The organism is Streptomyces sp. NPDC054813 (assembly GCF_053611365.1).
The window spans coordinates 1-114,473 of sequence record NZ_JBSHAF010000020.1 but is presented as its reverse complement, the minus strand read 5'-3'; the positions used below and the strand labels follow the sequence as shown (position 1 = coordinate 114,473).

The 114,473-nt window shown below is 71.8% G+C and carries 98 protein-coding genes and 1 pseudogene (1 of these 99 running past the window's edge); 35 read left to right on the top strand and 64 right to left on the bottom strand.

Translation table 11 applies throughout. The features are described from left to right. The 4 genes from ACWGJB_RS33995 to ACWGJB_RS33980 form a co-directional block, all read right to left on the bottom strand. Positions 1-334 carry the beginning of a vWA domain-containing protein gene (locus ACWGJB_RS33995; RefSeq protein ID WP_453383891.1) on the bottom strand. It extends 1,478 nt beyond the left edge of the window, so only the first 334 of its 1,812 coding nucleotides appear in the window; its start codon is at positions 332-334; the stop codon falls past the left edge of the window. Continuing rightward, positions 331-1,392 carry an ATP-binding protein gene (locus ACWGJB_RS33990; RefSeq protein WP_453383890.1) on the bottom strand — a complete coding sequence of 354 codons (1,062 nt, stop codon included), beginning with the start codon at positions 1,390-1,392 and terminating at the stop codon, positions 331-333. Before ACWGJB_RS33990 ends, ACWGJB_RS33995 begins: the two co-directional genes overlap by 4 nt. A 183-nt stretch (positions 1,393-1,575) precedes the next feature. After that, positions 1,576-3,576, bottom strand: a complete 2,001-nt coding sequence (locus tag ACWGJB_RS33985; protein ID WP_453383962.1) for an alkaline phosphatase family protein — start codon at positions 3,574-3,576, stop codon at positions 1,576-1,578. Positions 3,577-3,707: 131 nt separating this feature from the next. Then, the gene (locus ACWGJB_RS33980) at positions 3,708-4,139 is read right to left on the bottom strand and encodes a hypothetical protein (RefSeq protein ID WP_453383889.1); all 432 of its coding nucleotides are present in this window, start codon (positions 4,137-4,139) and stop codon (positions 3,708-3,710) included. A gap of 83 nt (positions 4,140-4,222) precedes the next feature. Between ACWGJB_RS33980 and ACWGJB_RS33975 the strand changes: the two genes are divergently transcribed. Continuing rightward, entirely contained in the window at positions 4,223-4,996 is a 774-nt protein-coding gene (locus ACWGJB_RS33975; protein ID WP_453383888.1) for an MBL fold metallo-hydrolase, read from the top strand. Positions 4,997-5,010: 14 nt separating this feature from the next. Beyond that, positions 5,011-5,640, top strand: coding sequence for a DedA family protein (locus ACWGJB_RS33970; protein ID WP_453383961.1), 630 nt, complete (start codon positions 5,011-5,013; stop codon positions 5,638-5,640). Positions 5,641-5,737: 97 nt separating this feature from the next. On the opposite strand, the gene ACWGJB_RS33965 is transcribed toward ACWGJB_RS33970, so the two are convergent. The 3 genes from ACWGJB_RS33965 to ACWGJB_RS33955 form a co-directional block, all read right to left on the bottom strand. Continuing rightward, positions 5,738-6,934, bottom strand: a complete 1,197-nt coding sequence (locus tag ACWGJB_RS33965) for an MBL fold metallo-hydrolase (protein ID WP_453383887.1) — start codon at positions 6,932-6,934, stop codon at positions 5,738-5,740. Further along, positions 6,931-8,211 carry an aminotransferase class I/II-fold pyridoxal phosphate-dependent enzyme gene (locus tag ACWGJB_RS33960; protein WP_453383886.1) on the bottom strand — a complete coding sequence of 427 codons (1,281 nt, stop codon included), beginning with the start codon at positions 8,209-8,211 and terminating at the stop codon, positions 6,931-6,933. Before ACWGJB_RS33960 ends, ACWGJB_RS33965 begins: the two co-directional genes overlap by 4 nt. 115 nt (positions 8,212-8,326) lie before the next feature. Then, positions 8,327-9,334: a hypothetical protein gene (locus ACWGJB_RS33955; protein ID WP_453383885.1), complete on the bottom strand. Its 1,008-nt coding sequence runs from the start codon at positions 9,332-9,334 to the stop codon at positions 8,327-8,329. Positions 9,335-9,544: 210 nt separating this feature from the next. Here ACWGJB_RS33955 and ACWGJB_RS33950 point away from each other — a divergent pair, with 210 nt between their 5' ends. Continuing rightward, complete coding sequence (locus tag ACWGJB_RS33950) at positions 9,545-9,925, top strand: DUF2795 domain-containing protein (RefSeq protein WP_453383884.1); 381 nt, start codon at positions 9,545-9,547, stop codon at positions 9,923-9,925. Positions 9,926-9,978: 53 nt separating this feature from the next. Continuing rightward, positions 9,979-10,515, top strand: coding sequence for a type 1 glutamine amidotransferase domain-containing protein (locus ACWGJB_RS33945; protein WP_453383883.1), 537 nt, complete (start codon positions 9,979-9,981; stop codon positions 10,513-10,515). Positions 10,516-10,535: 20 nt separating this feature from the next. On the opposite strand, the gene ACWGJB_RS33940 is transcribed toward ACWGJB_RS33945, so the two are convergent. From ACWGJB_RS33940 to ACWGJB_RS33930, 3 genes are all read right to left on the bottom strand, one after another. Continuing rightward, on the bottom strand, positions 10,536-10,793 hold the full coding sequence (locus tag ACWGJB_RS33940) for a DUF6158 family protein (protein WP_453383882.1): 258 nt from the start codon (positions 10,791-10,793) through the stop codon (positions 10,536-10,538). Positions 10,794-10,875: 82 nt separating this feature from the next. Then, positions 10,876-12,495 carry an ABC-F family ATP-binding cassette domain-containing protein gene (locus ACWGJB_RS33935; protein WP_453383881.1) on the bottom strand — a complete coding sequence of 540 codons (1,620 nt, stop codon included), beginning with the start codon at positions 12,493-12,495 and terminating at the stop codon, positions 10,876-10,878. 258 nt (positions 12,496-12,753) lie between these two features. Beyond that, positions 12,754-13,413, bottom strand: coding sequence for a histidine phosphatase family protein (locus ACWGJB_RS33930; RefSeq protein WP_453383880.1), 660 nt, complete (start codon positions 13,411-13,413; stop codon positions 12,754-12,756). A gap of 70 nt (positions 13,414-13,483) precedes the next feature. Between ACWGJB_RS33930 and ACWGJB_RS33925 the strand changes: the two genes are divergently transcribed. The 3 genes from ACWGJB_RS33925 (at position 13,484) to ACWGJB_RS33915 (ending at position 16,128) form a co-directional block, all read left to right on the top strand. Further along, entirely contained in the window at positions 13,484-14,968 is a 1,485-nt protein-coding gene (locus ACWGJB_RS33925) for a phosphatase PAP2 family protein (protein WP_453383879.1), read from the top strand. Positions 14,969-15,093: 125 nt separating this feature from the next. Continuing rightward, a complete protein-coding gene (locus ACWGJB_RS33920; protein ID WP_453383878.1) occupies positions 15,094-15,909 on the top strand; it encodes a class I SAM-dependent methyltransferase in 816 nt (271 codons plus the stop codon). 48 nt (positions 15,910-15,957) lie between these two features. Then, a complete protein-coding gene (locus ACWGJB_RS33915; RefSeq protein WP_360474850.1) occupies positions 15,958-16,128 on the top strand; it encodes a hydrophobic protein in 171 nt (56 codons plus the stop codon). Positions 16,129-16,324: 196 nt separating this feature from the next. On the opposite strand, the gene ACWGJB_RS33910 is transcribed toward ACWGJB_RS33915, so the two are convergent. From ACWGJB_RS33910 to ACWGJB_RS33900, 3 genes are all read right to left on the bottom strand, one after another. Then, positions 16,325-17,146: a GvpL/GvpF family gas vesicle protein gene (locus tag ACWGJB_RS33910; RefSeq protein ID WP_453383877.1), complete on the bottom strand. Its 822-nt coding sequence runs from the start codon at positions 17,144-17,146 to the stop codon at positions 16,325-16,327. 64 nt (positions 17,147-17,210) lie between these two features. Next, positions 17,211-19,058: a transketolase gene (locus ACWGJB_RS33905; protein ID WP_453383876.1), complete on the bottom strand. Its 1,848-nt coding sequence runs from the start codon at positions 19,056-19,058 to the stop codon at positions 17,211-17,213. Between the two features lie 416 nt (positions 19,059-19,474). Beyond that, on the bottom strand, positions 19,475-19,936 hold the full coding sequence (locus ACWGJB_RS33900) for a phage holin family protein (protein ID WP_453383875.1): 462 nt from the start codon (positions 19,934-19,936) through the stop codon (positions 19,475-19,477). A gap of 87 nt (positions 19,937-20,023) precedes the next feature. Between ACWGJB_RS33900 and ACWGJB_RS33895 the strand changes: the two genes are divergently transcribed. After that, positions 20,024-20,374, top strand: a complete 351-nt coding sequence (locus tag ACWGJB_RS33895; protein ID WP_450766165.1) for a VOC family protein — start codon at positions 20,024-20,026, stop codon at positions 20,372-20,374. Here the strand turns inward: ACWGJB_RS33895 and ACWGJB_RS33890 are convergent, their stop codons facing one another. From ACWGJB_RS33890 to ACWGJB_RS33845, 10 genes are all read right to left on the bottom strand, one after another. Then, positions 20,375-22,330, bottom strand: coding sequence for a DUF5107 domain-containing protein (locus tag ACWGJB_RS33890; protein ID WP_453383874.1), 1,956 nt, complete (start codon positions 22,328-22,330; stop codon positions 20,375-20,377). Between the two features lie 101 nt (positions 22,331-22,431). Beyond that, positions 22,432-22,986, bottom strand: coding sequence for a GNAT family N-acetyltransferase (locus ACWGJB_RS33885; protein WP_453383873.1), 555 nt, complete (start codon positions 22,984-22,986; stop codon positions 22,432-22,434). A gap of 133 nt (positions 22,987-23,119) precedes the next feature. Beyond that, positions 23,120-24,043 carry a S66 peptidase family protein gene (locus ACWGJB_RS33880; protein ID WP_453383872.1) on the bottom strand — a complete coding sequence of 308 codons (924 nt, stop codon included), beginning with the start codon at positions 24,041-24,043 and terminating at the stop codon, positions 23,120-23,122. After that, a complete protein-coding gene (locus ACWGJB_RS33875) occupies positions 24,040-26,013 on the bottom strand; it encodes an LpqB family beta-propeller domain-containing protein (protein ID WP_453383871.1) in 1,974 nt (657 codons plus the stop codon). Before ACWGJB_RS33875 ends, ACWGJB_RS33880 begins: the two co-directional genes overlap by 4 nt. An 8-nt stretch (positions 26,014-26,021) precedes the next feature. Then, the gene (locus ACWGJB_RS33870) at positions 26,022-27,326 is read right to left on the bottom strand and encodes a M20/M25/M40 family metallo-hydrolase (protein WP_453383870.1); all 1,305 of its coding nucleotides are present in this window, start codon (positions 27,324-27,326) and stop codon (positions 26,022-26,024) included. After that, entirely contained in the window at positions 27,319-28,152 is an 834-nt protein-coding gene (locus ACWGJB_RS33865) for a M55 family metallopeptidase (RefSeq protein WP_453383869.1), read from the bottom strand. Before ACWGJB_RS33865 ends, ACWGJB_RS33870 begins: the two co-directional genes overlap by 8 nt. Before the next feature lie 96 nt (positions 28,153-28,248). Further along, positions 28,249-28,974 carry a class I SAM-dependent methyltransferase gene (locus tag ACWGJB_RS33860; RefSeq protein ID WP_453383868.1) on the bottom strand — a complete coding sequence of 242 codons (726 nt, stop codon included), beginning with the start codon at positions 28,972-28,974 and terminating at the stop codon, positions 28,249-28,251. Positions 28,975-29,108: 134 nt separating this feature from the next. Then, complete coding sequence (locus ACWGJB_RS33855; RefSeq protein WP_453383867.1) at positions 29,109-31,574, bottom strand: ATP-binding SpoIIE family protein phosphatase; 2,466 nt, start codon at positions 31,572-31,574, stop codon at positions 29,109-29,111. Positions 31,575-31,748: 174 nt separating this feature from the next. After that, on the bottom strand, positions 31,749-34,175 hold the full coding sequence (locus ACWGJB_RS33850) for an MFS transporter (protein WP_453383866.1): 2,427 nt from the start codon (positions 34,173-34,175) through the stop codon (positions 31,749-31,751). Between the two features lie 181 nt (positions 34,176-34,356). Further along, positions 34,357-34,800 carry an SRPBCC family protein gene (locus ACWGJB_RS33845; RefSeq protein WP_453383865.1) on the bottom strand — a complete coding sequence of 148 codons (444 nt, stop codon included), beginning with the start codon at positions 34,798-34,800 and terminating at the stop codon, positions 34,357-34,359. A gap of 180 nt (positions 34,801-34,980) precedes the next feature. Between ACWGJB_RS33845 and ACWGJB_RS33840 the strand changes: the two genes are divergently transcribed. The 4 genes from ACWGJB_RS33840 to ACWGJB_RS33825 all read left to right on the top strand — a co-directional run bounded on the left by ACWGJB_RS33840 (position 34,981) and on the right by ACWGJB_RS33825 (position 38,792). Further along, positions 34,981-36,021, top strand: a complete 1,041-nt coding sequence (locus ACWGJB_RS33840; protein ID WP_453383864.1) for an Rv2578c family radical SAM protein — start codon at positions 34,981-34,983, stop codon at positions 36,019-36,021. A 167-nt stretch (positions 36,022-36,188) separates the two neighbouring features. Next, on the top strand, positions 36,189-37,757 hold the full coding sequence (locus ACWGJB_RS33835) for an alpha/beta hydrolase (RefSeq protein ID WP_453383863.1): 1,569 nt from the start codon (positions 36,189-36,191) through the stop codon (positions 37,755-37,757). A gap of 56 nt (positions 37,758-37,813) precedes the next feature. After that, positions 37,814-38,212: a RidA family protein gene (locus tag ACWGJB_RS33830; RefSeq protein WP_453383862.1), complete on the top strand. Its 399-nt coding sequence runs from the start codon at positions 37,814-37,816 to the stop codon at positions 38,210-38,212. A gap of 46 nt (positions 38,213-38,258) precedes the next feature. Beyond that, positions 38,259-38,792 (top strand): N-acetyltransferase family protein, encoded by a 534-nt coding sequence (locus ACWGJB_RS33825; RefSeq protein WP_453383861.1) that lies wholly within the window; start codon positions 38,259-38,261, stop codon positions 38,790-38,792. On the opposite strand, the gene ACWGJB_RS33820 is transcribed toward ACWGJB_RS33825, so the two are convergent. Continuing rightward, positions 38,779-39,354 (bottom strand): adenylosuccinate lyase, encoded by a 576-nt coding sequence (locus ACWGJB_RS33820; RefSeq protein WP_453383860.1) that lies wholly within the window; start codon positions 39,352-39,354, stop codon positions 38,779-38,781. The two genes, ACWGJB_RS33825 and ACWGJB_RS33820, sit on opposite strands and share 14 nt — an antisense overlap. 389 nt (positions 39,355-39,743) lie before the next feature. On the opposite strand from ACWGJB_RS33820, the gene ACWGJB_RS33815 reads away from it, so the two are divergent. From ACWGJB_RS33815 to ACWGJB_RS33770, 10 genes are all read left to right on the top strand, one after another. After that, positions 39,744-41,549, top strand: a complete 1,806-nt coding sequence (locus ACWGJB_RS33815) for a 3-hydroxyacyl-CoA dehydrogenase family protein (RefSeq protein ID WP_453383859.1) — start codon at positions 39,744-39,746, stop codon at positions 41,547-41,549. A 142-nt stretch (positions 41,550-41,691) separates the two neighbouring features. Beyond that, entirely contained in the window at positions 41,692-42,522 is an 831-nt protein-coding gene (locus ACWGJB_RS33810) for a TetR family transcriptional regulator (protein WP_453383858.1), read from the top strand. Between the two features lie 608 nt (positions 42,523-43,130). Then, a complete protein-coding gene (ccrA, locus tag ACWGJB_RS33805; RefSeq protein ID WP_453383857.1) occupies positions 43,131-44,474 on the top strand; it encodes a crotonyl-CoA carboxylase/reductase in 1,344 nt (447 codons plus the stop codon). Between the two features lie 17 nt (positions 44,475-44,491). Continuing rightward, positions 44,492-46,564: a protein meaA gene (locus ACWGJB_RS33800; protein ID WP_453383856.1), complete on the top strand. Its 2,073-nt coding sequence runs from the start codon at positions 44,492-44,494 to the stop codon at positions 46,562-46,564. Further along, complete coding sequence (locus ACWGJB_RS33795; protein WP_099932428.1) at positions 46,561-47,526, top strand: HpcH/HpaI aldolase/citrate lyase family protein; 966 nt, start codon at positions 46,561-46,563, stop codon at positions 47,524-47,526. The genes ACWGJB_RS33800 and ACWGJB_RS33795 overlap by 4 nt, the downstream gene beginning before the upstream one ends. Before the next feature lie 5 nt (positions 47,527-47,531). Beyond that, on the top strand, positions 47,532-48,044 hold the full coding sequence (locus tag ACWGJB_RS33790; RefSeq protein ID WP_360474917.1) for a MaoC family dehydratase: 513 nt from the start codon (positions 47,532-47,534) through the stop codon (positions 48,042-48,044). A 2-nt stretch (positions 48,045-48,046) separates the two neighbouring features. Next, positions 48,047-49,252: an acyl-CoA dehydrogenase family protein gene (locus ACWGJB_RS33785; protein WP_453383855.1), complete on the top strand. Its 1,206-nt coding sequence runs from the start codon at positions 48,047-48,049 to the stop codon at positions 49,250-49,252. A gap of 169 nt (positions 49,253-49,421) precedes the next feature. Beyond that, on the top strand, positions 49,422-50,078 hold the full coding sequence (locus ACWGJB_RS33780) for a phosphatidylserine decarboxylase (RefSeq protein WP_365684803.1): 657 nt from the start codon (positions 49,422-49,424) through the stop codon (positions 50,076-50,078). A 22-nt stretch (positions 50,079-50,100) separates the two neighbouring features. After that, entirely contained in the window at positions 50,101-50,925 is an 825-nt protein-coding gene (pssA, locus tag ACWGJB_RS33775; protein ID WP_453383960.1) for a CDP-diacylglycerol--serine O-phosphatidyltransferase, read from the top strand. A 232-nt stretch (positions 50,926-51,157) separates the two neighbouring features. Continuing rightward, the gene (locus ACWGJB_RS33770) at positions 51,158-52,384 is read left to right on the top strand and encodes an alpha/beta fold hydrolase (protein ID WP_453383854.1); all 1,227 of its coding nucleotides are present in this window, start codon (positions 51,158-51,160) and stop codon (positions 52,382-52,384) included. 7 nt (positions 52,385-52,391) lie between these two features. On the opposite strand, the gene ACWGJB_RS33765 is transcribed toward ACWGJB_RS33770, so the two are convergent. After that, entirely contained in the window at positions 52,392-53,510 is a 1,119-nt protein-coding gene (locus ACWGJB_RS33765) for a glycerate kinase (RefSeq protein ID WP_453383959.1), read from the bottom strand. A 159-nt stretch (positions 53,511-53,669) separates the two neighbouring features. Here ACWGJB_RS33765 and ACWGJB_RS33760 point away from each other — a divergent pair, with 159 nt between their 5' ends. The 3 genes from ACWGJB_RS33760 to ACWGJB_RS33750 are packed head-to-tail and all read left to right on the top strand — an operon-like array spanning position 53,670 to position 56,053. Further along, on the top strand, positions 53,670-54,773 hold the full coding sequence (locus ACWGJB_RS33760) for an ADP-ribosylglycohydrolase family protein (protein WP_453383853.1): 1,104 nt from the start codon (positions 53,670-53,672) through the stop codon (positions 54,771-54,773). Further along, complete coding sequence (locus ACWGJB_RS33755; protein WP_453383852.1) at positions 54,770-55,264, top strand: NUDIX domain-containing protein; 495 nt, start codon at positions 54,770-54,772, stop codon at positions 55,262-55,264. Before ACWGJB_RS33760 ends, ACWGJB_RS33755 begins: the two co-directional genes overlap by 4 nt. A 60-nt stretch (positions 55,265-55,324) precedes the next feature. Further along, a complete protein-coding gene (locus ACWGJB_RS33750) occupies positions 55,325-56,053 on the top strand; it encodes an SIR2 family NAD-dependent protein deacylase (protein ID WP_453383851.1) in 729 nt (242 codons plus the stop codon). Between the two features lie 27 nt (positions 56,054-56,080). On the opposite strand, the gene ACWGJB_RS33745 is transcribed toward ACWGJB_RS33750, so the two are convergent. The 3 genes from ACWGJB_RS33745 to ACWGJB_RS33735 all read right to left on the bottom strand — a co-directional run bounded on the left by ACWGJB_RS33745 (position 56,081) and on the right by ACWGJB_RS33735 (position 59,050). Next, entirely contained in the window at positions 56,081-56,563 is a 483-nt protein-coding gene (locus tag ACWGJB_RS33745) for a methylated-DNA--[protein]-cysteine S-methyltransferase (protein WP_453383850.1), read from the bottom strand. Between the two features lie 10 nt (positions 56,564-56,573). Further along, entirely contained in the window at positions 56,574-58,052 is a 1,479-nt protein-coding gene (locus ACWGJB_RS33740; protein ID WP_453383849.1) for an AlkA N-terminal domain-containing protein, read from the bottom strand. Positions 58,053-58,156: 104 nt separating this feature from the next. Further along, positions 58,157-59,050, bottom strand: a complete 894-nt coding sequence (locus ACWGJB_RS33735) for an SDR family oxidoreductase (protein WP_453383848.1) — start codon at positions 59,048-59,050, stop codon at positions 58,157-58,159. Positions 59,051-59,195: 145 nt separating this feature from the next. Between ACWGJB_RS33735 and ACWGJB_RS33730 the strand changes: the two genes are divergently transcribed. Together ACWGJB_RS33730 and ACWGJB_RS33725 are read left to right on the top strand one after the other, a co-directional pair. Further along, complete coding sequence (locus ACWGJB_RS33730; protein ID WP_453383847.1) at positions 59,196-60,077, top strand: LysR family transcriptional regulator; 882 nt, start codon at positions 59,196-59,198, stop codon at positions 60,075-60,077. Positions 60,078-60,145: 68 nt separating this feature from the next. Continuing rightward, positions 60,146-60,448: a LacI family DNA-binding transcriptional regulator gene (locus tag ACWGJB_RS33725; RefSeq protein ID WP_453383846.1), complete on the top strand. Its 303-nt coding sequence runs from the start codon at positions 60,146-60,148 to the stop codon at positions 60,446-60,448. 168 nt (positions 60,449-60,616) lie between these two features. On the opposite strand, the gene ACWGJB_RS33720 is transcribed toward ACWGJB_RS33725, so the two are convergent. The 11 genes from ACWGJB_RS33720 to ACWGJB_RS33670 form a co-directional block, all read right to left on the bottom strand. Continuing rightward, positions 60,617-61,126, bottom strand: a complete 510-nt coding sequence (locus ACWGJB_RS33720) for an O-acetyl-ADP-ribose deacetylase (RefSeq protein WP_453383845.1) — start codon at positions 61,124-61,126, stop codon at positions 60,617-60,619. Next, complete coding sequence (locus ACWGJB_RS33715) at positions 61,123-62,532, bottom strand: phytoene desaturase family protein (RefSeq protein WP_453383844.1); 1,410 nt, start codon at positions 62,530-62,532, stop codon at positions 61,123-61,125. Before ACWGJB_RS33715 ends, ACWGJB_RS33720 begins: the two co-directional genes overlap by 4 nt. A gap of 86 nt (positions 62,533-62,618) precedes the next feature. Then, the gene (locus ACWGJB_RS33710; RefSeq protein ID WP_453383843.1) at positions 62,619-63,467 is read right to left on the bottom strand and encodes an inositol monophosphatase family protein; all 849 of its coding nucleotides are present in this window, start codon (positions 63,465-63,467) and stop codon (positions 62,619-62,621) included. 142 nt (positions 63,468-63,609) lie between these two features. Next, positions 63,610-65,415 carry a gamma-glutamyltransferase family protein gene (locus ACWGJB_RS33705; RefSeq protein WP_453383842.1) on the bottom strand — a complete coding sequence of 602 codons (1,806 nt, stop codon included), beginning with the start codon at positions 65,413-65,415 and terminating at the stop codon, positions 63,610-63,612. 190 nt (positions 65,416-65,605) lie between these two features. Continuing rightward, entirely contained in the window at positions 65,606-66,163 is a 558-nt protein-coding gene (locus tag ACWGJB_RS33700) for a hypothetical protein (protein WP_453383841.1), read from the bottom strand. A 31-nt stretch (positions 66,164-66,194) separates the two neighbouring features. Beyond that, positions 66,195-70,439: a CHAT domain-containing protein gene (locus ACWGJB_RS33695; protein ID WP_453383840.1), complete on the bottom strand. Its 4,245-nt coding sequence runs from the start codon at positions 70,437-70,439 to the stop codon at positions 66,195-66,197. Further along, the gene (locus tag ACWGJB_RS33690) at positions 70,436-73,684 is read right to left on the bottom strand and encodes a protein kinase domain-containing protein (protein ID WP_453383839.1); all 3,249 of its coding nucleotides are present in this window, start codon (positions 73,682-73,684) and stop codon (positions 70,436-70,438) included. Before ACWGJB_RS33690 ends, ACWGJB_RS33695 begins: the two co-directional genes overlap by 4 nt. A 107-nt stretch (positions 73,685-73,791) precedes the next feature. Further along, entirely contained in the window at positions 73,792-74,535 is a 744-nt protein-coding gene (locus tag ACWGJB_RS33685) for an FHA domain-containing protein (protein ID WP_453383838.1), read from the bottom strand. After that, the gene (locus ACWGJB_RS33680) at positions 74,523-75,239 is read right to left on the bottom strand and encodes a 4Fe-4S single cluster domain-containing protein (RefSeq protein ID WP_453383837.1); all 717 of its coding nucleotides are present in this window, start codon (positions 75,237-75,239) and stop codon (positions 74,523-74,525) included. The genes ACWGJB_RS33685 and ACWGJB_RS33680 overlap by 13 nt, the downstream gene beginning before the upstream one ends. Then, complete coding sequence (locus tag ACWGJB_RS33675) at positions 75,230-77,335, bottom strand: AAA family ATPase (protein ID WP_453383836.1); 2,106 nt, start codon at positions 77,333-77,335, stop codon at positions 75,230-75,232. The genes ACWGJB_RS33680 and ACWGJB_RS33675 overlap by 10 nt, the downstream gene beginning before the upstream one ends. Then, positions 77,325-78,566 carry a hypothetical protein gene (locus ACWGJB_RS33670; RefSeq protein WP_453383835.1) on the bottom strand — a complete coding sequence of 414 codons (1,242 nt, stop codon included), beginning with the start codon at positions 78,564-78,566 and terminating at the stop codon, positions 77,325-77,327. Before ACWGJB_RS33670 ends, ACWGJB_RS33675 begins: the two co-directional genes overlap by 11 nt. Before the next feature lie 110 nt (positions 78,567-78,676). On the opposite strand from ACWGJB_RS33670, the gene ACWGJB_RS33665 reads away from it, so the two are divergent. Both ACWGJB_RS33665 and ACWGJB_RS33660 read left to right on the top strand, forming a co-directional pair. Further along, positions 78,677-79,399 (top strand): hypothetical protein, encoded by a 723-nt coding sequence (locus ACWGJB_RS33665; RefSeq protein WP_453383834.1) that lies wholly within the window; start codon positions 78,677-78,679, stop codon positions 79,397-79,399. A gap of 4 nt (positions 79,400-79,403) precedes the next feature. Continuing rightward, the gene (locus ACWGJB_RS33660; RefSeq protein WP_453383833.1) at positions 79,404-80,090 is read left to right on the top strand and encodes an RES family NAD+ phosphorylase; all 687 of its coding nucleotides are present in this window, start codon (positions 79,404-79,406) and stop codon (positions 80,088-80,090) included. 154 nt (positions 80,091-80,244) lie between these two features. On the opposite strand, the gene ACWGJB_RS33655 is transcribed toward ACWGJB_RS33660, so the two are convergent. Both ACWGJB_RS33655 and ACWGJB_RS33650 read right to left on the bottom strand, forming a co-directional pair. Next, a complete protein-coding gene (locus ACWGJB_RS33655) occupies positions 80,245-81,948 on the bottom strand; it encodes an LCP family protein (RefSeq protein WP_453383832.1) in 1,704 nt (567 codons plus the stop codon). A 236-nt stretch (positions 81,949-82,184) separates the two neighbouring features. Next, entirely contained in the window at positions 82,185-82,547 is a 363-nt protein-coding gene (locus ACWGJB_RS33650) for an ArsR/SmtB family transcription factor (RefSeq protein WP_453383831.1), read from the bottom strand. Between the two features lie 236 nt (positions 82,548-82,783). On the opposite strand from ACWGJB_RS33650, the gene ACWGJB_RS33645 reads away from it, so the two are divergent. Both ACWGJB_RS33645 and ACWGJB_RS33640 read left to right on the top strand, forming a co-directional pair. After that, entirely contained in the window at positions 82,784-83,062 is a 279-nt protein-coding gene (locus ACWGJB_RS33645) for a GlsB/YeaQ/YmgE family stress response membrane protein (RefSeq protein WP_453383830.1), read from the top strand. Positions 83,063-83,299: 237 nt separating this feature from the next. Beyond that, complete coding sequence (locus tag ACWGJB_RS33640; RefSeq protein WP_453383829.1) at positions 83,300-83,980, top strand: hypothetical protein; 681 nt, start codon at positions 83,300-83,302, stop codon at positions 83,978-83,980. A 22-nt stretch (positions 83,981-84,002) separates the two neighbouring features. Here the strand turns inward: ACWGJB_RS33640 and ACWGJB_RS33635 are convergent, their stop codons facing one another. From ACWGJB_RS33635 to ACWGJB_RS33595, 9 genes are all read right to left on the bottom strand, one after another. Further along, positions 84,003-85,529 carry an NCS1 family nucleobase:cation symporter-1 gene (locus tag ACWGJB_RS33635; protein ID WP_453383828.1) on the bottom strand — a complete coding sequence of 509 codons (1,527 nt, stop codon included), beginning with the start codon at positions 85,527-85,529 and terminating at the stop codon, positions 84,003-84,005. Positions 85,530-85,663: 134 nt separating this feature from the next. Beyond that, positions 85,664-86,683 carry a TIGR03842 family LLM class F420-dependent oxidoreductase gene (locus ACWGJB_RS33630; protein WP_453383827.1) on the bottom strand — a complete coding sequence of 340 codons (1,020 nt, stop codon included), beginning with the start codon at positions 86,681-86,683 and terminating at the stop codon, positions 85,664-85,666. Positions 86,684-86,694: 11 nt separating this feature from the next. After that, positions 86,695-88,098 carry a dihydropyrimidinase gene (gene hydA / locus ACWGJB_RS33625; RefSeq protein WP_453383826.1) on the bottom strand — a complete coding sequence of 468 codons (1,404 nt, stop codon included), beginning with the start codon at positions 88,096-88,098 and terminating at the stop codon, positions 86,695-86,697. 78 nt (positions 88,099-88,176) lie between these two features. Continuing rightward, a complete protein-coding gene (locus ACWGJB_RS33620) occupies positions 88,177-89,019 on the bottom strand; it encodes a nitrilase-related carbon-nitrogen hydrolase (RefSeq protein ID WP_362570739.1) in 843 nt (280 codons plus the stop codon). Between the two features lie 155 nt (positions 89,020-89,174). Continuing rightward, positions 89,175-90,758, bottom strand: a complete 1,584-nt coding sequence (locus ACWGJB_RS33615) for a PucR family transcriptional regulator (protein WP_453383825.1) — start codon at positions 90,756-90,758, stop codon at positions 89,175-89,177. A gap of 119 nt (positions 90,759-90,877) precedes the next feature. Continuing rightward, complete coding sequence (locus tag ACWGJB_RS33610) at positions 90,878-92,161, bottom strand: aspartate aminotransferase family protein (protein WP_453383824.1); 1,284 nt, start codon at positions 92,159-92,161, stop codon at positions 90,878-90,880. Then, the gene (locus ACWGJB_RS33605; protein WP_360475018.1) at positions 92,158-93,000 is read right to left on the bottom strand and encodes a nitrilase-related carbon-nitrogen hydrolase; all 843 of its coding nucleotides are present in this window, start codon (positions 92,998-93,000) and stop codon (positions 92,158-92,160) included. Before ACWGJB_RS33605 ends, ACWGJB_RS33610 begins: the two co-directional genes overlap by 4 nt. A gap of 137 nt (positions 93,001-93,137) precedes the next feature. Beyond that, on the bottom strand, positions 93,138-94,586 hold the full coding sequence (locus tag ACWGJB_RS33600) for a hypothetical protein (RefSeq protein ID WP_453383823.1): 1,449 nt from the start codon (positions 94,584-94,586) through the stop codon (positions 93,138-93,140). Positions 94,587-94,712: 126 nt separating this feature from the next. Continuing rightward, positions 94,713-94,964 (bottom strand): helix-turn-helix domain-containing protein, encoded by a 252-nt coding sequence (locus tag ACWGJB_RS33595; RefSeq protein WP_360475023.1) that lies wholly within the window; start codon positions 94,962-94,964, stop codon positions 94,713-94,715. Positions 94,965-95,021: 57 nt separating this feature from the next. Between ACWGJB_RS33595 and map the strand changes: the two genes are divergently transcribed. Both map and ACWGJB_RS33585 read left to right on the top strand, forming a co-directional pair. Further along, on the top strand, positions 95,022-95,801 hold the full coding sequence (map, locus tag ACWGJB_RS33590; RefSeq protein ID WP_453383822.1) for a type I methionyl aminopeptidase: 780 nt from the start codon (positions 95,022-95,024) through the stop codon (positions 95,799-95,801). Positions 95,802-96,377: 576 nt separating this feature from the next. After that, positions 96,378-98,921, top strand: a complete 2,544-nt coding sequence (locus ACWGJB_RS33585) for an ATP-dependent Clp protease ATP-binding subunit (protein WP_453383821.1) — start codon at positions 96,378-96,380, stop codon at positions 98,919-98,921. Between the two features lie 68 nt (positions 98,922-98,989). Here ACWGJB_RS33585 and ggt read toward each other — a convergent pair whose 3' ends face one another. Continuing rightward, positions 98,990-100,783 (bottom strand): gamma-glutamyltransferase, encoded by a 1,794-nt coding sequence (gene ggt, locus ACWGJB_RS33580; protein WP_453383820.1) that lies wholly within the window; start codon positions 100,781-100,783, stop codon positions 98,990-98,992. Between the two features lie 143 nt (positions 100,784-100,926). Between ggt and ACWGJB_RS33575 the strand changes: the two genes are divergently transcribed. Then, entirely contained in the window at positions 100,927-101,691 is a 765-nt protein-coding gene (locus ACWGJB_RS33575) for a hypothetical protein (protein ID WP_453383819.1), read from the top strand. A gap of 116 nt (positions 101,692-101,807) precedes the next feature. Continuing rightward, positions 101,808-103,424 carry a CocE/NonD family hydrolase gene (locus ACWGJB_RS33570; RefSeq protein WP_453383818.1) on the top strand — a complete coding sequence of 539 codons (1,617 nt, stop codon included), beginning with the start codon at positions 101,808-101,810 and terminating at the stop codon, positions 103,422-103,424. A 43-nt stretch (positions 103,425-103,467) separates the two neighbouring features. Here ACWGJB_RS33570 and ACWGJB_RS33565 read toward each other — a convergent pair whose 3' ends face one another. The 13 genes and pseudogenes from ACWGJB_RS33565 to ACWGJB_RS33505 all read right to left on the bottom strand — a co-directional run bounded on the left by ACWGJB_RS33565 (position 103,468) and on the right by ACWGJB_RS33505 (position 113,911). Then, positions 103,468-104,316 (bottom strand): amino acid ABC transporter permease, encoded by an 849-nt coding sequence (locus ACWGJB_RS33565; protein ID WP_453383817.1) that lies wholly within the window; start codon positions 104,314-104,316, stop codon positions 103,468-103,470. Beyond that, positions 104,313-104,957, bottom strand: coding sequence for an amino acid ABC transporter permease (locus ACWGJB_RS33560; RefSeq protein ID WP_453383816.1), 645 nt, complete (start codon positions 104,955-104,957; stop codon positions 104,313-104,315). Before ACWGJB_RS33560 ends, ACWGJB_RS33565 begins: the two co-directional genes overlap by 4 nt. Before the next feature lie 11 nt (positions 104,958-104,968). Next, entirely contained in the window at positions 104,969-105,904 is a 936-nt protein-coding gene (locus tag ACWGJB_RS33555; protein ID WP_453383815.1) for a glutamate ABC transporter substrate-binding protein, read from the bottom strand. Positions 105,905-106,025: 121 nt separating this feature from the next. Beyond that, a pseudogene (locus ACWGJB_RS33550) lies at positions 106,026-106,151 on the bottom strand (amino acid ABC transporter ATP-binding protein); the annotation flags it as partial. Positions 106,152-106,323: 172 nt separating this feature from the next. Beyond that, positions 106,324-106,731 (bottom strand): DUF6278 family protein, encoded by a 408-nt coding sequence (locus ACWGJB_RS33545; protein ID WP_453383814.1) that lies wholly within the window; start codon positions 106,729-106,731, stop codon positions 106,324-106,326. Positions 106,732-106,747: 16 nt separating this feature from the next. Then, positions 106,748-107,527 carry an exodeoxyribonuclease III gene (locus tag ACWGJB_RS33540; protein ID WP_453383813.1) on the bottom strand — a complete coding sequence of 260 codons (780 nt, stop codon included), beginning with the start codon at positions 107,525-107,527 and terminating at the stop codon, positions 106,748-106,750. A 36-nt stretch (positions 107,528-107,563) separates the two neighbouring features. Continuing rightward, positions 107,564-108,199, bottom strand: coding sequence for an MBL fold metallo-hydrolase (locus ACWGJB_RS33535; RefSeq protein ID WP_453383812.1), 636 nt, complete (start codon positions 108,197-108,199; stop codon positions 107,564-107,566). Positions 108,200-108,227: 28 nt separating this feature from the next. Beyond that, the gene (gene pcaDC, locus ACWGJB_RS33530) at positions 108,228-109,547 is read right to left on the bottom strand and encodes a bifunctional 3-oxoadipate enol-lactonase/4-carboxymuconolactone decarboxylase PcaDC (protein WP_453383811.1); all 1,320 of its coding nucleotides are present in this window, start codon (positions 109,545-109,547) and stop codon (positions 108,228-108,230) included. Positions 109,548-109,579: 32 nt separating this feature from the next. Next, positions 109,580-110,695 (bottom strand): IS110 family transposase, encoded by a 1,116-nt coding sequence (locus ACWGJB_RS33525; protein ID WP_453383810.1) that lies wholly within the window; start codon positions 110,693-110,695, stop codon positions 109,580-109,582. 1,199 nt (positions 110,696-111,894) lie between these two features. Next, positions 111,895-112,542, bottom strand: coding sequence for a hypothetical protein (locus tag ACWGJB_RS33520; protein WP_453383809.1), 648 nt, complete (start codon positions 112,540-112,542; stop codon positions 111,895-111,897). A gap of 32 nt (positions 112,543-112,574) precedes the next feature. Next, the gene (locus ACWGJB_RS33515; protein ID WP_453383808.1) at positions 112,575-113,057 is read right to left on the bottom strand and encodes a hypothetical protein; all 483 of its coding nucleotides are present in this window, start codon (positions 113,055-113,057) and stop codon (positions 112,575-112,577) included. Between the two features lie 171 nt (positions 113,058-113,228). After that, the gene (locus tag ACWGJB_RS33510; protein WP_453383807.1) at positions 113,229-113,639 is read right to left on the bottom strand and encodes a type II toxin-antitoxin system VapC family toxin; all 411 of its coding nucleotides are present in this window, start codon (positions 113,637-113,639) and stop codon (positions 113,229-113,231) included. Then, positions 113,636-113,911, bottom strand: coding sequence for a hypothetical protein (locus ACWGJB_RS33505; protein ID WP_453383806.1), 276 nt, complete (start codon positions 113,909-113,911; stop codon positions 113,636-113,638). Before ACWGJB_RS33505 ends, ACWGJB_RS33510 begins: the two co-directional genes overlap by 4 nt. Positions 113,912-114,473 lie beyond the last annotated feature (562 nt).

Genomic DNA, 114,473 nt, shown 5'->3' with positions numbered 1-114,473 from the left:
GGGCGGCGAGGTCGTACTCGTCGGGCTCGGTGCGCGGCCCGGTGGCGGCGGGCAGGTGGCCGAAGCCGAGATGGATGGTGCAGTGGGCCAACGCCCAGGCCCACTCGGCCGGTTCGGCGCGCCGGGTGGCGTGCGCGTGCAGCACGCCGTTGGAGTCGGCGCGTACCAGCCCTTCATGGGGCGCCAGTTCGCACTTCTCGTGCCGGCACAGGGTGAACTCGACGGCCCGCAGGGCCGGGTTGGCGCGCAACAGCTCGACCCCGGCCGCGAAGTTCTCCGCGGCCGGGTCCTTCTTCTGTACCTTCTTCTGGTCCTTGCGGCCGCTGGGGCTCATCGTCGGGCCTCCACCAGCCGGGGCATGTCCCGGGCGGCCTCGATCAGGAACCAGGAGGGCAGCACGGGGTTGCCGTCGGCGTCGGAGGCGATGACGGTCTGGGCGACCTCGACGGAGATCTCGGCGAGCTGCACGAGCAGCGACTTGGCGCGGTACGCGGTCTGCCGGCCGTTCGCCGACATGTGCTCCTTGGCGGCGGGCAGCTCCTTGACCAGCCGCCCGCGGAACGACTCGGCGAGGTAGTACAGCAGGTCCCGGTCCTCGATCCGGTGCGGCCAGCCGGCGTCGCCCTTGAGGATCGCCTCGATCCCGAACCGGCTGCGCACGATCTTGACGTATCCGCAGAAGGCGGTGGCGTGGGCCGGGGTGAGCGTGCCGTGCGCGAGGACCTTCAGGGTCTCCTCGTCGAGGTCGCGCCCGAAGGAGTGCAGGGCGTCGGAGAGCATGTGCCACGAGCGCGGGGTGGAGAACGGCTCCTCGGTCTTCGGCGGCTTGGACCACAGATGGTCGGGCCGGTCGGTGAGGTGGTCCAGGATCCACGGGTGGATGCCGTTGCCCGCGGCCCAGGCGAGCCAGTCGTGCGCGGAGGCCGCCAGGTGGACGTGGGCCAGCCGGTTGACGAGCGCGGAGGCGATGGGCCGGGCGAGGGCGTTGTCGGTGGCCCGGTTGCCGGCGCCGATCACGATCGACCCCTTGGGCAGCTCGTAGTTCCCGATCCGGCGATCCAGGATCAGCGAGTAGAACGCCTTCTGCACATCCGGGGTGGCCGCGTTCAGCTCGTCGAGGAAGAGGCAGTACGGCTCGTCGCGGGCGATCGCCTCGGGCGGACAGAACACCGACCGCCCGTCACGGATCTGGGGAACGCCGATCAGGTCCTCGGGCGCGAGCTGCGTACCGAGCAGACTCACACACTCCAGCCCCAGCGACTCGGCGAACGCCCGCACCAGCGAGGACTTCCCGATCCCGGGCGCCCCCCAGATGAACACGGGCCGCACGGTGGCAAGGCCGAGGAGAAGCTCGGGGAGACGGGCGGGGGTGACGGTGACGGCAGCCTGCAAGAAGCAGCTCCTTGGGGGTGTTCGAGCGGTTTGCGACTCGAACAGTGTGAGCCGGGGCCGAGAGGAACGCAGCCGATTTTCCGCCGGGTGACTCGAGGCGCCCCGCAAGGGGCGCGGGGCTGTGTCAATTTGCGGCTCCGCCGCGCGGGCGCGCCCAGCCCCAACCGGCCCGCAGCGAACGAACTACGCGGCCGTCTCCTCGCCGGCAGGCACCGGCACCTGAGGCCCGTCCGCCTCCCGAAGCCACCCCCGCAGCACCCCGTGCACGGCCTCCGCCCCCACCAGCTCCCCGCCCTCCTCCACCGGCGCGGAAACGCAGACCGGCGACAACAGGAACGGCTTGCCCTGGGCGCCCCCCAGGCCCCCGTGCGACCCGATCTGCTCCTCGAACGCGAGGACGTCGCCGCCCTCCGGGTCGTACGACGAGTTCACCATGATGTCGGCGGTGTGCGGAAACGAGTGCGTGCGCCGGACGGCGTCCGCCGCGCCCGCCCCGAAGACGGCCAGCGGCCCCGGATGCCCGTCCAGCCGGTCCAGCGGTATCTCCGCGCCGTACGCCCCGAGCACCACCCCGCCGTGCTCCTCGCTGCGCACCAGCAGGAACCCGATGCCGGGGTGGTTGGCGAGGGTGGTGAGCAGCGCCGGGTACCGGGCGTCGATCTCCTCCTTGGTCATGCGGTGCGGCACGTCCGGGAAGGAGACCAGGCCGAGGTTGCCGGAGGCGAGCACGACCGGTTCCGAGTGCCGGGTGGGCCGGTGCTTCTCGCCGCCCTCCTCGACCGGCCTGCGCAGGGCGGCGCGGACGGCGGCCCGCGCCTCCGTACCGCTGTGGGTGCGCTCGGCGCGACGCGGCACGTGCAGTCCGCAGCCGGCCCGGACCAGGTCGCCGAGGCCGAGGCCGTAGCGGGAGTGGAAGGTCTCGCCGGGGCTCTGCCCGTGGTCGGAGAGGACGACGATCCGGTACTGCCGTGGAGCGTGCTCGGCGACCTTCTCGATCAGCGCGAGGGCCCGGTCCAGGCGTTGCAGCACCTTCTCGGTGTCGCGGCTGTGCGGCCCCGAGTGGTGGGCGACCTCGTCGTAGGCGACCAGGTCGGCGTAGACGGCGGTGCGGCCGGCGAGCAGGTCGCCCATGACCGCGGCGACGACGACGTCCCGTTCGACGACGGTGGCGAAGGCGCGGACGAACGGATAGAGGCCGCCGCGCCCCACGCGGGGCCGCTGCTTGCGCATCCGGGCCGTGGCCGACTGGCCGAGCTCGCGGCCGACCTCGGCGAAGAAGGAGACCGCGGTGCGGACGGCGTTGGCCGGGTCGGAGAAGTAGGCGAAGTAGCCGGCACGGGAACGGTTCTCCCGGCCTCGGCGCCGGGTCGCTATGGACAGCACGAGGGCCTGTTCGTCGGCGCCGCCGCCGAAGAGGTTGCCGCGGCTGGCGCCGTCCAGGGTGAGCAGTCCCCCGTCGGCGGTGCGCTCGATGGCGCGGCGCTGGAGTTCGGCGGCGCTGGTCGGCCGGTTGCAGACCATCACCTCCCGGCTGTCCTTCTCGTACCAGCGGAAGGCCGGGACGTCGAAGGTGGAGCCGTGCAGGATGCCCAGCTGACTGGCGCCGGTCTGGCTGGACCAGTCGGTGCGCCAGGCGGTGAGCCGGTGGGTGTCGTCCAGCCAGGCGGCGACTGTCGGCATCAGCCCCTTGGCGACGGCGGCGGTGAGAACGTCGTGGCCCACGCCGTCGAGCTGGAGGAAGACGGTGCCGGGGGTGGCCGGGCAGGGCGGCCGGGAACCGCGGCGGCGGGTGGCGAGGCGGGAGAGCCGGCGCCGGTAGGCGTCGTCGTCACGGACGGCGAGGGCACCGCCGGTGGCGGAGGCGACGGCGGACATCACGGCGGCCACGATCACGGCGGTCTCCGGGGCGGCCTCGCTCTGTCCCGAGGGGTTGATGCGCAGGGCGACGAGGAGGAGGGAGCCGTTGAGGAAGAAGACCAGCAGGCCGAGGACGAGTGCGGGCACCAGCAGCAGCAGTCGTACGAGAAGGGGCCATACGACCGCCGACAGCACACCGAAGGCACCGGCACCGAGGGCCGCGGTCACCGCTATACGGGTGGCGCTGTCACCGTCGGCAGACTGGAGCTGGAAGTCGGGCAGGATCCGGGCGAGGACCAGCATGGTCACGGTGGACACCGCCCACACCACGACGCTCCGCCCGATCTGACTGACGACCCGCCGCCACCGCACGCCCCACCGACCTCACGTCCGCGACCCGCGTCCGCCGCGGGTCTGCCGCCGCCAACACTGTCACACGGCCGTGGACGCGAGCGGGCTCACCTCCCGTCGTACCCCGCCGTCGGCATCGACAGCCTCCGGTGGACCCGCGCCTTCATCTGGGCGTCGTAGCAGGGCTCGGCCCGCCCCACCGTCTCCACCCGCACCCCGCGTCTCGCGCACTCCGCCGTGAAGTCCTCGACCGACGACAGCGCGCTCTCCAGCACCCGTCTGCTCGGTGCGACGAAGACGTCGAGGCCGGGTCGGACACCCGCCCACAGGGCGTTGTGGTCGTGACGCAGCCCGCGGACCAGGAGTTCCCGGGCGATGACATACCCGTGCTCCACGGCCCAGCGCGCGCACATCGCGTGCTGGCTGCGGGAGTCGACCAGGAAGGGGTCGATCTCCAGTTCCTCCAGGGGCGTCAGACTCGCGATGGCGGTCACCCGCACCCGCACGAGCCCGCCGTAGGCACCCCGTACCTGTCCCATGGCGTCCCCCTCACCTCCGGGTTTCGCCGCCGACCCTACTCCTGCACGTAGGCTTCGGGGAGTCGCGCGGAGGAGGCAAAGAGGTGCCGGTGGAGATCACCTGGTGGGGTCACGCCACCTGCACGATCGAGGATTCGGGCGTACGACTGCTCACCGATCCTCTGTTCGCGCGCCGGCTCGCGCACCTGCGTCGCCGGCGGGGCGCCCCGCCGCCGCCCGAGGCCCGTCGTGCGGACCTCGCGCTCGTCTCCCACCTCCACGCCGACCATCTGCACGTCCCCTCGCTGGCCGGGCTCGCCCCGGGCACGCGCCTGCTTGTGCCCCGGGGCGCACCACGCGCGGTACCCGCGCTCCGCCGGCTCCGGCAGCTGCGCATCACCGAGGTCGGCGTCGGCGACGAGATACCCGTCGGCCCGCTGGTCGTGCGGGTCGTGCCCGCACGTCACGACGGGCGCCGGCTGCCGGTCGGCCCGCACCGTTCCCCCGCCCTCGGGTATGTCGTCGAGGGCGCGGCCCGCACGTACTTCGCCGGGGACACCGGGCTGTTCGACGAGATGGCCGAGGCGGTCGGGCCCGTGGACGTGGCCCTGCTGCCGGTCGGCGGCTGGGGGCCCTACCTCGGGGAGGGGCATCTCGACGCCGGGCGGGCGGCGCGGGCGCTGGCCCGACTGGCACCCCGCAGCGCTGTGCCGGTGCACTACGGGACGTACTGGCCGATCGGTATGGACGGAGTGCGCCCGCACGAGTTCCACGCGCCGGGCGACGAGTTCGTACGCCTCGCTGCGGAATACGCGCCGCAGGTCGCGGTGCACAAGCTCGGTCACGGGGAGAGCGTGCGGCTGGAGGTCGCGCGGTGAGACTGCTGCTGGTGATGGCGGCCGCCGGCGCCACGGCGGCCACCTCGTCGACCTCGTCGACCGAGTCCACGCAGCAGGCGATCGGCTATCCGACGCTGTTTCTGCTGGTGCTGATCGGGGCGCTGGTGCCGGTGGTGCCGACGGGGGCACTGGTGAGTTCGGCGGCGGTGGTGGCCTTTCACCAGACGGCGCCGTTCGCGCTGGCGCTGGTGCTGGTGACGGCGTCGCTGGCCGCCTTCCTGGGGGACGGGGCGCTGTACTGGCTGGGGCGGCGCGGGATGGGGTCGAAGAACGGGTCGCGGTGGCTGGCGGCGATCCGGGCGCGGGCGCCGGAGGACCGGCTGGAGCAGGCGCAGGAGAAGTTGGCCGGGCACGGGGTGACGGTGCTGGTGCTGTCGCGCATGGTGCCGGCGGGGCGGATACCGGTGATGCTGGCCTGTCTGCTGGCGGAGTGGCCGTTGCGTCGGTTCGCGCGGGGGAATGCGCCGGCGTGCGTGGCGTGGGCCGTGACCTATCAGTTGATCGGGATTCTGGGCGGGTCGTTGTTCCCGGAGCCGTGGGAGGGGGTTGTCCTGGCGGTCGCGCTGACCGTGGTCATCAGTGTGACGCCGAGTGTGTGGAAGCGGGTTCGATCTGCCGGGTGACGGCACGTTGCGGGGCGCGGGTGCGTCGTGGCCGGTCGCGCCCACTCGGCGGCAGCCGCACATCGAGACGGCACCGCGCCCTGACGGGGCGGCCTGGTTACCGAGCGCTGTCAAGCGAAGTCCGCTCCACAACCCTCGATCCCCCGACCGGCAGATCCCACAGGTTCTCCCGGTCCAGCCCCGCCTTCTCCCAAGCCGCCCGTACCCGCCGCAACGGCTCCAACACCGGCTCTGCCGAGAGGATGAAGGTGCCCCAGTGCATGGGCGCCATCCGCCTCGCACCCAGGTCCGCCGTCGCCCGGACCGCCTCCTCCGGGTCGAGGTGGACGTCGCTGAGCCACCAGCGGGGGTCGTAGGCGCCGATGGGCATCAGGGCGAGGTCGATACCGGGGTAGCGGCCGCCGATGCGGGAGAACCAGTGACCGTAACCCGTGTCGCCGGCGAAGTAGACGCGCTGCCCGTCGGCGGCGGTGAGGACCCAGCCGCCCCAGAGGCTGTGACAGGTGTCGGTGAGGGTGCGCTTGGACCAGTGGTGGGCGGGGACGAAGTCGAAACGGACACCGGACAGTTCGGCCGCCTCCCACCAGTCCAGCTCGGTGACGGTCGTGAAGCGGCGGCGCCGGAACCAGCGGCCCAGGCCGGCCGGTACGAACACCGGGGTGTCGCGCGGGAGACGGCGCAGGGTGGGGGCGTCCAGATGGTCGTAGTGGTTGTGGCTGATGACGACCGCGTCGACGCGCGGCAGGGTCTCCCAGTCGACGCCGACCGGGGTGACCCGGGCCGGGGTGCCGATGATGCGGCGGGACCAGACGGGGTCGGTGAGGACGGTCAGACCGCCGATCCGGACGACCCAACTGGCGTGTCCCGCCCAGGTGACGGCGACCGTGTCGGTGTCGACGGGGGGCAGCGGGCCCGGCTCGTACGGCAGCCGGGGGATGTCGGCGAGGCCCTCGCGTCCGGGGCGGACGGAGCCCTCGCGGGCGAAGCGGGCCATGGCCTTGAGGCCGGGCAGGGGTGCGGTCAGACGGTCGTGGAAGGTCCGCGGCCAGAACCGGAGTTCGCCCAGCGGGCGGGGTTCGGCGGGCGGCGGGAAGGGCGGCGCGTAGGGAGTCGGGGCCACGGGGGTGGCAGGGGTGGTGGAGATGGCGTCCCGGGTCGTCGTGGCAGTCGGGTCGGCAGTCGTCGTGGGGGCGGTCGTCGTGGGGGCGGTCGTCGTGGGGGCGGTCGTCGTGGGGGCGGTCGTCGTGGGGGCGGTCGTCGTGGCGGACCCTGACTCATGCGTCTGCTGCGTCATCGAGGAGGCTCCCATCGCTGAGCGTCGTCGCGGAGATCGTCGAGTACCGACCTCAAGGACATCAACGCGCGTTGCACGTGTGGCAGTTCCAACGGTGTGGGTGACGTGAGGCATTCCAGGCGTTCCGCGTCGGTGCCGCCCAGCAACGGCCCGGTGGCGAGCCGGACGCGCAGCGCCTGGAGGTCGTCGCCGAAGCGGTGGCCGCCGGGTGCGGGCATGCCGAGCCGGGCGGTGAGGAAGTCCTCCAACTCCTGTGCGTCGCCGACCCCCTGGCCGCCGAGCGCGGCGCGCAGGGGCTCCAGGTCGGCGTACAGGTGACGGCCGGCCTGTGGGGGCCGGGCCACGCCGCCGCCGTCGACCACCGCGGCGTACAGGGCGGCGGCCACGCGCGCGTGGAGGCGGACGACGGCCTCCCGGCGGGTGGTGACTGGCTCGGGCTCGTCGAGCGCATGGGCGGCCGCGACCGCGACCGGCCCGGCGAGGCGGGCGCCGAGCGCGGTGAGGACGTCGAGCACGCGCGCGTGCAGGGACGTACCGGTGTCGCCCTCGGGGAACCGGGCGACGGCTGCGGGCCAGCCGGCCGGCAGCAGAGCACCGGCCAGGTCGGTGACGACGGTGACCCGGTCCGGGAGCATCTCGGCGGGGCTGAGCAGCACGGTGGCGTGCGGGGCGTGCAGGGTGTCGCGCCAGGTCTCGTCGCTGACCAGGTGGAGTCCCTCGCCGGTGGCCGCCTCGACGGTCGCGTGCAGCAGTTCGGGCGGCGCGACGGTGGCGGTCGGGTCGTCGGCGACGGAGAGCACCAGGAGCCGGGGGTCACCGCCCTCGTTCCGGACCCGGCGCACGGTCTCCAGGAGCGCGTAGGGGTCGGGTACACCCCCGGACTCGGCCGGGGTGGCCACGTGGAAGGCGGGCCGGCCGAGGAGCCGGGCGTACGGCGCCCACCAGGCGGCGCAGGGGCGCGGCACCAGGACGTCGCCGCCGAGCGCGGCGGTGAGTGCCAGCAGGAGGGCGGGGGCGCCGGGGCCGGCGGTCACCCGAGCGCGCGGGGCGGCCAGCCCGCGGCGCTCCCAGTAGCCGCGGGCCGCGTCGAGCAGCGCCGGACCCCCGCCGACCGGCTCCTCCCCGCCCCGGCTCGCGGCGGCGGCCAGCGCGGCGGCGAGTGCCGGCAGGACGGGCAGTCCGTCGTCGGGCAGCGGCGGCCCGTACCGGACGGGTCCGTGACCCCGCGCGGGCGTGTCCCGGACCGGGCCCTGCCCCTCGGGATCCGTCCGCCGCATGTCCGCCTCCGCGCAGTCCGTGGTGCCGTGTGCCGTCCGGTCCGGGCCGTGCTCTCCGCCGGGTGCTGCGAACGGTGCCGGAACGGTCGCCCCGGGGTGCCCGGTGGCGGCCGTCTCATCCGTGCGCGCGTGACCTCCCGCCGGACAGCCGGTACACCGCGCCGCCGCACGCGGCCGCGATCAGCAGGCCGCCCGCGACCAGCGCGGGAACCGAGTCCGTGAACGCGCCGCCTTCCCCGGCCTCCACCCCGTGGTCCACGGTCGGCGCAGCGCAGGACGTGTCCCCGCCGCGCGCCTCGTCACACGCGTCCTCGCCGTCGCAGGAGCCGGACGAGCCGGACGAGCCTGAGAAGCCGGATCCGCCGGAGGGGCCGGATCCGCCGGAGGAGCCGAAGGGACGAGAGGAACCGGAGGAGGCACACTCGTGTCCACCCTCGCCGCACGACTTCTGCCCCGCGGAGCAGGGCCGCTCGCCATTGCCCCCGGTCGCCGTGCCGCCCCCGACGTCTCCCCGAGAACCCGTCGCATCGTCACCCCGCGCGCCGGTGCCCGCGTCCCCCCGACCAGCAGTGCCGCCGTCGTCTCCCCGCGCACCCGTACCGCTGTCGTCACCCCGCACACCCGTGCCGCCGTCGTCGCCTCGACCAGCGGTGCCGCTGTCGTCTCCCCGCGCGCCCGTACCGCTGTCGCCCCAAGGCGCAGTGGCATCGTCGCCTTGCGGGACCGTCCCGTCATCCCCGAGAGAGACCCCGCTGCCCCCGCCGGGCACCGCGCCCCCGCTCCCGTGGGGCACCCCGCTGTTCTCGCCGGGCACCGCGCCCCCGTTCCCGTGGGGCACCCCGCTGTTCTCGCGCCGGACCGCCCCGCCGTCGGCCGGCGGAACGGCGCTCTTTTCACCCCCGGCGACCGTGGCGCCTGTACTCCGGAGCTGTCCATGCGCCCCGCTCACCACGGGACAGTTCGCCTCGGTCGTCCCACAGGTCGCAGAGACGGTGGTCCCGGGCCGCACCCCGCCGCCGGGGTTCGCCCCGGCGGCGGGGCCGGCCGCGGCGGCCGTACCGGCGACGCCGAACGCGGCACCCGCCAGGACGGCGACGGACAGGGCGCGAGCGGTACGGCGCATGGGATGACTCCTCGGAACGTACGACTCCGGGGACACGCGGTCGGTGCCCCCGCAGCCATCACAGCCCGCCCCACGCCGCGCCGCGCGCGGCCGACCCCCATTCGCGGGACACGCCCGGTCCTTTCGGGTGACGGCACGGGCCGATTCCGGCGTGTCGGCCCCCTGCCACCGGGTACGCGTCCGGCACCCCTGAAGTACCTGGAGGGAGATATGCAGCGAGGCAGCAACCGGTTGAGCGTTCACCGGGACGAGGAGATGAAGCACGAGCTGCGGGGCCTGCTCAGGTCCGGGCATCCGACCCGCACCGAGGACTGGAACGACCCCGAGCCGGCCGCCGAGGACGACCCGGAGGTGTACCGGGCCCCGATGCTGCCATGGACCAGTGAGCGGCCGTCACTGGCGACCGTCCGGCTGGAACTGGCCCGGTCCCTGACCCGGCACGACTTCCCGGCGCAGCCGAGCGAACTGGTACGGGTGCTGCGTCGTGGCCACGCCTCCGACGCCCTCGTCCAGCGGGTGTCCCGGCTGCCGCGTTCGACGCGCTACCGCAACCTGCTGGCACTGGCCGAGGCCGTGGCCGGCGGGGAGTGAGCCGGCACGCCGACGAAGCAGCCGCGAAGCCGAGAAAGCAAGGAGTGAACATCATGCGTATCGCGTTTCTGACCGCGCCCGAGGGCGTCGAGCAGGTGGAGCTGACCGAGCCGTGGAAGGCGGTCTCCGACGCCGGGCACGAGCCGGTGCTGGTGTCGACGGAGCCGGGGCGGGTCCAGGGCTTCGACCATCTCGACAAGGCGGACACGTTCCCCGTGGACGAGGTGGTCGGCGACGCCTCGGCGGACTCGTTCGGGGCGCTGGTACTGCCCGGCGGGGTCGCCAATCCGGACATTCTGCGAACGGACGAGCAGGCGGTGGCGTTCGTGAAGGGCTTCTTCGAGGCAGGCCGGCCGGTCGCGGCGATCTGTCACGCGCCCTGGACGCTGGTCGAGGCCGATGTCGTGCGCGGCCGGACCCTGACGTCCTGGCCGAGCCTGCGGACCGACATCCGCAACGCCGGTGGCACCTGGGTCGACGAGCAGGTCCAGGTCTGCGGGGCCGGTCCCAACACCCTGGTCACCAGCCGCAAGCCGGACGACCTCAAGGCCTTCTGCGAGGCCTTCCTCGACGCGCTCGAAGAGGCCTGAGCCCTGGCAGGGCGCCGGTCTCAGCTCGTGGAGGCGCGCGGTGTCGCCGTCTCCGCGCAGCTGCGCTCCCGGGCGCCCTCCCGGGTGCGGCCGGCGGCGACGACGCGGCGCGGGTTGCGGCGCAGGTACTCGCCCTCCAGCTGGGCCATGCGTTCGTTGTGGGCGCGCAGCGCGTCGTTGGAGCCGTACAGCAGGGTGTCGTGGCGCGTCCGGTGGATGGTCTCCAGCTCCTTCATGAGCTGCTGGTCGTCCAGCCGGCTGGGGTCGACTCCGGTCATGGTGGTACCCCGCTCGTCGTGTCCGTCCCGGCGGTCCGGATCCCTGCATCCACTGTACGAAGGTCCGGGCCGCCGGGCCTGTCTAGCGGGCGCGCTCCACCCGGCGCTCGTCCCACACCGGCTCCGGGGTCTCGCGGACCCGGCCGTCGGTGCCGAAGACCAGGTAACGGTCGAAGGCACGGGCGAACCAGCGGTCGTGGGTGACGGCGAGCACCGTACCGTCGAAGGCCTCCAGGCCCTCCTGGAGTGCTTCCGCGGACTCCAGGTCGAGGTTGTCGGTCGGCTCGTCGAGCAGCAGTGCCGTTACACCCTGTAGCTCCAGCAAGAGGATCTGGAACCGGGCCTGCTGGCCGCCGGAGAGCCGCTCGAAGGTCTGTTCGGCCTGGTTGGTCAGCTCGTAGCGGCGCAGCCGGGACATCGCGGCGCCCCGGTCCTGGGAGTGTTCCGTCCACAGGATGTCGAGGAGGGTACGGCCCTGCAGCTCGGGGTGGGCATGGGTCTGGGCGAAGTGCCCGGGTACCACCCGCGCGCCCAGCTTCCACTGACCCGTGTGCGCCACCTCCTCCCCGGCCAGCAGCCGCAGGAAGTGCGACTTGCCGGAGCCGTTGGAGCCGAGGACGGCGACCCGTTCGCCGTAGAAGACCTCCAGGTCGAAGGGTTTCATCAGGCCGGTGAGTTCGAGTCCCGCGCAGGTGACGGCCCGCAGGCCGGTACGGCCGCCGCGCAGCCGCATCCTGATGTCCTGGTCGCGCGGCGGCTCCGGGGGCGGCCCGGCCTCCTCGAACTTGCGCAGCCGGGTCTGCGCGGCCGCGTACCGGGACGCCATCTCGTGGGAGACGGCGGCGGCCTGGCGGAGGTTCAGCACCAGCTTCTTCAGCTGGGCGTGCTTCTCGTCCCAGCGGCGGCGCAGTTCCTCGAAGCGGGCGAAGCGTTCGCGGCGGGCGTCGTGGTAGGTGGCGAAGCCGCCGCCGTGCACCCAGGCGTCGGCGCCGGTGGGCGAGGGCTCCACGGAGACGATCTTCTCGGCGGCGCGGGCGAGGAGTTCCCGGTCGTGGGAGACGAACAGGACCGTCTTGCGGGTCTCCTCCAGCTGCGCCTCCAGCCAGCGCTTGCCGGGGACGTCGAGGTAGTTGTCCGGCTCGTCGAGCAGCAGCACCTCGTCGGTGCCCCGGAACAGGGCCTCCAGGACCAGCCGCTTCTGCTCGCCGCCGGAGAGGGTGCGCACCTGCCGCCACTGGGCCTTCTCGTACGGCACGCCGAGCGCGGCCGTCGTGCACATGTCCCAGAGCGTCTCGTGCTCGTAGCCGCGCACCTCGGCCCAGTCGGCCAGTGCCTGCGCGTAGCGGAGCTGGGCGGCTTCGTCGTCGACGGTCATGATGCCGTGCTCGGCCCGGTCCACGGCCTGCGCGGCCTCCCGGATCCCGGGGGGCGCCACCGACACCAGCAGATCACGCACGGTCGTCTCGTCCCGTACGGAGCCCACGAACTGGCGCATCACGCCGAGCCCGCCGCTCACGGTCACGGTGCCGCCGTGCGGCTTCAGCTCGCCGGAGATCAGCCGCAGCAGGGTGGTCTTGCCGGCGCCGTTGGGGCCGACCAGAGCGACGGCGGCCCCCTCACCGACCCGGAACGACACGTCGCCGAGCAGGGCCCTCCCGTCGGGGAGGTAGTACTCGAGGTGCGCGGCTTCCAGGTGTCCCATGGTCAGGGATTCTGCGCGGCACGGCTGAGATAGGGCAAACCGTTATCGGCGCGACGTCTTCGGCCGCGGGTCCGGTGGGGGCTGGTCGCGCCCCCCCCGCCGCCCCCGCCGCAAAACGCCGCCCCCCCGACACCCGACCACCCCCCGGGGCAACAACCCCCACCCCCGCCGCCCCCCGTCGGGCGCGCGGGGGGGGGGGGGGGCGCCCGCCCCCCCCCCGCCCCCCGGCCCCCCCCCCCCTCGGCCCCCGCGACGCAGTCACTCCGCGGCGGACTCCACCCGCTCCCCCGTCGGCCCGCTCTCCCCCGCCGGTTCCACGATCGCGCCCTCCCAGGACACTGCCTTCCAGCCGTCGGCCGGGGAGCCCTCCAGGATGACCACGCCGGTGTTGTCGAGGGGGCGGGCGGCCGCGAAGGGGACGTCGACGTTGTCGGCGCGGGCCGCCGTCCACAGCCGGATCGCGGCACCGTGGCTGATCACGGCGACCGTCCGGGCGCCGCTCGCCGCGGCCTCGGCGATCACCGCGTCGTAGCGGGCCAGCGTCTCGGCCCCGGTCTCCCCGCCGGGCATGCGCAGCGCGGTGTCCCCGCCCGCCCAGGCGAACACGGTCCGCATGTACTCCTGGCCGCGCTCGGAGTGGCCGGGCAGCAGCTCCAGGTCGCCTGCGGAGACCTCGCGGATGCCGTCGCGCACGATCGGGGCCAGGCCGCGGGCGGCGGCCAGCGGCGCGGCGGTGAGCTGGGTGCGGGTCAGCGTGGAGACGTAGAGCACCTCGATGTCCTCGCCGGCGAGGACCGCGGGCAGGGCCGCCGCCTGCTGCTCGCCAAGCGCGGTCAGCCCGGGGCCCGGTACGCCGGTGTCGAGCAGGAAGTCGACGTTGGTCGGGGTCTGCCCATGGCGTATGAGGAGCAGGCGCATCCAGGGGTCCTCTCACTCGACCGCACCGGGTACCGGCACGAAACAGCCACTTCAGGGTAACCGGACCCCCATGAGTCCAGACGTTGACCTGACCGTCCTGAAGCCCGGCCGGCACGCGCTGCGCGACCGGCTGCTCGCTCTCGACCTGAGGCTGTTCGAGGTGGCCGCCGAGCGGAACTGGCCGTTCGCCGAGCCGGTGCTGCCCCGGCTGAGCCGCAGTGCCAACCACGGCGTGCTGTGGTTCGCGGCGGCGGCCGCGGTGGCCGCGTCCCGCACCCCCCGGGCCCGCCGCGCCGCCGCCCGCGGCCTGGCCTCGCTCAGCCTGGCCTCCCTGGCCATCAACACCCTCGGCAAGCGGTCGGTGCGCCGGCCCCGGCCGGTCCTGGACCCGGTGCCGGCGGCGCGGCACCTGAAGCGGCAGCCGATCACCACCTCGTTCCCCTCCGGTCACGCCGCGTCGGCGGCGGCGTTCGCGGCCGGGGTCGCCCTGGAGTCGCCGGGGTGGGGCGCGGTGGTGGCGCCGGTGGCGTTCTCCGTCGCGATGTCCCGGGTCTACACGGGCGTGCACTTCCCGAGCGATGTGCTCGCGGGTGCCGCCCTGGGCGTGGGCGCCGCGTTCGCGATACGCCGGCTGGTGCCGACCCGGGGCCAGATCGGGCCGCCGCCCCGGCCGCGTGCGGAGGCCCCGGCGCTGCCCGACGGGGAGGGCCTGGTGGTGGTGGCCAACCAGGCCTCGGGCAGCTCCGACCGGGTCCGGGCGCTGCACGCCGAGCTGCCGAAGGCCGAACTGGTGGAGTGCGAACCGGACCAGGTGCGGGCCGAGTTGGAGAAGGCGGCACTGCGGGCGCAGGCGCTCGGGGTGTGCGGCGGCGACGGCACCGTGAACGCGGCCGCCCGGATCGCGCTGCGGCACGGCCTGCCGCTCGCGGTGCTGCCCGGCGGCACCCTCAACCACTTCGCCTACGACCTGACCGTGGAGGGCGGCCGCGGTCTGGGCCGCGCGGTGCGCGACGGCGAGGCGGTCCGGGTGGACGTCGGCCGCTTCGCCTGCGACGGCCAGGAGGGCATCTTTCTCAACACGCTGAGCCTCGGGGTGTATCCGGAGCTGGTGCGCGAGCGGGAGCGCTGGGCGCACCGCATCGGCGGCCGGCCCGCCGAGGTGCTGGCGGCGCTGCGCGTGCTGCGCACCGACCGGCATCCGCTGGAGGTCGAACTCGGCGGCTCGGCGCACCCGTTGTGGCTGCTGTTCGTCGGCAACTGCGTCTACCACCGGATGGGCCTGACGCCGGGCCGCCGTACCGACCTGGCGGACGGGCAGCTGGACGTACGGGTGGTGCACGGCGGCCGGCATCCCGCGCTGCGCCTGCTCTCCGCCGCCGTCGCGGGCCCGCTCTCCCGCTCCCCCGCACACGCGGAGGTGCGGGTGAGCCGACTGCGTCTCACCGGCCTCAAGACCGGCACCCCGCTCGCCTACGACGGTGAAGTCACCGACGTGAAGGGCGAGGTGACGGTGGACAAGCTGCCGGAGGCGCTGACGGTCTACCGGCCGCACTGACGGCACGTCAGTCCATATCGTAAAACGCGGATCTCATTATTCGGCATGCGGGCGTAGCGTTGCGGATACCGCGGGACGGGGCCGTCCGGCCCCTTCCGCCTGGTGTGAAGCGAAGGGGCTGGGCCATGTCGAAACCACAGGAGACCGCCGTCTACACGCACGGGCACCATGAGTCGGTGCTGCGCTCCCACACCTGGCGCACCGCCGCCAACTCGGCGGCCTATCTGCTCGGTTCGCTCAAGCCCCACATGAGGATCCTGGACATCGGCTGCGGCCCCGGCACGATCACCGCCGACCTGGCCGAACTGGTCCCCGACGGCCGGGTCACCGGCGCCGACCAGGCGCCGGGCATCCTGGAGCAGGCCCGGCAGACCGCCGCCGGGCGCGGGCTGACGAACGTGGACTTCACGGTCGCCGACGTGCACGCGCTGGACTACCCGGACGACACCTTCTGCGTGGTCCACGCCCACCAGGTGCTCCAGCACGTGGGCGATCCGGTGCAGGCGCTGCGCGAGATGCGCCGGGTCACCAAGCCCGGCGGCTTCATCGCCGTACGGGACTCGGACTACGCGGCGATGACCTGGTACCCGGCGGTGCCGGGCCTGGACGACTGGCTGGAGCTGTACCGGCGGGTGGCCCGGGCCAACGGGGGCGAGCCGGACGCCGGGCGGCGGCTGAAGTCCTGGGCGCTGGCCGCGGGACTGACCGACATCACCGCCACCTCCGGCACCTGGACGTACAGCACGGCCGAGGAGCGGGCGTGGTGGGGCGGGCTGTGGGCGGACCGCACCGTCACCTCGTCCTATGCCGAGCGGGCCACGGAGGGCGGCCACGCGACCACCGGGGAACTGCGGGCCGTCGCGGGGGCCTGGCGGGAGTGGGCGGCACAGGACGACGGCTGGTTCGCCGTTCTGCACGGAGAAATTCTCTGCCGTAAGTGAGTCTGATCCGCGGAATTCGGGAAACACGGATCGCCAGGAGGTCAGACTATGGTTCCCATTCTGCTGGTACTGCTTCTGGTGCTGATACTTTTCGGTGCCGGATTCGCGGTGAAACTGCTCTGGTGGATCGCGCTCGTCGTGCTGGTGCTGTGGCTTCTCGGATTCCTGGTCCGAGGCACGAACGCCACCGGTGGCAGGGGTCGCTGGTACAGGTGGTAAGGCCACCGCCGGTGGCTGATTCACTCGCGCGGCAACAGCGGTGACAGCGGCCCGGGGTCCGGATTCAGGACCTCGGGCCGGGGGGGGGGGGGGGGACCGCCCCGCCGGGGGGGGGGGGGGGTGTGGGGCGCGGCGGGGGGGGGGTGGGCGGGCGGGGTGCGTCTTGGTGTGGCCCGGACGCCGGCGGGCGGGGGTTTTACGCGCGCGGCCTCCCCGCGGCGGGCGGCGGGGGGGGCTGTGTCACCCCCCCCCCCCCCCCCCTGCCCGTCACCGTCCCCGAGCCGGGCAGCTTGAAGAGGTCCGGCGGATCGAGGCGCTCGTGCAGGGCGAGGTCGCCGGTGAACGAGTAGAACGAGTAGGCCGCCCAGGGTCCGCTGAGTTCCACGCGTATTCCCGGCACCTCGCCCTTCGTACGGTCCACCAGTTCCACGAATTCCTCGCAATTCGCGCGCGCCACCAGATAGGCGGCGTCGAGCAGATTCTTCTCCGGAACTCCGGCCGGCACCTCGCTCTGCGGAGGGTGCAGCCGGAAATCCTCGGCGTGCCGGGAAAGCCGCTCGTGCAGGGCACGGGCGAATTTCCCGGCGGATGCCTGATCCGTCTCGGGCGAGTCGGGGCCGGCGTACAGCGTGACGCCCCACTCGACCCTGCCGTCGAGCCGGTCGAGGGCGTACAGGAAGTCGGCCTCGCAGGCCTCCATCATGGTCCGCACACCGCTGTCGTCCCGGAAGACCGTGCCCGGCCGCAGCGGCAGCGGGGTGGTGACCGTGGTGAGCGCGTCGACCACGCCCTGATGGGCGCGGGCGGTCGCGGCCAGCCAATCCTGGTCCGCCAGATGGTCCCGCAGGGGCGCCTCGGCGAAGTCACCCTCCGGGACCGTACTGACGACGGCGACCAGACCGTGGTGCCTGAGCAGCCCGGGCGGGACGCCGGCCACGCCGGTGAGCTGGGACTGCAGGGCCGCCTCGAAGGGACGGCAGACGGCGTACACGTACCGGAGTCCGGCCTGTCCGCTCATGGCCCCTCCTCTCGTCGCGGTCCGCGCCGGGCCGCCGGCGCCACGACCATCCCGTCGTCGCCGGTCATCGCACGATCGCCTCCTCGACCAGCAGCCGGCCGGCCGCCGCGATCGCCTCGGCATCGATGCCCGCCGCGTGCAGCTGCTGGTCGGGCGCGGCCGAGCCCGGCATGGTCCGCACGGCGAGCCGTACCAGGCGCGGTACCGGCCGGCCGTCCGCGAAGGCCTCGGCGACCGCGTCGCCGAGCCCGCCCTCCTCGTGGTGGTCCTCGACGGTGACCAGACAGCCGGTCTCCTCGGCGGCCAGGCGCAGGGTCTGCCGGTCGACGGGCTTGACGGAGTACAGGTCGACGACCCGGATCCGGATGCCGTCCTCGGCGAGCGCGTCGGCGGCCTTCAGCGCCTCGTGCAGGGTGACCCCGGCGGCGACCACGGTCAGCCGGTCCGCGTCGGAGGAGCGCAGCACCTTGCTGCCGCCCACCGGGAACTCCTCGTCCGGTCCGTAGATCACCGGTGCCGCACCGCGCGAGGTGCGCAGATAGCGGATGCCCTCGAGACCGGCCATGGTCGCGACGAGCTTGGCGGTCTGGTTGGCGTCACAGGGGTACAGCACGGTCGAGCCGTACACCGAGCGGAACATCGCCAGGTCCTCCAGGCCCATCTGGGAGGGCCCGTCCTGGCCGATCGAGACGCCCGCGTGCGAGCCGACCAGGTTGATCCCGCTGCCGCTGATCGCGGCCATGCGGACGAAGTCGTGGGCCCGGGTGAGGAAGGCGGCGAAGGTGGCCGCGTACGGCACCCAGCCGCGGGTGGCCATACCGACGGCACCCGCGACGAGTTGCTGTTCCGCGATGTAGAACTCGAAGTAGCGGTCGGGGTGTTCCTTGCCGAAGAACTCGGTACGGGTGGAGTCGCCGACCTCGCCGTCCAGGGCGACGACGTCGGCGCGGGCGGTGCCGAGCGCGGCCAGCGCCTTGCCGAAGGCATCGCGGGTGGGAACCTCGTCCCCCTTGTCGTAGCGCGGGAGTTCGAGCGCGCCGGTGGGCACGGAGTGCAGGGCACGGGCCGCCGGAGGTTCCTGCACATGAACGCGGAGGTCCCGCATTCCGCCCAGTTCGGCGATGGCCTCATCGGCGTCCGGCAGCGGCTTGCCGTGCATGCCCTCGCGGTCCTCGACGGCGGCGACGCCCCGGCCCTTGCGGGTACGGGCGAGGATCACGGTGGGCTGGCCCGCGGTGGCCGTGGCCTCGGCGCAGGCGCGGTCGACGGCGTCCACGTCATGGCCGTCGATCTGCACGGTGTGCCAGCCGAAGGCCTGGAAGCGGCGGGCGTAGGCGTCCAGGTCGTGGCCGTGCCGGGTGGGTCCGCGCTGGCCGAGCCGGTTGACGTCGACGATCGCGATGAGGTTGTCGAGGTGCTCGTACCCGGCGTGCTCGGCGGCCTCCCACACGGAGCCCTCGGCCAGCTCGCTGTCGCCGCACAGCACCCAGACCCGGTACGGGCCGTGCTCCAGCCGCTTCCCGGACAGCGCGATGCCGATGCCGACCGGCAGGCCCTGGCCCAGCGAGCCGGTGGCGGTCTCGACCCAGGGCAGCCGGCGCGGGGTGGGGTGCCCCTCCAGATGGGAGCCGAGCCTGCGGAAGGTGAGCAGCTCGGCGTCGTCGATGGCACCGACCGCCTTGTAGGCGGCGTACAGCAGGGGCGAGGCGTGGCCCTTGGAGAGGATGAAGCGGTCGTTGCCGGGGTGGGCGGGCCGGTCGAAGTCGTAACGCAGATGCCGGGCGAGCAGGACGGCCATCAGATCGGCGGCGGACATCGACGAGGTCGGATGCCCGGACTCGGCCGCGGCGGCCGCCCGCACGCTGTCCACGCGCAACTGCTGGGCGAGTTCGACGAGTTCGGCGGTGTTCATGAGACTCCTTCGGAGGGAGTGTCCGTAGCGGTTCCGGGGGCGTTCGGCAGCTCCGGCGCGTCCGTGTCCGCCGTGCCCGGCGGCGCCGGCCAGGGCCGTACGGGACCCGACCGCGCCGGGGGCCTCCGATGCGGATACGGAAGATGGCCGGCGGAGTGGGTCAGCGTGACGTCGGCACGGTTCCGGGCCGGCCACGCGGGGGTACGGCCCGCGCGGCCCCCGGCCGACCCGGCGCCGGCGGTCACGATCCGGGGTCGACGGCTCACGGTGCGCCTCCGGGAATGCGTCTGGGTTCCGAGGCTTCCCACGTAACCGTAGGCGGGCCCGCCAAACGCCGCCCGCCGAGAGCGCCCCGCGAGGGGTGCGCGGCACCGCGCGACCTGCGCGCACCGGGCGGTGCCGTCTCCTCGGCGACGTCAGGCGCGACGAGGCGGCACGTCCTGGCCGGCGTCGGGCGTGATCGGTGTGACCGGCGTGATCGGCGGCACCGGCGGCTGCGCCGGCATGGGCGGGTACGGCAGCCCCAGCCCGCCGGGCGGCCCCGCGGGCGCCGTTCCGCCGATGACCCGCCGGGGAGCGTGCGGCCGACTGGGCCGGCCGGCCTCCCTCAGCAGGTAGGCGACCGTACCCAGGATCCCCGCGGTGACCAGCGCCGCGGCCCACCCCGGCAGCACGCTCGCCAGCGCCAGGCCCACGGCCGACGCCACCGCCGCACCGGCGTACAGGGCGACCGCACCGGAGGCGCCGTACAGCAGAGCGGCCCGCCGCCGTTTGCGGCCCTGCCGGCGCAGCTCATCCCGTACGGTCTCGCGTGCGACCTGGGCCAGTTCGTCGACGAGGTCCTTGTCCAGATGTTCGAGATGATCGAGATGTTCCATGCGGGCCGGGTACCCGGACGCGAAAAGCCGTAACAGGAGATCGCCGGAGGCGGCGTCTTCCCACCCGGCGCCAACTAGGCTCGTCGCATGGAGATTCTGGGCGCCTCCCTGCGCATCTGCGTCGACGACCTCGAAACCGCGATCCCGTTCTACGAACGCCTCTCCGGCGGCAGAGCCCTCCGTTTCGAACGCGGGGGCGTCCAGGTCGCCGCGGTCGGCTCCTTCCTTCTGATGAGCGGCCCGGAGGCGGAGCTGGAGGTGCTGCGCAAGGTGACCGCGACGATCGCGGTGCAGGACGTCGACGCGGCCCACCGGTTGCTGGACGACCTCGGCGCCCGCATCCTCGCCGGACCGGTCCCCACACCCGCCGGCCGCAACCTGCTCGCGATGCACCCCGACGGCTCGGTCTTCGAGTACGTCGATCAGCAACCGGCCTGATCAGGGGTTCCGCGGCCGCATCCGGAAGTCGTACCGACCGGGCAGCGGCTCGTCACCGAGCCGCGCCCACAACCGGCCGACGACATCGGCCCCTTCCCGCAGGTCGGCGACCTCGAACCCGTCCTCGAACACGGCCCGGGCCGCCGCCCGCCGCCCCTCGGCGAGCAGCAACTCCGCCTCCAGGAGCCGGAACCGGCCACGCTCCCGGGTGGCCGGGGGCAGCGCCTCCCAGACGGTGCGGGCGTCCGCGACCCGGCGTACCCGCAGCAGCGCTTCGAGGGCCTCCCGGCCCAGCGCGGCAGCGGCCGCCGTCCAGGCCTCGCCGTCGTCACGGCGTTCCCGGCACAGGTCGTCGAAGGCGTCGGCGTACCGCTCGGCGGCCCGTTCGTGGTGCCCGTACTCCTGGTCGGCGACCGCGAGACAGCGCAGCAGCGGCCACAGGGAGGGTGCGAGCTGGAGGGCCCGCTCCCAGCTGCGGACGGCCTGGGCCCGGTCGCCGGCGTGCCACTGGGCGACGCCGAGGTGGTACTCGGTGTGCGGGGTCGCGGGGGCCGTCTCCAGCATGTCCCGCCAGTGCGGGGCGACCAGGGTGGGCCCCGGCGGCCTCACCCGGCGCGGTTCGGGCAGCGTGCCGGTGTGCAGCAGTTCCCGCCAGGGCGCCTGCTCCTCGCCGAGCGTCGACTCCGCGAACGGTGTGCCGGGCAGCTTCCAGTCCGTGCGCAGGACTTCCAGAGCGCCCCAGCCGGATCCGGTGGCGAGGATCTCGCCGGGTGCGGTGTCGGCGTACGGCTGCCAGGCCACGTACGCGGCGTCGAGCACCGTGCGGGGCAGGGCGTCCTCCAGCGGCTCCGCCACCGCCGCCGCCACTGTCGCCGCCGCCACTGTCGCCGCCACCGTCGCCGGCGATACGGACAGCGGCCCGTACGCCTCCAGCCAGGAGACCTCGCTCTCCGCCTCCAGGCGGACGTGTTCCAGCTGGGTGCGGGCCAGCCCGGCCTGGATCTCGCGGTAGCCGCCGGTGCCGGGTCCGCCGAGCCATTCCTGCCAGCGCCGGCCGCCGGGGCCCGAGCCCCACACGAACAGCTTCCGGCCGCGCAGTTCGTCGGTCGAGGTCTGCACCAGCCCGTGTCCGTCCGCGTCCAGGGCGGCGATCCAGCGGCGCCGGCCGTCCGGCAGGTCGTAGAAGTAGTCGGTGGCGTAGGGGTGTCGGGTGTCGTACGCCGGAACGGGCACCCGGCGCAGCCGGCGTTCGGGTCCGAACTCCCAGGCCTCCTCGGCCGCCACCACGACCCGGCGGTCCTCGGGCACGGCCGTGTTGGACCACCAGTACAGCGGCACCGGGCGTTCGTGCGGATTGCGGACGCGGACGCCGACGTACAGGAAGTCGGAGCCGTCCGGCAGCCACAGGTCGACCTGGAAGGGCAGGTCGCGCAGCCGCTCCCACTCCCACAGCCGGAGCATCTCCCCGCCGTCGGGGGCGGGGACACGGGCCGCGTGCAGCGGGGCGCAGGAGAGGGTGGTGTGGCCGGTGGCACCGATGTTCCATTCGATGCCGCCGGCGTACCAGGCACCGTTGAGTGCGAGGTTGGCGGGCTGGAACACCGGGTTGCGGTAGAGGAGTTCACGGCCGGTGGGCAGGTGGACGAGGGAGGCGACGCGGCCGCCGAGGCCGGGCAGGACGGTGGCGCGCAGCCGGTCGTTTTCGATCACGAGCGCGTCGAGGGCGCGGGGCGCGCGGGTTCTGCCGTAACCGTCGCGGATCCGTACCGGGAGGAGGCTGCGGAGCGGTTGGTAGCCGAGCTGCCGGGCCATGTCGGCGGGGAATTCGTCCCGTTCGCGCTCGTCGACGCGGTGCAGCTCGTCGAGGGGGCGGAGCGGGGGCAGCGGGTTGTCCGGGCCCAACTCCGCCGCAGGCAGGGTCAGTACCTCACGTCGGATCCTGGTCACGATCGCCATGGAACCCGGCGCGGGACGAGCTGGCCAGGGGAGCTGCCGGTCAGGATTGCGCAAAGGCCGGGCCGCCGGGGCCTGTCCGGCGGATCGTGCCCTGCCCCGGATCAGCGCATCTCGGCCGTGATCGCCCACCGCTCGTGGTCCCGCCAGGCCCCGTCGATGTAGATCATGTTCGGCGAGAACCCCTCGAGGCGGAACCCGGCGCCGCGCGCGAGCGCGATGGAGGCGGCGTTGCCGGGCTGGGCGTTGATCTCCAGCCGGTGCAGCCGCATCGGCCCGAAGGCGTGGTCCACGACCAGCCCCATCGCCTCCCGCATCAGCCCGCGCCCGGCGGCGTGCGCGAACACCCCGTAACCGAGGGCACCGCACTGGAAGCCGCCCTCGACGATGTTGTTGATGTTGATGAACCCGGCGATCGCCCCACCATGCTCTCCGCTGTCCTTCTCGCAGACCAGGAACCCGGCCTTGCTGCGGTCCTCGATCAGCCGGCCCGCGTAGCCGGCGTAGGCCGCGTCCGTGGCGGGCGGGAACAACCAGGGCTGGTGGAGGTCCTTGCTCTCCCGGGCCCGGGCGATGAACTCGGCGCCGTCCTCGTAGGTGAAGTGGCGGATGCCCACGCGAGGGCCCTCGGCGAGAAAGCGGGAAGCGATGTGCGGCATCCCGCCAGCCTACGCAAAGCCGGCTGCGGCGCGCCGGTCACCGGCCAAGGCCGGGCGCTCCGAGGGCTTCGGGCTCACGCGGCCAGGGTGCGAGCGCGGCCCCCGCACGGCGAGCGCGGCCGGCCGGGCGGTCTCAGCGCAGCGCCGGTTCCAGCAGCGTGAGCGTGCCCGCGTCGGCGTCCAGCTCGGCCGTGACGCCGAGCGGGATCGTCAGGGCGGACTCGCAGTGCCCGAAGCCGAACTCCTCCACGACCGGTACCCCAAGCCCGCCGAGCCGGTCGGCGAGCACCGCCCGCACGCCCTCGTACGGCCCGCACCGGTCCCAGGACCCGAGCAGGATCCCGGCGACGCCGTCGAGCCGGCCCGACCGCAGCAGCTGGGTGATGCTCCGGTCGAGGCTGTACGGCTGCTCACCCACGTCCTCCAGCAGGAGCAGCCCGCCGCGGGCGCCGGGGTGGGTGTGCGGCGTGCCGATGCCGGTCGCGAGCAGGCGCAGGCAGCCGCCGACCGTGACGCCCCGGGCCCGGCCGGACACCAGCGCGCCGCCCCGGCCGGTGATCGTGCGGACCGTCTCCGGGGCGAACAGGGTGGCCCGCAGGTGCTGCTGTGCCTCGGTGCTCTTGACGAAGTCGGCGCCCGCGGCCACCGGCCCGTACAGGGTGGCGAGCCCGAGCCGGGTGGCGAACGCCTCGTGCAGCACGGTCCCGTCACTGAAGCCGACGAACGCCTTCGGCCCGGCGGCCCGCATCGCCTCCCAGTCGAGCAGGTCGACCAGGCGCTGGGCGCCGTAGCCGCCGCGCGCGCAGAGCACGGCGGACACGGACGGGTCGCACCAGGCCCGCTGGAGGTCGGCGGCCCGGTCGGCGTCGGAGCCCGCGAGGTAGCCCAGCTCCCCGTCCTTGGCGAGCACATGGGGTGCCACCACGGGGTCGAGATCCCAGCCGCGCAGGATGTCGAGGCCCGCCTGCAGCCGCTCCTCCACCACCGGCCCGCTCGGCGCCACCACGGCGACCCGCGCTCCGGGGGCGAGCCTCGACGGCCGTACCAGCTCTGTCACTTCACCAGCTCCAACTCGGGGATGCCGGGCACATTCAGCCCGAACACCTGTGCATACAGGGCGAGTTCGGCCTCCAGGGCGCGAACCATGGTCTCGGCGCGACGGAAGCCGTGGCCCTCACCCGCGAAGGTGAGGTAGGCGTGCGGCACGCGCCGTCCGTCGAGGTTGGCGAGGAAGCGTTCGCACTGCACGGGCGGGCAGATCACGTCGTCCAGGCCCTGGAGCAGCAGGAAGGGCGCGGCGAGCCGGTCGGCGTGCTCGCTGGGCGAGCGTTCGACGTACCGCTCGGGGACCTCGGCCAGCGGCCCGATCAGTGACTCCAGGTACCGGGACTCGAAGTCGTGGGTCTCCCCCGCGCCCCAGCCGGTGAGGTCGAGGACGGGGTAGGCGATGGTGCCGCAGGCGTAGACGCCGGTGCCGGTCAGCGAGGCCGCGGCGGTCCAGCCGCCGGCACTGCCGCCCCGGATGGCGAGCCGGGCGCGGTCGGCGGTGCCCTCGTCGGCGAGGGCGAGGGCGACGGCCGCGCAGTCCTCGACGTCGACCACGCCCCACTGCTCGCGCAGCCGGTTGCGGTACTCCCGCCCGTACCCGGTGGAGCCGCCGTAGTTGACCTCCGCGACCCCGATGCCCCGGGAGGTGAAGTAGCCGATGGCCAGGTCGAGGACGAGCGGCGCCCGGCTGGTGGGGCCGCCGTGTGCCCAGACGACGTACGGCGGCAGCTCGCCGTGGGGGGCGGTGTGGCCGGGGTGGTGGGGCGGGTAGATGTGGGCGTGCACCTCGCGGCCGTCCGGGCCGGTGAAGGTGCGGACCCGCGGCTCGGGGTAGTAGGCGGGGTCGACCGGGTCGCGGTGGGCGGCGCCGACGACCCGGGCGCGGCCGCTCGCGGTGTCGAGTTCGACCACTTCGTACGCGGTGCGCGGGCCGGCGCCGACCGCGACGACTCGGGTGCCGTGCGCCGCCAGGGTGGGGGCGAACTCGGTCCAGGGTCCGGCGGCGTCGACGAGGTCACCGGATTCCGGGTCGAGTATCCCGAGTGCGGTCGCCCCCCGGCCGTGGACGACGGCGATCAGCCCGTTGTCCAGCGGGGCGAACCAGCGCTGGCCGAGCTTCCAGAGCGGCCCGGCGAACTCCTCCTCGCGCGGGGCGAGCGAAGCGAGATGGGGGTCCCCCCGCCCGGAGGGTGGGAGAGGGGTACCGTCGCGGTAGAGGTTCCACCAGCCGCTGCGGTCGCTCGCGTACAGGAGACGGCCGTCCGTCGACCATTCGACCTGGGCGATGGACTCCTCGGGGCCGCCCGCGACCGTGCGGAGCCCGTGCAGCACACCGTCGTCGCCGACCTCGCCGACCAGCAGTTCCGTGCCGTCCCACGGCATCCGCGGGTGGTCCCAGGCGAGCCAGGCGGCCCGCCGCCCGTCGGGTGAGAGGCGCGGGCCGGTCACGAACCGGTGCCGGTCGTCGGTGAGTTCGCGTACGGCGGCCCGGTCCTCGGCGGCCGATCCGTCCAGGGGTACGGCGGCGAGGACCCGCCGCAGATCGCCGGGACCGTCCCCGGTGAACTCCTCGAGGACGCACCAGACTTCGCCCCGGTCCAGCAGCAACCGCGGTTCGGCCCAGCGGAGTCCGGGCGGGGTCAGCGGGTGCGGCTCGGCACCCGGCTCACAGCGGTACAGCCGCTGGTCGTCGAAGTGGACGAAGACCAGCAGCGGTTCACCGCCGGCGGCGGGCACGGCACCGGCCCAGGGCTGTCCGCCGTACTCGATGACCCGGCTGCGGACGTTCCACGGTGCGGGCAGCACGGACTCCCGGGTACCGCCCCGTACCAGGGTCCGGCGCCCGCCCTCCCGCGGGCGGGGTTCGGTCCACCAGGGCTCGTCGCCGACGAAGCCCACCCACTCGGGGCTGCCGTCGTGCGCGGCTGCCAGGGCCGCGTCGATGGGCGAGGGCCAGGAGCCGTACGGCTTCGTCTCCACGATGTCTCCTATGCCGTACGCAGGAAGCGGTCCAGGACCCGGACGCCGAAGTGCAGGGCCTCGACGGGGACGCGTTCGTCGACGCCGTGGAACATGGCCTGGTAGTCGTAGCCCTCGGGCAGCCGAAGCGGTGTGAAACCGTAGCCGGTGATGCCGAGCCGGGAGAACTGCTTGGCGTCGGTGCCACCCGACATGCAGTACGGCACCACATGCCCCTCGGGCGCGAACTCCTCGACGGCGGCGCGCATCCGGGCGTACGTCGGTGAGTCGAGGGGCGCCTGGAGGGCGACCTCGCGGTGGTGGAACTCCCAGTCGACGTCGGGTCCGGTGAGCCGGTCCAGGGTGGCGCGGAACTCGTCCTCGGTGCCGTGCAGATGACGCCCGTCGACGAAGGCGACGGCTTCGCCGGGGATGACGTTGACCTTGTAACCGGCGTTCAGCATGGTCGGGTTGGCGCTGTTGCGGACGGTGGCCTCGACCAGTTTGGCGGCCGGCCCGAGCTTGTCGAGCAGTCGGTCGACCTCGGTGAGGTCGGGCTCGATGCCGTAGAGGGCGGCGAGTTCGGTGAGGGCGGCGGTGACCGTCGGGGTGAGCCGGAGCGGCCAGGTGTGCTCGCCGATGCGGGTGACGGCGGCGGCGAGCCGGGTGACCGCGTTCTCCTTGTTGACCTTGGAGCCGTGTCCGGCGCGGCCGCGCGCGGTGAGCTTCAGCCAGCCGGTGCCGCGCTCGCCCGCGGCGATGGGGTAGAGCTGCCGTCCGGTGCCGTCGTGGAAGGTGAAGGCGCCCGACTCGCTGACGCCCTCGGTGCAGCCCTCGAACAGCTCGGGGTGGTGGTCGGCGAGGAACCCGGAGCCGTCCTCGGCGCTGGCCTCCTCGTCGGCGGTGAAGGCGACGACGATGTCCCGGCGCGGCCGTACCCCCTCGCGGGCCCAGGACCGCGCCACGGCCAGGATCATCGCGTCCATGTTCTTCATGTCGACGGCACCCCGGCCCCACACGACCCCGTCGCGGATCTCCCCGGAGAAGGGGTCGACGCTCCAGTCGGCGGCCTGTGCGGGCACCACGTCGAGGTGACCGTGGACAAGGAGCGCGTCGGCCGACGGGTCGGTGCCCTCGATACGGGCGACCATGTTCGTGCGGCCCTCGGTCCGCTCCAGGAGGATCGGCTCCAGACCGGCTCCCGCCAGCCGCTCGGCCGCGTACTCGGCGGCGGGCCGCTCCCGGCAGTCGCCGCCGCCGAAGTTGCTGGTGTCGATCCTGATCAGCTCGGAGGTGAACCGGACCACCTCGTCCAGCGCCTGTTCGTCAGCCATACTGCTCCTCCACCGCGGCCGAGACGATCGTGGTGACCGCCTTGAAGGTGCGGATGCCGTCGTACATGGTCCCCTCGGTGTACGCCACCTTCCGCTCGCCGATCCGCTCCACGCCGGGGACGACGGTGGCGGAGAGGGCGAGGTGCTCGGCGTCGAACTCCAGGGCGACGGTGAACGGCCCGCCGGTCACGGGTTCACGACGCACCGCGAGCCCGGCCGCCTCCTTGGCGGCGGCACGGATGTCGGCGGCGGTCCTGGCGGGCGTGCGGCACTTGGCCGCGTACCGGGACACGTGGTCCTTGACGGCGACCTTGAGGGCCTCGGGCGCGTAGCCGAGGGCGTCCTCGCAGGCCAGGTCGTCACCGGTGACGAGGACGACCGGGACGCCGTACTCGGCGACGACATGCGCGTTGAGCAGGCCCTCGCTGGCGCGGACGTCGTTCAGCCAGACGCCGGTGATGGAGTTGGCGAGGTAGGTGTGGGCGAGGACGCCCTCCATGCCGGCGCCGGTGTGGTAGCCGACGAAGGCGATGCCGTCGACGTCGCCGTGCTGGACGCCCTCGACCATGGAGAGGGTCTTGTGGCGGCCGGTGATCATCTCGGCGCGTTCGTCGAGCTGCTCCAGGAGCAGGTTGCGCATGCTCCAGTGGGCCTCGTTGATGAGGACCTCGTCGGCACCGCCGTCGAGGAAGCCGAGGACGGCGGCGTTGACGTCCGAGGTGAACATCGACCGGCACCGCTCCCACTGCGGCGTGCCGGGCAGCACGTCACCGGGCCAGGTCACCCCGGTGGCGCCCTCCATGTCGGCGCTGATGAGGATCTTCATGGTGCTTCACGTTACGCGTCCGGGCGACCACGGGCCAGGAAGCAAGCCGTCGTCCTCCCTCGCACCCGACCGGCCCCGCACAGCCGTCCGTGGCGGTCAGTTCGCGCGCCCCGCCACCAGCCACTTCGACGGCAGCACGATCCGCTCGCCGTCCGGGGTGAACTCTGTCGTCGTCAGGGGCAGTTCGCCGCTCGCCAGGACCGTGAGGCCGGCGTTGCGCAGGTACTCGGGTACCGCGTCGTCGGCGACCTCGCCGGGGGCGATGCCGTGCCGGAAGATCGGGGCGAGCTTGGGCGGCGGGCCCGACGGGCTGTGGGCGAGGCCGCCGAGGATGGGGCCGGCGGCCTGGGAGAGCTCGACGAGGAAGGCCCGGCCGCGATCGCCGACGAGCGTGGCGACGGCGTCGGTCAACGGCTGCCGGTCGTCGGGTTCGCACTGGTGCAGCACGCCCCGCATATAGACGTTGGCGTCGCCGAGCTCGGCGTGCAGGGCCTCGGCCTCGGTCTTCTCGACCGCGTCCAGCTGCCGGTAGCGGGCCAGTCCGGCCGGGTCGGCGTGCCGGGCGTGTTCCAGGGCGGCCTCGGCGATGTCGGTGCCCAGCACCCGCGGGAAGCGGCCGACGAGGAAGCGGGTCTGGGTGCCGTTGCCGCAGCCGAGGTCGACCAGCGGCAGGCCGGGGTCGGTGAGGTGGGGCTCGAAGAGGGGGACATGGACCGCCGCGGTCACGCCCGGCTCGGCGTCCCAGAACACCGCCCCCGTCTCCTCGGGCGCCTCGCGCCAGAAGCCCTCCCAGGCGTCCCGGTATCTACTCGTCACGCTCATGCCCAACTCCCCAGGGTGTGACCGCAGAAGGCCGCCGTATGTGACGGGCCAGTACGGTCTACCCTGCGCCGGTTTCGGCCACAAGCGCCTGGCGCGTTCTTTCACTCCACTTTCGACGAACGTGCGCCCCTCGGTCAGCCGCGCCGTGAGGTGAGCTCGAACCAGACGGTCTTGCCGGCGGTCGTACGGCTGGTGCCCCACTCCCGGGCCAGTGTGCTCACCACCCGCAGTCCGCGTCCGGCCCCGGCGCCGGGTTCCACGCTGAGCAGGGTCGGCAGGGTGTGGTCGTCGTCATCGACCTCGCACAGCAGGGTCTCGCCGCGGATCAGCCGGAGCTGGACCGGACGGCTGTGCGAGTGCCGGATGGCGTTGGTGACGATCTCGCTGACCATCAGTTCGGCGGGGTCGGCGAGCCGGGCCAGGCCCCAGCCGTGGAGTTGTTCGCGGACGGCGGCGCGGGCCCGGCGGACCTCGGCCGGGTCGAGGGCGAGCCGCCATTCGGCGACGTCGTCCGGCTCGATGCCGTTGAGGCGGGCCATCAGCAGGGCGACGTCGTCCTTGCGGTCGCCGTGACCCGCTTTTGAGAATGTCGCGGCGAGGGCACGGATGATGGTGTCGCAGGCGTCGTCCATGGAGGCGGCCGGGTGGGCGGCGGACTCGCAGAGGGTGGCGAGGCCGACACCGATGTCCTCGCCGCGCATCTCGACGAGTCCGTCGGTGCACATCACCAGCCGGTCGCCGGGGTCCACGCGCACCCGAAGCGACTCGAAGGCGACCCCGCCGACGCCGATGGGCGCCCCGGTGGGCAGGTCGAGGAGTTCGCTGCGGCCGTCGACGGCACGGACCAGCACGGGCGGGATGTGGCCCGCGTTGGCGAGGTGGAGTTCGCTCTCGATCGGGTCGTAGACGGCGTAGAGGCAGGTGGCGAGGTAGCCGTCGCCGAGGCGCTGGGCCAGGTCGTCGAGGTTGCGCAGGAGTTGGGCGGGCGGCAGGTCCAGGGCCGCCATGGTCTGCACGGCCGTCCGCAACTGGCCCATCATCGCGGCCGAGTTGAGGCCGTGGCCCATGACGTCGCCGACGACCAGGGCGGTGCGGGCGCCGGGGAGTTTCACCGAGTCGAACCAGTCGCCGCCGATGCGTCCGAGCAGGGTGCCCGGCAGATAGCGGGTGGCGATGTCACAGCCCCCCATGCGCGGCGGTATGTGCGGCAGCATGCTGTCCTGGAGGGTCTCGGCGACGCTCTCCTGGAAGGTGTACATGCGCGCGTTGTCGAGCACGAGGCCCGCGCGGGCGGCGAGTTCGGCGCCGGTGACCCGGTCCATGTCGTTGAACATCTCGCGCTCGGGGTGGCGCAGCAGGATCATGAAGCCGAGCACGACATTGCGGGCCTTGAGGGGGACGACCAGCATCGAGCGGCCGGTGATCAGGGGCCGGATGTCGCGCTTCTCGAACTGCGAGGCGATGGCGTGGCCCATCTCCACGCTGATGCGCGGCACCAGGACCGGCTCGCCGCTGGTCATGCACTGGAAGAACGGGGTGTGCGCGGGAAACGGCATGGCCTCGCCGACCGGGACGACGTCGTCCCAGCGGCCGGGTTCGTCGGTGTGCTCCAGGGCCACCCGGTGCCACATGGTGGTGGTGTCGGGCACGCCGTCCGGGAACCCCTCGCCGGCGACGACCTGTTCGCGCAGATAGGTGCCGGCGACATCGGTGAAGCGGGGTACGACGGCCCTGCTGACCTCGACGATGGTCCGGGACAGGTCGAGCGAGGTGCCGATCCTCCCGCTGACCTCGTTGAGGAATTCGAGGCGCTCGCGGACGGCCGCGTACTCCAGGTCCTCGCCCTCGTCGTCGGTGAGGTCGGCGGGCACCGGCAGGCCCTGGGCGGCCACCCGGGCGGCACGCTCCCGGCGCGCCTTGCGCTCGGTGCGCCGGGCGACGCCCCAGTCGGGGGTGACGGGGACCCGGTCGTTCTGGCTGAACTCCAGGATCGGATAGCCGAGTTCGAGGACCTGGGCGACGATCCGGGCGCTCTCGTCGACGCTCATGCTGGGCAGGACCTCGGGGAGCCTGCGGGCGAGTTCCTCGGCGCCGGGGAAGTCGGTGTGCAGGGCGAATCCGGGCGCGATGCGCTCGAAGGCTGCGTCCTCGGCACGTTCGGACCGGCGCAGCCGCTCGGCGTCGGCGGCCAGCACCAGCAGCCGCTCCTCGCCGGGACCGACCAGCGGATACGCCCACCACAGCACATCGACGCGGTCGCGGTCCGGCACGGTGAGCCGGGCGCGGCCCGCGGCGGGGAAGTTCATCCGTCCGTCGAGCGAGGACTCCAGGTCGGGGCCGAGTCCGTCGTAGGCCGCGTAGGCGCCGTACGGGGTGATCTCGTCGTATTCGGGGAGCGCCCCGGAGACCGGCAGCAGGTCCAGGACGGAGCGGCCGATCGCCTGTTCCCTGGCGGCGCCGAACAGCCGGCGCGCACCGGTGCTCCAGTGGGAGACCCGCCCGTCGCGGTCGACGACGACCACGGCCAGCGGGATACGGCCTGCCGCGCCCTCCCCGGCACCGAAGCCGGGAGGCGTGTCCCGCTCGCTGCCATGGTCCATGGCCCAGGCCCTCTCTCCCCACGGCTCCGCGAAAGATCTATGCCGCCCGCCACTACCGTACGGTGGCCGCCGGTCGCGATGTGTGGCAATTCTGGAATTGGTTTCACCGGAGCGCACCGGCGCGCAGGTCCGCGCCCTCGCGCCCGGCTCGGCCGGTCCTCGCGCCCCGTCCGCTCAGTCCTCGTGCCCCAGTTGGAGATCGCGTTCGGTGCGGCCGCCGCCCGCGACCTGGAGCACCGTGGCGACCGGCGGGTAACCGGCGGCGATGACGGTGTACTCGCCGGAGGAGAGGTCGACGAACCGGAACGTTCCGTCGGCGCCGGTGGTGAGGGTGTCCACGACGTTCCCGGCGGCGTCGAGGAGGGTCACGCGCGCGTCCTCGACGGGCCGCCCGCCCCCGGCCCGGACGGTGCCTTTCAGCACGGCGCCGCCCGCGAGTTCGACGTCCTGCCGGGTCTCCCGCGATGCCTGCACGGTGACCGGGAGGGCGGCCGGGCGGAAGGCGGGGGCACTGGCGGCGAGGGTGTACTCGCCGGCCACCAGCTCGGTGATGACATAGCCGCCCTCGCGTCCGCTGCGGGTGCTGGAGACGACCTCGCCCTGCACGTTGGTGAGCGTGACGGTGGCGTCGCGGACGGGCGTGCCGTCGGCGGTACGGACGGTGCCCGCGAGGCGTCCGGCGCCGCCGAGGACGACGTCGAGTTCGACGGGCCGCTCGCCGACGGTCACGGTGACCGCCTGCGGCTGGTGGCCGCCGGCGGCGGCGATCAGGACGTACGACCCGGAACCGGGCGTGGACAGGGCGTACCGTCCGTCATCGCCGCTGGCGCCCCGGCCGATCTGCCGGCCGATCGCGTCGATGAGGGTGAGTGCGGCGCGGGGCACCACGGTCCCGTCGGGGTGCTGCACGGTGCCGCAGACCGGGATCCCGGCAGCGGTGTACGGCCAGCGTGGCGAGGCGGAGGTCCCCCCGTCCGAAGGCTGCTGGCGCGCTTGCGGGATCGGGGTGTTCACGGGGACGGACTCGGTTTCGGCGGTGTGGTGGGACACCAGCGGTTTCTCCTTGAGGAAGCAGGCGATGAGCAGACCGAGCACGAGCATCGGGACCAGGTAGAGAAAGATCCTGGGCATCGCGTCGGCGTAGGCGCGGATGTAGGCGTCGCGCAGCGTCGCGGGCAGCGCGTGGACGAGCTGCGGGGTGAGGGACTCGGGGTCGGGCAGCCGGGCGCCGGCGTGGGCGGGGAGACGTTTGTGCAGGGCGTCGGTGAGCCGGTCGGCGAAGAGGGTGCCGAAGACGGCGGCGCCGACGCTGCCGCCGATCTGCCGGAAGTAGTTGTTGGCGCTGGTGGCGGTGCCGAGGTCGGCGGGCCGTACGGAGTTCTGCACGGCGAGGACGAGCACCGGCATCACCATGCCGATGCCGGCGCCGAGCACGGCCATCCAGATGCTGTACTGCCAGCGCGGGGTGTCGACTTCGAGCCGGGAAAGCAGCCACATGCCGACCACCGACAGCCCGCCGCCGAGCACCGGGTAGATCCGGTAGTGCCCGGTGTGGCTGATGAGCTGCCCGGAGACGATCGAGGCTCCGACGATCCCGCCCATCATCGGCAGCATCAGCAGCCCGGACTCGGTGGCCGAGGCGCCGTCGACCATCTGCAGGAAGGTCGGCAGGTAGCTGGCGGCGCCGAACAGCGCGACGCCGACGACCAGTCCGACGAGTCCGGTCACGTTGAAGACGGAGTCCCGGAACAGCCGCGGCGGGATGATGGGTTCGACCGCGTGGTGCTCGACGATCAGGAACAGCACGGTGGCGACCACGGCACCGGCGCCGAGCCCGAGGATGACACGCGAGCCCCACTCGTACTCCGTGCCACCCCAACTGGTCAGCAGAACGATGCAGGTGGAGGCGGCGGCCAGCAACAGGGCGCCCAGGACGTCGAAACGGGCCCGGGCCCGGGGCTTCGGCAGCTTCAGTACGGCCGTGACGACGGCCAGGGTGACCAGGCCGAAGGGCACGTTGACGTAGAAGCACCAGCGCCAGGAGAGGTGGTCGGTGAAGTAGCCGCCGAGCAGCGGCCCGGCGACGGAGGCGAGGCCGAAGGCGGCACCGATCAGGCCCATGAAGCGACCGCGCTGCCGGGGCGGCACGATGTCGGCGATGATCGCCTGGACACCGATCATCAGCCCGCCGGCGCCGACGCCCTGCACCGCGCGGTAGGCGATCAGCTGGTCCATGCTCTGCGCCCGTCCGGCCAGCGCGGAGCCGACGACGAAGACCAGGATCGCGAACTGGAAGACGCTCTTGCGGCCGATGAGGTCGCCGAGCTTGCCGTAGACCGGGAGGCCGATGGTGGAGGTGAGCAGGTAGGCGGTGATCGCCCAGGACATCCGGTCCAGGCCGTGCAGCTCGCCGACGATCCTCGGGAGCGCGGTGGCGACGATCATCTGGTCCAGGGCGGCCAGGAGCAGGGCGAGCATCAGCCCGCAGAACACCAACCGGGTGCGGCGCGGCCCGAGTTCGGAGGCCGGGGCGGGTTCGGGCACGGGGACGTCGGCAGGTGCCGCGGCCGGCTCCTCGTACTGCACCAGAGTCGTCCCCACGTACCGCTCCCCTCGTCGCGCCTGCGCACAGTTGCCGCCTTATGTCCCGTAGGGCGACAACTGTGGGCAAGCACGACGAGTTACGGCACGAGACCGGTCGGGCCGGAGATCCACTCGAACCGGTGAGGGGGTTCAACGCCCCCCGTTCATCCGGCGGTTACCTACCGCCGCGGGATCGGGACTACTTCTCCACCTCGGCGGCGAGCTTGTCGAGCACCTCGTCGTAGATCCGGCCGAGGCCCTTGGGGGCGAAGGTCTTCTCGAAGAAGCCGCCGATACCGCCGGCCCCCTGCCAGGCGGTGTGGACCACGACCCTGGAGCTGCCCTCGCCGGCCGGGGTGACGCGCCAGGTGGTGACCATGGAGGAGTTGCGGTCCTTCTCGACCAGCTCGCCGTCGGTGGGCTCGCTGACCTCCAGGAGGCAGTCGCGGACGCGCTTGCTGGTGGCCTGGAGCTTCCAGTGCACCAGGGTGCCCTCGCCGTCGCCGCCCTCGCGCACCTCGTACTCGCTGAAGTGCTGGGGCAGCAGCTTCGCACGCGTGCCGCTGTAGTCGGCGAGCGCGTCGAACACCGTCTCCGCGTCCGCCGCGACGACCCGCTCCGTAGTGGCCTCGACCTGCGCCATTGACTTCCTCCAGCACCTGAGTTCTCGGGGTTTGGGCAAGCCAACCACCCCGGCGCCCGGCCGCCCAAATCGGGGTGCCGGAAGCGGTCGGAAACGGTGTGCGCGCGGTCTCCACAGATCGTTCGCACGATCATGGGAACAGATGTTCTATTCTGGAGGCAGTGCTACCGAGGAGGCGTCATGCGCTGGGAGAACCTCACCGAGGAGGCCGAACACGGCCGGGCCGACACAGCGCTGTTCGGCGCGGACGCGGTGACGACCCGCACCTTCGACTCCCCCGAGTTCCGGGGGGTCACGTTCCACGAGGTGCGGGCACGGTCGATCATCAACCGGGTGCCGGGCGCCTCACGGATGCCGTTCGAATGGACGGTGAACCCGTACCGGGGCTGCACGCACGCGTGCGTGTACTGCTTCGCCCGCAAGACGCACAGCTACCTGGACCTCGACACCGGGATCGGCTTCGACACCCAGATCGTGGTCAAGGTGAACGCCCCCGATCTGCTCCGCCGCCAGCTGGGCTCACGGCGCTGGCTGGGCGACCACATCGCGATGGGCACCAACGTCGACTGCTACCAGCGCGCGGAGGGCCGCTACCGGCTGATGCCGGGGATCATCTCCGCCCTCGCCGACCACGCGAACCCCTTCTCGATCCTCACCAAGGGCACGCTGATCCTGCGCGACCTCGACCTGCTGCGACGCGCGGCCGAGGTCACGGACGTCGGTATCTCGGTCTCGGTCGGCTTCGTCGACCCCGAGCTGTGGCGCACCGTGGAGCCGGGCACCCCGGCCCCCGAGCGCCGCCTGGACGTGGTGCGGGCCCTCGCCGAGGCCGGCATCGGGTGCGGGGTCCTGATGGCGCCCGTGATCCCCTTCCTGGGCGACCACCCGGCCCAACTGCGGGCCACCGTGCGGGCGATCGCGGCGGCCGGGGCCACCTCCGTGACGCCCCTGGTGCTGCATCTGCGCCCCGGCGCCCGCGAGTGGTTCATGAGCTGGCTCGCGGCCCACCACCCGCACCTCGTCCGGCGCTACGAGCGGCTGTACGCGGAGGGCGCCTACGCGCCCAAGTGGTACCAGCGCCGGATCACCCGTCAGGTGCACGAGCTGGCCGAGGAGTACGGCATCGGGCCGAACCGCGCCGGCACCCCCCGCCGGATGCCGGTACCGACGGCGGAGGAGGAGCCCGCACTGCCGGAGCCGACGCAACTCACCCTGCTCTGAGAGCGTTCGCGACCGAGGCGTTCCCAGCCGGGAGCGTTCGAGGGCAACTCTCGGCCCAATTGGGTCAATAATCGTCAGATCAGGTTCTTCCGGGCGCTGTTCCCGGGACGATGCGGCGAGGACCGTGACCCGTGCGGTCCGCGCCACCTCCGTCCTGGGAGGACCTCATGCGAACACGCGCAGCCGTGCTGTGCGCCGCCGCCGCCGTCGTGGCCGGGTCGTTCACCGCCCTGCCCGCGAGCGCCACCGCCCGAACCGCCGTCCAGGCGCCCTCGGTGACCTGGAAGAAGTGCGGCACCACCGACTATCCGACGCTGCAGTGCGGCACCGTCAAGGCGCCTCTCGACCACCGGAACCCGGGCGGCAGGCAGGTCACGCTCGCCCTCTCCCGCGTCCCGCACACCGCCTCCACGTACCAGGGCCCGCTGCTGGTCAACCCCGGCGGCCCCGGCGGCAGCGGGCTGAGCCTCGCGGGCTTCGTCGCCTCCACGCTGCCGAAGAAGGTGGCGGCCCAGTACGACGTCATCGGCTTCGACCCGCGTGGCGTGGGCAAGAGCACTCCGGCGATCGACTGCGCGCCCGGCTACTTCGACCCGGTGCGCCCCGACTCGGTACCGGCCACGCCCGCCTTGGAACAGGCGAACCTCAAGCGCGTGCAGTCGTTCGCGGCGGCCTGCGGCAAGAAGTACGCCGACCTGCTGCCGTACCTCGACACGGTCAGCGCCGCACAGGACATGGACTCCATCCGCCAAGCCCTCGGCGCCGCCCGGATCAGCTACTTCGGCTACTCGTACGGCACCTACCTGGGCGCCGTCTACGCGAAGCTGCACCCGGAGCGGATCCACCGCCTGGTCCTCGACTCGATCGTGGACCCGGCGGGTGTCTGGTACGACGACAACCTCGGCCAGGACTACGCGTTCAACGACCGCCACCGCGCCCTGATGGCGTGGATCGCGAAGTACGACTCCACCTACAAGCTCGGCACCGACCCGAAGCAGGTCGAGGCCAGGTGGTACGCCATGCGGGCGGCGCTGGCGAAGAAGCCGGCGGGCGGCAAGGTGGGCGCCGCCGAGCTGGAGGACACCTTCATCCCGGGCGGCTACTACAACGGCTACTGGCCCTACCTGGCGGAGGCGTTCTCGGCCTACGTCAACGGCAAGAAGACGGCGGCGCTGGTCGAGGCGTACCAGAACTTCGCGGCCGTCGACACCTCGGGCCAGAACGGCTACAGCGTCTACGCGGCCGTCCAGTGCCGGGACACCTCCTGGCCGCGGGACTGGAACCAGTGGCGCAAGGACAACTGGGCGGCCTACGAGAAGGCACCGTTCATGGTCTGGAACAACGCCTGGTACAACGCGGCGTGCACCTCCTGGCCGACGTCCGCCCTGAAGCCGCCGAACATCGCCAACGGCAAGCTCCCGCCGACCCTTCTCTTCCAGGCCACGGACGACGCGGCCACGCCCTACCAGGGCGGCGTCACGGCCCACCGGCTGCTGGCCGGCTCCAGCCTGGTCGTCGAACAGGGCGGCGGCAACCACGGCATCACGCTGAGCGGCAACAGCTGCCTGGACGACTACCTCGCCGTCTACCTGACCGACGGCAGGGTCCCGCACGGCGACGGCACCGCCGACGCGGTCTGCCGGAAGACCCCGGACCCGAAGCCCCTGAGCACCAAGGCGGCGTCCACGTCGTCCCGCGGCTCGACCCTGCACGGGCTGCTGGGGTTCCGCGGCTGAACCGGTCCCGACCAACCGTCGGGGGCGTTGTCGGACCCATGGTCCACCATGGACGCATGACTGACCCGACCCGCATCACCGCCCCCGACGGCGTCGCCCCGGCCGCCCAGTACAGCCATGTGGTGGCGGCCACCGGCCGGTTCGTCGCCGTCTCCGGCCAGCTGCCGCTGGACGAGAACGGCAGGCTCGTCGGCGAGGGCGACCCGGCCGCCCAGGCCCGCCAGGTCTTCGAGAACCTGAGCCGCTGCCTGGCGGCGGCCGGCGCCGGCTTCGACGACGTCGTCAAGCTCACCTACTTCGTCACGGACATGGCCCATATGCCGGCCGTACGCGAAGCGCGCGCCGCCCACATACCCGACGACCGCCTCCCGGCGTCGTCCGCGATCCAGGTGGCCGCACTCGTCGCGCCCCAGTTCCTGATGGAGATCGAGGCCTTCGCGGTGGTGGCGGACTGAGCGAAACACCCGGCGGCCGGGCCCGTCCGCTTCCTAGGGTGCCGTCATGACCGACGACTCCCTCCGCATCCGACCGATGGCCCTCGACGACTGCGACCGGGTCTCGGAGATACGCGTCCGGGGCTGGCAGTACGCCTACCGGGGGCTCATGCCGCAGCCGTTCCTGGACGGACTCAGTGTCGAGCGGGACGCCGAGCGGCGACGGGCCCGGTTCCGGGACGGCGAGGACGGGGTGACGGACCTGGTCGCCGAGCGGGGCGGCGAGATAGTCGGCTGGGCGGCGCACGGACCGTACCGGGACGGGGAAGTACGCACCGGGGACGCCGAGTTGTACGCGATCTACCTCGACCCGGCCCACGTCGGCACCGGGGCCGGGCGGCGGCTGCTGGAGACGGTGCTCAAGCAGTGCGCCCGGTACGCGCGCGTGTACCTGTGGGTACTGAAGGGGAACGCGCGCGCCCGGCGGTTCTACGAGACGGCGGGCTTCCGGCCCGACGGCGCCGAGGAGCCGTACGAGGTCGACGGGGTGCCCGTGCCCGAGGTGCGGTACGTCAGGGACCGCGACCTCACCTCGGCCTAGGGATGTGGGACAGGGCCTGGACCGCGGCCTCGGCGAGGGTGGGGTGGGCCAGTGCCTCGCTCAGGACGCGGCGGGCGCGGGTGTCGCCCAGGGCGCCCAGGCCCTCCACACAGGCGAGGGCGACCTTGCGGTAGGGGTCGTGGGGGCGCAGCCGGCGCTCCAGGGTGGTGATGAGGGCCGGCACGGACTCCGGGGCGCGGAGTACGACCAGGAGACGGACCGGGTGCAGGGCGTAGGCGACCCGGAGTTCGTTGGTGGCGAGGGCGGCGGCCGCGCGGGCGGTGCGCGGGTCCTGGAGGCGGGCGAGGGCGTGCGCGGCGGAGGCGCAGCGGGGTGGGTCGCGGTGGTTCAGGAGGAGGACCAGGGTCTCGAAGGCGCGCCGGTCGCCGGCCGTCCCCAGGCGGTACGCCGCCAACTCCCTGGCCCACAGGGGCTGTCCGACGGCGGTGAGCACCTCTGCCAGCTCGTCGGGGTCCTCGGTCGCCAGAAGCCGGTCGTAGGCGGCCGTGCCCTGCGATTCCTGGCGCAGACGCTCCGTGAGCGATCGCAACTCTTCGTCCACGAAGCCCAGCGTAGAGGGGTTGCGGGAGCGGAGGGACGTACATCACAAAGTCGGGGGGCTGGCGCGCTCGTTACCCGCCGGTTAAGCTCAATCGAGCGAGTCACCCACTCGCACTCACGCTCATTCCGGTTTGGTGACGCAGCCGTGGTGAGCATCAGGTCGGTTCGGTACCTCGTACCGTACGTACGACTCGGCTCCGGGACAGGGCCGGTCGGGATCAGCCGCTCCCAGGCGTGTGCACGCCTGCGGCGACGGCACCGGGCGTGTGCGCCAGTAGCCCGGCAACACCCGCATTCACGCAGCTCATGCAGCTCTCTCCGCACCCGGTGCGCCCCTTCGGCGCACCCGGGGGCGTTTCCAGTCGTCACCCTCATTCCTGGAGTCCCGCGATGGCCACTCCCCAGTCCGACCCCTCCCTGTCCCCGCTCAGGACCGTCGCCGTGATCGGCCTCGGCACCATGGGCACCGGTATCACCGAGGTCCTCGCGAGGGCCGGCCGCGAGGTGATCGGCATCGACGTCAGCGAGGCCCAGGCCACCGGCTCCCTCGCCGCCCTGGAGGCCTCCACGGCCCGTGCCGTGACCCGCGGCAGACTGACCGAGCAGGAGCGCATCGACGTCCTCGCCCGGGTCCGCACCGGCACCGACCTGACGGCCGCGGCCGACGCCGACCTCGTCATCGAGGTGGTTCCGGAGTCGTACGACATCAAGCACCAGATCTTCCGCGAACTGGACGGCATCGTCCGCCCCGAGACCATCCTGGCCACCGGTACCAACGCGCTCTCCGTGACCCGGCTGGCCGCCGACTCGGCGCGTCCCGAGCGCGTCCTCGGCCTGCACTTCTTCAACCCGGCCCCGGCGATGAAGCTGGTCGAGGTCGTCTCCTCGGTGCTCACCGCCCCGAGCGCGGTCGCCGCGGTCACCGACCTCGCGCTGGAACTGGGCAAGGAACCGGTCGCGGTCGGCGACCGCCCCGGGTTCGTCGCGGACGGGCTGCTGTTCGGTTACCTCAACCAGGCCGCCGCGATGTACGAGGCGAAGTACGCCTCCCGTGAGGACATCGACGCGGCCATGCGGCTCGGCTGCGGCCTGCCGATGGGCCCGCTCGCCCTGCTCGACCTGATCGGCATCGACACCGCGCGGACGGTCCTGGAGGCCATGTACGCCGAGTCCCGCGACCGGCTGCACGCCCCGGCCCCCGTCCTCAAGCAGCTCAGCGAGGCGGGCCTGACCGGCCGCAAGTCCGGGCGCGGTTTCTACACCTACGAGGCCCCGGGCAGCGCCACGGTCGTCCGGGACGCGCTGACCCCGCTGGACGGCTCCGCCCTCACCCAGGGCCGCCCGGTCCGCTCGGTCGGGGTGGCCGGCTCCGGCACCATGGCCTCCGGCATCGCCGAGGTCTTCGCCAAGGCCGGCTACCAGGTCGTCCTGGCCGCCCGCAGCGAGGAGAAGGCGCAGGCCGCCAAGGCCCGCATCGGCAAGTCCCTGGACCGCTCGGTCGGCAAGGGGCGGATGACCGCCGAGGCCGCCGCACAGACCCTGGATCTGATCAGCGCCGCGGGTTCCTACGACGCCTTCGCCGACGTCGACCTGGCCGTCGAGGCGGTCGCCGAGGACCTGGAGATCAAGCAGCAGCTGTTCGCCACGCTGGACAAGGTCTGCAAGCCCGGCGCGGTCCTGGCCACCACGACCTCCTCGCTGCCGGTCGTGGCCTGCGCCCGGGCCACCTCGCGTCCGCAGGACGTGATCGGCATGCACTTCTTCAACCCGGCGCCGGCCATGAAGCTGGTCGAGGTCGTCCGTACCGTGCTGACCGGCGAGGACGTCCACGCGACCGTCCGCGAGGTCTGCGCGAACATCAGGAAGCACGCCGTCGACTGCGGTGACCGGGCCGGATTCATCGTGAACGCGCTGCTGTTCCCGTACCTCAACAACGCGATCAAGATGGTCGAGGAGCACTACGCCTCGCTGGACGACATCGACGCGGCGATGAAGCTCGGCGGCGGCTACCCGATGGGCCCGTTCGAGCTGCTGGACGTGGTCGGCCTGGACGTGTCGCTCGCGATCGAAAAGGTCCTGCACCGGGAGTTCCGCGATCCGGGGCTGGCGCCCGCGCCACTCCTCGAGCACCTGGTGGCCGCGGGCTGCCTCGGCCGCAAGACCGGCCGTGGCTTCCGCGAATATGCCCGCCGCTGAGGGCCTCGGCGACGGGTACCGGGACGAACGGGACTGGGGCGGGCTGCTCGACCCGGGCGGCGGTCCCCCGCCCGCCCGGCACAGCCCTCCCCCGCCCTTCACGGGCGGGGGAAACCCCGGTCACGCCCATCAAGCTGCGCACATGCAGTACGTTCGGGGCATGCCCCAGCCCGCCAGGTCCTCACGTACACCAGCCACGTCCGACGCGCCGGAAAGTGCCGCGGGCAGTCGCGCGGCCGCCCAGCGGCTCAAGATGCGCCGAGAACTGGCGGCCGCCGCGATGGAGCTGTTCGCGACCAAGGGGTACGAGGCGACCACCGTCGACGAGATCGCGGCCGCGGCCGGGGTTGCCCGCCGCACCTTCTTCCGCCACTTCCGCTCCAAGGAAGAGGCGATCTTCCCGGACCACGACGACACGCTGATCCGTGCGGAGGCCGTGCTCAACGCGGCCCCGGCGCACGAGCACCCGCTCGACACCGTGTGCCGCGGCATCAAGGAAGTCATGAAGATGTACGCGGCCCGGCCGGACATCTCGGTCGCCCGCTACAAGCTCACCCGCGAGGTACCCACCCTCCGCGAGGCCGAGATCGCCTCGGTGGCCCGCTACGAGCGTCTCTTCACCCGCTACCTCCTCGGCCACTTCGACGAGCACGCGCACGCGGACGACGCGAACGACGACCCGCTGCTGGCCGAGGTCGCCGCGTCGGCGGTGGTCACCGCCCACAACCACGTGCTGCGGCGCTGGCTGCGAGCCGGCGGGCAGGGGGATGTGGAGTCACAGCTGGACCACGCCTTCGCGATCGTGCGCAAGACGTTCGGGACGGGCATCGGAGCGGGCCGGGAGACCCCGCCCCGGTCCACCACGCCGGCCACCGTGGCCTCGCAGGGCGAGGTGCTGGTGACGGTGGCCAGGACGGACGCGCCGCTGGACGAGGTCATGCGCACGATCGAGCAGGCGCTCAAGGAGCGCTGAGCACCTATAGGGGTGCCGCGATGCGTCGTCTCGCGGGTGCGGCATCGTTGTGGCTGGTCGCGCCCACGCGGCGGAGCCGCAGATCGACACAGCCCCGCGCCCCTCTCGGGGCGCGTCAGTGCCTGCTCGGTGAGAATCCCGCCGCCGGTTCCGGGGAGTTCCCCGTCACCCGTTCGGCCCCGAGGGCCGGTTCCAGCTCCCGCACGCGATGGCACTGCGTGCCGGGTCACTGTTCGAACCGGGCGGCGGACCCGCTCTGACATCCGGACGACTTCCGCAAGTCCGGACACCTTACCCTACCGGCCAGTAGCTTTGATCGATCATCGCTCATTTGTTACGTAAAGATTTCATCTGAGAGCAAGTTCTGGCACTCAGTGCCTTGCCACCTGACACGCGGTGTCATACGTTGATGGGTGTCCGGCCTGTCCCGGCGAGCCCACCAGCCCGCCCGCCGGACGCCTGCGTCACAGGCAACCTCCCGCGCCACAAAGCGCTGCCGAAGCACCACCCACGCCGAACCGACGGCACCTTCCCAAAACCCTCAGCAGCACCGACGTAACCCTCAGCACCCCTTCCCTCAAGGGGCGCAGACCGCCGGAGGCAACACCGTGACCACTCAGGCCATTCTCGACGCGATCCAGTCGCCGGACTCGACGCCGGCCGACTTCGCCGCCCTGCCGCTGCCCGAGTCGTACCGCGCGATCACCGTGCACAAGGACGAGACGGAGATGTTCGCGGGCCTGGAGACCCGCGACAAGGACCCGCGCAAGTCCACCCACCTCGACGAGGTGGCCCTGCCCGAGCTGGGCCCGGGCGAGGCCCTGGTCGCCGTCATGGCATCGAGCGTCAACTACAACTCGGTCTGGACGTCGATCTTCGAGCCGCTGTCCACCTTCGGCTTCCTGGAGCGGTACGGCCGGCTCAGTGAGCTGACCAAGCGGCACGACCTGCCGTACCACATCATCGGCTCCGACCTCGCGGGCGTCGTCCTGCGCACCGGCCCGGGCGTCAACGCCTGGAAGCCCGGCGACGAGGTCGTCGCGCACTGCCTGAGCGTGGAGCTGGAGTCGTCCGACGGCCACAACGACACCATGCTCGACCCCGAGCAGCGCATCTGGGGCTTCGAGACCAACTTCGGCGGCCTCGCCGAGATCGCGCTGGTCAAGTCCAACCAGCTGATGCCGAAGCCGAACCACCTCAGCTGGGAGGAGGCCGCCGCCCCGGGTCTGGTCAACTCCACCGCCTACCGGCAGCTGGTCTCCCGCAACGGCGCCGGCATGAAGCAGGGCGACAACGTGCTCATCTGGGGCGCGAGCGGCGGACTCGGCTCCTACGCCACCCAGTTCGCGCTGGCCGGCGGGGCCAACCCGATCTGCGTGGTGAGCAGCCCCCAGAAGGCGGAGATCTGCCGGTCCATGGGCGCCGAGGCGATCATCGACCGCAACGCCGAGGACTACAAGTTCTGGAAGAACGAGCACGAGCAGGACCCGAAGGAGTGGAAGCGCTTCGGCAAGCGCATCCGTGAGCTGACCGGCGGCGAGGACGTCGACATCGTCTTCGAGCACCCGGGCCGCGAGACCTTCGGCGCCTCGGTCTACGTCACCCGCAAGGGCGGCACGATCGTCACCTGCGCCTCCACCTCGGGCTACAACCACGAGTACGACAACCGCTACCTGTGGATGTCCCTGAAGCGGATCATCGGCTCGCACTTCGCCAACTACCGCGAGGCCTGGGAGGCCAACCGGCTGATCGCGAAGGGCAAGATCCACCCCACGCTGTCGAAGGTCTACTCCCTGGAGGAGACCGGCCAGGCCGCCTACGACGTGCACCGCAACCTGCACCAGGGCAAGGTCGGCGTCCTGTGCCTGGCCCCCGAGGAGGGCCTGGGCGTGCGCGACGAGGAGATGCGCGCCAAGCACCTCGACGCCATCAACCGCTTCCGCAACGTCTGAGACACCCGAGGTCATAGATGACTGAGCGTCAGATCGCCGACGGCGGGCGGGCTTCCGTGCCGCAGGCGCCGAGGGAGAAGGACCGGCCGTGGCTCATGCGCACGTATGCCGGGCACTCCACGGCCGAGGCGTCCAACGAGCTGTACCGGCGCAACCTCGACAAGGGCCAGACCGGCCTGTCGGTGGCGTTCGACCTGCCGACGCAGACCGGCTACGACCCCGACCACATCCTCGCCCGCGGCGAGGTCGGCCGGGTGGGCGTACCCGTCTCGCACCTCGGTGACATGCGCCGGCTGTTCCAGGACATCCCCCTGGAGCAGATGAACACCTCAATGACGATCAACGCCACCGCCATGTGGCTGCTGGCGCTCTACCAGGTCGTCGCCGAGGAGCAGGGCGCCGACATCACCAAGCTCCAGGGCACGACCCAGAACGACATCGTCAAGGAGTACCTGTCCCGGGGGACGCACGTCTTCCCGCCGGGGCCGAGCCTCCGGCTGACGACGGACATGATCGCCTACACGGTCTCCCACATGCCGAAGTGGAACCCGATCAACATCTGCAGCTACCACCTGCAGGAGGCGGGCGCCACGCCGGTCCAGGAGATCGCGTACGCGATGTCCACGGCCGTCGCGGTCCTGGACGCCGTCCGTGACTCCGGCCAGGTGCCGCAGGAGCGGATGGGCGATGTGGTCGCGCGGATCTCCTTCTTCGTGAACGCGGGCGTCCGCTTCGTCGAGGAGATGTGCAAGATGCGCGCGTTCGGCCGCATCTGGGACAAGGTCACCCGTGAGCGGTACGGCATCGAGGACCCCAAGCAGCGCCGTTTCCGGTACGGCGTCCAGGTCAACTCGCTGGGTCTGACCGAGGCGCAGCCGGAGAACAACGTCCAGCGGATCGTCCTCGAGATGCTCGCCGTGACGCTCTCGAAGGACGCCCGCGCGCGTGCCGTCCAGCTGCCCGCGTGGAACGAGGCCCTCGGCCTGCCCCGGCCCTGGGACCAGCAGTGGTCGCTGCGTATCCAGCAGGTGCTCGCCCACGAGAGCGACCTGCTGGAGTACGAGGACATCTTCGAGGGCTCGCACGTCATCGAGGCGAAGGTCGCCCAGCTGGTCGAGGACTCGCTGGCCGAGATCGACCGGATCCAGGAGATGGGCGGCGCGATGGCCGCCGTCGAGTCCGGCTATCTGAAGTCGCAGCTGGTCGCCTCGCACGCGGAGCGCCGGGGCCGGATCGAGTCCGGGCGGGAGAAGATCGTCGGCGTCAACATCTTCGAGACGACCGAGCCCAACCCGCTCACGGCCGACCTGGACACCGCGATCCAGACGGTCGACCCGGCGGTCGAGGCCCGGGTGGTGGAAGCGATCGGCCGCTGGCGCGACACGCGGTACCAGCCGCCGTTCAACCACCCGCGCCCCTGCAAGGCGCTGGAGCGGCTGAAGGAGGCCGCCAAGGGCACCGGCAACCTCATGGAGGCCACCCTGGAGTGCGCCCGCGCCGGGGTCACGACCGGCGAGTGGGCGGGCGCGCTGCGGGAGGTGTTCGGCGAGTTCCGGGCACCCACCGGGGTCTCGTCCGCTCCCGTCGCGGTCCCCGTCGAGGCGGGCTCGGCGCTGGCCGAGGTGCGGGCGAAGGTGGATGCCACCGCCCGCGACCTGGGCAGCGGCAAGCTGAGGTTCCTGGTGGGCAAGCCGGGTCTTGACGGGCACTCCAACGGCGCCGAGCAGATCGCCGTGCGCGCCCGGGACGCCGGCTTCGAAGTGGTGTACCAGGGCATCCGGCTGACACCCGAGCAGATCGTGGACGCGGCCCTCGCCGAGGACGTGCACGCGGTGGGCCTGTCGATCCTGTCCGGATCACACGCCCAGCTGGTCCCGGACGTCCTGGAACGACTCCGTGTGGCCGGTGCCACAGATATACCCGTCATCGCCGGTGGCATCATCCCGAATGGTGACGCCGAGCAGCTCAGGGAAGCCGGAGTGGCCGCGGTCTTCACCCCGAAGGACTTCGACATCACCGGAATCATCGGCCGCATCGTCGACGAGATCCGGAAAGCGAACAAGCTCGACCCCCTGGAGGTCCCCGCATGACCACGCCCGTCAACCGGCTCCGCCCGCGGCGCTCCTGCCTGGCCGTGCCCGGCTCGAACCCCCGCTTCCTGGAGAAGGCCCAGGGTCTCCCGGCGGACCAGGTCTTCCTGGACCTGGAGGACGCGTGCGCGCCGCTCGCCAAGCCCGAGGCGCGGCACACCATCGTGAAGTTCCTCAACGAGGGTGACTGGACGGGCAAGACGCGGGTGGTACGCGTCAACGACTGGACGACCGAGTGGACGTACCGCGATGTCGTCACGGTCGTCGAGGGCGCCGGCCAGAACCTCGACTGCATCATGCTGCCGAAGGTGCAGACGGCCCAGCAGGTCGTCGCGCTGGACCTGCTCCTCACCCAGATCGAGAAGACCATGGGCTTCGAGGTCGGCAAGATCGGCATCGAGGCGCAGATCGAGAACGCGCAGGGCCTCAACAACGTCAACGAGATCGCCACCGCGTCCCAGCGTGTCGAGACCATCATCTTCGGCCCGGCCGACTTCATGGCGTCCATCAACATGAAGTCACTGGTCGTGGGCGAGCAGCCGCCCGGCTACCCGGCGGACGCCTACCACTACATCCTGATGAAGATCCTGATGGCCGCCCGCGCCAACAACCTCCAGGCGATCGACGGCCCCTACCTCCAGATCCGCAACATCGACGGCTACCGCGAGGTCGCGCAGCGCGCCGCGGCCCTCGGTTTCGACGGCAAGTGGGTGCTGCACCCGGGCCAGGTCGAGGCGTCCAACGAGATCTTCTCGCCGTCCCAGGAGGACTACGACCACGCCGAGCTGATCCTGGACGCGTACGACTACTACACGTCCGAGGCGGGCGGCAAGAAGGGCTCCGCGATGCTCGGCGACGAGATGATCGACGAGGCCAGCCGCAAGATGGCCCTGGTCATCTCCGGCAAGGGCCGGGCCGCGGGCATGCAGCGCACGTCGAAGTTCGAGATCCCGGAGGCCTGAGCGCGATGCAGTTCGGACGCACGTACGAGGAGTTCGAGGTCGGGGCGACGTACAAGCACTGGCCCGGAAAAACGGTCACCGAGTACGACGACCACCTGTTCTGTCTCCTCACCATGAACCACCACCCGCTCCACATGGACACGAACTACGCCGAGAAGACGACGGACTTCGGCAAGAACGTGGTGGTCGGGAACTACATCTACTCGCTGCTGCTGGGCATGTCCGTGCCGGACATCTCGGGCAAGGCGATCGCCAACCTGGAGATCGAGTCGCTCAAGCACGTGGCGCCGACCTTCCACGGCGACACGATCTACGGCCAGACGACCGTGCTCGACAAGTGGCCCTCCAAGTCGAAGAACGACCGCGGCATCGTCTACGTCGAGACCAAGGGCTACAAGCAGGACGGCACGCTGGTGTGCATCTTCCGCCGCAAGGTGATGGTGCCGACCGAGACGTACATCAAGGAGCGCGGCGGCGAGCAGCCGGGCCGCCCGGAGCTCAGGGAGCAGGAGAAGTAGCCATGGCCCGTCTCGCCCAGACCGCCGGTCTGACCGACGTCCAGCAGGAGATCCTCTCCACCGTCCGCGACTTCGTGGACAAGGAGATCATCCCGGTCGCCACCGAGCTGGAGCACCGCGACGAGTACCCGCAGCAGATCGTCGACGGCCTCAAGGAGCTCGGCCTGTTCGGCCTGATGATCCCCGAGGAGTACGGCGGCCTGGGCGAGTCCCTCCTGACGTACGCGCTGTGCGTCGAGGAGATCGCCCGGGGCTGGATGTCCGTCTCCGGGATCATCAACACGCACTTCATCGTGGCGTACATGCTCAAGCAGCACGGCACGCAGGAGCAGAAGGACCACTTCCTGCCGCGCATGGCGGCCGGCGACATCCGGGGCGCGTTCTCGATGTCGGAGCCGGGCCTGGGCTCGGACGTGTCGGCGATCACCTCGAAGGCGGTGAAGGACGGCGACGAGTACGTCCTGAACGGCCAGAAGATGTGGCTGACGAACGGCGGCACCTCGTCCCTCGTGGCCGTACTCGTCCGAAGTGACGAAGGCCACCCGGAGGGCACCGCGCCCCACAAGTCGATGTCGACCTTCCTGATCGAGAAGGAGCCCGGCTTCGGAGAGGTCCGCCCCGGCCTCACCATCCCGGGCAAGATCGACAAGATGGGCTACAAGGGCGTCGACACCACCGAGATGATCATGGACGGGCTCCGGATTCCCGCCAATCGGGTGCTCGGCGGGGTCACCGGCCGAGGTTTTTACCAAATGATGGACGGAGTCGAGGTCGGCCGCGTCAACGTGGCGGCGCGTGGCTGCGGTGTCGCGCAGCGTGCGTTCGAACTGGGTGTCCGTTACGCCCAGCAGCGTCACACTTTCGGCAAGCCGATCGCCCAGCACCAGGCCATCCAGTTCAAGCTCGCGGAGATGGCCACCAAGGTCGAGGCCGCACATGCCATGATGGTCAACGCCGCACGCAAAAAGGACTCCGGGGAACGAAACGACCTTGAGGCCGGGATGGCGAAGTACCTCGCCTCCGAGTACTGCAAGGAGGTCGTGGAGGACGCCTTCCGGATCCACGGCGGCTACGGATTCTCCAAGGAGTACGAGATCGAACGTCTCTACCGTGAGGCGCCGATGTTGCTGATCGGCGAGGGTACCGCCGAGATCCAGAAAATGATCATCGGGCGAAGGTTGCTCGAAGAGTATCGATTCCAGGGCTGATTGTCCGGGTACGGGGTGTTTTCTTCGAGAAGAAGATCACACCCCGTCAGCGGTCTTCGGCCGCCGACTCGGCTTCCTGGCTTGCCCAGTTGTAGCCCACGACCGGTACCATCCCGGAAAGCCGCCGTCCCCATTTCCCGCGCGGCATCATCCGCTACGAAGGTCATCCATGCCCCACAGCCAAACCTCTGCACATCGAGACAGCCTGGCCGGCGTACGCCTCGCGCGCGGAGCATCGCCGTGGCTTCTCCCGACCGTCGCCACCGCAGCCGTCAGCCTCCTGCGCGCCCGTCGCTCCGGCGCCGCGAAGGCCGTCGCCGTGCCCGCCACCGCGCTCGCCGCGGGCATGCTGTGGTTCTTCCGCGACCCCGAGCGTGAGATCGCCCAGGGCCGTGTCATCTCCCCCGCCGACGGTGTGGTGCAGAGCATCATGCCGTGGAAGGACGGCCGCACCCGCGTCGCGATCTTCATGAGCCCGCTCAACGTCCACGTCAACCGGGCGCCGCTGTCCGGCACCGTGACGTCGGTGGAGCACATCCCCGGTGGCTTCGTTCCCGCCTTCAACAAGGAGAGCGAGAACAACGAGCGCGTAGTCTGGCATTTCGACACCGAACTCGGCGACATCGAGATGATCCAGATCGCCGGCGCGGTGGCCCGTCGCATCGTGCCCTACGTCCCGCAGGGCACGAAGGTCGAGCAGGGCGACCGCATCGGTCTGATCCGCTTCGGCTCGCGCGTCGACATCTACCTGCCCGAGGGCGTGGAGGTCGCGGTCGAGGTCGGGCAGAAGACCGTGGCTGGGGTGACTCGCATTGACCGTGATTGATCCGGAGACCCAGGCGGGCTGGGTGCCCGAGGCCGACGAGGCCGGCGACGACGAGGAGGAGATGCCGCTCTCTCTCCGCCTCTCGATAGCGGACACCCTCACGCTGGGCAACGCCACGTGCGGCTTCATGGCGGTGTACTTCACCACCACCGGCATCCTGATCCCGCACCTCACCGGGGACGACCAGTCGGCGGGCATGGCTCGGCACAGTGCCGCCACCGCGGTCATCCTCATGCTCTGCGCGGCGGTCTTCGACCTGTTCGACGGCCTTGTGGCGCGCAAGCTGCGCTCCTCCCCCATGGGCGCCGAGCTGGACAACCTCTCGGACCTGGTCAGCTTCGGCCTGGCCCCCGCGTACTTCGTGCTCGTCTACGGCATGGTGGCCGACGACGCGTACCAGAAGGTGGCCGCGGTCGGAGCGGTGGTCGTGCTGCTGGCGGTGGTGCTGCGGCTGGCCCGCTTCAGCTGCGTGACCCCGCCGAACGGCATGTTCCAGGGCATGCCGTCGCCGTTCGGTGCGCTCACGGTCGTCTCGATCGTGCTCCTGGAGCTGCCCTTCTTCGCGACGCTCCTTGCGATCCTCGGTACGGCCTGGCTGATGGTGAGCCGGGTCGAGTACCCGAAGCCGCGCGGGCGTCTCGCCGGGGCGATGCTGGCCTGGATCGTCCTCTCGATGGGGCTCCTGGCGGCCTGGGCCTTCGACGCCCCCGGCGGCCAGCTCCTGCTCCAGACCGGCTGTGCGCTGCAGCTGGTGATGGGCGCGGTGATCCCCCTGTTCGCCACGGCCCGCCGGGTGAACAACATCCGCGACAACAGGCGCGAGGCGCGGGCGGCACAGCTGCCCTGAACCTCGTCGCACCGCTGACGGGTGTGGCCCGAGTCCTTCGAGGCTCGGGCCACACCCGTTTCGCGTTCAAGGGCGTACAGCGTTGGCCTTTGACGGGTCAACCACCCCTGACCGAGGCCGAGTTGCGCAGGGCGAGACAGGGGAGGACGGTGGAAATAGGGCTGAATTTTACGGGGATTTCCCCCTATTCGGGGATGGGGATTACTCCCCTCTTACGGATCGGAGGACAACCATGGCTGCACCCACGCCCAAGGACTACTCGGTCCCGCACGTGTCGAAGCTTCCGGCCAACGAGGGCGACACCGTGAACCTCTTCGTCCGGGAGTACGACGGCACCAAGGGCAACCAGCCGCACGAGGTGGTGCTGATGCTCCACGGCCGGAGCGTGCCGGTTCTCGCCGGGTACGACCTCACGGTTCCCGGGTCCACCATCGACTACAACTGGGCACAGGACCTGGCCAAACACCACTACGACGTCTTCCTGATGGACCTGCAGGGCAACGGACGGTCGCCCCGCCCGAAGATGGACGAGCCCCGCAACGCCAACCCCACGCAGCGCAGCGTCCTGTCGCCCAATCCGCTGTCGCCCCCGTACACCGGCCCGCCTCTGTACCCGCACCAGCTGGGCAACACGGAGAGCGAATGCGCGGAGCTGGCCACCGTGGTCGACTTCATCAGGTCGCTGCCCGGCAGGGACAAGCCCATGGACTTCATCGGCTGGTCCGCCGCGGCACCGTCCATGGGTCCGTACACCCTGCAGCACCCCGAGGACGTCAAGAGCCTGTTCCTGCTCGCCCCCGTCTTCCCGCCTGCAGGGCGGTGGTCGGGCGACCCCGCGGACCCCTTCGCCATTCCGGCGGGCACCTCGCTGCCGGTCTCCGAACCGCCCACCCTGTACGGCTTCCCCATGTTCGTCAGCGACAAGAAGGGCTTCGTGGACGCATGGACCCGCGAGCAGGGCGACCCACCCCAACGGGAGCCCGGCATGGAGGACAAGGCGTGGGCCGCCATGATGGCGAACGACCCCGTGGGCAGCACATGGGGCCGGGAGCTGTCACCCGGCGTGTACGAGGGCATCCACCGGTTCCGGAACTCCTACTTCTGGGGCTGGACCAACGAGACGGTGCCCTACCAGGACGCGCTGGGCAACTACGTCCTCGGTGACCGGGTTCCCGTCGCCATCGTCTACGGAGAGCTGGACAAGACGGCCAACACCGCGCCGAACGTCCCCGTTCCCCCGCCGCTGCGCTTCTCCGTGCCGGCTCTCTACAAGGCCATCGGCGGGCCCGAGAAGCTGATGTTCGAGCTGGAGGGTGCGGGACACTCCGTGGTCTGGGAGCGCCCCGCCGAGATCGTGCACGACATCGCGTTCCAGTGGCTCCACAACAAGCACAAGGTGTGGGACCTCACGAGTGGCAGTTACTACCGTGACTCGACGGGCGTCCTGACGCCGATCTAGGCCGCCCTCAGCAGAGAAAGTCCCGCGCGATCTGCTCGGCGACCCGCTCCAGGATCGGCCCCGCGTCGGCGATGCACTTCACCACGTCCGGCTCGACCCCGGTCAGCGGGTAGGCGCGGCGGAACCCGGCCCGCCCCAGCTCCGCCGGCGGCAGCGCCAGGCGCCCGCACACCGCCACGACCTCCTTGCCGGCGGCACGCGCGGCCGCGGCCACCCCCGCCGGCGCCTTCCCGTGCAGCGTCTGCTCGTCCAGCGAGCCCTCGCCGGTGATGACCAGCGACGCCCGCTCCACGGCGGGCGCGAAGCCGAGGACGTCGAGCATGACCTCGATGCCGGGGCGGAAGCGGGCGCCGAGCAGCAGCGCGCCGTATCCGATGCCACCGGCGGCCCCGGCGCCCGGCGCCACGGCGTACTCCGCCGCGCGCGGGCCGACCTCGGTCTCCAGGACCTTCGTGAAGTGGGCGAGAGCGGCGTCCAGGACCTCCACGTCGTCCGGCGATGCGCCCTTCTGCGGGCCGTACACGGCCGGTGCGCCCTTGGGGCCGGTCAGCGGGTTGTCGACGTCGCTGGCGAGAACCAGGTCTACCGAGGACAGGCGCGGATCCAGGCCGGACAGGTCCGCGCGGGCCACATCGGCGAGGCCGCCGCCGCCCGGCGGTACCGGTTCGCCGTCCTCGTCCAGGAACCGCGCCCCGAGCGCCGACAGCATGCCGGCGCCACCGTCGGTCGTAGCGCTGCCTCCGACACCGAAGACGATCGTGCGGGCGCCCGCGTCCAGGGCGGCCCGCAGCAGCTCTCCCGAGCCGTACGTGGAGGCCGTCAGGGGCGCGAAGACACCGGCCGGCAGCCGTTGCAGTCCGCTCGCCTCGGCCATCTCCACCACCGCGGTGTCGCCGCGCAGCGCGAACGCGGCGCCGACCTCCTGCCCCAGCGGCCCGGCGACCAGTCTTTCGTGGCGTTCGAAACCGGCGGCGACCGCCGCGGCCACCGTGCCGTCCCCGCCGTCCGCGACGGGCAGCGCCGCCACCTCCAGGCCGGGCACGACCCGCCGGAGCCCCGCAGTGACCCGCTCGGCGACCTCCACGGCCGTCAGCGAGCCCTTGAACTTGTCCGCGGCGATGAGCACGCGCTGTGTCACCTGTATCCCCTTGCTCTCCGGGCCTCGCGCATGTCAAGGCCAGTCGCGCCGCTGTGACCTTAACCGGAGGACACCCTCGCCGTCATTCCCCGACCGAAGCCTGGGAAAGGCCTGGGAGCCATCTGGGAAATCGGGTAGACCACAGCCATGGGCAACGACGGCACCGCCGGTCCGGACCTCGCCGACCGCGTGCTCGGCGGCTGGCTCGGCCGGATCGCGGGCAACATGCTCGGCAAACCGGTCGAGCGGGGCGACGTGTGGACCAGGGAACGCATCGACGGCTATCTGCGGCGGGCCGCCGCCCTGCCGCTCACCGACTACCTCCCCGAGCCCGCCGACGAGAGCGACGCGCTCGCGCTGCGCCCCGAGTGGCGCCGGTGCGTGCGCGGCCGGATCCACGGCAGCTGCCGTGACGACGACGTCGACTACGCGATCCTCGGCCTGGACCTCCTGGAGACCCACGGCTTCGGTTTCAGCACCGAGCAGGTCGGCGAGCTGTGGCTGCTGCGGCTGCCGTACCTCCAGACCTTCACGGCGGAACGGGCCGCCTACCGCAACCTCGCGGACGGCCTCAAACCGCCCCTCACCGCCACCTACCACAACCCCTACCAGGAGTGGATCGGTGCCCTGATCCGCGCCGACATCTTCGGCTGGACCTGCCCGGACGCCCCGCACCGGGCCGCCGCCCTGGCCCGCCGGGACGCGGTGCTCTCCCATGCGGGGAACGGGGTCTACGGCGCCATGTGGGCCGCCGCACTGATCTCGGCGGCGTTCACCGCGCCGACCGTACGGCAGGCGATCGACAGCGCGCTCACCGTCGTACCGGCGAGCTGCCGCCTCGCGCGGACCGTACGCCGGGTCGTCGCCCTGCACGAGACCCGGCTGAGCTGGGAGGACACCCTCGCCACCGTGTCCGGGGAGACCGCGGGCCTCGGCTGGATCCACACCGTCCCGAACGTGGCCGTGCTCACCGCGGGGCTGCTCTACGGCGACGGCGACTTCACCCGGACCGTCACCCTCACCGTGCGCGGCGGGCTGGACACCGACTCCAACGGCGCGACGGCGGGCTCGGTGGCCGGGGTGCTGACCGGCGCGGCGGCCATCCCGGACCAGTGGAAGGACCCGCTGGAGGACACGGTCCGCAGCGCGGTCTTCGGCTTCGACGGGGCCCGCATCAGCGACCTGGCGGAGCGCACCGTACGGCTCGCCCGGACGGGCCCCGAGCCCGCGCTGGTTACCCTTCCTGGGTGACCACGACTGACGACTACGCCGCGTACATCGCGAGCCTCCCCCGGATCCTCGCCGGGGCGGCCGCGCTCTTCCGGGACGCCGAAGGACGGGTGCTGCTCGTCGAGCCCAACTACCGGGAGGGCTGGGCGCTGCCCGGCGGGACCGTCGAGTCCGACGACGGGGAGACCCCGCGCCAGGGCGCCCGCCGGGAGACCCTGGAGGAGATCGGCCTGGACCGGGAGATGGGCCGGCTGCTCGCGGTGGACTGGGTGCACGGCCCCGGCCGGCCGCCGATCGTCGCCTATCTGTACGACGGCGGTGCCGTCACCGACGCCGACCTCGGGGCGATCCGGCTCCAGGAGGAGGAACTGCTCTCCTGGCGGCTGGTCCCGCGCGCCGAGCTCCCCACGTATCTGCCGGGCTCGCTGGGCCGCCGCGTGCTGGCCGCGCTGGACGTACTGGACGAGGGCACGGGCACGGCGGAACTGGAGAACGGCGACCGCGCGGGGTGATCCCGGGGGCGGGCAATATCCGTTCGCCGCCCCCACCGGGCCCGCCCTACCCTCGAACGCATGACCAAGCCCCTCGTCGCCGTCCTCAGCGGCGCCGGCATCTCGACCGACTCCGGGATCCCCGACTACCGCGGGCCCAACGGTCTGTGGCGCCGGGATCCCGAGGCCGAGAAGCTCGTGACCTACGACTACTACATGGGCGACCCGGAGATCCGGCGCCGGTCCTGGCAGATGCGGCGCAAGAACCGCACGCTGAAGGCCGAGCCGAACGCCGCCCATCTCGCCGTCGCCGAGCTCGACAGGTCCGGGATCCCGGTGCGGGTCATCACCCAGAACGTGGACGGGTTGCACCAGCTCGCCGGGATGCCCGCCCGCAAAGTGCTCGAACTGCACGGCTCGGCCCGCAGCGTGGTGTGCACCAAGTGCCATGCCCGGGGGCCGATGGCGGACGCGATCGCCCGCATCGAGGCCGGCGAGGACGATCCGCCGTGCCTGGAGTGCGGCGGCATCCTCAAGTCCGCGACCGTCATGTTCGGCGAGAACCTCGACCCCGTCGTCCTCGGTGAGGCCCTCGCCATCAGCAAGGCCTGCACCGTCTTCATCGCCGTCGGCACCAGCCTCCAGGTCCAGCCCGCCGCCGGCCTGGCGGGCATCGCCGCCGACCACGGCGCCCGGCTCATCGTCGTCAACGCCGAACCCACGCCCTACGACGACCGGGCCGACGAGGTCGTCCGCGAGCCCATCGGCACCGCGCTGCCGAAGCTGCTCGCGGAGCTGCGGGCCGGCTAGCGACCCGCAGCGCGCCGGCTGGGGCGGTCAGAAGAGGCCCGCGCCCCGCTCGAAGTCCAGCAGGCGCTGCTTGCGGGGCAGGCCGCCGCCGTAGCCGGTGAGGTTGCCGTTGGCGCCGATCACGCGGTGGCAGGGGACGATGATGCCGACCGGGTTCTTCCCGTTGGCGAGGCCGACCGCGCGGGAGGCCTGGGGGTTGCCGAGGGTGTCGGCGAGTTCGCCGTACGAGCGGGTCTCGCCGTAGGGGATCCGGCTCAGCTGTTCCCAGACGCTGCGCTGGAACGGGGTTCCGTTCAGGCGCAGTTCGAGAGTGAACTCCTTCAACTCGCCCGCGAAGTAGGCGGTCAGCTGTGCCTCCGCCTCGGTGAAGAGGTCGTCGTCGCGGGCGCCGAAGGTCTCCTCGGGCGGGCGGTGACGTTGGTCCTCCATGTAGAGGCCGCAGAGGGCGCCGTCCTCGGCGACCAGGGTGAGGGGGCCGTAGGGGCTGTCGGTGACGGTGTGGTTCTTCACGGCAAGGTCCTTACACGGGAAGGAAGTTGATCGGGTGGCTGTCGGTCGCCCACAGGTACTGGACCGCGTAGGCCCGCCAGGGGCGCCAGGCGGCCGCACGGGCGGTGAGAGCGGCCGGGGTGCCGGGCAGGCCCAGGTCCAGGGCGGCGCGGCGGATGCCGAGGTCGGTGGGGAGGAAGGCGTCGGGGTCGCCGAGGGCGCGCATGGCGATGACGTCGACGGTCCAGGGGCCGAAGCCGGGGAGTTCCAGGAGCTTGGCGCGGGCCTCCGCCCAGTCGCTCTCCACGCCCAGGTGGAGGGTGCCGTCGGCGAGTCGGCCGACCAGGGTGGTGAAGGTGGTACGGCGGGTGCGGGGCATCGCCAGGGACTCGGGGGCCAGTTCGGCCAGCGCCCCGGGGGTCGGGAAGAGATGGGTGAGGCCGCCCTCCGGGTCGTCGACCGGGGTGCCGTGGGCGGTCACCAGGCGGGCCGCATGGGTGCGGGCGGCGGCCGTGGAGACCTGCTGGCCGAGCACGGCCCGCACCGCGAACTCCGCCTCGTCGACCGTGCGGGGCACCCGGCGTCCGGGCGCCTTGTCCACCAGCGGAGCCAGCACGGGGTCGGTGCGCAGCTGGTCGTCGACCGCGACCGGGTCGGCGTCCAGATCGAGCATCCGCCGGCAGCGGCTGATGGCGACCGGCAGGTCCCGCAGGTCGCTGAGGGTGAGCCGGCAGGCGATGTGGTCGGGCTTCGGGGCGAGGGCCGCGATGCCGTGGCCGTACGGCAGCCGCAGGGTCCGCCGGTAGGCGCCGTCCCGCCACTCCTCGACGCCGGGTACGGCGGTGGCCGCGAGGTGGCCGAAGAGGTTGTCGGGGTTGAGAGGGGCGCGGAAGGGCAGCCGGAGGGACAGCGCTCCGGGGGCGCTCGACGCGCTCTTCGGGGCCCTCGCGCGCAACTCGCTCGGGGACAGCGCGAAGACCTCGCGGACGGTGTCGTTGAAGGTGCGGATCGAGGAGAAACCGGCCGCGAAGGCGATTTCCGTCATCGGCAGGGCGGTCGTCTCGACCAGCAGGCGGGCGGTCTGGGCGCGCTGGGCGCGGGCGAGGGCCAGGGGGCCGGCGCCGAGTTCCGCGAGGAGCTGGCGTTCGACCTGCCGGGGGCTGTAGCCGAGGCGGTCGGCGAGGCCGGGCACGCCCTCGCGGTCCACGACTCCGTCGGCGATCAGCCGCATGGCGCGGGCGACCAGGTCGGCGCGCTGGTTCCACTCCGGGGAACCGGGGCTGGTGTCGGGGCGGCAGCGCTTGCAGGCCCGGAAGCCGGCCTGCTGGCAGGCGGCCGCGCTCGGATAGAACGTCATGTTCTCGGGCTTGGGCGGCACCACCGGGCAGCTGGGCCGGCAGTAGATGCGGGTGGTCAGGACGGCCGTGAAGAACCAGCCGTCGAACCGTGCGTCCTTGGACTGCACGGCTCGTACACAGTGCTCGCGGTCGAGGTTCGTCCCTTTCTGCATGGGTCCAGCATCGGCCCGCGGGCGGGGCCGATGCTGGCGGAAATCCGACACGTAGGTGCGCTGACCTCCAGGCCCCTGTGGCCCTTGCGGCCCCGGTGGCGCCCTCAGCCGAAGTAGTGGTCCTGGTCGAGGTCGGCCAGCAGTCCCGGCTGCCCGGGTCGCCAGTCGTAGCGCTCGCGGGTCGCGGTGCTCGACGTCGGGTTGTCGCTGCCGGCGAAGCGGATCATCCAGCCGAAGTGGGCGGCCGCCTCCTCCGGCGCGAGGGACACCACCGGCAGGCCGAGGCGGCGGCCGATGACCGCGGTGATGTCGCGGAGCGGTACGCCCTCCTCGGCGGCCGCGTGCAGCACGGCACCGGCCGGGGCGGTCTCCAGGGCCTTGCGGAACAGGACGGCCGCGTCCAGGCGGTGCACGGCCGGCCAGCGGTTGGCGCCGTCGCCCGGGTAGCCGGCGACGCCCTTGTCCCGGGCCAGGTCGATCAGGTGCGGGACGAAGGCGTGGTCGCCGGCGCCGTGCACGGAGGCCGAGAGGCGGATCGCGGAGACCCGTACGCCACGGTCGGCCAGGGCGAGCGCGGCCCGCTCCGACTCGCCGCGGTGCGCACCGGGCGCCGCGGGATCGGGTCCGTCGGTCTCGGTGCCGAGGCGGCCCGGGGCGAGCAGGCCGGTCACCGAGCTGATGACCAGGGGGCGGTCGGAGCCGGCGAGGGCGTCGCCGAAGACGGCCAGGGCCGCGAGTTCGGTGCGCAGGGCACCCGGCAGATCGGAGAAGTCGTGGTTGAAGCCCGTGTGGACCACGCCGTCCGCCGCCTGCGCCGCGGCCCGCAGGCCGTCGACGTCGTTCAGGTCGCCGCGGTGCACCTCCGCTCCCACCTCCTTCAGGGCCGCTTCGGCCGCGTCCGAGCGGGCCAGGCCGAGCACCTGGTGCCCGGCGCCGAGCAGTTCGCGGACCACCGCGCTGCCGATGAACCCGGTGGCGCCGGTGACGAACACACGCATGACAGATCACCTCACGGAGAGTGAATGGGCTGGGATGACTCCAGCCTGCGTCCGGCCCGGCACCCGGGTCCAAGACCCGTTCCGCACCTGGTGATGCCTGTCCGGTCATGACCGCAGCTCACGGCGGCGGGAGTAGAGTCGAGAGGTGCCCGATTCCTACGTACCGCCGGTGGACCTGGAGCTCCGTCTGGTGCGCTACTTCACCGTGGTCGCCGAGGAGTTGCACTTCGGCCGGGCGGCCGACGCGCTGCATCTGGCCCAGCCGTCGCTGAGCCGGCAGATCCGCCGTCTGGAGCGGGAGCTGGGCGTCCGGCTACTCGACCGCACCCCGCGCGGCACCCGGCTCACCGAGGCCGGCGAGACCTTTCTGCCGCAGGCCAGGGAGTTGCTGCGGAGCGCCGCCCGGGCCGCCGCGAGCGCGCGGTCGGCCGCCGCGCACGGCCCGTTCACGGTCGGGTACACCACGCACCAGATCGTCACCCCGGCCGTCCGGGAGGTCCGCCACCGCCACCCGGAGGCAGACGTCCGCACCCTGCACGTGGACTGGAACGAACCGCGCGACGCGCTGCTCGACCACCGGGTCGACGTGGTGGTGACCCGGTTCCTGTTCACCGCCGACGGCTTGGACATCACGGTGCTGTACGACGAGCCGCGCGTGCTGCTGGTCCCGCTCGGCCACCGGCTGGCGGGCAAGGAGTCGGTCACGCTCGCCGATTTCGCCGACGAGCCGCTGCCCCGCTTCACCGGCGCCGACCGGATCGGCGCGAATCCCGCCGGTCACACCAACCTGGGCGCCCTGGTGGACACGCTGGAGGACAAGCTGGAGCTGGTGGCGAGCGGTGAGGTGGTGTCGCTGGCGCCGGCCGGCTTCCGGGGCAACCTGCGGCCGGACATCGTCGTCGTACCGGTCGTGGACGCGGATCCCCTCCAGGTCGTCCTGGCGACCCGGGCCGGCGACCGCCATCCCCTGCTGCCGGCGTTCCGGCGCGCGGCCGAGGCCCATCTGGTCCCGGTCGGCGCTGCTTAGGCTGAACGGCCGGAATCGATGATCGGGGCTGGGTGATGGGTGCGTCCGGGAGAGTCACGCTGAACGACGTGGCCGCCGCCAGCGGTGTCTCGCGTGCCACGGTCAGCTTCGTCCTGAACGACGACCCGCGTCAGTCCATCTCGGCGGCCCCCCGCGACCGGGTACGGCAGGCGGCGCGCGATCTCGGCCACGTCCCGCACGGGGTGGCCCGCGCGCTGCGCGAGGGCAGTTCCCGGGTGGTCGTCCTCGACCTGGACCGGGGGCTGGAGGGCAACTACTCGCGCAGCTATGTGCGCGGTCCGGACGACGAAATCGCCGCCCACGGACATGTCCCGCTGGTGCGGCACGGGCAGCACTCGGCCCCGCCCTGACCACCGTGCACATCGACGCGGAGGCCCATGGCCGGCTGGCGGCGCGCGCCGCGCTGGGGCTGGACTCGGCGGGCCTGGTACCGGTCCCGGCGCGGATCATCGTCCGGGAGTCGGTGTGAGCACCCCCGCAGGCGACCCGAGCGTGCGAGTCGGTGTGAGCAGCCGCGCTCAGGTCAGCTGCGTGGCGAACGCCTCGTAGGCCCGCTCGTCGAAGAGGACGAACCGGACCTCCTCGACGGCCGTGTCCGCCTCTCGGACGGTCGCCACGGCGATCCGGGCGCCGTCGTCCAGCGGCCAGCCGTAGATCCCGGTGGAGACGGCGGGGAACGCGACCGTGCGGGCGCCGAGTTCGTCGGCGCGCTTCAGGGACTCGCGGTAGCAGGAGGCCAGCAGTTCGGAGCGGTCCTCGGTGGTGGAGTGGACCGGTCCGACGGTGTGGATGACCCACTGGGCGTCGAGTTCGCCGGCGGTGGTGGCGACCGCCTGACCGGTGGGCAGGCCCTTGCCGTAGTGCCCGGCGCGGAGCTTGCGGCAGTCCTCCAGGATCGCGGGGCCGCCGCGCCGGTGGATGGCGCCGTCGACGCCTCCGCCGCCGAGCAGCGAGGAGTTGGCCGCGTTGACGATCGCGTCGGCGGTCTGCCGGGTGATGTCGCCCTGGACGAGCGTGATGCGGGTCATGACTGTCTCAGCCTCCTCCACACGGCCTTGGCCGCGTTGTGCCCCGACATGCCGTGTACCCCTGGGCCGGGCGGGGTGGCCGACGAGCAGATGAAGACGGCCGGATGCGGGGTGCCGTACGGGAACAGGGAGAGCTTGGGACGCAGCAGGATCTGCAGGCCGGAGACCGCGCCGGTGCCGATGTCGCCGCCGACGTAGTTGGCGTTGCGGGCGGCGAGTTCGGCGGGTCCCGCGGTGGCACGGGCCAGCACGCGGTCGCGGAACCCCGGGGCGAAGCGATCCAGTTGACGTTCCATCACGTCGGTGAGGTCGCCGGTCCAGCCGCTGGGCACGTGGGCGTAGGCCCAGAAGACCTGCTTGCCCTCGGGGGCGCGGGACGGGTCCACGACCCCGGGCTGCACGGTGATCATGAACGGCCGGTCGGGGGCGCGGCCCTGGCGGGAGGCGGCGCGCAGGGCGGTGCCGATCTCCGCGCTGTCCGCGCCGATCTGCACGGTCCCGGCGCGGCGGGCCTCCGGGGCGGTCCAGGGGACCGGCCCGTCCAGCGCGTAGTCGATCTTGAAGACGCCCGGGCCGTACCGGTAGTCCTGGTAGTAGTTGCCGAGGCCCGCGATACGGGCCAGGGCGGTCGGCGAGGTGTCGAAGATGTACGACCGGGCGGGCGGCAGGTCGTCCAGGCGCTTGACCTCGTAGTCGGTGTGGATCGCGCCGCCGAGGTCCTCGAGGTACGCGGCGAGGGCGTCGGAGATGGCCTGCGAGCCGCCCCGGGCCACCGGCCAGCCGCGGGCGTGCGCGGCGAGCGCGAAGACCAGGCCTACGGCGCCGGTCGCGAAGCCGCTGAGCGGGGCCATGACATGGGCGACCAGGCCGGCGAAGAGGGTTCTGGCCCGCTCGTCGCGGAAGCGGTGCAGCAGCAGGGAGGCGGGCGGCAGACCGACCAGGCCGAAGCGCGCGAGGGTGACCGGGTCGCGGGGCAGCGCGGTGAGCGGCAGGGACATGAAGTCCCGCGCCAGGGTGTCCCACTTGGGCAGGAACGGCTCGACCAGCCTGCGGTAGGTGCCCGCGTCGCGCGGCCCGAAGGAGGCCGCCGTCTCGGCGACCGAGCGGGCCAGTACGGCGGCCCGGCCGTCCGGGAAGGGGTGGGCCATCGGCAGGTCGGGGTGCAGCCACTCCAGGCCGTAGCGCTCCAGGGGCAGGGCGCGGAACGCGGGCGAGTTGATCCCGAGCGGGTGCGCCGCGGAGCACGGGTCGTGCCGGAAGCCCGGCAGCGTGAGCTCCTCGGTGCGGGCGCCGCCGCCCACGGTGTCGCGCGCCTCGAAGACGGCGACGGAGAAGCCGCGCCGGGCCAGCTCCACGGCGGCCGTCAGGCCGTTCGGCCCCGCCCCCACCACGACCGCATCGAGCATCGACGGCACCTTCGCACCCCTTCGTCAGCCGATTGGCCACTCGGGTTCAGGATATGCCGGAGGACTGACACCGCCCTCGTCCGGGGTTACCAGTGCGGGTTCCGCAGCAGGTCCACCACCCGGTGGGCGGTGGCCGCGTCGCGGGCCGCGGTGAACGGCAGGACGTTGTCGCCCGTGATCCGGAACGGCTCGCCGGCGAGTGTGAGGTGGGCGCCGCCCGCCTCCTCGACCAGCAGCAGTCCGGCCGCGTGGTCCCAGGCGGCCTCCCAGGAGAACGCCGTCGCGTCCAACTCGCCCCGGGCGACGGCCAGATACTCCAGGCCCGCCGAGCCGCAGGCGCGCGGGGCGACGCCGTCGGCCCACAGGGCGAACAGCGCGCGCTTCTGCGCGTCCGTCGTGTAGTCCGGGTGGGAGGTGGCTACCCGCAGGTCACGGTCGGCGGCGGGCGGTCCGGCGTGCAGCCGTACGCCGTCCAGGAAGGCGCCCTTCCCCCGTACCGCCGTGGCGAGTTGGCCGCGGGCCGGGGCGAAGGTCCAGGAGGCGAGCAGGACGCCCCGGTGGGCGAGCGCGACCAGCGTGCAGAAGCCGTCCTCGCCCCGCACGAACTGGCGGGTGCCGTCGACCGGGTCGACTATCCACACCGGCGCGTCGCCCTGGAGCGCCTCGTACGTCTCCGGGTCCGCGTGCACCGCCTCCTCGCCGACCACGACGGACCCCGGCAGCAGGGCGCCCAGCGCCCCGGTGAGGTACCTCTCGGCGAGCCGGTCGGCGTCCGTCACCAGGTCGTGCGGCCCGCTCTTCTGGTCGACCTCGTGGTCGGCGAGCCGGCGCCAGCGGGGCAGGATCTCGGTCCGGGCGGCCTTGCGGATGGCGTCCTCGACGTCACCGGCGTGCTGGAGGAGAAACTCGTCGATGGTCTCCGTTGCTTCGATCATGCCTCCATGAGAGCACGCGCCCCTGACAATCCCCGCCGCCCAGATGTACGGGACATGGAATACGGACGAACAGCCGGTGCCGACGATCAGCGGGCCGTCGACGGACGTACCAGGTCAGCGCCCTGACGTCAGCACATCGGCGTCAGCGCCCCACCGCGTACCCCTGCATCCCGCGCGGATTCGCCGCCGCCGACAGCACCCCGGTCCGCGGGTTCCGGGCCACCGCGCACAGCCGCCCCTCCGACCAGCCCGGCCCGACCGTCACGTCATGGCCGCGCCGCCGCAGCTCGGCCACCACCCCGGGGTCCGTCCGCGACTCGACGGTCACGCTCGCGGGGCGGCTCCCACGCGGGTAGAAGGAGCTGGGGAAGCTGTCGTTGTGCCAGTTCGGGGCGTCGATCGCGCCCTGGAGGTCGAGGCCGCCGCGCACCTCGCCGCGCAGCGCGACGGCGAGGAAGAAGTGCAGCTGCCACTGGTCCTGCTGGTCGCCACCGGGCGTGCCGAAGGCCAGCACCGGGACCCCGTCGCGCAGGGCGATCGACGGAGTGAGCGTGGTGCGGGGACGGCGGCCGGGGGTGAGGGAGTTCGGCAGGCCCTCCTCCAGCCAGGCCATCTGGAGCCGGGTGCCAAGCGGGAAGCCCAGCTCGGGGACGACGGGGTTGGACTGGAGCCAGCCGCCGCTGGGGGTGGCCGCGACCATGTTGCCCCAGCGGTCGACGACGTCCAGGTGGCAGGTGTCGCCCCGGGTGGTGCCGTCGGCGGCGACCTGCGCGACCGTCGGCTCACCGGCGCCCAGCGGGTCGAAGGCGCTGCTCCGCGCGGCCTCCACGCTTGCGTACCCGGGCAGCCGGGGCACGCGTCCACCGGGGCTGCCGGGCCGCAGCTCCTCGGAAGCCTTGGCGCCGACCAGGCCGCGCCGCCCGGCGTTGTACGCGTCGGAGAGCAGTTCGGCGAGCGGTACCTCGGCCGCGTCCCCGTACCAGGCCTCGCGGTCGGCCATGGCGAGCTTGCAGCCCTCGATCAGGAGGTGCATGTAGTCGGCGGAGCCGTACCCGGGCAGCTCGGACAGCTCGGGCGGCAACAGCGCCAGTTGCTGGAGGAAGGCCGGGCCCTGGCTCCAGGGGCCCGCCTTGCACACGGTCCAGCCGTTCCAGTCGTACGACACCGGGGCCTCGTAGCTCGCGGACCAGCCGGCCAGGTCGGCTGCGGACAGGGGGCCGGTGTGCCGCTCGCCGCTGGTGTCCATGGTGGGGCGGGCGGCCTGCCTGACCAGGGCCTCGGCGATGAAGCCGGTGCGCCACACCTCTCGGGCCGCGTCGATCCGCGCCTCCCGGTCCCCGGCGCCCGCGGTCTCGGCGAGCAGCCGCTGCCAGGTGGCGGCGAGGGCCGGGTTGCGGAACAACTCACCGGGCCTGGGCGGACGGCCGCCGGGCAGGTACAGCTCCGCCGACGAGGTCCACTCGGTCTCGAACAGCTTCCGTACGCTCGCCACGGTCGCGCCGACGTTCTCCACGGGTGGGTGCCCGTGCTCGGCGTATCCGATGGCGTACGCCAGGATCTCGTCCAGCGGCTTGGTGCCGTGGTCGCGCAGCAGGAGCAGCCAGGCGTCGAAGGCGCCGGGGACGGCCGCGGCCAGCGGGCCGGTGCCGGGGACCAGGTCGAGGCCGAGCCCCCGGTAGTGGGCGACCGTGGCGCCGGCCGGGGCCACCCCCTGCCCGCACAGCACCCGCACCTCGCCGCCGGCCGGGGCGAGCAGGATCGGTACCTCCCCGGCGGGTCCGTTGAGGTGCGGCTCGACCACGTGCAGGACGAACGCGCCGGCGACGGCCGCGTCGTACGCGTTGCCGCCGTTCTCCAGGACCGCCATCGCCGACTGGGAGGCCAGCCAGTGCGTGGACGACACCATGCCGAAGGATCCCTGAAGCGTGGGTCGAGTGGTGAAGTGCATCTCTCACCTCGGTAGGTGCGCGCGTAGGCCGGGCCGGACAGTCCTCCGGACCCGCCGCGGGGAGGATCCGGGAGGTTTCAGCTCGGCTCCGATCGCCCTGATCATGCAGCAGACTACCCACGGACGGACCGGCCCAGCAGGTCGCCTGTCATCCTCGTCGAGACCGTCGCCCGGGAGGGGTTCGCCGGGCTCAGTCGTACGTCGGGCCCGTCACGTCCAGGTCCGTTCGCATGGCTGCCCGGGTGCCCGACAGGTCCCGCCAGCCCTGTTTGATCACCGTGCGGACGCTGTCCAGGTCGTCGCCGTCGCGGGCCCTGTCGCGGGTGACTCGGGCCAGGCTGCCGTAGACCGAGCCCAGTCCCCTGTCGACCTTTCTCACCTCGGCCAGCACCGTGTCCGGCACGATCATCTGGGCTTCGGCATACCGGCGGCGGTAGTCCACCCGGGCCGTCTCCACCGCTTCCAGGGACTCCCCCGGGTCGCCCCCGATGCGCAGCACATGCGCATGGTCGTTGAGCGTCGCCAGGTAGTGGCGGGCCGCCGCGTTGAACTCCGTGTACGCCGCCTGGCGGGCCTCGCGTCCCGACTCCTGTCGCTGGGCGTCGAGTTCGGCCCGCCGGGCACGTTCGAGCCGGTCCCACTCCTCGCGCCGCAGGGTGTCCCCGCGGCGCTGGGTCAGCCAGGCGGAGCCGAGTGTGCCGCCCACGCCGACCACCGCCGCCAGCAGGCCCGTCACGGCCGAGTCCATCGCGCGCCCTCCCCCGTCCCGCCCGTTGGGCTCAGTGCCCCTGGCAGGCGAAGGCCGCCCACATGTCCAGGGCCGAAGGATCCCCGTCGTGCAGTATGTCCGCGATCGGGCGGGGCATGCCGTCGGGGAGCACGCGGTCCGGGTCCAGGAGCCACAACTGGGCCTCGCGCAGGGCCCGTACAGGCGTCACGCCGGTGCGGAGGCGGTCGTGGAAGACGTACATCATGAGGCCCGTCAGGCCGTCCGGGACCTCCCAGCGGGAGCCGACGACCCCCGTCGCCCCGGCGGCGAGGAAGGCTGTGGAGAGCGTGAGCGCCTCGTCGAAGTCTCCCGTGGTGTGGTCGCTGACGCAGGCGTCGAGGACGACCAGGCCGCCGGGCGCACCGGGCGGACGGCCACGGGCCTGGCGGAGGATCTCGCGGACCGGCAGCCGCCCCGTACCACCGGCCGGCGGTGGGGCGAGCAACAGGCACGCGTCCAGGGGCGAGTTGCCCGACGGGCGGGCGTGGCACGCGAGATGGAGGACCGAGGCTCCGGTTCCCGCCGCGCCCGGGAGCGCGGCCAGGACCTCGGCCGGCGTACCCGGACCGGCCGCTCGGCGTACCTTGCCGAGGAGTTGGCCCGACGGGTAGAACGCGGTGTGGATCTGGCGGGCCTCCGTGGTCGCGCCCGGCAGCGTGCCGTCGGGGTTGCCGACGATCACCGGGCGGGCGTCGACCGGCAGGCGCGGGCGGCCCAGTACCTCGTGGAGCTGGCGGGCCGAGGCCGCGTACGACAGTGTCAGGCGCTCCAGCGCGCGCACCGGCCGGCCGCCGTCGCGCAGGCCGCTGCTGAGCAGGGCCGCGTGCCAGGGGATGCCGCCGAGGTCGCCGAACGGGACCAGGACCAGGTGGGGTTCGGGGGTCGCGGCGCGGATGAGGGGTGAGCGGATGAGCGGGGCCATCACCACCGGGCCCGCCCAGTCGCAGAGTTCGGCGAGCGCGGAACGCCAGCGCGTGTGCGCGGCCTCGTGGGCGTCCGGGTCGGTGGAGGTGTCCAGGACCTCCTGGCGGTTGCGGTGGGCGGCCCGGTAGGTCGTGAGAACGTCCAGGGAGTCGCGCCGAAGAAGGCCGAACTCCACGGTGCCCACGCGGGATTCGTGGGTCACCAGCACAGCCGTGCCGGCGCCCGGGCCGCCCGGCGGGAGCAGGTAGACCAGCGCGTGCGCGCCGGCCTTTCGAAGGGCGGCGGCGATCTCGTCGACCGTGGGCGGGGTCATCAGGGCCGTGCCCGCACGGGAGCGGGCCAGCGCGGTGAGCGTGCGCCGGCGGAGATCGTCGGGGAGCGGGAGTTCGGCACCCTCGCTGAGCGTGCCGAGCAGGGAGCCGGGGCCGTCGAGCAGCGCCGCCAGGTCGATCGGCACCGGCGCCCTGTGGCTGCCGCCGCCCTCCCACTCCTCTGCGAGGTCCGCCCGGTCGGCCTCGCGCAGCAGCGCGGGCACGTCGGCGGTGGTCGTGGAGGCGTGCAGCACCTGCCCGCGCCCCAGCTCCAACGCCTCGACGGCGGCGGCCAGTTCGCCGTCCGCCAGACACCAGCGGGCAATGTGCAACGCCCGGTCGGCGGCGGTGCGGGCCACCTGGAGCGCCGGTTCCGCGGCGGCCTGGAGCAGCACGACGGTCGCCGCCTCGCGCAGCCCGGCGATGCCCGTGCGCCGCCCGTCCGCGTCGTCGCCGGGGGCCGAGCGCAGCCGCAGGGAGTCGGCGAGGACGTTGGTGAGGAGGGCGCCGACCGGGGACGGGGGCCGGTCGGCGAGGTGCTCGCGCGCGGCCCGGGCCACCTCGACCGCCCGGTCGGCGTCGGCGGGGGCGCGCCCGTGGAGGAAGCGGTTGTGGTTCAGGATCGCGGTCAACGCGCCTGCCCTGAGGCCCTCCTGGCTCTCCGGCGGCACGGCGTCGAGGACGTTCTGGAGCATCTTCTCGGCCGACTCGACGCCCCGTCTGTTGTACGGCGAGAACGACGTCATCAGCACCGCGCCCGCCGTGCGCAGCAGCAGCCGGGACCGCTCGGGATGGTCCTCGGGCAGTGCGTCCACGGTCTCCGACATGAGGACCAGGCCCTCCATGCGCTCCTGCACGCTGCCGCCGTAGAAGGACCGCACCATCAGCATCAGGCCGAAGTCCGCGTCCAGCGTGAGGCGTTCGGGGTCGTCCTCGTCGACGGAGTCCCGCAGCCGGCGCATCGACTCGACGGCGGCCGCCATCCCGGGCTCGGAACGGGACGTGATGGCGAGCATGAACTGAAGCTGCGCCAGGGCGTGTTCGAGGTGGGGCCGGTCCCGCTCGATCAGGTACAGATCGATGGACACGCCGGTGTCGCCGCCGTCCAGGACGGCGCTGACCTCCTTCATGTAGCGGGCCGCGGTCTCCAGGTCCTGGAGGTCGCCGCCCGTCTGGTAGCGCTGGTAGAGGCTGACGGCCAGGTTCTGGAGGTACACCACCCGGTTCACGTCGTCGAGTGCGGTCTGGCGGAACGCCGCTGTGAGATGGCGGATCGCCTCGTCCAGGTCGTCGGCGGAGTTGGACAGCGCGTGGCGCTGGCTGAGCGCGGCGGCGTACGCGCCGTGGGCCTGCGAACCGAAGCCCGGTGTGTGCGACGGCACCCGCATCGACTCGTTGAGCAGCGCGATCGTGCGGTCGACGCCCTCGAGGTCGCCGCGGCCCCGGTCGTCCCGGACGATCGCCGCGTGTGCGAGCTGGTTGAGCAGGTCGCTGCGCATCGGGTCGTCGGGCGGGTACAGCTCGACGGCCCGCTCCAGATGGCGCAGGGCCTCGTCGTTGTCGTACCGCTCGGGATGGCGTTCGCGCAGGGAGTTCAGGAGACAACCGAGGACGGCGTGGGTCGGCGGCCGCCGGTCGTCGTCCTCGGCGAGGGTGTCGAGCGCCTCGCGCAGCAGCCCGACCGCCTCCTCGTTCTCCGCGGTCGGTGCCGTCCCGGGTCCGGCGGACTCGTCCCGCTCCGCGAGCGCCGCGCCGAGCATCGAGGTCGCCTGGGCGTGGTAGGGGCTCCCGGGGTCGAGCAGCCGGTACAGGTCGCGCAGCCGCGCGAGGTAGGCGGGGCGGTCCTCGGGACCGACCCGGCCGTCGCCGCGCTCGCGGTAGACGTCGACGAGGTGCGCGGCGGCGAAGATCCGCGAACCGTGCTCCTCCGGCAGGGTCGCGGCGAGCAACTCAAGGTGTGGGTGGGCGAGTTCGGGGGCGTCGGAGTGCTCCAGGAACAACCGGGCCAGCCGGACCCGGGCCTCGGTCTCGATCTCGTCGGCCTCGTCCGCCCAGGAGCCCCCGCCGTCCTCCGCGGGCTCCCACCCGGACGGCCGCAACGCCTCCAGCACCGCCTCCAGCGCCGCGGACGCGTCCCGCAGGTCGTCGGGGGCCCGGTCGCGGTCGTAGCGGTCGGCGAGCGCGCAGCCGTAGCTGACGAAGAGACCGAGGTGGACGTCGTCGCCGAGCAGCGGCAGCCCGTCGTCGAAGGCGGCGAGCGCTTCGTCGAGGTCACCGGCACGGACACCGCCAGGGCCGCCACCAGGCACGCCGACTCGTACACCGCCATGGACGTCGTCAGGCCCGCCGGCGCGGACACCGCCAGGGCCGCCACCAGGCACGCAGGCTCGGACACCGCCACGGACACCGTCGTCGGCATCGGCGCGGGCGCCGTCGGGCCTGTCGGCTGCGGCTGCCGGGGCGGCCTGCCGGTGCGCTTCGGCGCGGGCGCCCGGGACGGCCCCCTCGTCGTCCTCCTGCCCGGCGTCGTCGAGAGCGACGGCGCCGACGGCCGCCTCGTCCTCGTCGGCGGAGGGGTCCTCGTCCTCCTCCTCGGCCGTCTGTGCGTCCTCGTGCCGGGCGTGCAGCAGCAGGCCCAGGCGGACGCAGGCGGTCGCGTACGCCTCCGTGTCCTGGGGCAGAGTCGCGCGGGCCAGGGCGAGCAGCGGTGCCGCCCGGTCGCGGAGGCCGTGCGGGTCCTGGACGCCGTAAGCCTGCCCGTGGCCCGCCACGGCCTGCCAGTAGCCCACCGACAGGGTGAGGCCCAGCAGGAACCGGGCGCGGGCCAGTGCCGCCGGGTCGGCCTCCGCGGCCTGGTCCTCCAGGAGGTCGCGGGCGCGCAGCAGGACGTCACGGCAGCGCCGCCAGGAGTCGCCCGCCTCCTCGGGCCGGTCCTGCTCGTCGTGCTGTTCGAGCAGGTCCTCGGCGTGGTCGAGGAGTTCGAGCGGTCCTGCGTCCGGTGCGGCGGCGGGAGCCGTCATCGCGCGGCGCGCCGGGTCCGGCGTACGGCGAATCCTGCCGCGTACAGGCTCAGCGGCAGGGCGAGCAGCAGCGCGGCCCAGAAGGCCGCGTGCCCCCAGGTCTCCGCGAACCCGGTGAACAGGTCGGGCGCCACGGGCAGGCTCAGCGCGCGGGCGGGCTCCACGGGCGGTGGCCACAGACCGAGCGCGATCACCGCGCCCGCCGCCCACCGCAGTACCCGGCGGGCGAACGCCGGCGAGGCGAGCGCGGCCAGCGCGCAGACCGCCGCGCAGACCAGGACGTACTGCGACTGGTACGAGGCGCCCTGCTGCCCGGTCCCCCACGAGGCGAGCGTCGGATGGTCGCCGTCGAGCGCGACCCGGACCTCCACGGCCGCCCACAACAAGGTGAGCAGCATGAGCAGGGCGGACACGGCGAACAGCGCGCGGTCGCGGGTGCCGCGCGGGCCGGTGCGCCAGCGCGTCGGATTCTCGTACGGGCGCCTGGGCAGCCCCGCCGCGACCCGGCGCTGCTCGGCCCGCTCGCGCCGCAGCCGGGCCTGCTCCTCCTCGGCGGCACGGGCCAGGCCGAGCTGCCGGCGGGCCAGGACCATCAGCAGCACACAGACCAGCGGGACCAGCACCAGGGCCGTGACACCGTTCCAGCTCTTCCAGCCACCCAGGAAGTAACGCATGCGCTCGGTCAGCCAGCCGGGGGCGTGCATCGGGTCCAGCGGGGGAAGGTCGGAGCGCGCGTAGCCCACGTACGACGCCAGGGCAGCCCCCGCGACCAGCAGCCACCCGGAGATCCGGGTCGTGGCCGCCGCGAACGCCACCGCGCCGACCAGGGCGACCGCGCACAGCCCGGCCTGGGTCGCGGAGGCGAGGTCGGCCGCGTGGGCGAGCGGGGCGACGAGCCGGTCGGCGGGGTCGAGGGCGTCGCCGCCGAGCCCGCTGTCGTGCACGAAACGAAGCATCGCGCCGGACCAGATCAGCAGCCAGAACGCGATGAACAGGGCCAGCCCCGCGGCCAGCCGACGGGCCAGCGGGCGCCAGGCAGTGGACCACCACTCGGTGAGGGTGACCGCGTGATCCTGCCCGATCGCGTCGGCGCGCAGCGCCCTCGGCAGCAGCACGGCCGCGGCGACCAGGGCCGCCCGCCCGGTGACCGTCCGCACATCGCCGGCGGCCGCCCGGCGGTGCAGCTCCGCCCAGCGCCGCAGGAACCCGGCGTCCGCGCCCCGGCTGCGCACGAACGCGCCCACCCGGTGGCGCAGCGCGCCCAGTTGGGCCAGCACGGCGAGCACACCCACGGGGGCCTTCGCGAGGAGCGTGGCCGGCGGACCGGGCAGTCCCGCGAGCGGAAGCAGGGCCCGCCCGCGCTGTTCCGGGTGCACGATGAGCGCTGCGGCCAGAGCGTAGGCGGCGTTCGTCTCGCGCTTGTCGAGGCTGCCGCCGCTGCCGCCGTTGTTTCCGGTACGCCGGCCCAGCGTGCGTGCCCGGGCGCGTACCTCCTCGATCGTGCGCGGGAGTTGCTCGGCCAGCGCGAGCAGCACCTCGCAGCGCCCGTCCGCGCACTCGTCGTGCCCGCAGTGGAAACCGGCCGCCACCGTCGGCACGTTCGCCTTGAGCAGCTCGTCGATGAAGGCGACCGCGCCCTGCCCCTGGGCGATCCGCGCGATGCCGTCCGCGTCCACGCGCCGGCCCCGGTACTGCGGTGTCGCGGTCCGCGCGAACACGGCGACGAAGGCGAGCGCGGCCACCGCGGCGCGGACCGGCCGGTCCTGTCCGCGCTGGAGGTCGAGCAGCTGCCCGCTGTCGTACGAGGTGTCCTGGAGATCCTTGCGCAGCCAGGTCGCCAGCCGCTGCCCGCCCTCCGCGGCGAGCCAGTCCGCCGCCTCCTGGGAGTGCTGGGCCATCGCCGCGGCGAGGCTCTCGGCCTCGTGATGGGCGGTACCGCGGAAGGTGATGGGGCTGTTGGCGTGGCGGGCGGCGGCGGGCGCGGCGTCCGGTGCCGCGGGGCGGACGACCTGCGGAGTGTCGCCCTTGAGCCAGCGGCGCACCTCGGCCGCGGTCCAGCGGTCGTCGGGGTCCTTGGTGAGCAGGCCCTGGAGCAGCAGGTTCTGCCGGGCGTCCGTGACGGCGGACAGATCGACCTCGTGGTTGACGATCAGGGCGCGGGTCCACGCCTCGTCGGTGATGCGGGCGTCGTCGCCGAGGACGTACAGCGGGCGCCCGGTGAACACCTGGTACAGGACAAGGCCGATGGTCCACCACGGGGTGGCCTTGAGGTTCTGGTTCACGATCTGCTCGGGCGCCATGTAGAGCGCGGTGATCTGGAAGTCGCGGTAGCTCTGGCTGGCGGTGAACCTGGCCACGCCGCCGAAGTCCGCCACGACCAGCTGGAACCGGCCGTTGTGGTCCTTCCTGGTGCCGCCGTGACTCTGTCTGACGAGGATGTTGGCGGGCTTCAGGTCCAGCGGGTTGCGGTCGATCCGGGTCTGCCAGAAGTCGAGCAGATCGGCGAGTTCGCGTACAATCCGCTCGGTCTGCGCCCTTTCCTCGCGCGGCTTTCCGTCGCGCAGCCTGCGGCTGAGGTGGTCCTCCAGCGTGGTCGGCAGGTACTCCATCGCCACCCAGCCGCACACCGTCCCGCCGACCGCGATGTCCCCGAACTCGTGGATGCCTGGGACGTGTCGGCGGAAGTCGGGGGTCGCGAGGTGTTCGAGGGTGTCCAGGTCCATGGCCTGGCCCGGGTGGGCGATCTTCACCGCCGCGTCGGTGCCGTCGGCCAGCCTACGCACATGCCAGACCGTGCCCTCGCTGCCGGCGCCCGCGATGCCGTGCGGCTCGTAGCGGTCGCGGAGCGCCTGGGGGAACTCGGCATGGGCGGTGGTGGGGTCGCGGCGGGTGGGCGGATCCGCGGGGCGGCCGGGGCGTGTCCGGGGTTCCGAGGGGGTCCCGGCGGACCGGGCCCGCGGTGTCCGGGGCGGGGGGGTGGGGTCCGGACGCTGGACGCGGGTGGGCGGGCTCTGCGAAGTCGCGGATGCGGGTGTGGCCGCGGGGTCCGGCGGGCTCTGGTGGGCCGGATTCGGGCGCTGCACGCGCGTCGGAGGACTCTGCGGAGCCGGATCCTGCCGCTGGACCCGTGTCTGCGGGCTCGGCGGGGTGGCCCCGGGTCGCCGCTGTTTGCGGGTCGGTGGGCTCGAGGGTTTGCGCGGCGGGTCGGCGGGGCCCGCGGGTTCCTCGGTCGGGTTGTCGGCCATGCGGGGTCCTCGAAGGGTCCTGGGTGCCCGCCACGGAGGCGGGCGTCGTATGGGTGGCGGTGGTGCGGGGAGTTCGGAGCCGGTGCGGTGGCGGCGAGCGGGTCACGTCACCGGGGCGCGCCGTACTCGTCCAGTTCCACGAGGGTCACGTCCACGTCCTCGGCCAGCCGGAGTCGGTGGCTGCCCGGCCAGAGCTGGGCGGGGCGGGTGACGAGCTGCCCGTCGACGTAGGTGCCGTTGGACGAGCCCAGGTCGGTGATGTAGAGCCGGCCCGCATGCCAGGTCAGCTCGGCGTGGTTCCGGGAGAGTTGGTCGAGGCCGGCCAGGCCCGCCACATGGGCGCAGTCGGTGGCGTCCCGCCCCAGCCGGGTGGCGCCCTGGCCTTCGGCGCGTACGGGCACGAGGGCGCCGGCGAGCACGAGGGCGAGGCAGGGGGTGGCGGGCGCGGGGGTGGCCCCCCGGCCGGACGCCGGTGGCGACTGCAGCCGGGTGGGGGGTGCGGCGGTGCGGTCGCGGGGCGCGCGGGGGTTCGCGTCGGCCGTCGGTCGGGTGGTGCGGGCCCGAGGCCGGTCGGCGGGCACCTCGGGACGGACACGAGCTCGCCCCGGCGCACCCGCACCCGCCTCCGGACGGTCGCCCGAGCCGCCCGGCGCACCCGCACCCGCCTCGGAGCGCGAGCCGGATCCACCGGGATCACTGCTCCCCGGCGCGTCTTCCGGCTCCGCCGTCACGTACACCCGTTCGGCAACGAGCTGTTCCCACTCGTGGACCTTGCAGAAGCCGCGCCGGGGCGACGACGGGCACTCGTCCGGGGTCACCGGGCAGCGGTAGCGGGTGGTCACGGTCGCCATGTGTTCTCCCGGAAGGTCACCCCTCGTGCGGACAGGTCCCGCTCCAGGGCGCTGAGTTCACCAGGTCTCGGCACGCCGACGATGTGCACGGCCCGGTCCGTCACCTGGATCTGGAGTTCCGGCCGGTCGGCCGTGCGGCGCAGATGGGGGCCGTATCGGCGGCTGCCGAGCGAAGTACGCGGGATCAGCCGCTGGTTGGCGGAGCCGCGCCAGACCAGTGAGGTCGGTTCGGCCACGCGGTACCGCCCGGTGATGACGGCGTCCGCGCGGTCGAGTACGGCCGTGGCCTCGGGTGAGGCGGCGATCTCGGCGTCCTCCCAGCCGGTGTAGACGAGCAGGTCGGCGTCGGCCCGGCCCGCGGCGAGGCGCACCCGGTCGGCCGCGTCGAGCAACGCGGCCAGGGCGGTCGGCTGCTCCAGCGGTTCACCGCCGCTGACGGTCAGCCCGTCGTAGCCCTCGGCCAGGCTGCGCCGCCACAGCCGTGCCAGCCACTCGACCTCCACGTCGTGGCCGCCCCGCGGGTCCCAGGTCTGCCGGGACATACAGCCGGCGCAGGCGAGCGGGCAGCCCTGCACCCACACGCCGAGACGTCTGCCCGGCCCGAGCGCGGTGACGGGCCCGAGCACCTGGGACACCCGCAGCACGGGTCCCGGCGGCTCCGGCGCGGGCCGCGCCCCCGTACGGCCGTCGTCGCTCACATCCATCGTCGTACCTTCAGCGTGTACGCCTCGTCCTGACCGTCCACGGCCTCGATCTCGATGTGCTCGCCGGGCCGGGCCCGCTGGTGGAACAGTTCCCGGGAGAGCGGGTTGACCAGCGCGGACTCCACGGCGGTCACCACTCCGCGCCCGCCGTGGTCGAGGCGGCGGGTGGCCTCGACGCGCAGGACCTCCCAGGGGTCGTCGGCCACCGTCAGCTCGGCGCCGTACACCTCCCTGACCCGGCCGGCCACCGAGGCGAGCGCCTTGTCGAGGATGAGCCGGACCGAGTCGGGCTGGATGAAGTCCATGGGCACGAAGCTGTCGCCGAACCGGTTGCGCAGCTCGGGCCGCCCGATGTGGTCGTTGAAGAAGGTGTCGAAGGCCGCGCGCAGTGCCTCGCGCACGTCCTCGGGCTTGTCGTGGCGGCTGAGCCGGGGCTGCCGTTCGGCCGCCTCGGCCTCCGGGTCGGCGTCCGCCTGTTCGTTCTTCTGCCCGCGCCGGTTCTTGGGCCGCATCACCTCGGCCGACACCCCCAGGTTCGAGGTGAAGATCAGCACGCACTCGGTGAAGTGCACCGTGGCGCCCTGTCCGTCGGTAAGCCTGCCGTCCTCCAGGATCTGCAGGAACAGGTCGAACAGCCGGGGGTGCGCCTTGTCGATCTCGTCGAAGAGCAGCACGCTCATCGGCGACGCCCGTACCGCGTTGGTCAGTTCACCGCCCGCGCTGTGCCCGACGAACCCGGGCGGGGCCCCGATCAGCCGGTCCCTGGCGTGTTCCTCGGCGAACTCGCTCATGTCGAAGCGGATCGGGCGGGCGTCCTCGCCGAGAATCATCTTGGCGACGCCCTTGGCGAGTTCGGTCTTGCCGACACCGGTCGGCCCCGACAGGAAGAGCGTGCCCCGCGGCCGGCTGGGGGAACTGGACGACTGGGCGCCGGTCAGTCCGGCCGCCGAGCGCATGAAGATCTCGATGGTCCGCCGGACGGCGTGCGGCTGACCGATGACCGCCGCGTTCAGATAGTCCTCGCCGTTGAGGATGTTCTCCCGGACGGCCTGCGTGGCCCAGGGGTTGTCCAGTACGCCGACCCGGTACAGCCGGGCGGCCTCGTCGAGCCGGCTCAGCGGCAGCCCCCGGTCGGCGGCCATCCGGCCCACCGCCAGGATCTCCCCGACTCCCATGCCGTACGAGGACCGGGCCAGCGCCTCGGTCGCCTGCCGCTGCTCGGCCTCCGTCGCCGGTAAGGCGTCCTCGGGTGCCCCGTCCTTGCCGGAGCGGCGCCTCGCGAGGCGCTCGACCACGAACCGGCCGGCCGCGTGACGCTGGTCGTGGGGCGGCTCGGGCACCGTGATCACTCGTAACGCCCGGCTGCCGATGGCGAATTCGAGCGGCAGGTCCTCCTGCTTCTCGACCACCCAGAAGATCGTGTTGTACGGCGTCACGCCCCCGGTGCCGCGAACCGGGCGCGCGGTATGGCCCAGCTCCTCGGCGGCGGCGAGCAGTCGGGCCGCCTCTCCGGCCACCGGACCGCGCGGGGAGCCGAGTCGGGCGGTGTAGGGGATGATCAGGCCGATCGCGGGGCCCGTGTGCTGGACCGTGCCGATCATGATCTCCCGGAAGCGGGCGATGCCGGCCTCGATGTCGCCGTCGCCGTCGCTGTCGCCCCGGTCCGCATCGGCGTCGGGGGTGTCCCGTTCCGCGCGTTCACGTTCCGCGCGTTCACGGTCGGCGCGGGCGTCCTCCTCGGCCATGCGGCGCAGGGCGGGCGGCAGGGAGAACGGGTCGTTGGTGAGCCGCCAGGCGATCACCCGGTCGTTGACCATGCTCTGCCGGGCGAGGGCGCCGTAGCCCCGGGTGCGGCAGACCGACTCGATGACCTCCTCCAGATTGAACGGCGTGGCCGGGTGGACCGGTTCGGGCGCGGCGACCCCGCCCTCGGCGTCCTCGGGCAGCAGGAAGACATCGCGTACGTTGCCGGTGAGGAGGATCTGCGGGTACACGGTGAGCGCCATGTCCAGCTCGCGGATCCAGGCCGGGGCGAGTGCGGGTGGCCCGGTCGGGGCCTCCTCCTGGCGGAAGGCCCCCGTGCTGTCAGTGCTCACGCTGCCGCTCCTGCCCGTACGTGGTGGACCGCGCCGGCCTGGCCCGCTTCTTCCGGCGCCGCTCCGGCTGCTCGCCCTGCTCCGCCTGGTCCGCCTGGTCCGCGTCCTCGTCCGTGCGGTCGTGGGCGAGACCCGTGTCGGGCCAGGAACCGTCGGGCACCACGGCCGTGGGCCGCACCCCGGGCGGCAGCGTGGAAGTGCGCGCCAGGTCGACGCCGTGTGCGCGTACCGCCTCCTCGATGCCGGGCAACTGCTCGTCACAGAACCAGCGTTGGACCTCGCGGTCGGTCTCGGGGTCGGCCTCCGACTCGGCCACCAGCACGGTGCTGAGACCGGGCCGGTCGGGGGCGAGCGCCAACCGCAGCCCGTAGCCGTCGGCCTCGCCGAAGGGCACGACGACGCTGCCGTTCTCCTCCAGCAGGTCGGCGAAGTCGTCGCCCACGGCGTAGTCGCGCTCGCGCAGCACCCGCATCAGGGCGTCGGCGACCATGGACCGGTGGCGGGCGGTGTCCCCGCGGGCCACGGCCAGGTCGACCTCGCCCTCCAGATGGGAGGGGTCGGGTGCCTCGCGTACGGCCTCCGCCAGCCGCTCGTGCTCCGCCGGGTCGGCGTCCTCGAGGCGGTCGAGCAACCGGGCCCGCAGTGCGGCCGTACGGACCGCGTTGCGCTGCCGCTGGGTCGACTTGTGCACGAGTACGCCGAGGTCGTGCAGGAGGGTCCGGGCCTCCTCGGCGCTGCGGGCCCGGCGCAGGGCGTCCAGACGGCGTGCGAAGAGAGGCAGGTCGTCGGGCTCGCAGGACGGCCCGTCACGGGTGAGCAGCGCCTCGGCCTCGACCAGGGCAGCGGCCCTGACCTGCTCGGTGCGGTCGGCCTTCGGCCGGGCGGCGGGGGCGGGCCTCGCGGCCGGCCTGCCGCTGTTCTCCGCCTGCTTCCCGGCGGGCGGCAGCGACCATACGCCGGCGGCCGCGCGGGCGAGTTCGGCCTCCGCGCGCTCGTTGACCGCCCGGGCCGAGTCCAGCGCGGCGGCCAGTTCGGCCGAGTCGGCGGAGCCGGACACGCTGGCGACGTGCACGTCGACCTTGGCCGTGCCGTACGCGCGACGCAGGGACCTGGCCTGCCCGCGAAGATTCTGTGAGCGGGTGGTCTCCTGTGCCAGTTGGGCGCGCAGCTCCCGCCGTCGTTCCGCCTCGACGTCGACGTAGCTCCACTCGTATGCCGCGGAGTTGCTCAAATGACCCTCCCCCAGGGCCGCGATGTCACAGGGGGCAATGATGCATCACTGACGGTCCATATGACTCCCGTTCGACGATCTCGGGTCACTCTTCTTTTTGCGCTGTTACGGTGCCTGGCGGAGAGGGGGTGGTGGAGTTGTCGTTCCTGGCGGACGCGGTCGAGGCGATCCAGGCCAACTGGGGTGAGTTGTACGGGCTGCTGGACGGGCCCGCGCGTCAGGAGTTGGGGGAGATCCTGGCGGAGGCCGAGGCGGATCCCGAGGCCGCGGCGGCCGAACTGCACGCTCTCGTCAAGCCGTTCGTGCCGCCCGGGCATCCGCTGCGCGAGGTGCTGACCCCGTCCGGTGTGCGTTTCCGGCCGACGCCCGGATCGGCGGCGGAAGGGCCGTTACTGCTGGAGTCGCTGCTGCGGCTGCGGGAGAACGCGGTGGCGGCACCGGGCACGGAAGGGCCGGCCGGTCGCGCCCTCGCACCCGAAGCCGCCCCTTCGTACCTCCCCGACCCCGACGACTCCTGGCTCCTCGCCGAACCCTCGGTCGACCGTCCCTCCCTGGTCCTCACGGTGGACGAGCTCCGGTACCTGATCACGCTCACCGACGGCCGGGACACCGAGCACGTGCCCGCCTTCCAGCTGGACCCGGTCACCGGAACCCCGTACCCGGTGGTCGTGGAGATCAACAGGATGCTGTCGGCCGACGAGGACCCGTGGGGCGCCGCGGACTGGTGGCTGGGTTCGAACGTGTGGCTGAACGCCGCGCCCGCCAGGCTCCTGGGCACCGGGGCCGACGACGCCCTGCGGTCCGCCGCGCGAGCCGAGATCCCGGAGTGGTGAGCACGTGCCCGACCAGATGATCCCCGCCCCGGCCGTCCGCGCCACCCCGCACCGCCATGTGCTGCCCGCCGGTACCGAGTTGTGGCGGGTGCACAGCGAACGCCGTAACGCCACCGAGTTCAAGGCCGTACCGGCCGACCTGCACTGGGGCGGCGGCCGGTTCTGCCACATCAGGGACGAACTGAGCCCCGAACGGCTCCCCTATCTGTATGCGGGGCTGTCCCCGCTGACCGCTCTGTGCGAGACCCTGGCCCGTGATCTGCGCGTGCAGCCGAACGGGCGCCGGCGCATCACCCAGCCCCGGGTGCGGGGCATGCTGCTGTCGAAGGTCGTCGCGGCCGTCGACCTGCCGCTGGTCGACCTGACGGACAACGCCCATCTCGCGGCGGTCCGCCAGGACATCTGGCTCGTGCAGGCGGAGGCCCCGGCGTATCCGCGCACCCGTCGCTGGGGCTCCTGGATCCGCGGCCAGGCCGACTGGGCGGTGGGCCTGCGCTGGCCCTCGCGCCAGGACTCGGGGCTGTTCTCCAGCGAGGTGTGCGCCCTGTACGAGCGGGAGAACGGCCCCGCCCTGCTCAAGCCGTCGTCCGAGGCCCCGCTGGAGCTGAACACGCCGGCCGGCCGCGACTACGTGAACAGCCTGCTCGCCCCGCTGCGCATTCGTGTCGAGCACCCCCGAAGGCGCCCGTGACCGCGCACGTCCGCGGTGTCACGCCCGAGGGGCGTCACGGACATCCGGTGACACTCCGGAGCCGCCTCGCAACGGCCGGCGCGGCAGCCTGTCTCCGTGGCCGAGAGGGACGCCGGGGCACGCGACCTGGTCGATCGCAGGCCCCGGCCGCCCCCTAGTCGGCGTCCGAGTCGGGCTTGTTCCCCGCCGCCGCGTACGCCTGGGCCGGTGTCATCGGCACCCCGTTGAGGCTGACCGTCTTGTAGGGGCTGACCTTGGCGCAGGTCTTGGAGTCGTCGGCGGTCGAGGCGTTGGCGTTGGAGACGGCGGCCTTGGTGTCGCCGGAGCTGGCCGGGTAGCTGGAGCCGGTCGTCCAGTCGCTGCCGATGATCAGGGTCACGCCGGTGCCGGTGCCCTGCTTGATGTGCGAGCTGGGCACGTCCAGCGCCTTGGCGACCGTCTGTGCCTCGGCCTTGTCGCCGCTCCCGTAGGTCACGGTGGTCGTGGTCGCGGAGCTCGGCGCGTTGGCCGTGCTCGTACCGCTGCTGAAGCCCTGCGAGATCAGCGAGGTCGCGATCGCGGAGGCGCGGCCCGTGATGTCGGTGCCGTTCTCGACGGTCACGGCGATCTGGGCGGCGGGTACGGTCGCGACGGTGGCCTTCGGCTTCGCGGTGGCCGCGGCGGCCGACGACTTCTTGCCGGAACTGGTGGTCAGCGACTGGTCGTTGGCCATGGTGGCGAACAGGTCCTTGGCACCGTCGCCCACCACCACGCGGTTGCTGTTGCTCGGGTCCGGGGCGGTCTGCATGGTGGTGAAGGTCATCCGCTTGGTGGGGACCTTGTTCACGTCGGCCGCGAGCGATATCAGCTTATTGACGGTGCCGAGGCCGTCGTCCACGGTGAGCGCCTTGGTGGCGGCGTCGGCGAGTTTGTAGACCGCGGTGGGGTCGGTGAGCGTGCCCGCGCTCTTGAAGTTGCGCATCATCGCGCTGAGGAAGATGTGCTGGGAGACGGTACGGCCGAGGTCGCTGCCGTCGCCGAAGCCGTGCCGGGAGCGGACGAACTCCAGCGCGGCCTCGCCCTTGAGGGTGTGGGAGCCCTTGGACAGCTTGAGGTGCGAGTAGGTGTCGTACACGTTGGAGTTGACGCAGACGGAGACACCGCCGACCGCGTCGGACATCTTGACCACGCCCGAGAAGTCCAGCTTGACGAAGTGGTCGATGGTGATGCCGGTGAGCTGGTGGACGGTGTCGACCTGGCAGGCGGGCCCGTACTCCAGGGCGCTGTTGACCTGGCCGTAGTAGCCGGACGTGGACTGGCCGCTCGCGGTGTCCTTGCAGGCCGGCACGTTGACCATGGTGTCGCGGGGGATGCTCATGACGGTGGCGTTGGAGCGGTCGGCGGATATGTGGACGACCATCTCCACGTCCGCGTTGCCGTTGCCGGTCTGCACCCCGGTCGTCTTGCAGCCGCCGCCGAGCTTGCAGTCCTCGGAGCTGGTCCGGCCGTCCGAGCCGATCACCAGGATGTTGATCGGGGTCCGGCCGAACGCGTCGGCCTTCTCGGTGCCGCCCTTGCCGTCGAGGGAGACGCTGTTGATGTTGCCGTTCAGGTGTTGGTAGAACCACCAGCCCGCGCCGGCCGTGACCAGGACCAGGACGGCGGTGACCAGGCCGAGGATCTTCAGCGCCCGCCTGCCGCGGCCCGTCGGCTTGGCCCGTCGGGCCCCTCTGCCGCCGCGGGATCTGGCCGCCTGCCGGGCCGCGGCCCGGCCACCGGTCGGGCGCGTCCCGTCGTGCTGGGCACCGCGCTGTCCGGGCACCCGGTCGGTGCGGCTCCGCGTGGCCTGCCCCCCCGGGCCGTCCCACGGGTCGGTCATCTTCCACTCCCATGAACGGGTTGGGCCCGCGACAGTAAGGTCGTCCCGTACGCGGCGGTGTACGGGCAGGCGCGAGGTGGGCCCACTTGGGTTGCGTGATTGCGCAATCTAACAAACCCACGGCCCGAGCAGCACAGATCCCGACCGATTTCACAGGTGAGTGATCTCATGGAAACGCCCGGGCGCCCCCGTGGAACCCCGGGAGCGCCCGCGCCGTCGGATCCGCCCCGGCGCTCTCAGACCCCGGCTTCGCGCAATCGGCGCACCGGCGCCGGAACTTGGTACGAGCGCGCGGTCAGCTGTCCGACGGTCACCCGCACCACGGTCACGATGTCCGGATCGTCCACATAGTAGATCTGCCGGCGCCCCTCCCGGCGGGAGCGCACCAGGCCGGCGAGCCTGAGCTTGGCCAGGTGCTGGCTGACCGCGGGGAGGGCGCCGCCGACCCGGTCGGCGAGGCATGTCACGTCGCTCTCGCCCTGGGACAGCGCCCACATGAGGTGCAGCCGGGCCGGTGAGGCGAGCAGCCCGAACACCGCGGCCGCCTCCGCCAGCACGCCGTCGGAGGGGTCCGTGGCTCCACCGATGTCCTCGCCCACAGCCCGCTCCCTCCCTCACGGTCGTCGCACAGAAGTGCACTCAGTGTAGGCGGGCGGTCACCGGACTCCGTACGGCCTCCCCGGAATGTCCTGCACGTGTTCTCCGCATTGTCATGAGCGGGTGACAGATCATCGACGGCTCGGCGTCAGGCGCCGCCGAAGGCCACCGCCGTTCATAAGCTTGCGCAACAAGGCAACTGAGCAAGGCACCACCCCGTACCGGGAGGACAACCAACGTGGGCATCATCAGCTGGATCATCCTCGGCCTCCTCGCCGGAGCCATCGCCAAGGTCCTGCTGCCCGGCCGTGACCCGGGCGGCCTGATCGGCACCACCCTCATCGGCATCGCGGGCGCCTTCGTCGGCGGCTGGCTCTCGGCCCGCTTCCTCGACCGCCCGGTGGAGAAGCAGTTCTTCGACCTCTACACCTGGGGCGCCGCGATAGCCGGCTCCCTGGTCCTCCTCATCGCCTACCGGCTGCTGTTCGGCAACTCGCGCGACCGCGCGCGGCGGTGACTCCGATCACCTTCCGGAGCCGGGCCCAGTTACGACATTCCGGAAGTACGGGGACCGTGGCCACACGACATTCCGGATGTACGGGGACGGGCCCGCGGGCCTCGTCAACAGGGCGTAAGTGCCTGCCGCACAGGCAAGGCGCCGATTCCACTTCCACCCCACAGGGAGTCGTGTGACACTGGCGTCCCGTCCGCAGTGTGGACACCTCGGCACACCGTCCCCCACGAGAAGTGCGACTTGCGTTCTCTACCACTGCCACTCGCCCTCACCGCGCGCCTGACGCCGGTCGCCGTGCTCGCCTGTGCGGGCTGGGCGATGGCGTCGGGTCCGGACAAGACGTCCGCCACCGCCTCCGGTGACACCTCGGCCCAGCAGACGGCCGGCCAGTCTGCGAGCGACGCCCCGTCGTCGTCCGCGACGTCGACGGGGGCCGCCAAGACCTACGCCGGCGCTCCCGCGCCCTGCGGCAGTATCCCGGTGGCCACCATCAAGTCGCTGGTGCCGGGCGCGAAGACAGCCGGCAAGGAGATCCCCTCCACGGACACCAAGCTGCGCCGCACCTGCTCGTGGAACGCCCTCAAGGGGTACGACTACCGCTGGCTCGACGTCTCGTTCGAGATCATGGACACGGACGCGGCGGCGGCGAAGGAGTACAAGGACCGGGTCGCGGAGAAGAGCGGCGGCGGCGCCGTGCCGGGGCTCGGCGACAGCGGCTACTCGGTGGTCAACCTCACCACCGAGGACAAGCAGCAGACCCGTGAGGGCGTGGTGATGGCCCAGGTCTCCAACGCGCTGGTGGTCGTCACCTACAACGGCAGCGACTTCGAGAACAAGAAGGCGCCGTCCACGGACGAGATCAACAAGGGCGCCATCAAGGCGGCGAAGAGCGCGGTGACCGCGCTGAAGGGCAGCCGGTGACCGTTCCGGCCGCCCTTCGCGGTCATGCCTCTTCGGGGGTACGCCTCGTCAGCAGGGTCAGCCCCAGGTACAGCACCAGGGACGTGCCGAGGCCGACCGCCCAGCCGTAGTCGGCGAGCGAGGACAGCGCCGGGATCGGGCGGCCGTCGAACAGCGGCTTGAAGCTGGCGCCGCCGACGGCGAGGACACCGCCGACGAGGAAGGCCACGACCGCCCGCCAGTTCCAGCCGCCGTCGTACCAGTAGCGGCCGCCCGTGCGGTACAGGTCGGTCAGGTCGAGGCGGGTACGGCGCAGCAGCCAGTAGTCGGCGATGAGGATGCCGGCGACCGTGCCGAGCAGACCGCCGACCAGGCCTAGCCAGGTGAAGATGTAGCCCTGCGGGTCGGAGTACAGCTTCCACGGGAAGATCACCACACCGAGCACGCAGGTGATCAGGGCGCCGGTGCGGAAACTGATCTTCCGGGGCGCGATGTTGGAGAAGTCGAACGACGGCGACACCAGGTTGGCCGCGATGTTCACGGACAGGGTCGCGACGAGGACGGTGACCAGGGCGTAGAGCAGCCCGACCACGTTGTCCGTCTTGGCGGCCAGCTGGACCGGGTCCCAGATCGGCTCGCCGTACACGGCCTGGGAACCGGAGGTCACCAGGACCGACAGGAACGCGAACAGGGTCATCGTGGTCGGCAGGCCGAGGGCCTGACCCCAGGTCTGTGCCTTCTGGCTCCTGCCGTACCGGGTGAAGTCGGGGATGTTCAGGCTCAGGGTGGACCAGAAGCCGATCATGCCCATCAGCGAGGGCCAGAACAGCTTCCAGAAGTCCCCGCCCCAGCCGAGCTTGGAGGGCTGGTCGAAGAGCGGACCGAGACCGCCGGCCTTGTTGCTCATCCAGACCAGCATCACGACCGCGCCGACGATCACGAAGGGCGCGGCCCAGTTCTCGAAGCGGCGGATGGTCTCCATGCCCCGGTAGATGATGGCGACCTGGAGTGCCCAGAAGATCGCGAACGACAGCCACATGGTCCAGGCGTAGCCGCCGATGTGCGAGGCGTTCGCCCAGCTGTCGCCGATGAGCTTGCCGGCGAGGAAGTAGATGGCCTCGCCGCCGATCCAGGTCTGGATGCCGAACCAGCCGCAGGCCACCAGCGCCCGTACGACGGCGGGGAGGTTGGCGCCGCGTACGCCGAAGCTGGCGCGGGCGAAGACCGGGAAGGGGATGCCGTACTTCGGTCCGGCGTGCCCGGTGAGCAGCATCGGGACGAGGACGATCAGGTTGGCCAGGGCGATGGTGAACACGGCCTGTTTCCAGTCCATGCCGACCGCGATCAGCCCGGAGGCCAGGGTCCAGGACGCCGTGTTGTGGGCCATGCCGACCCAGAGCGCGGAGAAGTTGTACGTGGTCCAGGTGCGCTTTTCGACGGGGACCGGCAGCAGGTCCTCGTTGGCGTAGGGACCGGTCGGCGGCAGGGAGCCCGGGGCGAGCTCGACGCGCCCGTCGGAGGTGGTGACTTGGCCGGTCGGCGGTATGGCCGTGGGAGCGGTGTCGGTCATGGGCAGGCCAATCGGGAGGAGAGGGGACGGGAGAAAGGCCGTGCGGGTGGCGTCGAGGGGGGTGGTGAGCCGGGGGTGTGGGGGACCCCCTTCCCGGGACGGCGGGAAGGGGGAGATCAACCGGTGTGTGCGGATCAGCCGTTGACGGCCGGGATGACCTTGCTCCCGTACGCGTCGATGGTGGCTTCCTGCGCGTCGTGCATGTCGTAGACGGCGAACTGGTCGACGCCCAGCTCGCGCAGTGCGTTCAGCTTCTCGATGTGCTTCTCGACCGGTCCGATGACGCAGAACCGGTCGACGATCTCGTCGGGCACGAACTCGGTGTCGGGGTTGCCGCTGCGCCCGTGGTGCGCATAGTCGTAAGCCTGGCGGGACTTGATGTAGTCGGTGAGTTCGTCGGGTACGGCGGCGGAGTGCTCGCCGTATTTGGCGACGAGGTCGGCGACGTGGTTTCCGACCATGCCGCCGAACCAGCGGCACTGGTCACGGGCGTGCGCCAGGGCCTCGGGCGAGTCGTCCTCGGTGACGTACGCCGGGGCGGCGACGCAGATCCTGACCTCGGACGGGTCACGTCCGGCGGCCACCGCCGCGTCCTTCACCGCCTTCACCATGTACTCGGTGAGGTAGAGGTCGGAGAGCTGGAGGATGAAGCCGTCGGCCTCCTCGCCGGTCATCTTGAGCGCCTTCGGGCCGTACGCGGCCATCCAGACGGGGAGTTCGGCACCGGGCTTGATCCACGGGAACCGGATCACCGTGCCGCCGAGGTCGGCCTCCTCGCCCCGCCCCAGCGCCCGGATGACCTGCATGGCCTCGCTGATCCGGGCGAGGGTGTTGGGCTTGCGCCCGGCCACCCGCATGGCGGAGTCGCCGCGGCCGATACCGCAGACCGTGCGGTTGCCGAACATGTCGTTGAGGGTGGCGAAGGTGGAGGCGGTGACCTCCCAGGTGCGGGTGCCCGGGTTGGTGACCATCGGCCCGACGGTCAGTTTCGTCGTGTTGGCGAGGATCTGGCTGTAGATCACGAACGGTTCCTGCCAGAGCACGGCGGAGTCGAAGGTCCAGCCGTAGGAGAACCCGTTGCGTTCGGCCCGCTTCATCAGGCTGATGACACGGGAGGCCGGCGGGTCGGTCTGCAGGACGAGTCCGAAGTCCATGGGCGCCACTCCTAGTTGAGGTACTGACAGGTGGAGCGCGGGGTGTAGACGCCGTGCCCGGCGTGTCCGGTGTACGCCCGCTCGGTGATGACGAGTTCGCCGCGCGAGAGGACCGTCTCGACCCGGCCGGTGAGCCGCTTGCCCTCGTACGCCGAGTAGTCGACGTTCATGTGGTGGGTCTCGGCGGAGACGATCTGCTCGGCGTGCGGGTCGTAGATGACGACGTCGGCGTCGGCACCCGGGGTGATGGTGCCCTTCTTCGGGTACATCCCGAACATCCGGGCCGGGGCGGCGCAGGCGATCTCGATCCAGCGACGTCGCGAGATGTGCCCGTCGACGACGGCCTGGTGGAGCAGGTCCATGCGGTTCTCGACGCCGGGCAGGCCGTTGGGGATCTTGGAGAAGTCGCCTCGCCCCAGCTCCTTCTGGCCCACGAAGCAGAAGGGGCAGTGGTCGGTGGAGACCACCTGGAGGTCGTTGGTCCGCAGACCCTGCCAGAGCTTGGCCTGGTGCTCCTTGGGCCTGAGCGGGGTCGAGCAGACGTACTTCGAGCCCTCGAAGTCGGGCTCGGCGAGGTTGTCGGTCGACAGGAACAGGTACTGCGGGCAGGTCTCGCCGAAGACGGGCAGCCCCTCGTCGCGCGCCCGCGCCAGCTCGGCCACCGCCTCCATCGCCGAGACGTGCACGACGTACAGGGGCGCGCCGGCCACCTGTGCGAGCTTGATGGCGCGGTGCGTGGCCTCGGCTTCCAGCAGCGCCTTGCGCACCTCGCCGTGGTAGCGGGGATCGGTCTCGCCGCGGGCCAGCGCCTGCTCCACCAGTACGTCGATGGCGATGCCGTTCTCGGCGTGCATCATGATCAGGCCGCCGTTCTCGGCGGAGCGCTGCATGGCGCGCAGGATCTGGCCGTCGTCGGAGTAGAAGACGCCGGGGTAGGCCATGAACTGCTTGAAGGAGGTCACCCCCTCCTCGACCAGCAGGTCCATCTCCTTGAGCGTCTCCTGGTTCACATCGGAGACGATCATGTGGAAGCCGTAGTCGATGGCGCAGTTGCCCTCGGCCTTGGCGTGCCAGGCGTCGAGCCCCTCGCGCAGACCGTGCCCGACGCTCTGCACCGCGAAGTCGACGATCGTCGTCGTACCGCCCCAGGCGGCGGCCCGGGTGCCGGTCTCGAAGGTGTCGGAGGCGAAGGTGCCGCCGAACGGCAGCTCCATGTGGGTGTGGGCGTCGACACCGCCCGGAATGACGTACTTGCCGGTGGCGTCGATGGTCCGCTCGGCGCTGAAGGCCTCGGCGGCGGGGGTTCCGGAGGCGGCGAGGGCGGCGATACGGCCGTCCTCGATCAGGACGTCGGCGTGGATCTCGTCGGACGCGGTGATGACGAGTCCGCCGCGGATTACTGTACGGCCGGTCATGGGGTCCTCTCCTTCGTGGTCATGTGCGGGTCCGACGGTGGCTGGTCGCGCAGTTCCCCGCGCCCCTATGGGGCGCGTCTACGGGGCCGTCAGCGGGCCGTACGCGTCCGGGCGGCGGTCCCGGAAGAACTGCCAGCGGTCGCGGACCTCGCGCAGCTTGGCCAGGTCCAGGTCGCGGACGACGAGTTCGGTCTCCTTGTCGGAGGCCACCTCGCCGACGAACTGGCCCTCCGGGTCCACGAAGTACGAGGTCCCGTAGAAGTCGTTGTCCCCCAGGTCCTCCACGCCGACCCGGTTGATCGCGCCGACGAAGTACTCGTTGGCCACGGCCGCCGCCGGCTGCTCCAGCTGCCAGAGGTAGCGGGAGAGTCCGCGCGAGGTGGCCGACGGGTTGAAGACGATCTCGGCACCGCCGAGGCCCAACGCCCGCCAGCCCTCCGGGAAGTGCCGGTCGTAGCAGATGTAGACGCCGATCTTCCCGACCGCGGTCTCGAAGACCGGCCAGCCCGCGTTGCCCGGACGGAAGTAGAACTTCTCCCAGAAGCCGGGGACCTGGGGAATGTGGTGCTTGCGGTACTTGCCGAGGTACGAGCCGTCCGCGTCGATCACGGCCGCGGTGTTGTAGAGGACGCCGGGCTGCTCCTCCTCGTACACCGGCAGGATCAGGACGATGCCCAACTCCCGCGCGAGGGCCTGGAAACGCTGGACGACCGGGCCGTCCGGTACCTGCTCGGCGTACTCGTAGAACGCCTTGTCCTGGACCTGGCAGAAGTAGGGTCCGTAGAACAGTTCCTGGAAGCACAGGACCTGGGCGCCCTGCGCGGCCGCGTCGCGGACCGCCTGCTCGTGGACCTGGATCATCGACTCCTTGTCGCCGGTCCAGGCGGTCTGGAACAGGGCGGCACGAATCACTCGGCTCATCGGGACCTCCGGTCGCTCGGTGTGCGAGGAGCCTAGAAAGTCCGAAAGCGGGCTTTGAGTGGCACGGTGTCACGTCTGCGGGCGCTCCGCGTGTCACCGTGTCACGCGGTCGTCGGCTCATGTTTCACCGCCGTTTTCCCAGGTCGTCGCATGTTTCACCGCTGTTGCGCGTCATGTGCGAGGAGTGCGATGTGCACGGAGGCCGCCTGTTCGAAGTCGTCGAGGTCGACGCCGAGCCGGGCCTGTATCGCCTCCAGGCGGCGGTACAGCGCGGGCCGCGAGACGTGGTGCAGCTGGGCGGTGCGGGACTTGTTGCGCCCGGTGGCGAGGTACGTCCGCAGGACGCCAAGGAGGTCCTGGTCGGTACCGACCGGACACAGCAGCCCGTCCAGCTCGCGCTCGGCGAAGGACTGGACGTGCGGGTCGTCGCGGAGCAGCCGGATCAGGCCCCGCAGGTGTACGTCCTTGAGGCGTACGACGGGTGGCAGGTCGAGGGCGTCGGAGGAGTCGGCGACGGCGTCGGCCACGTGCTGTGCCTCGCGCAGACCGGCGGGCACGTCGTCCCAGGAGGTACGGGGGCCGGCGGCGGCGACCACCGCCTGCGGCTGAGCCGCCTCGCCGTGCAGCCGGACGGCGAAGTGCGTGGCGAGGGCGTCGGCGTCCTGGTCGCGGGCGAGACTGAGCAGGACGGCGGTGACACGTTCGGTGAGCTCGGCGACGAGTCCGGGCAGTCCCAACAGGCGCAGGATCCGCTCCAGTTGGGCCGGTTCAGCGTCCGTGACGACGACGGGGACGAAGGTCCGCCGGTTGACCGGCAGTCCGGCCGCCCGGGCCCTGGGCAGCAGCTGCCGGGCCGGCACGACCCCGGAGACCAGGTCGGTCAGCAGGCTCTGCGCGGACTGCTCCTCCCAGCTGTGGGCGGAACCGCCGCCGAGCATGCGGTGCAGGACGAGGGCCTCGGCGCCGCGGTCGGCGAGCAGCCGCCCGGTGGCGGTGTCACCGCGGTAGCCGCAGAGCATGATCTGGCCCCAGCGCTCGCCACGGCCACCGAGTTCGGCGCGGATCCAGCCGTCGCCCTCGCCGCCGCCGGCCTGCCGGGCGATGCGCTCCCAGTCGCGCAGCACGTCGTCCACGGCCGACCGCTCCCCCGCGGTGGCCAGCACCCGGTGCGCGAGGTTGGTGACGACGACCGGGCAGGCGCTGTGCACGGCGACCTCGTCGAGGAGGCGTTGCAGGGGGGCACCGGCGGTGATGAGGCCGGTGAGGGCGGTACGGACCGACTCGGAGAGGCTGACGGCGGCGAACTTCCGCCGCACCAGACGGGACTGGACCTCCTCCGTCAGCTCGGCGAAGGGGAAGGGGCGGTGCAGGACCACCAGGGGGAGGCCGCAGCGGTCCGCCGCGCGGCGCATGGCGTCGGGTGGGGACGGGAAGGCGCGGCCGAGGCCGAGGACGACCGCGGCGGCCTCGGCCCGGTACAGGGACTGGATGTACTCGGCCTGTTTGTGCGCGTCGTCCGCCAGCAGGACGCCGGTGGTGAGGACCATCTCGCCGCCGGTGAGCATGACGCCGACGTCGGGCGCCTCGGCCACGTGCACCCAGCGGACGGGGCGGTCGAGGTGGGCGGCGCCGGCCACCACCTCGGGGTCGCCGGCCAGGACCCGTTCCAGGGAGAGGATCTGGCGGACCGACAGTATGGGGCTGTCTGTGGTGTTCGGGGGATCCCAAGTGGCGGTCATCTTGCGTGGTCCCTTGGTCGGGTTCGGTGCGTTCGGGGACTGCGGGCCGGTGGGGGCTGGTCGCGCCCGCGCGGCGGTAGCCGCATATCCGAAACAGCCCCGCGCCCCTTTGGGGCGCTTCAGTAGGCGCTTCTCAGAGCGCTTTCCAGGATCGCCGCGCCCTCCTCCGCCTCCGCCACCGTCAGCGACAGCGGCGGGGCGATGCGCAGGGCGCTCGTGTTGTGGCCGCCGCCCTTGCCGATCAGGAGGCCGGCTTCGCGCGCCGCTTCCAGGACCGTCGACGCGGCCTTGGGGTCGGCCTCGTCCGTGCCGGGCTTGACCAGTTCGACGCCGATCATCAGGCCGCGGCCCCGGACCTCCCGTACGCCGGGCAGCTGGGCGGCGACGGCGCGGAGGCGTTCGATCAGCAGGCCGCCCACCCGGCGGGCGTTGCCCTGGAGGTCGTGGTCCAGGAGGTACGACAGGTTGGCGAGGCCCGCCGCCATGGTGATCTGGGTGCCGCCGAACGTCGAGATGCTGTTGGAGTCCAGGCAGTTCATGATCTCGGAACGGGCGATCACGCCACCGATGGACATGCCGTTGCCGATGCCCTTGGCGAAGGTGACGATGTCCGGCGGGCCGCTCTGGCCGTGCGCCTGCCAGCCCCAGAAGTGCTCGCCGGTGCGGCCCCAGCCGGTCTGCACCTCGTCGGCGATCCAGAGGATGCCCTGCTCCTGGAGGACCTTGCGGAAGGCCGCGTACAGACCGTCGGGCGGGGAGGTGAAGCCGCCGACGCCCTGGATGGGCTCGGCGATCAGCGCGGCCGGCGGGCGGGTGTGGCCGAGGAGGTCGCGCAGGTCGTCGACGCAGGCCGCGATGAAGTCACGGTCGTTCAGCTCGGCGTACGGGCCGCGGGTGCGCACGCCGCCGTGGACGTACAGCGTCTGGAGCGGCGACAGGGAGGTCGGGGACCAGCCCTTGTTGCCGGTGATGCCGACGGCGCTGAAGGAGCGGCCGTGGTAGCTGTTGCGCATCGCCAGGATCGTGTTGGTCCGGCGGTAGGTCGTCGCGAGCAGCAGGGCGGTGTCGTTGGCCTCGGTGCCGGAGGTGGTGAAGAACACCCGGGCGTCCGGGATGCCGCTCAAGTGGGCGACGCGCTCGGCCATTTCGACCATCGGGCGGTTGAGGTAGAGCGTGGAGGAGTGGATGATCCGTCCTGCCTGCTCGCTCACCGCCTTCGTCACCTCGGGGAGGGCGTGCGCGGTCATCGTGGTGAGGATGCCGCCGAAGAAGTCGAGGTAGCGGTTGCCGTCCGCGTCCCAGACGTGCCGGCCCTCGCCGTGCGTGATCTCCAGCGGCTCGTCGTAGTAGAGGGCCAGCCAGTCGGGCAGGACCTGGCGGTGGCGGGCGAAGAGGTCGTTCACGGCTGTACCAGCCCTTCGTAGGCGTCGGGACGGCGGTCGCGGTAGAAGGCCCACTGCTGCCGTACTTCTTCGATCAGGTCGAAGTCGAGGTCACGGACGACGAGTTCCTCGCTCTTGTCGCTCGCCACCTCCCCCACGAACTGCCCACGTGGATCGACGAAATAGCTCGTGCCGTAGAAGTCGTTGTCCCCGTACTCCTCCTGGCCCACCCGGTTGATGGCGGCGATGAAGTACTCGTTGGCGACGGCGGCCGCGGGCTGCTCCAGCTGCCAGAGGTAGGCCGACAGGCCGCGCGAGGTGGCCGACGGGTTGTAGACCAACTGAGCGCCGTTGAGACCGAGTTGCCGCCAGCCCTCCGGGAAGTGCCGGTCGTAGCAGATGTACACGCCGATCTTGCCGACGGCGGTGTCGAAGACCGGCCAGCCGACGTTCCCGGGCTTGAAGTAGTACTTCTCCCAGAAGCCCTTGACCTGCGGGATATGGTGCTTGCGGTACTTGCCGAGGACGCTGCCGTCGGCGTCGATCACCACGGCGGTGTTGTAGTAGAACCCGGACTGCTCGACCTCGAACACCGGGACGACGACGACCATGCCGGTCTCGCGGGCCAGCTCCTGCATACGACGGACCGTGGGGCCGTCCGGGACCGGCTCGGCCCAGCGGTAGTGCTCGGGTTCCTGGACCTGGCAGAAGTAGGGGGCGTTGAAGACTTCCTGAAATCCGATGATCTTCGCACCCCGGCGGGCCGCCTCGCGGGCGTGCACCTCGTGTTTCGCCACCATGGACTCGGTGTCGCCGGTCCAGGTGGCCTGGACCAGAGCGGCGCGTACGACGTTGGCCATGAGCTGCTCCTTCTACGCCCGTAGAGGGTCGAAAGTAAGCCTCCTCGGAGTCCTTGCCAAGACCATCGTCGTTAAGCCGCCGAGTCGATCACGTTTCTAACCTGGCTGGCGGATGCGGGGGCCGGTGCGCCCGTCCGTCAGGAGGCGAGGCCTGCCACCCGCAGCGCGTGCAGCAGGTCCCAGTGTCGTTGGTCGGAGATCGTCCGGGCCGAGCTCAGAAGCAGCGGAACCAGGCGGTGCGGGTCGGGTTCCGCACTGTGCGCCGCCTCTTCCGGCGTGCGGACCTGGACGTAGGTGTCCAGCAGGGCCCGGACCTCGCGGTGGCGGCCCGCCGTGTCCAGGGCGAGGACGGCCTGGCCGATCTCGGTGGCGGGGCGGACGACGCCCTGGCGGAGGATCTGGCGGCCGTCGGCGGTCCGGCCCGCGGCGGTCAGCGCGTCGGCGGCGGCCACCAGCCGGGCGGCCGGCAGCGAGGCCGTCTCCCAGAGCAGCGTGGCCCAGTCCGCGCCGAGCCCGGCCCGCTGGAGGGCGTCCGCGAGCAGGGGGAAGCGGGCGGCGGGCCACTGCGCGGCCTCGGCCAGCAGCGCGTGCGCCTCGCCGGTGCGGCCCTCGGCCCGCAGCCGTTCGAGTCGCGCCACGGCCCCCGTCACGGCCTGTCCCGCCTCCGCGTCGGCCTGCTCCACCACCGGCTCGGGCCGCACCGGTGCCTCGGCGGCCCCGGCGAACCGGGCCCCGCGCGGTGTGCGACGGCCACCGGGGGCCGCGGGTACGGCCGCCTCCGGAGCCTGCGGCACGGCGGTGGGCATGGCCCCGTCCTCGGCCATCCCGGCGAACCGGGCGCTGCCCCGCCGGCGCTTGCGCTGCTGCTTGGCGGGAGCGGGGGCAGGGCCAGGAGCGGGGGCCGGTGCTTGGGGCGCCTGCGGGGCGGAGGACGGTCGGGCTGCGCCGCCGTCGGGCGTGACCCCGTCCGAGCGGCCGCGCATCGTCGTACTCGTCGCGGACACTTGCACGGTCACGGACGCTTGCGCGGTCGCGGTCGGTTCGACTGCCGGGCCGGGCGACGGCGGCCCCGGTTCGGCCTGTCGCTCCAACCGCCCCACCCGGGCCCGGAGTTCGGCACACCGGGCGGAGGCCCGTTCGTGGTCGTCGCGGGCCCAGGCGAGGTCGATGTCGAGGGACTCGACCTCCTCGCGGGAGTGCGCGGAGCTGTACGCGCGGCCGAGCTGGGCCAGCCGTTCGGCGGCGTAGCGCTGTTCGCGGAGCATGACGTCGAGGCGGTCGCTCAGCTCCTCCCGGACCCCGGGCCGGGCGTCGTACGCGGCGAGCGCGCCGGCGTGCAGGCGAAGGCCCTGCTCGGTCGCGCGGGCGGCGGCCTCGGGACCGTAGGCGGTCGCGAAGTCCTGGAGAAGCGCCTCCACGACGTCCCAGGGCGGGACCTCCCGGCCGCCGAGGCAGGCCTGCATACCGTCGGGGTCGCGCTGCCAGAACACCGCGCACCAGCCGCCCCCCTGGTCCAGGCGTGCCAGCAGGCCATTGAGGTAGTTTGCGAACTCCCGTACCCGGCCCGGGAGCTGATCCACAGTCATCGCTCCACTCCCGCCCGACCGGAACACTCCGGCTTCGTAGGCAACACCAGTCGTGTTACGAGGCTGCTACGGGGAGTTTTCAGCGGGCGCGCAGAGCCCTCATTACGGGATCTTGACCGATGCGCGTCACGCCGGGGCCAGGGCGCAGCGGGCCACCAGTTCGTCCATCGACAGGCCGAGCGCGCGGGCCAGCGCGGCGACGGTGAAGAAGGCGGGCGTCGGCGCCCGGCCGGTCTCGATCTTGCGGAGCGTCTCGGCGGAGATACCGGCCTCGGCCGCCACCTCGGTCATGCTCCGGCCGCCGCGCGCCTCGCGCAGCATCTGCCCGAGCCGCTCGCCGCGTTCACGCTCTTCCGGAGTGAGGGGGGTGCGTACCATGCCGTCAGTCTAAGCCGTCATTCTTAGCCGGTCTAGAAAGCCGGTATAGTAATTGGCATGGTGGAACTGAAGACAGACGTATCGATCGACGCGATGTACGGGGCCGGCCAGGTCCTCGGGCAGGCCCTGACGGCCGTCCGGGAGGCCGCCGCCGTCGGCGTCTCCCTCCTCGAGCTGGACGAGGTGGCGCGGGGGGTGCTGCGGGCGGCCGGGGCCTCCTCCCCCTTCCTCGGCTACCGGCCCTCGTTCGCGGCCACCCCGTTCCCCGCCGTCATCTGCGCCTCCGTCAACGACGCGATCGTGCACGGCATCCCGACCTCCTACCGGCTGCGCGACGGCGACCTGGTCTCCATCGACTGCGGCGCCGAGCTCGACGGCTGGGTCGGCGACTCGGCGATCAGCTTCACGGTCGGCAGGCCGCGCCCGGAGGACGTACGGCTCGTCGAGACGGCCGAGCGGGCCCTGGCGGCGGGCATCGCTGCGGCGGTCGTCGGCAACCGCATCGGCGACATCGCGCACGCCGTCGGCACCGTCTGCCGCGAGGCCGGCTACGGCATCCCGCAGGGCTTCGGCGGGCACGGCGTGGGCCGCCGTATGCACGAGGACCCGGAGGTGCCCAACGAGGGGCGCCCCGGCCGCGGTCTCCCGCTCCGGCACGGCATGGCCCTGGCGATCGAGCCCATGCTGATCGGCAGCGGCCGGGACGGCTACCACGAGGCTCCCGACGGCTGGACCCTGCGCACGAACGACGGCTCCCGCGCGGCGCACGTCGAGCACACCGTGGCGATCACGGAGGCGGGGCCACGGATCCTCACGGAAAGGAATTCAAAGAACTGACACAGGTCAGTCCCGCGAATTTCTGTCGCGATATACGGTCCGGTGCCGCACGAATGAGATTTCCCCAGCGCTGAACAAGGGCAGCCCCCCGTACACATATCCGTGACGGGCGGAGAAAAAGCCGCCCGAATCAGCGAAGGAGTTCTCATGGAAAACGTGCGCATGCGAGTTCCGATCCCCCGGCCGCGCCCTGTCGGCCGCTGATCGCGTGCTGTCACACTCCCGTCGGCGCGGGCCGAGCGAAGGTGTACCCGCCTTCGCCGGTCCGCGTCCGGCACACCGAAAGAATTCACCTCTTGACCGCCGTGGTGTGTCGGGCGATCTCCGTCGGATGCAATACCGCGGCCATTCCGGTTTTCCCGGGGACCGGCCGGGCGGAACGCGACCGGGTGCACCGGCGGGGTGCCGCCCCGCGCGCGACGGCCACCCGGGCCCGAAGTGCTGGACATGCCCCCCTCGGGCAGGCGTGCGAAGGTGGTGTGACCGGGCGCTGCAGGGGGCACCCGCGTGGACCGGCACGTCGACCAGCGAGCGCGTCCCGCCAGGCGCCGGGACGCCGGAACGGAACGAACGCTCATGAGCAGCGGTTACCCCGGACCGAGCGACTTCGGACAGGATCCTTTCGGAGAGTTCCTCGCCCGCTTCTTCCGCGGCGGTGGGGAGCGCCAGGGCCCCCGTCAGATCGACATCGGCAGGCTGCTCAGCCAGCCCGCCCGGGAACTGGTCCGGGGCGCCGCCCAGTACGCGGCCGAACACGGCAGCCGGGACCTCGACACCGAGCATCTGCTGCGTGCGGCTCTGACGGCGGAGCCGACCCGCTCCCTGCTCAGCAGGTCCGGCGCGGATCCCGACTCGCTGGCCACGGAGATCGACGGCCGCGCCGGCCCGGTCCAGCACCCGCCCGGCGAGGCACCCCCGCCGACCTCACTGTCCCTGACCCCGGCCGTGAAGCGGGCTCTGCTGGACGCGCACGACCTGGCCCGGGCCAGCGGCGCCGGATACATCGGCCCCGAACACGTGCTGGGCGCGCTCGCCGCCAACCCGGACTCGGCCGCCGGGCACATCCTGAACGCGGCCCGGTTCGCCGCCGGCCTGCCGGCGGACGTCCCGGACACCGACCGGGTCCTCACCGGCACGGACAGCCGCCGCCATACCGGCACGCCCACGCTGGACAAGTACGGCCGCGATCTCACCGAGCTGGCCGGGGAGGGCCGGATCGACCCGGTCATCGGCCGCGACGACGAGATCGAGCAGACCATCGAGGTGCTCTCCCGGCGCGGCAAGAACAACCCCGTGCTGATCGGTGACGCCGGTGTCGGCAAGACCGCGATCGTCGAGGGCCTGGCCCAGCGGATCGCCGACCAGGACGTGCCGGACGTCCTCTCCGGGCGCCGGGTGATCGCCCTCGACCTGCCCGGCGTGGTCGCGGGCACCCGCTTCCGGGGTGACTTCGAGGAGCGCCTGACCAACATCGTGAAGGAGATCCGCGCCCACTCCGACCAGCTGGTCGTCTTCATCGACGAACTGCACACCGTGGTCGGCGCCGGAGGCGGCGGCGAGGGCGGCTCGATGGACGCGGGCAACATCCTCAAGCCGGCGCTGGCCCGGGGCGAGCTGCACATCGTGGGCGCGACCACGCTTGAGGAGTTCCGCAAGATCGAGAAGGACGCGGCGCTGGCCCGCCGCTTCCAGCCGATCCTGGTGCCCGAGCCGACCGTCCCGGACACCATCGAGATCCTGCGTGGCCTGCGCGACCGCTACGAGGCCCACCACCAGGTCCGCTACACCGACGAGGCCCTGGTCGCCGCCGTGGAGCTGTCCGACCGCTACCTCACCGACCGCAGGCTCCCGGACAAGGCGATCGACCTGATCGACCAGGCCGGTGCCCGCGTCCGCCTCGGCTCCCGCGCCAAGGGCAGCGACGTGCGGGCCATGGAGCGCGAGATCGAGCAGCTCACGTGCGACAAGGACCAGGCGGTCGCCGACGAACAGTACGAACACGCGACCCAGCTCCGCGACCGCATCGGCGAGTTGAAGACGCGTATCGCCGAACTCTCCGGCGAGGACCAGGTGGACGAGGGGATGGACCTGGAGGTGACGGCCGAGGCGATCGCCGAGGTGGTGTCCCGCCTGACCGGTATCCCGGTCAGCAACCTCACCCAGGAGGAGAAGGAGCGGCTGCTCGGCCTGGAGGCTCACCTGCACCAACGGGTCATCGGCCAGAACGAGGCGGTCGCGGCCGTCTCCGAGGCGGTGCTCCGCTCCCGCGCCGGGCTCGCCAGTCCGGACCGCCCGATCGGCAGCTTCCTCTTCCTCGGCCCGACCGGCGTCGGCAAGACCGAACTGGCCCGCGCCCTCGCCGAGGTCCTGTTCGGCAGCGAGGACCGGATGGTGCGCCTGGACATGAGCGAGTACCAGGAGCGCCACACCGTCTCCCGCCTGGTCGGCGCCCCGCCCGGCTATGTCGGCCACGAGGAGGCCGGGCAGCTCACCGAGGTGGTCCGCCGCCACCCCTACTCGCTCCTCCTCCTCGACGAGGTGGAGAAGGCCCACCCGGACGTCTTCAACATCCTGCTCCAGGTCCTGGACGACGGCCGCCTGACCGACTCCCAGGGCCGCACGGTGGACTTCACCAACACGGTCATCGTGATGACGAGCAACCTGGGCTCGGACGTGATCACCAGGCGCGGCGCCAGTGTCGGCTTCGGTCCCGGCGGGGAGGAGGCGACGCAGGAGGCCCGCCGGGAACAGGTCCTCCGCCCGCTCCGGGACCACTTCCGCCCGGAGTTCCTGAACCGTATCGACGAGATCGTGGTCTTCCGCCAGCTCACCGGCGAACAGCTGCACCAGATCACCGAGCTGCTGCTGGAGCACACCCGCCGCATGCTGCACGCCCAGGGCATCACGTCCCACTTCACGGACGCGGCGGTCGACTGGCTGGCGGAACACGGCTACCAGCCGGAGTACGGCGCACGACCGCTACGGCGGACCATCCAGCGGGAAGTCGACAACCAGCTGTCGCGCCGACTCCTGGACGGCACAGTCACGGAAGGCGGCGAGGTGACGGTGGATGTGAGGGACGGCACCTTGGAGTTCCGTACAGAGCAGGCGTCCCGATAGGGGCGCGGGGCTGTGTCGATGTGCGGCTACCGCCGCGTGGTCGCGACCAGCCCCCACGCAGCCGGAGCCTAGGGCGCAGGATTCACCACCTGGGCCGACCCTCCACCCCGCCGCACCGTCTCCGCTGCCGCCAGCCACTTCCCACCCGGCAGCCGCTGCACCCCGGTAGCCGCCCCGATCTCCGGATTCAACGAGAACGACTGCCCGATCGCCTCCAACTTCCCCCTCACAACGGGGTCGTTGTACAGCGCCGGTTCCAGCTCGGTCTTCGCCGCGTTCCGCTGCGACGCCCGGGGCGCGGCGATCGCGTCCACCAACGGCAGATGCCGGTCCAGGAACTCGGTCAGCACCTGGAGCACGGTGGTGATGATGGTCGCCCCGCCGGGCGAACCGACCGCCACCACGGGCTTGTCGGCCTTGTCGAGCACGATCGTCGGTGAGATGGAGGACCGCGGCCGCTTCCCCGGCCCCGGCAGGTTCGGGTCGTGCACCGCGGGGTTCGCCGGCGTGAACGAGAAGTCGGTCAGCTCGTTGTTGAGCAGGAACCCGCGTCCGGGAACGGTGATCGCGCTGCCACCGGTCTGCTCGATGGTCAGCGTGTAGGAGACGACGTTCCCCCACTTGTCGGCGACCGTGAGATGTGTCGTGTTCTCGCCCTCGTAGGTGGTCGGCGCCGCCGTCCCGGTCGACCCCGGATGGTTCGGGTCGCCGGGCGCGACCGGGCTCGTGAGCACCGAGTCGTCGTGGATCAGCGCGGCCCGCTCGTCGGCGTACCGCTGCGACAGCAGCCCCTTCGTCGGCACGTCCTCGAACGCGGGGTCGCCGACCCACCTCCCCCGGTCCGCGAACGAGATCCGGCTGGCCTCGATGAAGTGGTGCAGATACTGCACCTCACTGGCCTTCGAGAGGTCGGTGTGCTCAAGGATGTTGAGGGCTTCCCCGACGGTGGTCCCACCGGACGAGGACGGCGCGATCGAGTACACCTTCAGTCCGCGGTACGCCGTCTCGGTGGGCGCCTGCGCCTTGGCCCGGTACGCGGCCAGATCCTTCGCGGAGAGCTTGCCGGGCCGGGCCTTCCACCCCGAACCCGGGTCCACCGGCGGGTTGTCGACCGTCGACACGATGTCCCTGCCGAGGTCCCCCCGGTAGATCGCCCCGATCCCCTTCCGTCCCAGCTCCTGGTATGTCCGGGCCAGCTCTGGGTTCTTGAAGGTCGACCCCACCACCGGCAGCTGCCCGCCCGGCAGGAACAGCTTCGCGGTGTCCGGGAAGTACCGGAACCGGGTCTCGTTGGACGCGGTCTGCGACCGGAAGGTGTCGTCGACGACGAACCCGTTGCGGGCGATCCGCTCGGCCGGCTTCAGCACCGTGCCCAGTCGTTCGCTCCCCCACCGGTCCAGCGCCGTCTGCCAGGTGGCCGGCGTCCCGGGCGTGCCGACGCTCAGCCCGCTGCTCACGGCGTCCGCGAAGGCGAGCGGCTTGCCGTTCTCCACGAAGAGGTCGGAGTCGGCGGTCAGCGGCGCGGTCTCACGGCCGTCGATCGTGTGCACCGTACGGGACTTGGCGTTGTAGTAGACGAAGTAGCCGCCTCCGCCGACGCCGGAGGAGTAGGGCTCGGTGACCCCGAGCGCGGCGGCCGTCGCGACGGCCGCGTCGACCGCGTTGCCGCCCTTGCGGAGCACCTCGATACCGGCGGCGGTGGCGTCCGCGTCGACGCTGGAGACCGCACCGCCGTAGCCGACGGCCACCGGCGATTTCGCGACGGTCGCACCACCGGGGGCGGGAGGCGCAGCCGCCCCCACCGACACCACAGCGGCCGAGACCGCCAGAACGGTCAGTTTCCGCGTGACAGGGCGACGCATCCGCACCTCCAGTTCCGGAACGTCCGCGCAGCGTATCGGCGGGACCTCGGCCCCGACAGCCACATTCAAGGCACTGTCATATGACCGCCACACTTCGAACACGGGTACGTTCCGGCCATCTGCGGCCGCTACCATGCGCGCCCATGAATGACGACCTGCGCAACATTATCCTTGGCGTCGTGGCCGCCGGCATCAGCGCGGCGCTCGGCTGGCTGGCCCGCACCTCGCTGTGGCGGCGCGGCCTGCGCCGCAAGCAGGCCTTTTTCGGGCTGCCGGAGAACTCGGAGTCGCTGCTGGTCGTCAATCGCGATCCGGCCACCTCCGAACCGGCGGTGCACCGCTTCGACGTGTTCGCGCTCCTGGAGCTGGCCGCGCTGATCAAGGACTGCGGCGCCAACCTCCAGATGGTGACCCAGGAAAACGTCCAGCAGGGCTTCGGCGAGCGCACCGAGTTCTGCGTGGGCGGGCCCGGGTCGAACCGGCGCATGCTGGCGCACATGTCCGCGATGCTGCCGGGCGTACGGGTCAACATCGACCCGGAACCGGGCCCGGACCGCGGCGCCTTCCAGATCGGCACCGAGCGCTACCGCCTCGACCCGGGCATCACCGAGTACGTCCTGCTGGCCCGCCTCACCGCCGGTCAACGTCCGGACGGGCGCCCGGTGTTCCTGTTCTGCGGACAGCGCGCGATCACCAACCAGGCGGCCACCCGCTACCTCGCCCGCAACCACGAGCGGCTCGCCCGCAAGCACGGCAACAACACCTTCGTGCTCCTCCTCAAGGTGGTCAACTCGCAGGCGTACGGCCCGGACGTGGTCGAACTCGTCTCGGACGTGACCCGCGCCGCCCAGGCGCCGCTGCCGCCCGCCACCACCGAGACGACGCGCTCCTCGCACCGCGCCTCCTGAGTAGCTGCACCATTCAACAATCGTTACCCGCACGTAACTTACCGACGGGTTACTTACGGTAAGAGGTTGCGGTTACCGTCTGGTCACTTTGCACTGACACGAGTGAGGAGTGACCCATGGGACGAGGTCGCACCACCACGAGCCGCCGTACCGCCACCGGCCGCCGCGCCGACCACCGCACCGCCGCTCTGCGTAAGACCGCCGCGGGGGCCGTCTCGGCGGCCCTGATCGCCGCCGGCGTCGTCGGCCTGGCCCCGGCCGCCCAGGCTGCCGGCTCCGTCCGCTTCGTCGACATCACCGGCGACGGCGGCACGGTCCTGAAAGCGAACGTCGTCACGCCCGCGGGCGCCGACGCCACGCGGCGCTACCCGCTCATCGTGCTCCCCACGAGCTGGTCGCTGCCCCAGGTCGAGTATCTGGCCCAGGCCCAGAAACTCGCCGACGCCGGCTACATCGTGCTCAGTTACAACGTGCGCGGATTCTGGCAGTCCGGCGGGCAGATAGAAGTGGCCGGTCCGCCGGACGTGGCGGACGCGTCCAAGGTCATCGACTGGGCCCTCGCCAACACCACCGCCGATCCCGGGCACATCGGCATCGCGGGGGTCTCGTACGGCGCCGGGATCAGCCTGCTGGCCGCCGCGCACGACAAGCGGATCAAGGCGGTCGGCGCGCTCAGCGGCTGGGCGGATCTGATCGACTCGATCTACTCGGGCCGTACCCAGCACGTCGAGGCGGCCGCCCTCCTGGACGGCTCGGCGACCCTCACCGGGCGCGAGAGCCCCGAAGTCCGGCAGATCTTCAAGGACTTCTACGCCTCGAACCTGGACCGGGAACAGGACATGATCGCCTGGGGGGCGAAACGTTCCGTCGCGACCTACGTCGACCAGCTCAACGAGAACGGCGCGGCCGTCTTCATGGCCAACGCCTGGAGCGATTCCATCTTCCCGGCCAACCAGTACACCGACTTCTACGGGAAGCTCACCGGCCCCAAGCGCCTGGAGCTGCGCCCCGGCGACCACGCCACGGCCGAGCTGACCGGGCTGCTGGGGCTGCCGAACGACGTGTGGACCGACACCGAGCGCTGGTTCGACCACTACCTCAAGGGCACGGACAACGGCATCGACCGCGAGCAGCCGGTCCAGCTCAAGTCCCGTACCGACGGCGGCTACGAGGGTTACCCGGACTGGAAGTCGGTGGGTGCCACCCGCAGGAAGATCGCCCTGGCCGGCTCGACCACGATCCACGCGAACGTCGACTCGGGCGCGGACGGCGGGGTGGTCCTCCTCTCCGGCCTCCTCGACCAGATCGCCCAGCTGCCGCCGGTCGCCTCGATCCCGCTGCTGCCCCGCCGCTGGGCCGCCGTCTGGCAGTCCGAGCGGAACGGCAGCGCCCAGCGGGTGCGCGGCACGGCCCGGCTGCACACCACCCTCACCCCGACCAAGGAGAGCGGCACCCTCGTCGCCTACCTGTACGACGTGGGCCCGCTCGGCCTCGGCAAGCTGGTCACCAACGCGCCGTACACCTGGTACGACCGCGCCCCCGGCAAGGCGTTCGACGTGGACCTGGACCTGTTCTCCACGGCCTACGACGTGCCGGCCGGGCACCGGCTCGCGCTGGTGGTCGACACGGTGGACCCGCTCTACATCGAGCACAACCCGTCCGGCGCGCAGCTGACCTTCTCCTCGCCGGTGGACGACCCGTCGTACGTGTCCGTTCCGCTGCGCGAGCAGTGATCTCCGGCTGCCGCCGGCCGGGCCTGGCCCTGGCTGCCGCCTTCTACGGCAGCAGCGTCCCCGGTTCGGCCGGGGCCACCTCGACGGCCTCGGTCCTGGGACTGCGCTGCTCCCGTCCGGCCACCCAGCCGGCGAACCACGAGAGCAACACGCACATCCCGATGTAGATCGGCGAGATCACCATCACCACAGGGATGAAGGGCAAATCGTAGTCGAGGTTGGATGCGATCAGTTTCCCGGCATGGAGGAACTCCTCGTAGGTGATGAGATAGCCGAGCGAGGTGTCCTTGAGGGCCACCACGAGCTGGCTGATGATGGCGGGCAGCATGGCCCGTACCGCCTGCGGCACCAGGACGTACGCCATGACCTGGGTCTTGCGCATGCCGAGCGCGAACGCGGCCTCCCGCTGGCCGCGTTCGACGCTGTTCACCCCGGAGCGGAACACCTCGGCGAGCACCGAGCCGTTGTAGAGGGTGAGACCGGCGACCAGGGCGGGCAGCGGCTGGACCTTCAGCGCCACGAAGACGAAGAAGATCATCACCAGTACGGGCATGGCGCGGAAGAACTCCACGACGACGGTGGCCGCCCAGCGCACCGGGCGGTGTTCCGAGAGCCGCCCGGTGGCCAGCAGGCCGCCCAGCGCGAGGGAGAGGACGGCGGCCGTCGCGAAGGCCGCGAGCGTGTTGCCGAGACCCCGCAGCAGGAGTTCCTGAATTCCCTTGTACGCGAAGGGCATCCACTTCGTGTACGTGAACTGTCCGGTGTCGAGGAGGAGATACAGGATCCAGGCGAGCAGGCCGAGGACGACGAGGGTCGACAGGACGCCGTACACCGCGTGCCGTCTTCTGGTGAGGGGACCCGGGACGTCGTAGAGCGCGGTGGTCTCGGTCATCGGGCGACCCCCCACTTCCGCTCCAGCCGGGTGAACAGGGCGCTGATGGCGAGGGTGATGACGAGGTAGCCGACGGCGATCCAGACGAACGTCCAGACGATGTTGTAGCCGAGCTCGCTCAAGGTCTTGTAGGTGCCGAGGAGTTCGGTGACGCTGAACGCGCCCGCAATCGCGGAGTTCTTGGCGAGCGCGATGAGGGTGGAGCCGACCGGCGGGATGACCGACCGGAACGCCTGGGGCAGGATCACCAGGCCGAGGGTCTGCCCGAAGGTCATGCCGAGGCTGCGGGCGGCCTCGCCCTGCCCCCTGGGCACGGTGTTGATGCCGGCGCGCAGCGCCTCGCAGATGAACGCCGAGGTGTAGCAGCCGAGAGCGAGGACCGCGAACACCTGGAAGGGCAGCACGAGTCCGAACCGGGGCAGGCCGAGCAGCACCGCGAAGAACAGCAGGGTGAGCGGGGTGTTGCGCAGCACGGTGACCCAGGCCGTGCCGAGGAACCGCAGCGAGGCCACCGGGGCGACCCGGAAGGCCGCCATCAGGAAGCCCAGGACCAGGGCGAGGGCCGAGGCGTAGACGGTCAGTTCGACGGTGCCGAGGAAACCCTCGGCGTACGTGCGGAAGTTGTCTGTCAGTACGTTCATGCCGTCCTCGCTCAGCTCGCGGGATAGCGGTCGATCGGGGGCGGTTTCGGGGCAGGGACGCCGGACAGGCCGAGCGTCGCGTCGTAGGCCTTCTTCCAGTCGCCGTTCTTCTCACGGGCCTCCAATGCGTCGTCCATCGCGAAGCGCAGGGCGGTGTCGTCGCGCGGGACGCCGATGCCGAACGGCTCCTGGGAGAAGGGCTTGCCGACGACCTTGAGTTCGCCGGGGGCCTTCGCCGCGTAGCCGATGAGGATGGCGTCGTCGGTGGTGACGGCGGCGACCTGGTAGGTGAGCAGGTTGTCCACACACACGGAGTAGGTGTCGTAGGCGACCAGGACCGCCTTCGGGTAGTCGACCCTGATCCGCTGGTACGGCGTCGAACCGGCGGCCGAGCAGACGCGTTTGCCGGTGAGGTCCTGGGGGCCGTGGATGTCGTTCTCGTCATGGCGCACCAGCAGGGACTGGCCGGCCAGGTAGTAGGGTCCGGCGAAGCCGACCAGCTTCTTGCGGTTGGCGTTGATGGTGTAGGTGCCGACGTAGTAGTCGATCTGGCCGTTCTGCAGGGCGGTCTCACGGTTGGCGGAGGCGATGGTCCGGAAGCGGATGGTCTCCGGGGCGAGGCCCAGGGAGGCGGACATCATCTTGGCGATCTCGATGTCGAAGCCCGAGTACACGCCGGTGGCCGGGTCCCGCTCGCCGAGGTAGGGCTGGTCCTCCTTGACGCCCACGACGAAGTGGCCGCGCCGCTTCGCCCGGGTCCAGGTCCTGGAGGCGGGCAGCCGGACGTTCCGCGCCACCTGGTAATGGGGAAGTGTCCCGGCCGCCGGGCCTTTCCTGGGCGGGCTGCCCTCCTTGCCGCAGCCGGCGGCTCCGGCGGTGGCGAGCAGTGCGGTGAGCAAGGCGCTCAGCAGAGCCGGGGCGGCGGGCAGACGGGGGGTACGGCGCATGGGTCGCACTCCCCGCTCAGTGCTTGAGGATCGTGGAGTGGAAGTCCCTGGCACGCTCGCTGCGCGGGGCGGTGGAGAACTCCTCCGGGGCGCGGTCCATGCCGTCCCGGGCCGGCTGTCGCATGACCACCAGGACCTCGTCGGCGGCGTCCCCCCTGCCGACGGTGAGACCGACGTCCCGCGGGACATGGAGCTCGCCGTAGTACTTGTCGACGTCGCGCAGCTCGATCAAAGGATCGACGGCCATCCGCAGCCCTACCCACTCTCAGCTGTGTCGTGGTTGCCGCAAACTATCCAGCCGCGAGACGACTTAAGGCACGACACGCACTTTTCGGGCATTAGCCGTATTTACACGGTCTTTATCGCTGGGGTGGCGAGGCGGTGATCGATGCGGTGATCGCCGTTCGTACGGCCGCAGGTCAGGCTTCGGCGACCTCCGCGTAGAGCTGGGAGAGCTCGGGGACTCCGCTCTCGGCCCAGTCGTGGCCGGACTCGACGACCTCGAACTCCCGCCCGGACTCCAGTCGTACGACCGGTTCCCCGTCCGCGCGGATCTCCCATTCCGCACCGGGCACGGTCCGGATCAGGACGGTGCCCAGATACAGGCCGGCGTCGGTGCCGAGCCAGGTCAGGGTCTCCTCGTCGTCCCGCCAGCGCGGGACCAACTGGTCGAGGGCCTCCAGCGAGGCCGGGGTGTCGTCGAGCGTGACACCGTCCTCGGCCGCCTGGGCGCGCAGCAGCTCGCACTCGGCGAGCAGATCGGGGTCGGCGATCAGGGGCACGTCACCGGTCTTGGTGTGCCTGTTACCCAGGAAGGGGATGTTCATGGACCCAGGTTGACACTTACACGTCCAGATCCACCACCACCGGAGCGTGATCGGAGGCGCCCTTTCCCTTGCGCTCCTCGCGGTCGACGTAGGAGTCCTGCACGGCCTTGGCAAAGGGTTCGTTGCCGTACACCAGGTCGATGCGCATGCCGCGGTTCTTGGGGAAGGCGAGCTGGCGGTAGTCCCAGTAGGTGTAGGGGTGGTCGTACTTCAGGGGGCGCGGGACCACGTCGGACAGGCCGGTCTCGCGCAGCGCGGTCAGGGCGGCCCGCTCGGCCGGGGTGACATGGGTGAGGCCCTCGAAGGCGGCCGTGTCGAAGACGTCGTCGTCCGTCGGCGCCACGTTGTAGTCGCCGAGGACCGCGAAGGGGCGGCTGCCGCCCGCATCCCCGGCCACGGCCGCCTTGAGGGCCTCGAACCACTGGAGCTTGTAGGCGTAGTGCGGGTGGTCCACCTCGCGGCCGTTGGGCACGTACACCGACCAGACGCGGACCGGGCCGCAGGTCGCCGAGATCGCGCGGGGCTCCACGCTCCCGTCGTAGCCGGGGTCGCCGGGCAGGCCCTTGACGACGTCCGCCAGGCCGACCCTGGACAGCACCGCCACGCCGTTCCACCGGCCGGTGGCGTGGACCGCCGCCTCGTAGCCCAGCTCGCGCAGTTGCTCGACCGGGAACTGCGCCTCGGCGACCTTGGCCTCCTGGAGGCAGAGCACGTCGGTGCCGCTGCTCTCCAGCCAGGCGAGGAGCCTCGGCAGGCGGGCGGTGATCGAGTTCACGTTCCAGGTCGCGATGCGCATGCCTGACAACCTACCGGGCCCCTCTGACAACGTGCCTCAGACGTCCGCCGAGGCCCCCGGGGCCAGCCGCTGGTGGTCCGCGCCGCCCAGAGCGCCGATCTGGCGGTCGTAGATCGGGCGGGCCAGGTCGGTGAGCAGGGCGTCGTGGATGTCGTAGGCGCGCCGCGGCTTCACCTCACGCACGTAGTCGATGACCTCGGAGATCTTGTTCCAGGGGGCCATCACCGGGAGCATCAGCGTCTCGACGGGGTGGTCGGGAACGGTGAGGGCGTCGCCGGGGTGGAAGACCTTGCCGCCGTCGATCAGGTAGCCGACGTTGGTGATGCGCGGGATGTCGGGGTGGATCACCGCGTGCAGTTCGCCGTGCACCTGGACGTCGAAGCCGGCGGCGGTGAAGGTGTCGCCGTGGCCGACGGTGTGCACCCGGCCCGGGAAGGCCGCCGCGAGCCGGTCGGCGACGGACTTCAGGGTCCAGATCTCGGCGGCCGGGTCGGCGTCCAGCGCGGCCCGCAGCCGGCCCTCGTCGAAGTGGTCGGGGTGCTCGTGCGTGATCAGGATCGCGTCGGCGCCGACCGCCGCGTCCTCCTCGCTGAACCCGCCGGGGTCCAGGACGAGCGTGCGCCCGTCCTTCTCCAGGCGCACGCACGCGTGGGACTTCTTCGTGAGCTTCATGGTCACCATCCTGCCCCCGGGCCGTCCGTCAGTCCTCGGGAGTGGTCTCCTCACGGATGATCTGCTGGGCGACCCGGAACGCGCTGTTCGCCGCCGGCACTCCGCAGTACACCGCCGCCTGGAGCAGGACCTCCTTGATCTCGCCCGGGGTGAGGCCGTTGCGCAGGGCCGCCCGGACGTGGAAGCCCAGCTCGTCCAGGTGGCCGCCCGCGACCAGCGCGGTGAGCGTGACGCAGCTGCGCGAGCGCCGGTCGAGTCCGGGCCGGTCCCAGATCTCGCCCCACGCGTAGCGGGTGACGAACTCCTGGAAGTCCCCGGAGAACTCGTCGGCCTGGGCCAGCGCCCGGTCCACATGCGCGTCCCCGAGCACCTCACGGCGGACCTTCAGGCCCGCGTCGTAGGGGTCTGGTCGCCCGAGCGGCTGTGGCACCGCGACGGCCGGGGCGATCTCGGCGAGGGGCGTGACCTGCGGGGCTACCTGGGGCACGGCCTGCGGGGCGGCGGGCAGGACCGGCTTCGGCGGGGCGGCCGGGATGGCCATCTGGCCGGTGGTCGAGTCGTAGGCGGGCTGCCAGGCGGTGGAGAAGTGCCGCACCAGCAGGTCGGTGACGGCGGCGGGCTGCTCGACCGGGACCAGATGGGAGGCGCCGGGCACCACGGCGAGCCGGGCGTCCGGGATCCCGGCGACCAGGGTGCGGGCCTCGGCGGGGCCGGTGACCTGGTCGTCCGAGCCGACCAGGACGAGCGTGGGCACGCCGATCCGGGCGAGTTCATGGCGTACGTCGAAGCCCGCCAGGGCCTCGCAGGCGGTGATGTAGCAGCCGGGGTCGGTGGTGCGCACCATCTGGACGGCCCACTCGGTGATCGCGGGCTGCGCGGCGGCGAACCCGCCGGTGAACCAGCGCTCGGGCGAGGTCCGGGCTATCGGGTCCAGGCCGTTCGTCCGTACGATCACACCGCGCTGCCGGAACTCGTCCGCCGTCCCGAACCGGGGTGAGGCGGCGACCAGCGCGAGCGAGGCGATCCGCTCCGGGTGCCGCAGGGCCAGCTCGATGCCGACGGCACCGCCGAGCGCGCAGCCCGCGTAGCCGAAGCGCTGGACGCCGAAGGAGTCGAGCGTGGCCAGCAGCCGGGCGGTCAGTTCGGTGACGGAACCGGCCGGGTGTGCCGGGGAGCCGCCGTGGCCGGGAAGGTCGTAACGGAAGACCCGCCACTGCTGGGTCAACTCCGGGACCTGCCGGTCCCACATGTGCCATGTGGTACCCAGTGAGGGACCCAGGATCAGGACAGGAGCGTCTTCTGGCCCGTCAAAGCGGTATTGCAGGGTGTTCGCTGGCGTCTCACTCACCTGCCTGACCCTCTCATCTGTCACGACAGCCCCTATGAGCGGGGGGCTGGCTGTAGCTGTTTGACCAGGTGGAAGACCTCGCGTGTCGCGTAGCGTTTGAGGCAACGGACGATTTCGCGCCGGGTCTTGCCCTCCTTGATCCGGCGCTCGTAGTAGTCCTGGGTGCGCGAGTCGACCCGCAGGCGGGTGAACACGATGCGGTGGAGTGCCGCGTTGGCGTGCCGGTCGCCGCCACGGTTGAGGCGACGGAAATGCCGGCGTCCCGAGGAACGCTCGACAGGGCTGACCCCGCACAGCGCGGCGAACGATGCCTCACTGTCCAGCCGTTCCGGGTTGTCCCCCACCGTGATCAGCAACGTGACCGCCGTGTCCGGGCCGATCCCCACCACGTCGAGCAGCTGCGGGGCATGCCGTTCCACGAGCCGGGCAAGACGAGCCTCTACATCCCGGATCTCCTCGGAGAGCCGGCCGATCCGGTGAGCCAGCAGGCCCAGCGTGATCCGGGTGGCCTGCACCACCGACTCCGCGCCGACCTCCTCGCAACCACACGCATCGGTGAACTGTGCGCAGGTACGAAAGAGTTCGGCATTGCCCAGTCCGGCCAGTTCTTCCCGTAAAGCGGGATCAGCAGTAACAAGGACGGCCTTGAGCTGATTGATGGCCGTAGTGCGGGCCTTGACGGCCGACGCCTTCGTGAGTTTGTACATTCTCGCGATCTGCACCGGCCCGTCGCCCGTTTTGGCCCGGGCGCTGGCCCGCCCGCTCAACACGGCTCGCGCAGCATTCTGGGCATCGAGCGGATCCGACTTGCCGCGCCGACGACGATCCGCCCGGTCCATCCAGTTCACGTCAAACACGTCTATGCCCTGGGCCAGCAGATAGCGGGACAGAGACGCCCCGTAGGAGCCGGTCCCCTCCACTCCGGCCCGCCTCACGGTTCCCGACTTCCTGGCCCACTTCAGCAGATCGCGGTATCCAGCCGCGGTGGCCGGGAACTCGTCAGTGGCGAGCACCGCCCCCGTCAAGGAGAGCACCGCAGCCACATGGGCGTCCCGGTGCGTGTCCACTCCCAGCACCACCTCCCCCACAGGGCGACGAGGGCGAGCCCGCGGAGCAGGCGTCGTACTGGACAGTGCCGAGCCACGCATGCCCGTTCCCCTTCCGGCCCGATGACGTATCGCGTTGCCGGTACCGAGCCGCGTCAGACGGTCAGAATCGTGAGGACGCCACAACAATCGACAGGCCCCTATCGGGACACACCCCGCCAGCCCGGCACCGACAACGCACCATCCCCGGCCAACGGCCGACACCGTGTGACTGAGACACTTCGGTCAGAAATATCATGAGTCAGACCATTGGCCCGGGACAGCACCCATCCATACTCCCGCCCCCATCTCGCTACCACCCAGGAACCGCAGGACATGCTCAACCCCCTTCACGAACACCCCGAACCTGATCCCGGCCGAGCACAACAGCGCACGAAGGCAAGCGGCGCGATCAGGAGTCGCCAGCCGCAAGAGCGGCGACCCGGGCGCCGCCCTCGTCGGCTGCGTCACCGATCGAATAGGCGGCCGCCGACTTCGGAATCCATGCGTATGGGCCCCACCCGCCCGCGCGGATCCACGACTCAGCGCATGCCCCATGTCCTCATAGACCTCAAGATCATTATCGTGGAATTGAAATTCCATGCCATCCCGGATGCTCGAACGTGGAATCCCGAGTGCAAGTCCATGCTTCTTCGGCCGTTACGAGAGTAACGTCCTCATAGTAATGAGTCGACAAACAGCGGGCACGCCTCGGGACCCTCGATCAAATCTCTCCCGAGCCCGACTACGACAACGACCCACGGGCCTGCGCGGCACCAATCCGCCGATATTTCCGCCGGGCACCAAGAAGACCCGACCCAAGAAACACTGTCCGATTGGGCCTCAAGCGTCCCGGAAGACGGAGTTTCGTTCGTAATGAACTGGCACGCCACCCCAAAAATAGTCAACTGAAGCATCGACCATTAGCGGAATCCCCGCGAGCTGAACCGGAACACTGCAATCCGTCAATCAAAGCAGGACTGAATCTGATCTGCACGCCATCCAGGATCAGTGCGATCCCCTTGGCAAATTCACCCCAATAGCGCATCGCGGCTACTGACTCTACGAGCGCCATACGCCAACAGAAAAGCCCCCTCCGGCACAAAATAGCGATCCTCGGAATCAATCGACGCTCAGGAAGGTCCCCCTGCATTCACGATTTCACGATTACAACAGCCTTGGAATACCAAAAATGGAATCATCTGACTTGCGGTAGGCAAATCAAATGTAAGAGCTTCGCAAGATCTTCACCCGGCCAGCCGCTATCGCGGCAATCCTCTCGCGATCTCCAGCGCCACATCCACTAGCTCTCGAGAATTAGATGGAAACGCATCCGTACCGCCAAGGGGCAGGTATTTCACAAGATAATGCCGAAGCGTCAAGTTGTTATTTCTGACAAACTCACGGAGCGCAGCCTCACGCCATTCAGCCGTAAGATCACCCGAGCCATCTGATTCAGTCCCAGCTTTCACCTCAGCCGCGCGCACATCAGATCGTCGGAGTTGCGTATAGTACCACGCTTGAGCTGCCCCGATCCGTTCCCGATCTGACCCAGTCTTGAGATATTCAAGCAATGCGCGACGGACTCGAAGGCGCCCAAATGCTTCAATTGCCGGCTTAGCGAACCAACGCGTAAAACTAGGGTCCGGTTCATAGATCGCCGCCGCCACCAGTGGCGTGAAGAAGTCATCCGGGAGGCTCGACCTCGCCGCGAGGGGCCCACGCACCGCCCCCCACACGTCACGCGCCGCGTGCGTGTCGTGTGAGGTAGGGCTGACTTCAAGGTCGAGCAGCCGGGCCATCTCCAGCACAGACGCGAGGTAAGTCTCGGAAGCCTCGCTCGCCTGCGACGGCATCGAACCAGCGCCTACGGCGTTTTCCGGATCGCTTGCGCCGCTCCGTTCATGCACAGCCGACTCCTCTCTTCCTCCGGACCCCATGACTATGGTACGTACGGATCCCAAGCATCCGACCCTGGCGCAGGAAGCCCAAATCGCTCAAATGCCTGACGCGCCACGTCCTCAAGCGACATATATGCTTCGGGATCATATTCCCAATCATCGTACCCAGGGTGATAGTGGCCCGAATCATTGTCGAACATCGTAATGCGGCCATTCTCGTCGGCAGTGAACCTTCCGGCCATGAGCACCGGTGCTGGACTCTCGCCTGCTCCAAGGTCCGCTGAAAGACTAGTGTGGCCTCCGTTCAGCCGCGGCGACCCAAAATTAACGACATTGTCCTCAAGCGCTGCCGCGAGGGATCCGTCTCGCTTGACCACGTAGACGTAGTCCCCGGCCGCAAGCGGTTCACCCGGCTTGATCAAGGCATCTGCGGAGACCGGATCCTGAGGGTGATCGTTTACAAATGGGCGGTTGGCCCGCCACACATAGGCCGGCTTACAGGCATCACCGGTGTTGTGGACCAAGATCGAGATGCCGCCCGCGACAACATAGTACGTGTGCTACGCGACCCCTTCCCACCTGCGTTTTCGCAGGTCATCGGCGGTTTCGTACTCCGCTGGTGTACGTGGCTGTACGCTGGCGTCCGTGGTTGTTGCCGTCAGCGCTGCCGTCAGTGGTGTAGACCACTTGCCCGGCTACGGCAGGAGTGTCAGCGCGGGGACGTGGGCGGGCTTGACGACGCTGAAGTGCCGCCGGTCGAGGGTGGCTACCCGGTCCACGCCGAAGCGCTCGGCCACCGCGATGACCGAGGCGTCGACCCCACCGAGCGGGAAGTCGGCGTACTGGAGAACCAGCTCACCCATGCGCGTCAGGTCGGTGGGAGCGAGATGGACCAGCTCGAATGTTCCCCGGGCGACCTCGGCGAGGAACGCCGCTTCGACCCGGGGCCAGCGCTCCAGCAGCCAGCAGACCTCGGTCATGACCGGGCTGGGCAGCAGACGGCGGCCGGTCAGCGACGCCAGCAGGGAGGCGCACTCCGGGTGACGCCGGTCAGCCGCGTTGAACGCCGCAGCCAGGGGTCCGGTGTCCAGGACCGTGGCAATCACGCCGAGTCGCCGAAGCGCTTGCGCATCCGCTCACGGATGTAGTCGTCGTGCCGTTCAGCCAGATCCTCTGGGCCATTCACGCTGCCGATCAAGGCCAGCAGCCCGACCGGGACCGACTCCTCGGCCTCGCTCACGTCGACTGCCGGCAGCGACTGGGCAACCTGGGACAGTTCCTCATCCTGGGTGACGAGCAGGCGCAGGCGTCGCACCTGGGCCGGGGAGAGCCGGTCCACCAGGTGGTGCATGTCCTCGTAGTCGAATGCAGCGGTCACACCTGCAGTGTAGGACGGCCCCGCGGCTCGGACAGCTGAATCGTCAGAGGTTCACCCCCGCTGAGGTGCGGGCAGTCGCCCGAGGATCGCCAGGAACCTGGTCGAGATCCCGTGCGTGTCCTGTCTGGTACATCCCCCGGCGGCCTGCTCGCCGGAGAGGCGGTCCACGGGCATCGGGACGGTGCCGCTGCGCTGGCCGGTCCCGCGCCGCGGGGGCCGGCGGGGCGGGGCCTGCCGACGGCGGGCCGCGGGACATTGCTCCCCGTCGGCAGCGGGGCCGGCCACCGCCCTCGGCGGACCCGGTGACGGGCGTGGAGGGTCGGCCCCCTGGTCGGCCCTGTGCCTGCGATCCGGCCGTAGGACGGTCGTCGGCGACAACTTGCTCCGCCAGGAGCCCAGTTACGGTCAGCCGGGCCGGCCAGCCGGTCACCGCTCCCGCCGCCCGGCTACGGGACTGTCCTAAAGATGGCTCTTCCAAGAATTTCGTAGGCGTTGATCGTCTGGGTGTTCCTCGGCGCTCGTGCGCTGCGTTCGTGCAGGCTGGGTGTGTGTGACGTCGAAC

Bases quoted from the DNA above. Each gene is read 5' to 3' on its own strand.
- ACWGJB_RS33980 (WP_453383889.1), bottom strand. From the start codon at position 4,139: ATGGGACAGGTACGGGGTGCCTACGGCGGGCTCGTGCGGGTGCGGGTG.
- ACWGJB_RS33970 (WP_453383961.1), top strand. From the start codon at position 5,011: ATGGCGGCCGCCGGCGCCACGGCGGCCACCTCGTCGACCTCGTCGACC.
- ACWGJB_RS33965 (WP_453383887.1), bottom strand. From the start codon at position 6,934: ATGACGCAGCAGACGCATGAGTCAGGGTCCGCCACGACGACCGCCCCC.
- ACWGJB_RS33960 (WP_453383886.1), bottom strand. From the start codon at position 8,211: ATGCGGCGGACGGATCCCGAGGGGCAGGGCCCGGTCCGGGACACGCCC.
- ACWGJB_RS33955 (WP_453383885.1), bottom strand. From the start codon at position 9,334: ATGCGCCGTACCGCTCGCGCCCTGTCCGTCGCCGTCCTGGCGGGTGCC.
- ACWGJB_RS33950 (WP_453383884.1), top strand. From the start codon at position 9,545: ATGCAGCGAGGCAGCAACCGGTTGAGCGTTCACCGGGACGAGGAGATG.
- ACWGJB_RS33945 (WP_453383883.1), top strand. From the start codon at position 9,979: ATGCGTATCGCGTTTCTGACCGCGCCCGAGGGCGTCGAGCAGGTGGAG.
- ACWGJB_RS33940 (WP_453383882.1), bottom strand. From the start codon at position 10,793: ATGACCGGAGTCGACCCCAGCCGGCTGGACGACCAGCAGCTCATGAAG.
- ACWGJB_RS33935 (WP_453383881.1), bottom strand. From the start codon at position 12,495: ATGGGACACCTGGAAGCCGCGCACCTCGAGTACTACCTCCCCGACGGG.
- ACWGJB_RS33930 (WP_453383880.1), bottom strand. From the start codon at position 13,413: ATGCGCCTGCTCCTCATACGCCATGGGCAGACCCCGACCAACGTCGAC.
- ACWGJB_RS33925 (WP_453383879.1), top strand. From the start codon at position 13,484: ATGAGTCCAGACGTTGACCTGACCGTCCTGAAGCCCGGCCGGCACGCG.
- ACWGJB_RS33920 (WP_453383878.1), top strand. From the start codon at position 15,094: ATGTCGAAACCACAGGAGACCGCCGTCTACACGCACGGGCACCATGAG.
- ACWGJB_RS33915 (WP_360474850.1), top strand. From the start codon at position 15,958: ATGGTTCCCATTCTGCTGGTACTGCTTCTGGTGCTGATACTTTTCGGT.
- ACWGJB_RS33910 (WP_453383877.1), bottom strand. From the start codon at position 17,146: ATGAGCGGACAGGCCGGACTCCGGTACGTGTACGCCGTCTGCCGTCCC.
- ACWGJB_RS33905 (WP_453383876.1), bottom strand. From the start codon at position 19,058: ATGAACACCGCCGAACTCGTCGAACTCGCCCAGCAGTTGCGCGTGGAC.
- ACWGJB_RS33900 (WP_453383875.1), bottom strand. From the start codon at position 19,936: ATGGAACATCTCGATCATCTCGAACATCTGGACAAGGACCTCGTCGAC.
- ACWGJB_RS33895 (WP_450766165.1), top strand. From the start codon at position 20,024: ATGGAGATTCTGGGCGCCTCCCTGCGCATCTGCGTCGACGACCTCGAA.
- ACWGJB_RS33890 (WP_453383874.1), bottom strand. From the start codon at position 22,330: ATGGCGATCGTGACCAGGATCCGACGTGAGGTACTGACCCTGCCTGCG.
- ACWGJB_RS33885 (WP_453383873.1), bottom strand. From the start codon at position 22,986: ATGCCGCACATCGCTTCCCGCTTTCTCGCCGAGGGCCCTCGCGTGGGC.
- ACWGJB_RS33870 (WP_453383870.1), bottom strand. From the start codon at position 27,326: ATGGCTGACGAACAGGCGCTGGACGAGGTGGTCCGGTTCACCTCCGAG.
- ACWGJB_RS33865 (WP_453383869.1), bottom strand. From the start codon at position 28,152: ATGAAGATCCTCATCAGCGCCGACATGGAGGGCGCCACCGGGGTGACC.
- ACWGJB_RS33860 (WP_453383868.1), bottom strand. From the start codon at position 28,974: ATGAGCGTGACGAGTAGATACCGGGACGCCTGGGAGGGCTTCTGGCGC.
- ACWGJB_RS33855 (WP_453383867.1), bottom strand. From the start codon at position 31,574: ATGGACCATGGCAGCGAGCGGGACACGCCTCCCGGCTTCGGTGCCGGG.
- ACWGJB_RS33845 (WP_453383865.1), bottom strand. From the start codon at position 34,800: ATGGCGCAGGTCGAGGCCACTACGGAGCGGGTCGTCGCGGCGGACGCG.
- ACWGJB_RS33840 (WP_453383864.1), top strand. From the start codon at position 34,981: ATGCGCTGGGAGAACCTCACCGAGGAGGCCGAACACGGCCGGGCCGAC.
- ACWGJB_RS33835 (WP_453383863.1), top strand. From the start codon at position 36,189: ATGCGAACACGCGCAGCCGTGCTGTGCGCCGCCGCCGCCGTCGTGGCC.
- ACWGJB_RS33830 (WP_453383862.1), top strand. From the start codon at position 37,814: ATGACTGACCCGACCCGCATCACCGCCCCCGACGGCGTCGCCCCGGCC.
- ACWGJB_RS33825 (WP_453383861.1), top strand. From the start codon at position 38,259: ATGACCGACGACTCCCTCCGCATCCGACCGATGGCCCTCGACGACTGC.
- ACWGJB_RS33815 (WP_453383859.1), top strand. From the start codon at position 39,744: ATGGCCACTCCCCAGTCCGACCCCTCCCTGTCCCCGCTCAGGACCGTC.
- ACWGJB_RS33810 (WP_453383858.1), top strand. From the start codon at position 41,692: ATGCAGTACGTTCGGGGCATGCCCCAGCCCGCCAGGTCCTCACGTACA.
- ACWGJB_RS33800 (WP_453383856.1), top strand. From the start codon at position 44,492: ATGACTGAGCGTCAGATCGCCGACGGCGGGCGGGCTTCCGTGCCGCAG.
- ACWGJB_RS33795 (WP_099932428.1), top strand. From the start codon at position 46,561: ATGACCACGCCCGTCAACCGGCTCCGCCCGCGGCGCTCCTGCCTGGCC.
- ACWGJB_RS33790 (WP_360474917.1), top strand. From the start codon at position 47,532: ATGCAGTTCGGACGCACGTACGAGGAGTTCGAGGTCGGGGCGACGTAC.
- ACWGJB_RS33785 (WP_453383855.1), top strand. From the start codon at position 48,047: ATGGCCCGTCTCGCCCAGACCGCCGGTCTGACCGACGTCCAGCAGGAG.
- ACWGJB_RS33780 (WP_365684803.1), top strand. From the start codon at position 49,422: ATGCCCCACAGCCAAACCTCTGCACATCGAGACAGCCTGGCCGGCGTA.
- ACWGJB_RS33770 (WP_453383854.1), top strand. From the start codon at position 51,158: ATGGCTGCACCCACGCCCAAGGACTACTCGGTCCCGCACGTGTCGAAG.
- ACWGJB_RS33760 (WP_453383853.1), top strand. From the start codon at position 53,670: ATGGGCAACGACGGCACCGCCGGTCCGGACCTCGCCGACCGCGTGCTC.
- ACWGJB_RS33750 (WP_453383851.1), top strand. From the start codon at position 55,325: ATGACCAAGCCCCTCGTCGCCGTCCTCAGCGGCGCCGGCATCTCGACC.
- ACWGJB_RS33740 (WP_453383849.1), bottom strand. From the start codon at position 58,052: ATGCAGAAAGGGACGAACCTCGACCGCGAGCACTGTGTACGAGCCGTG.
- ACWGJB_RS33735 (WP_453383848.1), bottom strand. From the start codon at position 59,050: ATGCGTGTGTTCGTCACCGGCGCCACCGGGTTCATCGGCAGCGCGGTG.
- ACWGJB_RS33720 (WP_453383845.1), bottom strand. From the start codon at position 61,126: ATGACCCGCATCACGCTCGTCCAGGGCGACATCACCCGGCAGACCGCC.
- ACWGJB_RS33715 (WP_453383844.1), bottom strand. From the start codon at position 62,532: ATGCTCGATGCGGTCGTGGTGGGGGCGGGGCCGAACGGCCTGACGGCC.
- ACWGJB_RS33710 (WP_453383843.1), bottom strand. From the start codon at position 63,467: ATGATCGAAGCAACGGAGACCATCGACGAGTTTCTCCTCCAGCACGCC.
- ACWGJB_RS33705 (WP_453383842.1), bottom strand. From the start codon at position 65,415: ATGCACTTCACCACTCGACCCACGCTTCAGGGATCCTTCGGCATGGTG.
- ACWGJB_RS33700 (WP_453383841.1), bottom strand. From the start codon at position 66,163: ATGGACTCGGCCGTGACGGGCCTGCTGGCGGCGGTGGTCGGCGTGGGC.
- ACWGJB_RS33695 (WP_453383840.1), bottom strand. From the start codon at position 70,439: ATGACGGCTCCCGCCGCCGCACCGGACGCAGGACCGCTCGAACTCCTC.
- ACWGJB_RS33690 (WP_453383839.1), bottom strand. From the start codon at position 73,684: ATGGCCGACAACCCGACCGAGGAACCCGCGGGCCCCGCCGACCCGCCG.
- ACWGJB_RS33685 (WP_453383838.1), bottom strand. From the start codon at position 74,535: ATGGCGACCGTGACCACCCGCTACCGCTGCCCGGTGACCCCGGACGAG.
- ACWGJB_RS33680 (WP_453383837.1), bottom strand. From the start codon at position 75,239: ATGGATGTGAGCGACGACGGCCGTACGGGGGCGCGGCCCGCGCCGGAG.
- ACWGJB_RS33655 (WP_453383832.1), bottom strand. From the start codon at position 81,948: ATGACCGACCCGTGGGACGGCCCGGGGGGGCAGGCCACGCGGAGCCGC.
- ACWGJB_RS33635 (WP_453383828.1), bottom strand. From the start codon at position 85,529: ATGACCGACACCGCTCCCACGGCCATACCGCCGACCGGCCAAGTCACC.
- ACWGJB_RS33630 (WP_453383827.1), bottom strand. From the start codon at position 86,683: ATGGACTTCGGACTCGTCCTGCAGACCGACCCGCCGGCCTCCCGTGTC.
- hydA (WP_453383826.1), bottom strand. From the start codon at position 88,098: ATGACCGGCCGTACAGTAATCCGCGGCGGACTCGTCATCACCGCGTCC.
- ACWGJB_RS33620 (WP_362570739.1), bottom strand. From the start codon at position 89,019: ATGAGCCGAGTGATTCGTGCCGCCCTGTTCCAGACCGCCTGGACCGGC.
- ACWGJB_RS33615 (WP_453383825.1), bottom strand. From the start codon at position 90,758: ATGACCGCCACTTGGGATCCCCCGAACACCACAGACAGCCCCATACTG.
- ACWGJB_RS33605 (WP_360475018.1), bottom strand. From the start codon at position 93,000: ATGGCCAACGTCGTACGCGCCGCTCTGGTCCAGGCCACCTGGACCGGC.
- ACWGJB_RS33600 (WP_453383823.1), bottom strand. From the start codon at position 94,586: ATGACTGTGGATCAGCTCCCGGGCCGGGTACGGGAGTTCGCAAACTAC.
- ACWGJB_RS33595 (WP_360475023.1), bottom strand. From the start codon at position 94,964: ATGGTACGCACCCCCCTCACTCCGGAAGAGCGTGAACGCGGCGAGCGG.
- map (WP_453383822.1), top strand. From the start codon at position 95,022: ATGGTGGAACTGAAGACAGACGTATCGATCGACGCGATGTACGGGGCC.
- ACWGJB_RS33585 (WP_453383821.1), top strand. From the start codon at position 96,378: ATGAGCAGCGGTTACCCCGGACCGAGCGACTTCGGACAGGATCCTTTC.
- ggt (WP_453383820.1), bottom strand. From the start codon at position 100,783: ATGCGTCGCCCTGTCACGCGGAAACTGACCGTTCTGGCGGTCTCGGCC.
- ACWGJB_RS33575 (WP_453383819.1), top strand. From the start codon at position 100,927: ATGAATGACGACCTGCGCAACATTATCCTTGGCGTCGTGGCCGCCGGC.
- ACWGJB_RS33570 (WP_453383818.1), top strand. From the start codon at position 101,808: ATGGGACGAGGTCGCACCACCACGAGCCGCCGTACCGCCACCGGCCGC.
- ACWGJB_RS33565 (WP_453383817.1), bottom strand. From the start codon at position 104,316: ATGACCGAGACCACCGCGCTCTACGACGTCCCGGGTCCCCTCACCAGA.
- ACWGJB_RS33560 (WP_453383816.1), bottom strand. From the start codon at position 104,957: ATGAACGTACTGACAGACAACTTCCGCACGTACGCCGAGGGTTTCCTC.
- ACWGJB_RS33555 (WP_453383815.1), bottom strand. From the start codon at position 105,904: ATGCGCCGTACCCCCCGTCTGCCCGCCGCCCCGGCTCTGCTGAGCGCC.
- ACWGJB_RS33545 (WP_453383814.1), bottom strand. From the start codon at position 106,731: ATGAACATCCCCTTCCTGGGTAACAGGCACACCAAGACCGGTGACGTG.
- ACWGJB_RS33540 (WP_453383813.1), bottom strand. From the start codon at position 107,527: ATGCGCATCGCGACCTGGAACGTGAACTCGATCACCGCCCGCCTGCCG.
- ACWGJB_RS33535 (WP_453383812.1), bottom strand. From the start codon at position 108,199: ATGAAGCTCACGAAGAAGTCCCACGCGTGCGTGCGCCTGGAGAAGGAC.
- ACWGJB_RS33525 (WP_453383810.1), bottom strand. From the start codon at position 110,695: ATGCGTGGCTCGGCACTGTCCAGTACGACGCCTGCTCCGCGGGCTCGC.